The following is a 113,466-nucleotide window of genomic DNA, read 5'->3' as shown; positions in this document are numbered from 1 at the left end:
GACGCGCTCCCGCAGGTGCTCCACGTAGAGCGCGACTTTGATCTCCAGCGGGAAGTCCGGGGGCCAGACCCGGCGGGTGTAGTGGAAGCGGAGGCCACGGTAGGAGAAGGCCGTTTCGGCGTGGACCTCCTCGCCCTGCTCCACCAGCGCGAAGCGATCGAGGTGCCCGCCGCCCAGGCCGGCGGTGCTTCCCTGCACGAAGAGTTCGGCGATTCCCTCGTGCGCGAGGACGCGGAAACGCTCCACGTACACGTCCCGCGTCTCCTCGACCTCCATGGCTCCCGCCCTCACTCGGCGCAGTTGTGGACGGCGCTCGTACTCGATCCGATGACGATATCGCCGAGACCCCCTGCGACCACGAGATGAACGGCGTTGACCGTGAGCCCGTGGTCGGCCCCGGCGACCGGCGTCTGCTCGTTGATCACCAGCCGGGTCCCGCCGGGCAGGCTGATCGTGCTGTTGGGCGCGGTCGGTACGGTGACGGTCACGCCGCCGATCGTGAGCGCCGTCAGTGTGGCGCTGCCCGTCGCGCCGTCGCAGCGGGCGGTCGCCCTGGCGGTCAGCCCGGAGATACCGATCACGGGGACTCCGGGGAGGCCGATCGAGGCCGATTCGACGCTCGTGGTGGCAGTGGCCGTGCCCGGGTCGAGGGTCGTCGTCACTCCGGAGCAGAGCGCATGTACGTCGAGGACGACCGCTGACACGGCGGCCGTGCAGGGCGGTGTCACAGTGGTCGCGCCCGCTGTCCTGACCTGACCGGTGTCAGGCTGAGCAGGCAGGTCCACCGGCGGCAGGAGCGGCAGGTGCAGCTGGGCCAACAGGCCGAAGGCACGGCCGGTGTAGTACTGGAGGAGCAGGGACGCGTCGGCGCTCGACTTCAGATAGTTGGCATCCCCGGCGAACGCCGCGTGCAGCGGCACGGTCGCCGCGGCGTTGAGCGGCTGGCCGGTCACGCTGATGGTGCACCGCGCGGCCCCTGCGCTGTCCGTGGTGGCGTCGCAGGACTGCGCGGTGGCCCCCGTACCGAGGGCGAAGTGCACGGACCTGCCGGTGACCGGTGCGCCGAGGTAGTCGTCGAGCTCGCCCGAGAGCCGGACGTCCTTGCCGTTGGCGATGCGGGCGGGCCCGGTGTACTTGAGCGTCGTCGGCGACTGGACCGCCACCGTGGCGGCGGCCGATGACGCCTCGTAGCCGGAGTCGCCCGCGAAGCTCACCGCGACCGGGACCGAAGTCGGAGGCTGACGCAGGGAGTTGATGGCGCAGCGGGCGCCGCCCGTCGTACTCGTGGTGCCGTCGCAGGACTGCGCGGCGTCACCCGAGCCGATACGGAAGTGGACGGTCCGGCCGGTGACGGGGCTGCCCGCGTAGTCGGAGAGCGTGGCGGACAGCTCCAGCGGGCTGCCGTTGATGCCATGCGCGGGTCCGGTGTACGAGAGCTTCGTCGGCGAGGTGGGCACCACCGTGGAGGAGGCCGACGAGGCCTTGAATCCGTCGTCGCCCGCGAAACTCACCGCCACCGCCACCGACCCGGTGGGCTGGTGCAACTGGCCGATGGTGCAGCGGGCCGTTCCCGCCGCACCGGTCGTGCCGTCGCAGGACTGCGTGGCGTCACTCGCCCCGACCCGGAAGTGCAGGGTCTTGCCCGCGACAGGGACCCCGAAATTGTCGACGAGGGAGGCGGAGAGCGTCAGCGGGCTGCCGTTGCTTCCGTGCCGGGGCCCTGTGTACGTGAGGGTGGTCGGGGCGGCCGGTGGGGGCGGGGTCCCGCCGCACTTGAGCCGGGGGCCGTCGCCCGAGGGCGCGATGCACGGCAGCGTGTAGTAGGCGGTGATGATGCCGAAGGCGTACGCGTCACCGGAGCGGGGGTCGAGGACCGGGCTGTACACGACGAAGAGGTTGGTCTCCGGGTTCAGGCAGCGCACCCGGGCGTCGGCTCCGGGCGTGCAGTTCACCGGGCTGCCGATGGTGTCCTGGATGTCCGTGGCGGGCGGGACCGCGCCGTGACCGCCGTCGGACGCCTCGATGTGCACCCGTCCGAAGCCGTCGAGTGGCGGCGGATCGGACGGCTCGTTGTAGTCCTCCTGGCCGGTGCGGAGCGGCACGTCGTGACCGTACTGGTCGTAGAAGAGCTTCTCCACCTTCCAGTTGATCGGGTTCGGGTTGGTCGTTGCGGCGTAGGCCGTACTCGCGGCCACGCCCACGCCGAGCAGTCCGGCGACGAGACAGAGAAGGGCCGCGAAGATTTTCCCGCGCAGCCATGTGGTCGGACGCTTCACCCGGATCCCCCCGAGGATCGGCGGCTGCGCGGTGGACAGCGCGCAACCGTCAGTGGTTACAGAGTCAGTGGTGCACAGAGTCGGTGGCACTCAGAGCCGGTGAAACACCGGGTCCGTGGTGTACATGCCAACGCGGCAGTCTAGCTACGGACGTCCGTTACTGCACAGGGTTTGCCGCGGCGCGGCTGCGACCCCGAAGGGGAACGGAGGGCCACCCTCCGAGCCGTGCTCGCCATGAGCAATACCCTGACCCCAGGCGCGTGATCTCGCGCCTGACGGAGAGAAAGGCGAGCGACCCCCAGCGAAATTCGCCAAGTTGCAGCGCACAGCCTGGCTCGTCGCGGCGACCGCCCTGCTGGCGACGCCCGGCACCGCCCCGGCCGTCGCCACCGCGACGCACGGCACGGCCCCGGCGGCCGGCGCATGGCAGAAGGTGGGCAGCGACGCCCGCAGCGGTGTCAGCGGCATCGCGTTCGAAGGCCGCACCGCGCACGGAGCCGGGGTGCGCGCGCTGATCGTGCACGACAACAAGAAGACCGGGCAGCGGCGCCTGTCCCGCATCACCGACAAGGGGGGCTCGGCCGACGTCTCTCCGGTCACCTGGGACGGGCCGGAGCCCATGGACCTGGAGGCCGTCGAAGCCGTACCCGGCAAGCCGTCGGAGTATCTGGCGCTCGCCGGCCGCGGCATCATCCATCACCTCAGGGTCACCGGCTCCACGGCGAAGGTCCTCGACTACGCGCCGCTCCCGGCGATCGGCCAGGGCGACAACTTCGAGAGCCTTGCGCTGGTGGCCCGGCACGGACATCTCGCCGCCCTCTGGGCCGACCGCGGAGCGGGCCACCGTCCCGCCACGCTGTACACGGCGCCCCTCACCTTCGACGAGTACGGGCAGCCGCAGTTCGGCGGCGTGACCCACCGGACCTACCGGGCCGCGTACCCGGCCGGCGACGCGGTGCGGCACATCTCCGACATCTCGGTGACCGACTCCGGCCGGATCCTGGTGAGTTCGGCGTCTGACGACGGCCCCTTCGACTCCGCGGTGAGCGACGCGGGCCGGGTGACCGTGTCGGCCGCCGGCCGGGTACGGGTCACGCTCGCAGCCTCCCCTGACGTACTCGCGAGGTTCCCGCAGTACAAGATCGAGGGGGTGGAGTGCCTGCCCGGATCCTCCGACGCCCTGCTCGGCACCGACGACGAGAACCTCGGCGGATACGTGCGGACCGCGCCGCTCTGCGGGTCCTGACAACGAGCCTTCCTCAGCGGGAATGTGACGCAGAGTCAGCCATTGCACCCCAGGACGCGAGCAGCCGGTGGACGGCCTCGGCCGCCTCGGGGATCGCGGCCACGGCGCACGTCTCGTCCGTGACGTGCGCCTGGTCGGGATCGCCCGGACCGTAGATGACGACCGCACGGGCGTCCAGTTTCCCGGCCAGCACCGAGGCGTCGGTGAAGTAGGTCGCGTACTCCGGCCGCCCGTCGGCTTCCGCCGGGCGCAGGGCATCGGCGAGGTCACGGACGAGGGCGGTGGCAGGGTCGGTGGCCACTCCGTTCAGGTCGAGCACCCGCTCGATCCCGGTTCCCGGGCCGGCGAGCCGCTCGATCGCCAGGAGCGCGTCGTCGGAGCTGAACCCCGGGATGGTGCGGATATCGAGCATCAACTCGGCGTGGTCGGGGACGAGATTGGGCTGGACACCGGCGTGGAAGGTGCCCACGTTGACGGTGGCCGCACCGTGTGTGTCGCTGCGCGGCCAGTCCTTGTGGTCGTGGATCCGGACCGCCGCCGCGGCGAGCCTGGCCAGTGCGTTGTCGCCGAGTTCGGGCCGGGACCCGTGAGCGCTGCGGCCTTCGGCGGTGAGCCGCAGCCACAGAACACCCTTGTGCCCGAGGACGATCTTGTTCGCCGTGGGTTCGGCGACCAGCAGCACCGGACTCGGAGTCAGACCCTCCAGCCGGGCCGCCCCCTCGCAACCGGTCTCCTCGCCGAAGGTGAGGACGAGTTGTACATCGGTGTCGGTGGGGTGGGTCGAGACCCGATGGGCCGCGGCGGCCACCATGCACGCCACGCCCGCCTTCATGTCGCTGCTGCCGCGCCCGCGGAGCCGGCCACCGTGGATGTCTCCGCTCAGCGGGTCGAAGGACCAGCCGGACGCGTCGGCGGGGACGGTGTCCAGATGCCCGGTCAGGGTGACCGGGGTGCGGCTGCCGTAGCGGGCGACGAGATTGACCCGTCCGGGCTCCGGCTCGTCGCTCCGCACGCTGAAGCCGGCGTCGGCGAGGATCGGAGCGAGAAGCGCGGCGGCGGACTTCTCATTTCCGGCCCTGGTGTCCAGCCGGACGAGCTGCTGTGTCAGGGAAACGGGGTCGAGCACGCGGGGTCTCCTGTCAGTGCTGCGGGGGAACCGCGGAGCCGCGGATCACGAGGTGCAAGGGGAAGGACTTCGCCACCCGGGCGCCGTCCGGGGCCGCGATCCGGTTCTGGACCACTTCGAGCGCCGTACGCGCGAGGTCGGCCACCGGCTGCTGCAGAGTGGTGAGTTTGGGGCGCAGCCACTCGCCGACCCGGATGCCGTCGCAGCCGATGACGGAGAGGTCTTCCGGGATGCTCAGCCCATGCAGTTCCGCCGCGCCGAGGATGCCGACCGCGACGATGTCACTGCCCACGAAGGCCGCCGTCGGCGGTTGCGCGGCGCGCGCGAGGTAGGGAAACGTACTGGCGCCGAACTGCTCGGTGTACGGGCCGTGCAGGACGAGGTCCTCGTCGACGTCCAGTCCGGCGTGATCCATGGCGTCCCGGTAGCCGCGCAGCCGGTCACGGGTGGTGGACAGCTCCTGCGGTCCGGCGATGTGCATGATGCGCCGGTGCCCGAGCTGCACGAGATAGGACGTCGCCTGGTAGGCGCCGCTGTAGTTGTCGACGGCGATGGTGTCGACCTCGGACGGGCCGGCGACCTCCTCGTCCAGGAGGACCACGGGCAGCCCTTCGGCGATTGCCTGGGTCAGCCGGGGGTTCTGGCGGTGCATTCCGACGTAGATCAGCCCGTCGATGGCCTCGGTCGAGGCCGCGAAGTCACTGAAAAGCGACTCGCGCCGGGCCTGCTGGCCGGTGATCCCGACGACGAGCCCCACTCCGCTGACGGCGGCCGCCGCGGCAACCTCTTCGGCCAGTTCCGCGAAGAAGGGGTTGATCAGGTCCGGCACGACAAGTGCGATCACCGGGCGGCCGGCGCGTGGGCCGGACGGGGCCGCGACCGGTACCTCGTACTTCAGCTCGCGTACGGCGGCATCGATCCGGGCCGCTGTCTCCGGCTGCACCTTCAGCTGCCCGCGCAAGTACCGCGAAACCGTCGAGGCCGACACCTGCGCGTGTTGCGCAACGCTGGTCAACGTCATCCGAACCTCCCTCGCCTTTCCGCAGTCTAGTGCGCTGCCGGTAGGGCATTGACGGCGCATCGACCCGCTTCTATTGTTGCGCAAAACCAGCGCAACATTGCGCAAGATCATCGAAAAGGAGGTACGCGTGAGCCGCGTACTCATCGCAGGCGAGTCCTGGATCAACGCATCCACCGACTTCAAGGGCTACGACGCCTTCCCCCACGCCCAGCTGGAGGTGGGCGTCACCCCGCTGCTCCAGGCCCTGCAGCGCGCGGGCCACGAGGTCACGCATCTGCTCTCGCACGATGTGGCGACCCACTTCCCGGAGACCCTGGAGAAGCTCGCCGCCTACGACGTCGTGATCCTTTCGGACATCGGCGCCAACTCGCTGCTGCTCCACCCGCAGGTGTTCGCCCAGGGACGCCCGTTCCCCAACCGGCTCAAGCTCCTCGCGCAGTGGGTCCGGCAGGGCGGCGGCCTCGCCATGGCCGGCGGATACCTGAGCTTCCAGGGCTTCCAGGCCAAGGCCAACTACCACGCGACGCCGATCGAGGACGTCCTGCCGGTGGAGATCCTCCCGTACGACGACCGCGTGGAGTGCCCCGAAGGCGTCGGCGGCGAGCTCACCGGGGAAACGCACGAGGTCACGGCCGGGCTGGAGTCCGAGTGGCCGATCCTCCTCGGCTACCAGCGGCTCGTCGCGAAGCCGGACGCGCGCGTGCTCGCCACGATCGAATCGCGCCCGCTGCTCGCGGTCCGCGAAGAGGGCGCCGGACGCACGCTCGCCTTCGCATCGGACATCTCACCGCACTGGGCCCCCGCCGAGTTCATCGAGTGGAAGGGCTACCAGCAGCTCTTCGACCAGGCCGTCACCTGGCTCGCCGGCGCCCGGGACTGACCGCACCGTGCCGGGCCCGCCGGGCCACCGCCCGTCGGGCCGACAAGGCCGCAACGGCGATCGCCGCCGTTATGAAACAGCTCACACGCCCAGAGATTGCATCGGTCCCCTCGGACATACTGGCTCAAAGGAGAGCGAATACACGATGACAAGCCTCAACACCGCAGGACCCGAACCGGGCACCGTGCCCGCAGCACCCGCGCGGACCGCCCGCCGCACCACCACGGCAGTGCTGGTCCTGGCCACCGTGCTGGCCGGGCTGCTCAGTCCGCTGCAGTCCACCGTCAACGGCGCTCTGGGCAAGAACATCAACGACGGAAACGCCGCAGCCGTCATCTCCTTCGGGACCGGCCTGCTCCTCATGGCGGTCATCGTGTTCGCCCGCCCGGCCACCCGCCGGCAGGCGCTGAACCTTCCCCGCCTGCTCCGCGACGGCACCATTCCCTGGTGGAACTGTGTCGCCGGCCTGTGCGGCGCCGCCGTCGTGCTCTCCGAGGGCATCACCGTGGGCACCCTCGGCGTCGCCGTCTTCCAGATCGCGCTGATCTCCGGGCTCGTCATCTCGGGCGTGGTCTGCGACCGCGTCGGGGCGACGTCCACGATCAAGCAGCCGATCACGCTTCCCCGCGGTCTGGGCGCCCTGCTGGCCATCGTCGCGACGGCCGTGGCGATCTCGCCGAACTTCCAGGTGCCCGGAACCATCGCGCTCGCGGTCCTGCCGTTCGCCGCCGGGCTGCTCGCCGGCTGGCAGCCCGCCGGGAACTCGGCCGTGGCTCAGGGCAGCGGATCCATGCTGGTCTCCATCGGCCTCAACTTCCTCGTCGGATTCGTCGTCCTCGGGATCGGCCTGCTCGTGCGCGCCTCCACCGGCTCGGTGAGCTTCACGCTCCCCGGCACCTGGTGGATGTACACAGGCGGTGTGCTCGGCCTGCTCTCCATCGCCTTCATGGCACTGCTCGTGCGCGGCCTCGGCCTGCTCCTGCTCGGACTCGCCTCGATCGCGGGCCAGTTGGTCGGTTCGCTGATCCTCGATGTGATCAGCCCGTCCGTCGGCCAGCCCCTGCACGCCGTGACGGTCATAGGCACCGTGATCGCCCTGGTCGCGGCAGGTATCGGAATGATCCCCTCGCGCCGCTCCGTGACCTCGGCGGGGACATCATGACCGGGGGCACGGGCGAGCAGCCGTACGTGCAGACGGTGACCGGAGCCGTACCCGCGGCCGGACTGGGCCTCGTACTGCCTCATGAACACCTGTTCAACAACCTCTCGGGCGTGCTGGACGAACCGAGCTACCCGTTCTCCGCCGCGATCAAGGACGAACAGGTCAGCGCCTCGTCCGCGTGGGCACTGCGGCACGACCCCTACTGCTGCTCCGACAACATCGCCGCCAAGCCGGTCGAGGACGTGCTCCGTGAGGTGGCTGCCTTCCAGGCCGTCGGCGGGCGCACGATCGTCGACGTGACCTCCAGCTCCGCCATCGGACGCGACCCGCAACGCCTCCTCGGCCTCGCGCGGCGCAGCGGCCTCAACATCATCATGGGCTGCGGCGCCTACCTGGAGAAGTTCGAGGCCGCGCGGATCCCGGCCGGCACGGTCGACGAACAGGCGGCCGCGATCGGGAACGAGCTCACCAACGGTGTCGGGGATTCCGGCATCCGGCCGGGCGTCATCGGCGAGATCGGGGTGTCCCCCGAGTTCACCGCGGCCGAGCACGGGTCGCTTCGCGCGGCAGCTCTCGCCCAGCTCGACCACCCGTCCGTCCCGTTGATGATCCACCTGCCCGGCTGGCAACGGCGGGCACACGAGGTGCTCGACGTCGTGCTCGGCGAGATCGGTGTCGAACCGGCGAGGGTCGTCCTCGCACACATGGATCCGTCCGGTGCCGACGTCGACTACCAGCGCTCGGTGGCGGATCGCGGCGTATGGCTCGAATTCGACATGATCGGTATGGACGTCACGTTCCCCAAGGAGGGCGAGTCGCCCGCGTCCACCGCCACCGCGGACGCAGTCGCCCGCCACATCGACGACGGCCACGCCGGGCAACTCCTGCTCAGCCACGATCTCTTCCTCAAGCAGATGTGGACCCAGCACGGCGGCAACGGGTTCATCTATGTGCCCACCGTCTTCGCCGAAATGCTCGTGGCACGGGGAATCGACCGCGCTCTGGTCGACACCCTCACCCGGCAGAACCCCGCTCGTATGCTCACCGGACTGTTCGCCTGACCCAGTTGCTCGATCACGTCCGCACGTGGGGGCCGGGATCACCAGCCCTGAGGCATGGCTTACCTTACTTGTATGACTTGGGCTGACGCGTTCCCCAACCTGCTGATCGGGTTGCGCGAGGGACTTGAGGCGGGACTGGTGGTCAGCATCCTGCTGGCCGCGCTGCGCCGTACCGCGGGCGAGGGCCGCCGTGCGTCCACCGCGCCCGTGTGGCTGGGTGTGGTCGGGGCGGTGGCCGTCGCGGCGAGCTTCGCGACGGTGCTGACGTTCTCCACCGATGTGCTCTCCAGCCGCGGCCAGGAGATGGTGGGCGGCCTGCTCAGTGTCCTGGCGGTGTTCCTGGTGACCTGGATGGTCTTCTGGATGCGGAAGACCGCCGCGAGCCTGTCGGGCGAACTGCGCTCCAAGGTGGCGGCTGCCTCGCAGGTGGGGGCGGGCGCACTCGCCGCCACGGCCTTCCTCGCCGTGGGCAGGGAGGGCCTGGAGACCACTCTGTTCCTGTGGACGGCTGCCCGGGCCTCGGGCGAGACAGTGTCCCCGCTCGTCGGGGCCGGTCTCGGGCTGGCGCTCGCCTGCCTGGTGTGCTGGCTGCTGTTCCGCCGGGCGATCCGCATCAACCTGGGTGTGTTCTTCTCCCGTACGGCCCTCGCGCTGCTCGTGATCACCGCAGGCGTGCTGGCGTACGGACTCGGCGAGCTGCAGAACGCCGGCCTGCTCCCCGGCCGCACCTGGCTGGCGTTCGACGTCAGCGGGACCATCCCCACCAGCTCGTGGTGGGTCACTCTCATCACCGGCGTGACCGAGCTCACCACGCGGATGACCGTGCTCCAGGTCGTCGCGTGGGCCGTGTACCTGGGTGTCGCCGTCACGCTGTTCGTCAGGGCCGCGCGTTCGCCCGCCACCGCCGGCTCCGCCCCGGCGACGAATTCCTCTCCTGCGGCTGCGGGACAGCCGGCTCCGGCGGGTGCTCCGGCCCCGCAGGCACAGACCGTCCCCGCGGACGGCCCCTCCGCCCCGCAGGACCGCGCCGGCTTCCTGAGCCGCCGCAACCCCTGGGCGGTCGGTACCGTGATCGTGGTGGTGCCCGCTCTCCTGGCGGCGGGCGCCGTGGTGTTGCTGCCCTCGGGCGGCAGCACAGCGGCCGGCACCCGGGTCACCGTGTCGTCGTCGGGCTGCGCGACCGGGTGGTCCAGCGCGCACAGCGGCGCGCAGACCTTCCAGGTGGTCAACCGGTCCGGGCGGGCAGGCGAGATCAACCTGGACAACGCCTCGGGGGCCATCGTCGCCGAGATCGAGACGCTGGGTCCTGCCACCACCGGCACGATGAGCGCCACACTCGGCACCGGTCAGTACACCTTCAAATGTCTGATGTCGGGCCATGGGACCACGAGTTCACAGACCGTGAGCATAGGAGCCGGATCGGGCTCCGGAGGCAAGGCCCCGGTCGCTGTCAAGCGGGTGTCGCTCGCCGACCTCAAGCCTGCGACGGTTCAGTACCGCGCCTATGTCGCGCCCAAGCTGGCCACCCTCGCCGGACAGGTCGCGACGGTCCGCACCGACATCGCCCACCACCACCTGGACACCGCGCGCAAGGACTGGCTGCCCGCCCAGCTCACCTGGGACGAGGTCGGCGCCGCCTACGGGAGCTTCGGGGACCTCGGAGACGCCATCGACGGACTGCCGCAAGGTCTGCCCGGAGGCGTCCACGACAAGGACTTCACCGGCCTGCACCGCCTGGAATACGGCTTGTGGCACAAGGCCGGTACCGGCGAACTCCTGCCCGTCGCCGACCGGCTGAAGACAGACGTAGCGACTCTGCGCAAGAAACTTCCCCAGGTCACCGTCGACCCGACCGACCTCCCCCTGCGCTCCCACGAGATCCTTGAGGACGCCCTGCGGGACCGTCTGACCGGCGCGGCCGACCAGGGCTCCGGCGACATGTACGCGGAGACCGAGGCCGACATCAAGGGGACGCGGGTGGTCCTGGACGAGCTGGCACCGCTCGTCAAGCCCCGTTCGCCCAAGCTTCTGCCGACCGCCGCCGCACAGCTCGACTCGCTGGAATCGGCGCTGCGGGCGACCCGCACGCACGGCGGCTGGCAGCCTTTCCCGGACGTTCCGCTGGCCGAGCGCCAGCAGGTCGATGCCCGTATCGGCAGCGTGCTGGAGACCCTCGCCTCGGTCCCCGACCTCCTTGAGGTGCCCATCTCCCGCTGATGCGCGCGTCCGCCGTTCGATGTGCGCGTCCGCGCCGGACGACACCGGACCGAAATCCACAGGGCGTCCCCCATCTCTGTCCGCCTCTATCCGCTCCGCCGTCACGACCGATCAAGGAGACCTGCCATGGGCGTCAGCCGACGCACGTTCATACAGGGCGGCGCCGCCGGAGCCGCCGGCACCGCCCTGACGGGCGGACTTCTCGCCGCTGGTGCCCACGCCGACGCGAACAGCGGTGGCAACAGCTCCCACGAGGCGTCGTCCTTCCCCTTCCACGGCGCCCACCAGTCGGGCATCCTCACCCCGGGCCCCCCGCACCAGCAGCGCTTCTCGGCCTTCGCCGCGTTCGACGCGACAGCGGCGAAGCGCTCGGATCTGGTCGAGCTGATGCACACCCTCACCGAGCGGGCCCGCTTCCTCACCACCGGCGGAACCCCACCGGACCTGGGCGTCAGCCAGCCTCCTTCGGACAGCGACGTACTGGGGCCCGATGTCCCCGCCGACGGTCTGACCCTCACCCTCGCCGTCGGATCCAGCCTCTTCGACGACCGGTACGGCCTGTCCCATGCCAAGCCGCTCCGCCTGACCCCGATGCGGACCTTCCCCAACGATGCGCCCGAGGCCCGCTGGAGCCACGGCGATCTGCTGCTCCAGCTCTGCGCGAACCACCCGGACACCCTCCACCACGCGATCCGCGACCTCACCAAGCACACCCGGGGCGGCATGCAGCTGCGCTGGAAGATGGAAGGGTACGGATCGCCGCCGCGCCCCTCCGGCACCCCTCGCAACCTGCTCGGTTTCAAGGACGGCACCGCCAACCCCACCAACGGGACCGCAGAGGATCTGGTGTGGGTGGACGACCCGGCCGAGCCCGCCTGGGCACGCGGCGGCACCTACCAGGTCGTCCGGCTGATCCGGATGCTCGTGGAGTTCTGGGACCGGGTCTCGATCAACGAGCAGGAGATGATGTTCGGCCGCCGCCGGGACAGCGGCGCCCCGCTGGACGGCAACGCGGAGACCGACGTCCCCGACTACGCCAAGGACCCCCACGGCCAAGTCATTCCGCTCGACTCCCACATCCGGCTGGCGAACCCGCGCACCCACGCCACGAAGAGCCAGCGTCTCCTGCGCCGTTCGTACAACTACGACCTGGGAATGGACGAGAACGGCAACTTGCAGTGCGGGCACATCTTCGCGTGTTACCAGCAGGACCTGCACCGCCAGTTCGAACAGGTCCAGCAGCGTCTGATCGACGAACCCCTCGTCGACTACGTCCAGCCCTTCGGCGGCGGCTACTTCTTCGCCCTGCCCGGAGTGCTCAACTCCCGGGACTGGTACGCGCGCCGACTGCTGACCTGACGGAACCGCTCGGCATTGGTGTCCGTCATGGGAAGTACTGACGTTGCCGGTCCGTCGGATGATGCCCCGAAGTGCGCCTCGATCCTGCGCGCCGGGAACTCCGATCGATCCGGGCGGAGCGCTGTACCCATGTCGGACCTCAACTGGAAACCACTGACCGCCGCCCAGGAGGGCATCTGGTACGCGCAGTCGGTCGATCCGGAGAACCCGGACCAGAATCTGGTCGACTACCTGGACATCCGGGGGCCCTTGCGGCTCGCGTTACTGGAGAAGGCGTTCCACCAGGTGATGGCCGAGACCGAATCGGCGCGTCTGCGGTTCCGTGAGGACGGAGCCGGACCGTGGCAGGCCGTCGAACCGCTGCGCCACCACCGGCTGCCTGTGGTCGATCTGCGGGGCGAGCCCGAGCCGTCCGCGGCGGCAGAGGCGTGGATGCGTGCGGACGCGGCGCATGCGGTGGATCTGCGGAACGAGCCGGTGTCCATCGTGATCACGGCCCTCCTGGTGGGCGAGGACAGGACCCTGCTCTACCTGCGCACTCACCACATCACCTTGGACTTCCTGGGGTACGCCCGGTGGCTGGACCGCCTCACGGAGATCTACACCGCGCTGGAGGACGGGCAGGAGCCCCCGTCCACTCCGTTCGCGTCGCTCGGCGAAGTCATCGCCGACGACGCGTCGTACCGTGCGAGCGAACACTTCCGGCGCGACCAGGCGTACTGGGCCGGGCAGATGGCGGCCGCACCGGAGGCAGTGACGCTGACCGGCCGGACGGCGCCCGCGTCCCACTCCACGCACCGCAGGACCGGTGTGCCCCCTTCCGGCATCACGCAGTCGCTACGGACACTGGCGCGTACGTCGGGTGTCGCCCTGCCCGCCCTGCTCATCGGAGCCGTGGGCATCTATCTGCACCGTATGGCGAACCCCCCGAGGTCACCCTGGGCCTCAACGTCACGGCACGCAGGGGGTCCCGGGTCCGGGACGCGGTGGCGACGATGGCCAACGTACTGCCGCTGCACTTACGTCATGCGCCGGGCATGACCGTACGGGATGCGGCCCGGGAGGCGTCCGCACGGACCCGGGGAGGTCTGCGGCACGAGCGCTACCGCTACGGGGACCTCTACCGCGATCTGAAGCTCAGCGGCACGGGCAGGCGCATCTTCGGCCCCTTGGTCAACTTCTACCCCAATGATGAGAAGTTGCCCCGGTTCGGGCGGTGCGAGACCACCTCACGAACGTATCTGGCCAACGGCGAGGTGGACGATCTGATGGTGGTCTTCTGCGAGCGGGCCGAGGGCCTTCGGGTGGACTTCGTCGCCAACCCGGCGCTCTACACGGAAGCCGAGAACGCCGCACACCACGAACGGTTTCTGCAACTGATCACCGCCTTGGCACGGCTGGAACCCGATGCGCTCATCGAGGAACTGGACGTGATCACACCGCAGGAGCGTACGGACGTACTGGAACGGTGGAACGACACGGCGCGGGAGGTTCCCGAGGCCACGCTCCCCGAGCTGTTCGAGGGGCAGGTGGCACGGACGCCGGACGCGGAAGCGATGGTGTTCGAGGGGACCCGGCTCACGTATGCGGAGTTGAACGAACGGGCGAACCGGCTGGCCCGGCTCCTGGTGTCCCGGGGCGCGGGCCCCGAGGAGCGGGTCGGGGTGATGCTGGAGCGTTCCGTCGATCTGGTTGCCACGCTGCTGGCCGTGCTCAAGACGGGGGCAGCGTATGTACCGGTCGATCCGGCCTACCCGGCCGACCGCATCGCCTACCTGCTCGACGACGCGACACCCGCCCTGGTCATCACATCCGCCGCCACAAGGGGTGTACTGCCCGAGGACGTACGGCAGTTGATCGTGGACGATCCCACCACCGCCGCCGTGCTGGAGACACTGGACGGGCACGACCTCTCGGATTCCGACCGGCCGAGGGCGTTGGCGTCGTCCCATCCGGCGTATGTCATCTACACGTCGGGGTCGACAGGCCGGCCCAAGGGCGTGGTCGTGCCGCACAAGGGTGTGGTGAACCGGCTGGCATGGATGGGTGAGGTGTACCGGCTCAGGCCGCAGGACCGGGTGGTGCAGAAGACACCGTTCGGGTTCGACATCTCGGTGTGGGAATTCTTCTGGCCACTGACCGAAGGCGCGACAGTGGTGGTCGCACGGCCGGGTGGCCATCGGGATCCGGAGTATCTCGCCGGACTGGTGCAGCGGGAGCGCGTCACGGTTGCTCATTTCGTACCGTCCATGCTGCAGATGTTCATCGCCGAACGTACCGCCCGGGACTGCACGTCCCTGCGGACGGTGGTCTGCAGTGGTGAGGCGCTGCCCGCGGTGTTGCGTGACCGGTTCCACGCTGTACTGCCGATCCCGCTGCACAACCTGTACGGACCGACCGAGGCCTCGATCGAGGTGACGGCGTTCACCTGCGAACCGGGCAGGGACACCGGCGATGTCGTGCCCATGGGCCGCCCGGTGTGGAACACCCACACCTATGTACTGGATGCGGGACTGCGGCCGGTGCCGGCCGGGGTGACCGGGGAGCTGTACCTCGCCGGTGCCCAACTCGCCCGCGGCTATCTCGGCCGCCCCGGTCTGACCGCGGAGCGGTTTGTGGCGAGTCCGTTCGGGGGTCCTGGTGAGCGGATGTATCGCACGGGTGATCTCGTGCGGTGGAACTCCGGGGGCGAGCTGGAATTCATGGGGCGTGCGGATGATCAGGTGAAGCTCCGGGGGTTCCGTATCGAGCTGGGCGAGATCGAAACGGCGCTGCGGTCCCACCCCGGTGTCGGCCAGGCCGCGGTACTGGTCCGGGAGGACCGGCCCGGTGACAAACGCCTCGTCGCCTATCTGGTCCCTGCCGCGGACGCCCAGGTCGACATCGCGGCTCTCCGTACGCAGCTGGCAGGTGAGTTGCCGGAACACATGCTGCCGTCAGCGATCGTGCCGCTGGATGTTCTGCCGCTGACGGTGAACGGGAAGCTCGACCGTAAGGCCCTCCCGGCCCCGAAGCACTCCACCGATCCGGCCGGCCGGGGTCCTTCGAATATGCGGGAGGTGATCCTGTGCGAGATCTTCGCGGACGTACTCGGTCTGCCCACGGTCGGAGTGGACGACAACTTCTTCGAGCTGGGCGGGCATTCTCTGCTGGCAACGCGTTTGACCGGCCAGGTGCGGACGAGGCTGGGCTTCGATGTGCCCTTGCGGGCGTTGTTCGGCACGCCCACCGTTGCCGGACTCAACGATTCGCTCACCGAAGGGCCGCGCCCCGCCCGGCGCGAGGAAGCACTGGCAAGGATCCTGCCGATCCGGACACGCGGCAGCCGCAGGCCCGTTTTCTGCATCCACCCCGCGACCGGCGTGAGTTGGGGCTTCTCGCCGCTGGCGGCATCGATACCCGTGGACTACCCGCTGTACGGAGTGCAGGCCCAGGGCCTCACCGGTACGGAGGAACTGCCGCGGTCGATAAGGGAGATGGCCGCTGACTATGTGCAGCAGATCCGCACCGTCCAGCCGACCGGCCCGTATCAGCTGCTGGGCTATTCGCTGGGCGGTGCAGTGGCTCAGGAGATGGCATTCCAGCTGCAGGAGGCGGGCAATGCGGTGGGGGCCGTCGTGATCATGGACTCCTATCCGGCTGAACGGATTCCGGCACTGTTCGGCCTGGACGCGCTTGCCCTCAACGCGCAGAACGGCGTCCTGCCCGCCGAGTGGGAGCAGTTCATCCTCCGGGACGAGGAGAAGGCCTTCAACCTGCGGGTCCTGGAGAACAGCTCGGCCATTCTGCGCACTCATATTCCCCGTGCGTACGAGGGTGACGTGCTGCTCATCGTGGCGGCTGCGGGCAAGGTCGACGGTTCGAAGCCGGCGGAAGCGTGGGCGCCCTACGTGACGGGAGAAGTGCGGGAGGAGAGCCTGCCGTGCAGCCATGAGGAAATGACCCAGCCCGAGATGCTCACCCTGGTGGGCGAGCTGACGGCGGAATGGCTGAACGCAGGTCGCTGACGGTGCGGTGCACGCACTGATCTCACGCACTGATCGGGGGCATCCACAACCGTCGCCCCGCATCTCCCCTGCGGGGCGACGGTGGGCTCCAGCGGGCCGCTTCACCTGCGTGTGGTGCCTGCTGCCCGGCGCTTCCTGCTGGTGTGGGTGCGGTCGGTGGTCCAGGCGAGGGCGGCGATGACGGGGAAGGCCGCCGCGGTGAGGGTGACCGCATGCCAGATACCCAAGTGGTAGGCAAGGGTGCCGAGTTGGGAGCCGATGGCGCCGCCGATGAAGAAGGTGGCGATGTAGACGCTGGTGATCCGGGCGCGGGCGTCCGCGTCGAGTTGGTAGATGGTGTGCTGTCCGAAGATCAGGGAGCACTGAACGGCACAGTCCAGGAGGACTGCGGCGGCGGCGAGGACGAGGATCTGGTGGGCGGCAAGACCGGCCCAGATGAGGACGGCGGAGGCGAGCAGGCAGGTCACGGGGGTGAGCCGGTGGGCGAGCCCTCGGTCGGCGAGGCGGCCCGCGAGAGGGGCGACGAGCGCGCCGGCGGCACCGACGAGAGCGAACAGGCCGACCTGGAGCTGGGAGTAGTTGTACGGCGCAGTGGTCAGGACGTAGGAGATGGTCGTCCAGAACGCGCTGAAGGCGGCGAACATGCAGGCGTGGTAGGAGGACCGGCGGCGCAGCTGCGGGTGCACGCGGATCAGGCGGGCCGTGGAACGCAGCAGCGCGGTGTAGGAATCGGTGCTGGTGGGGGCCCGGTGGGGCAGCGCGCGGCGCAGGACAAGGGCCAGGATCGCCATCAGGGCGGCGGAGACCAGGTAGACCGTGCGCCAGCCCGCGACGTCCGCGAGCAGGCTGCCGACGGTGCGGGAGAGCAGGATCCCGGCGAGCAGTCCGCTCATGACCTTGCCCACCACGGCGCCGCGCAGGTGATCGGGTGCGAGGTCGGCGGCGTAGGGGACGAGGACCTGTGCGACGACGGAGGTGGCGCCCGCGACGAGCGCGGCGATGAGCAGGACGGTGAAGGTGGGGGCGAGGCCGCCGGCGGCCATGGCCAGGGCCGTGACGGTGAGCAGGACGGAGACCAGACGGGAGTTCTCGATGCGGTCGCCGAGGGGGACCAGGAACACCATCCCGGCGGCGTAGCCGAGCTGGGTCAGGGTGATCAGCAGGCCGGCGGTCGAGTCCTGGAGCTGGAAGGTCCGGCGCAGCGTCTCCAGGAGCGGCTGGGCGTAGTAGAGGTTGGCCGCGGTCAGCCCGCAGGAAGTGGCCAGGAGTGCGACCAGCCAGCCGGGCAGGGCTATCTGTCGCGCGTTTGACTCCGGTGTGGCACGGGCGGCTGCGGGCACGGGCATGGTCTGTCTCCGGATACGGACGTGGGGAGGGACGGAAGCCGAGTCGACTCCACAGATCGGCCGGCCCAGGACCTGCGGCCCGGGCCTGAAACGGACACCTCGATCGCTCAAGCGATCAGCCAACCGGCATGGAATCAGGATTCCATATTGAACTTTGATTCAATATAGAACCCGACAAGTACAGTGTCAAACATGAAGAACTCGGGCGACCCGCTACCTCAGGGGATCGAAATCGGTGCACTGTCCAGGATCATTCGGCAACACTTCGCCGACCGGATCGAGCAGGTCATCCACCCTCTGGGGCTCACCCTCGGGCAGTGGACGGTGCTGCGGGAACTGAAGCGGACACCCGGCGCCTCCGCTTCAGAGCTCGCGCGCGCCGCGGTCCACACGCCGCAGGCCGTCAGCCGTCTCGTCCGGACCCTGCAGGAGGAGGGACTGGTGGAGCGCTCCCCGGCCCGGGGCCGGGTGGTGGACAACCATCTCACCGCCAAGGGACACAAGGTGATGGATGAGACCTTCATCCAGATTGAGGCCCGACTGGCTCCGGCACTGGAGAAGTTCGACAGGGCCAACACCGAGGAGTTCCGCCGGCTGTCCCATCTCCTCATCAAAGCCCTGGAAGACCCGGCCTGAGCCAGATACCCGGGGCCCAGGGCCGAGCGGGCCGGGCTGCTGCGCCAGCAGTTGGCAGAGAGCACGGCGGAGCAGCGCCAGCTGTCTACGCCCTGATCTTGCCCTGGAGGTCGGCGAAGACGATGACGTGGGAGTCCCCGTGGCGGTCCTCGGTGTACTCGCCGGGCAGCACCGCAAGGCCTTCAGGAACGGCTGCGGAGAGCCGCATCCAGATCGCGGAGCAGTTCGCCGACGCGCCCTCCGCCAGAAGGTGCTGCGGGATAGCGGTTGAGCACGTCAACGACGACTGGTGTCGCGCGCCGGAGAGCTTGCTCAATATGATCAACCCCGACATCTCGGTCATCGCCCGCCATGAGTTCGGCCGCTCTCGCTGCGTGGGCCGCTGCCCCCAGAATGTGCTTGACCTGGTGAGCGTCGGCCAGCGGATGCAAATACGCGGCGGAGGCCGCGCACATCGCTGCTCGCGCTGCATTGCCCGCGACCGCGGCGCCTGCATCTCGGGCCGCCTTGTGCGCCGCCCACCCACTGTCGCGCAGTGACTTCCCGCGTTCACCACCTCTGGCGAACGTCCACGCGGCGTCGATCGCGTCGCGAGGTCGCGAGTCGGCCGGGTGTGCTCTCTCAAAGAGTTCCAAGACCTCCTGCGCGCTCTCCGCCGCATAATGGGCGACCCCACGCAGGTCCTGCTTGCTCAGAACGATCTCGCTGCTTTCGTTGGCCACGAGGTGCATCCTCGTCCACCACACTGGCACGACTCGACCGCGAGCTGAGGCCAAGCCCCCGGACCGGCACGCCAACGCGAGGACAGCCACGGCCAATTCATCGAACGGGTGCGGAGAAGCCGGCAGAACTGCTCGGCTGACCTTGCTCAACAGCGCTTGTGAGAAGTCGTGAGACGACGACCCACGCAAGCGATCACGGGCCCGGAGGCCGGCAACTCGGGTTGCCACTCACGAAAGAGCAGCCGACCCCGTCGAGACCGTGCTCACCCCCGACGACGTTCGGCACCGGCGCCTTGCGCGCGCTTGCGGCGCGCCTTCGGAGACCTGTCGCAGACCGGTACGCGACGAGCACTTCTGAGGAGGGCTCGGTGCTGGAAACGGAGCGGAAGCCACCGCGCCAGTCCCTGACTCGACTAAGGGCCCGTAACGAAGCAACACGTTGCATCACGGTCTCCCTTGTTCACCGGCTTACGCGGCGGACGCGTCTCCACCGCCGTCCTGCGCGACACCACGTACGGGGACGACGTGGTCACCAGGCTCGGCTACGAGCACCTGCGCCGACATGACCTCCGGCGCCGGCGCACTGGACTGACTTGTCCCCGAAAATGGCCGAAGGCCGGTTTCGGATTGCTCCGAAACCGGCCCTCACCTACGACTCTCACGAGTCGGGACGACAGGATTTGAACCTGCGACCCCTTGACCCCCAGTCAAGTGCGCTACCAAGCTGCGCCACGTCCCGGTGCCCGATCCGGCCCGGGGCTTCCCCGGCCGAACGCGCACCGAAACAATACCGCACTTCAGCCGGTGGTCACGAACGCGTTTCCCCAGCCGTTGCGCTTGACCTCAAGTGCGCTTGATGTTGGATCGTCCGCTGTATGGAAACGGACACAGACCTGCACAGGCTGATGGCCCTCATGACGGGCGACGAGAAGCACGGACCTGCCGCGACCTCGACCCTGGACGCGCTCTGGGTGCTGTACGACCGGGTGCTGCGGGTCACGCCGCAGACCGTCTCGGACCCGGGGCGGGACCGCTTCCTCCTGTCCAAGGGGCACGGGCCCATGGCGTACTACGCGGTCCTGGCGGCGAAGGGGTTCTTCCCCGCTGAGCTGCTGACGGGCTTCGGCTCGTACGACTCCCCGCTCGGCCACCACCCCGACCGGCTGCTGGTGCCCGGTGCCGAGATCGGCAGCGGGTCGCTCGGGCACGGGCTGCCGCTCGGCGTGGGCACGGTGCTCGGGCTGCGGGCGCAGCGGCTCACCGCGCCGCGGGTGTGGGTGCTGATCGGCGACGCCGAGCTGGACGAGGGCTCGGTGCACGAGGCCGTCGCCTATGCCGGGCCCGCCGGCCTTGAGCAGCTGCACACCGTGGTGATCGACAACGCCTCCGCCAGCTACGGGGCCCCCGGTGGGATCGCGGCCCGTTTCAAAGCGGGCGGGTGGTCGGTCGAGACCGTCGACGGGCGGGACCACGAGCAGTTGTACGCCGCCTTCACCGCACCGCATCCGGGCCGGCCGCACGCCGTGGTCGCCCGGGTCGAGCCCAAGAACGCCTGAGCCGGACCAGCCGAGAGGGATTTGTCATGGACAACATGCGTGAGCGCTTCGCCGCCACCACGTCGCGGCTGCTGGACGAGGACCCGCGGCTCGCCGTCGTACTGGCCGAGATCACCCGCGACGGATTCGCCGACGCGGCACGCGCCCACCCCGGCCGGGTGGTCAATGTGGGGATCCGTGAGCAGCTGCTGATCGGTGCCGCCGCCGGGATGGCGCTGACCGGGATGCGCCCCGTGGTGCACACCTTCGCCAGCTTCCTGGTCGAGCGCCCCTTCGAGCAGGTCAAGCTGGACCTCGGGCACCAGGGTGTGGGGGCCGTGCTGGTCAGCGCCGGAGGGTCGTACGACTGGCCGGCCGGCGGTTTCACCCACATGTCGCCCGGCGATGTGGCGCTCCTCGACACGCTCGACGGCTGGACCGTGCACGTACCCGGCCATCCCGACGAGGCGGAGGCCCTGCTGCGCCGGGCCGTGCGCGGGGACGACCGGGTGTACGTACGGCTGTCGGTGCAGGCCAATCAGCGGCCGCGGCCGGTCACCGGAGGCGGTTTCCACACCGTGCGCGAGGGCCACGGCGGGGTGGTGGTGGCCGTCGGGCCGGTCCTGGACGCCGTCCTGGAGGCGACGGAGGGCATGGATGTCACCGTGCTGTACGCGACGACCGTGCGGCCCTTCGACGGCGCGGCCCTCCGCTGGGCCACCGACGCCCACGACCGGGCCGATGTGGTGCTGGTCGAGCCGTATCTGGCCGGCACGTCGACGGCCGCGGCGAACGACGCCCTGGCCGACCGGCCGCACCGGGTGCTGGGCCTCGGGGTCGGCAGGAAGGAGCTGCGGCGGTACGGGCAGATCGAGGAGCATGTCGCAGCGCATGGCCTGGACGCCGCCTCGCTGCACCGGAGCATCACCGGATTCCTGGCCGGGACGTCCCGGCCGCTAACGCCAGGCCGCTAACGCCAGGCCACGGACTCCGGGCCGCGAGCCAAGGGGTCGGAGCCCGCGAGCGACGGCCCCGCACCCCCGGTCACCCCCTGCGCTGCTGGCCGCGCTCGAAGTAGTCGGCGAGCGCCGGGTCGAGCGGGGGCACCCGGCGCGGGGTTCCGCCGTCCCGGAGCGAGTCCGTGGCCCGCACCCCGGCGGCCACCGCCATCCGGGCGGCGACCGGTGAGGTGTCGGTGCGGCCGCCCTCGCGTACGAACCGCAGGAACTCGTCCATGAGCAACGGGTCGGCGCCGCCGTGGCCCGCCTCGTCCTGCGCGTCCGGCACGGCGTGGATCTCGTCGGCGTCCTCGCGGTACACGGAGCGGCGGGTGTTCCAGACCTTCACCTGGCTGCCCGGCCCGTCGCCGAAGTTCTCCAGGCGGCCCGCGTCGCCGATGACGGTGTAGTTGCGCCAGTAGTCGGGAGTGAAGTGGCACTGCTGGTAGGCGGCCAGCACGCCGTTGTCCAGGCGCATGTTCAGCAGGGAGACGTCCTCGATGTCGATGACGGGGTTGAGGGCGCGCTGGGTGTGCGGCGGCCAGTGTCCGTCCTTGGTGTACCAGTCGGCGGCCTTGGGCTCACCGGGCTCGCGGCGGTGCGGGTTGTCGCCGTAGACCATCAGGTCGCCCATGGCCTGGACGTCGCGTGCGTAACCGCCCGCCAGCCAGTGCAGTACGTCGATGTCGTGTGCGGCCTTCTGGAGCAGCAGTCCGGTGGTGTACTTCCGTTCGGCGTGCCAGTCCTTGAAGTACCAGTCGCCGCCGTAGCCGACGAAGTGCCGGACCCAGACGGTCTTGACCTCGCCGATCGTGCCGGCGGTGATGAGGTCGCGCATCAGCCGGACGACCGGCATATGGCGCATGTTGTGGCCGATGTAGAGACGGGTGCCGGTCTCGTACGCGGTGCGCAGGATCTCGTCGCACCGCTCGACCGTGATGTCGAGGGGCTTCTCCACGAAGACCGGTTTGCCCGCACGCAGCGCTTCGCAGGCCAGCTCGGCGTGGGTGTGGTCTGGGGTGACGACCAGGACCGCGTCGATGTCCGGGTCGTCGAGGACCGTGCGGTGGGCGGAGGTGATCAGTGCGCCGGGGAAGGCCGTGGCCGCCTCCGTACGGGCGGCCGGGTCGGGGTCGGCGAGTGCTGTGACGCGCGAGCCGGCTCCGGGCCGGTGGGCGGTGCGGGCGATGCTGCCGCGCAGGCCGTAGCCGAGGACGCCGATACGGAGGTCGGACATGGGGCTTCCTTCACTGGTGCGGGTGATGCGGATGGTGCGGGTGGCACGGGTGATGCGGGTGATGCGGGTGATGCGGGTGCGGGCGGCCCCCCGGAAGGGGCCGCCCGCAAGCTGCCGCTACGAGCAGCTGCACAGGCCCTACGGGTGGACGGCGACCTGGGCGAGCCCGACCCGTCCGGTGCCGGTGAGCTGGATCTTCACGTACCGCGTGTCGGTGTTCAGGCCCAGCACCGTGGGCCGCAGCGCCTTGCCGCCGACGTGGACGGTCTTCTTGTCCGCCCGGACGTCGAAGCCGGCCGTCGTGGTCGAGGCGTCGTTCCAGATCTCGATCCGGCCGACGTGCCGCACTGAGCCCAGATCCACCTGCCACCAGGCGCCCTGCTCGGAGAGCGTCCGGGTGTCCGTCGAGGTGTCCCCGTCGATGGCCAGTGCGGCGGCGGCCCCGTCGGTGGACGACTGGGTGGCGGTGCCGGTGCGGGCCAGGTCGGGGCTGAGCTGCTCGACGGAGCCGCGGTGCGCGCCGGCCGCCGAGGCGATCTTCAGCGCCGCCGCCGGGAGCTGTTCCAGGCGGGTGTGGTTGTCCGTCATGGTCGAGCCGGTCCCCGCGATGGGGGGCGCGTCGGTGTCGGTCCAGTTGCCGCGTGCGGTGTTCTGGATGCCGTAGTCGGCCCAGTTGGAGACCCACTTGTAGCCGAGCCGGGTCAGGACGTTGTTCTCGACGGTGATGTACGAGGACTGCTCGTCGAGGTAGATGCCGTTGCCGTCGCGCTCGGTGTTGCCGTACGCGGAGCGGTTGATGTAGTTGCCGGAGACCACCGTGCCGGGCTGGGCGCCCTGGGTGTAGATCGCGCCGCCGTCGTGCTGGGCGTCCTTGACCTGCATGACGTTGGTGATGCGGTTGTCGGTGATCCGGTTGTCGCGCAGCACCGACTTCTGCGCCTCCGGCTGGTTCCAGCCCCAGCCGACCGAGATACCGGAGTAGGGCAGCTGGTCGAGGCTGTTGTGGTCGATCACGAGTCCGGCTTCGTAGCCCGCCCAGACCGCGGCCGCGTCCGTGTACTCGACGGCGGCGCGGGTGACCGTGTTGTAGGCGAACGTGTTGCGCTCACCGGCCAGTTCGGGCGCGGGGTTGGGGTCGGTGTCGCCGATGTACGCGGCGCCCGACGACAGGTCGGTGAAGTCGGAGTGGGTGATCCCGGAGTCCTTCGTACCGGCTTCGAGGACCGCACCGGCCCCGCCGAGGTGGGTGAACGACGCCCCGTCGACGGTGACATGGCGGCCGCCGTGCACGGTGAGCGCGGCCGACGGCTTGGTGTAGTAGCGGCCGGAGTGGTCGACGGGACCGGTGGCGCCGGTGAGGGTGAGGCCGGCCTGCATCCCGGCGTAGCCCTCGTCGGTGTCCGGCTGGTGGTAGGCGGCGTAGGCGAAGCCGATCCCCCGGATGGCGACGTCGTGCGCACCGTCGACCGTCACCAGCTGCTCCGTGACGGGCGTGACGGCGGTGGCGTGCCGCATGTTCTCGCCCTTGCGCGGCAGGTACGTGATGGTGTGCGTGGCCGAGTCGTGGACGAACTCGCCCGGCTGATCGAGGAGTTCGGGTGCGTTCTCGAAGAACGCGACGCCCGTGTAGCGAGTGGAGTCCACGGTCGTGGAGTCCCAGGCGGGGCCGGTGCGGTCGGTGCCGCTGGCCGAGTTGGTCCAGCAGGGCTGGGCGAAGGTCATGGTGTCGCCGCTGACCCCGGCGATCCGGCAGTGGTAGTTGCGCCAGCGGACCTTGATGACGGCCTCGGCGTCGGTGGGCCGCTTCCAGTCGGCGATCCCGGTCGCCTTCGCGCCGGTCATACCGGTCTTGGTGGCGTCGCAGACACTGGCGGCGCAGGCTCCGCCGCGGGCGGGAGTGGCCCGGACGCCGTTGACGAAGAGCTGCCGGGGTGTGACGCCGTCGGGCACCCGGGCGGCCCAGGCCCCGCCGGACGTCCTGGTCCAGCCGGTGACCGTACGGCCGCCGGAGAGGACGGGGCGGGCGCCGGGCGCCGCGGTCCAGGTGGTGCCGGAGTCGGCAGCGGTGAGCTTCAGGGCCGCGGTGCGGGTGTACGTACCCCCGGCGAGCTGCACGGTGACGTCATCGCCGTGCAGGGTGCGGGCCTTGTCGCGGGCGCCGTCCAGGGAGCAGGGGCGGCTGTGGGTGCAGGACGCTCCTGCGCCGTGCGGGGCCGCGTACAGGGTGTCGGTGTGCGAGGGCCGGGCGGCCTGCGCGAGCGGCGCGGTGGCCAGCAGCGCCGCGACGGCGGCGAGCGCGGTGCCGATGCGGCGGGCGGCCGGGCGGTGGATGGCTGAGCGGTGCGTGGCGCGGCGGTTCATGCGGCGGCCTTCCAGTCGGGGTGGCCCGGCATCGGCGGGTTGGTGGCGCCGAACAGCCAGTCGCGCAGAAAACGGTCCAGGGTGCGGTCGCCCGTGACGTCGACGGTGTGCCGGATGAACTGCTCGCTGGTGTACGTCGAGTCCTTGAAGCGCCGGACCCACTCGCGCATGATCCGGTCGAATGTACGCTGCCCGACCTGCTGGTTGAGCGCGTACAGCACGAGCGCGCCGCCGTCGTAGATGTTGGCGCCGCCGAGCGCCTTGGGCAGTCCCGGCGGGCCGTCCTTGGCGCGGACCGAGTCCAGCGTCCCGTAGGTGGCCTTCATCTTGTCCGCGACGACCGACCAGCCGCGCTCCTCGCTGTACACGGCCGCGTAGTAGGTGGCGGGCCCTTCGTTGAGCCAGGCCTGCTGCCAGTCGTGCGGGGTGACGGAGTCGCCGAACCACTGGTGGGTCATCTCGTGGACCATGGTGTTCTCGTACGTCGGGTTGCCGTCGGCGTTGAGCTTGAACCAGTTGGTGCCCATCAGGGTGAGGGTCTGGTTCTCCAGCGCGTCGGTGTAGCCGTCGTAGATGTGGAGCCCGTACGTGGAGAACGGGAACCGCCCGAACTTCGCCTCCAGCCAGGCCAGATGGTCGGCCGTGCGCGCGACGATCGGCGCGTAGGTGTCCTCGTGGCCCTGCGGCACGATATGGCGCAGCGGCAGACCGGTGTGGCTGCTGCCGTACAGATAGGTGCCCTTGACAACCGCGATGCCGAGGAGTTCGGTGGGCATCCGCTCGCGGAGCGCGAAGTGCCAGACCGCCGAGCCGTCGGCGCGCGGGGTCCGGTGCAGCAACTCGCCGTTGGCGGCGGCCACATAGCCCTTCGGCGCGCTGATGTGGAAGGCCCAGGTGGCCTTGTCGGACGGGGTGTCGTTGCAGGGCAGGAAGGTGTCGGCGCGGGAGGACTGCACCGCGGACGCGAAGCCGCCCTCGCTGCCGAACACCCAGCCGCCCAGGCCGAGCCGCTTGTCCTTGCCGTTGCCGTGGTAGCGGATCTCGACGATGAAGGGCCGGCCGTCGTGCAGCGGACGGGCCGGGGTGAGCGTCAGCTCCTGGCCGCTGCTGCCTGCCGACAGTTCCCAGCGGGCGGCGTGGCCGTCGACGGTGACCGCGTCGATGGTGTGGCCGTCGGTGTCCAGGTTGAAGGCGGACAGGTCCTGGGTGGCCCGCGCCGATATCCGCACTGCTGCGGTGAAGTCGTAGGTCACCGGGGTGAAGTCGAAGGTCAGGTCGTAGTGCGTGACCTCGTAGCCGCCGTTGCCGAGGGTCGGGAAGAGCGGGTCGCCGACCCCGCTGGAGCCGGGCTTCGGATCGAAGGAGCGGGCCAGGGCGGGTGTGCCGAGTGCGGGTACGGCCGCGGCGGCGGCCACCGCCGCGCCGCCGAGCTGGAGGACAGTGCGTCTGGTGGTCACTTCTTCCCCTTCTGGACTGCCTCTTCGAACTCGTGACGGGCCTGCTCTGCGCCGTGCGCCAGGTACTGCTTGGTCAGCTCGGAGTAGTACGACATGGGCTTGCGGCCGGAGACGATGTCCTTGAGGCCGTCCAGCTTGAGCGTGTAGAGGCTGCCGTAGCCCTTGGAGTCCCAGGTGGGCGACGAGACCTTGAGGGTCGGGTCCTGCTCCATGATCGGGATCATCTTGGCGTACGCCTCGTGGACGTACCGCACACCCTTCTCGGTGTCCGTGCTGAACACGGCCGGTACGGCGGAGGCGAGCATCTTCCAGGGGACGGTGGCGTCCTGGCTGCCCTTCTTGGTGAGGATCGGGTTGCCCTTGGCGTCACGGGTGAAGTCGGTGCCCTCCACGCCGTAGTTGATGAGGGTGTACTCCTCGCTGCCGAACGGCGATGCGGCGAAGTCGGCGAGGGCGAGGAGCTGCTTGACGCGCTCGGTGGACGCCTTCTTGATGTGGGTGTTCTGGAGCGAGACGTTGTCCATCCAGGCGATGGCCTTGTCACTGAACGGTGTGATGGGCCGGGGGTCGAACTTCTTGTTGACGGCCGCCATCGCCGCCACATAGCCGGTGCTGGGGGTGTAGTACGACGGCATCCCGTCGTACACATAGGCGCCCTTGCCGTTCTTGAACATGTCGGTGTACTGGGACTTCTGCGCGCCCGACATGCCGATCGTGCCCGGGTAGTAGCAGCCCGCCTTGTACAGCTTGCGCGACGTCTCGACCGCCAGGCGGAACTCGTCCGACTCCAGGTCCGTCGTGAACTTGCCGGTCTTCGGGTCCATCCGCCAGTAGAGGGGCGCCCCCGCCGACATGGCGAGCAGGGTGGTGGCGCTCGCAATGATGGCGTACTGGTCCTTCTTCGGGCGGGTCAGCTCCTTGCAGACCTCGACGAACTTGTCGAGGCTGGTGATCTCGTCGAGGCTGGAGACGCCGACCTCGGCGAAGAGGTCATGGCGGTAGAAGCCCGCGCCGCCGGTCCCCATCCGGGAGATCGGGATGCCGAACAGCTTCCCGCCGAAGATGGCTCCCTCCCAGGCCGCCTGCGGGATCGCCGCGAGGTTGGGGTAGTCCTTGACCTTGTCGCCGGCCAGGAAGGGCGTCAGATCGGCGCACTTGGCCGCGCAGAACGCCGCCTTGTTGTCGACGCCGCCGGTCTCCGGGTACATGAAGATGTCCGGCAGCGTGTCGCTGGCGACCATCGTGGTGAACTTGGTCGAGTAGTCGTCGGTCGGGACCGCGGTGACGTCGACCTTCCCGCCGAGCAGCTTCTCGATCGCCTGCCAGGCCGCGTTGTTGCCGCGTGCCGGAGGGGGCGGCGAGAAGGTCTCCATCGCCGCCGATATCGGCTTCGCGCCCTTGAGGACCTGTCCCTTGGTGGCACGCGGCGTGGTCGCCGGGTACCGGTAGAAGGCCTGCGGCACACCCGCGGCCGTCCCCGGCAGGTCGGGCTTCAGGCCGATGTTGCGCACCGTGGTGGTGGGCAGCAGGTCGGCGCTCTTGGCCTCGGCCTTGGCGGCCGTACCGCCGTCGCCGCAGGCGGCGAGCAGCGGGGTCGCGGCGAGGCCGAGGCCTATGCCCGCTCCCAGGCGGAAGAGGGTTCTGCGATTCATCGGGGTGGAGCTCGGCACGGACATCTCCTTGAGAGAAGGGAGGGAAGGCCGGGGGGTGGCGGCGGCGGGTTCTGCCGGAGGCGGGTTCAGCCCTTGATGGCGCCGGTGAGCACGCCCTTGGTGAAGTAGCGCTGGACGAACGGGTAGACGAGCAGGATCGGTACGACGGCGACCACCAGGACGCCCATCTGCACGGCCTCCTGCGGGGCGACGCTCTCGCCGGCCGCGGCGCCGCTGAGGCTCTGGCCCTGGAGGACGAAGGTGCGCAGCACCATGGGCAGCGGCCACTTGTCCGAATCCTGGAGGTACAGCAGCGAGTTGAAGAAGGCGTTCCAGTACGCGACGGCGTAGAAGAGGCCGACAACCGCGATGACCGCCTTGGAGAGCGGCAGGACGACCTGGAGCAGGATGCGGAAGTCCCCGGCGCCGTCGACGCGCGCCGCGTCGTACAGCTCCTCGGGCAGGTTCATGAAGAAGGCGCGCAGCACGACCAGGTTGAAGGCGCTCATCAGGGTGGGGATGACGAGTGCGGCGTACGTGTTGTAGAGGCCGAGCTGGTTGACCAGCAGGAAGTTCGGGATGATGCCGGCGTTGAAGAGCATGGTGAACAGGGCCGTCATCAGGATGAAGCGGGAGCCCGTGACATTGCGGCGGGAGAGCCCGTACGCCATGCCGATGGTGGCCAGCAGGCTGGCCGCGGTGCCGAAGACCGTGATGCCCACACTCACCAGGAGCGCCCGGGTCACCACACCGCCGGTGAAGATGGTCCGGTACGCGTCGAGCGTCGGGTGCTCGGGCCACAGGACGAGGCCGGTGGACTTGATGATGTCGGTCTGCGAGGCGAAGCTCGTGCCGATGACGCCCAGCAGCGGGTAGGCCACGGCGAGCACGACCAGGACCAGGACGATGCCCTTGCCGGTGAGGCCGAGGCGGGTCGGCCGCTCCATCCACGGCGGACGGCCGTCCGACGGCGTGATCACGGGTGCCGCCGCGAGAGGCGCCGCCGTGACGGGGGCTTTCGCCGGTGACTTCTCAGCTGTCCGCACCGCGGTACACCCCTTCGTGGCCGAGACGGTGGGCGAACTTGTTCGCGCCCAGGACGAGGACGGTTCCCACGACTGCCTTCACCAGGCCGACAGCCGCCGAGATGCCCCACTGGTTGTCCTTGATGCCGTGGTAGTAGACGTAGGTGTCGAGTACTTCACCGGAGCCGGGGCCGACCGCGTCGCGCTGGAGCAGGATCTGCTCGAAGCCGACGGAGAGGATCTGGCCGAGGTTCAGGATCAGCAGCAGGATGATCACCGGGGCGATGCCGGGGAGCGTGACGTGCCACAGCCGGCGCCAGCGGCTTGCGCCGTCGATGGCCGCCGCCTCGTACTGCTGCTTGTCGATCCCCAGCAGCGCGGCGAGGATGATGATCGTCCCCCAGCCCGCGTCCTTCCAGATGGACTGGAGGGCGATCAGCCAGGGGAAGGCGTTGGGGTCGCTCATCATGTCGTAGCGCGGCAGCCCCAGGTCCCCGAGGAGATCGGGCAACAGCCCGGCGCCGCCCAGGACCTGCTGGAAGATCGAGACGATGATGACCCAGCCGATGAAGTGCGGCAGATAGACCACGCTCTGGATGAACCGGCGGAGCTTGTCGCTGACGATGCTGTTGAGCAGCAGGGCGAGCGCGATCGGCACGGGGAAGAAGAAGATCAGCTGTACGAAGGCGATCTCGACCGTGTTCGCGGTCGCCGACCAGAAGGCCGGGTCGGCGAAGGCGCTGGAGAAGTTGGCGAAGCCCGTCCACGCGCTGTGCATGTATCCGAGGTACGGCTGGTAGTCCTGGAAGGCGACCATGTAGCCGAGCAGCGGAATGTAGTGGAACACCACGAAGTACAGCAGTCCTGGCAGGGTCAGCAGCAGCATCACCTTGTCGCGCTTGATCCGCTGCCACAGGGACAGCCGGTGCTGGGCGACGAGGGGTGGGGATGGCGCTTTGGACTTCCTGCGCCGCTTGTCCAGCGGCATCGGAGGTGCTGTTTCAGCCATGGTGCAGTCCTGTTCGGCTGGGGTGGCGCAGAGCGAGCCTTCTGCCGCCGCAACGTAGTAAGCGGTTAACCCCATCGTCAAGAGATCGGAGGAAACGTCTGCGTTACTCGATGTTTCTGCCGGAGAGATCGCCCGGATAGGTCCCCAAATAGCGGCGCAAAGGGGGCAGATGGCCACGCAGATCGCTTGACGTTTGACGTCTGGGCTCCCTAGCGTGCCGCCCATCAATAGAACGCGTTTACTGTCCGGAGGCAGGGTGCGAACCACCGACGAGGCACCGGCCCAGACCGGTACGGACGAGCCGGACCCGCCCCCGCGGCGGCCTCGCACCGTACTGGCCATGGACCCCGGACTGATCGACGACATCTTCCCGCCACGGGTACGGACCCGTCTTGAGGAATCGGCCGATCTCCATCCGCCCTATGTCATCAGGGAGTTCAACTCCCCCGATGCAGCCGCCGCGCTGGCCGGCGCCGAGGTGCTGCTCACCGGCTGGGGCTGCCCGCCCATCGACGCCGGACTGCTGGAGCGGGCGCCGAGGCTGCGGGCCGTCATCCACGCGGCGGGCACCGTCAAGACGTTCCTCGCCCCGGAGGCGTACGAACGCGGGGTCGCGGTGTCGTCAGCGGCCGACGCCAACGCGGTACCGGTCGCGGAGTTCACCCTGGCCGCGATCATCATGGGCGCCAAGCGCGCCTTCCCGTTCGCCCGGCTCTTCCGCGAACGCCGCACCCACCGCACCGCCGCCGACCTCGACCGGCAGCACTGGATCGGCACCCACGGCCTGACCATCGGCGTCATCGGCGCCTCCCGGATCGGCCGCCGGGTCATCGAACTGCTCCGGGTGCTCGAAGCGGACATCCTGCTCTACGACCCGTATGTCACCCCCGCCGAGGCCGAGTTGCTGGGGGCCGTCTCCACCGACCTCGACACGCTGATGGCGACCAGTGACGTGGTGACCGTGCACGCGCCCGACACACCCGTGACCCGGCAGCTGCTCGACGCACGGCGGATCGGTCTGATGCGCCCCGGCACCCTGCTGGTCAACACGGCACGCGGACGCCTGGTCGACACCGAGGCGCTCACCGGGCACCTGGTCAGCGGGCGGCTCGACGCCGTACTCGATGTGACGGACCCCGAGCCGCTGCCCCCGGGGCACCCGCTGTGGGACCTGCCGAACGTCTTCATCACCCCGCACATGGCGGGCGCCCAGGGCAACGAGATCGGCAGGCTCGGCGAGCTCGCCGTGGACGAGCTCTGCCGCTACGCGGGCGGCCTTCCGTTCCATCACCCCGTCCACCTGGCCGACTTGGAGCGGATCGCATGAACGGCCCCGCCTCGCAGGCCATAAGCTCAGCGGCACAGGACGACAACCAGGGGGTGGGACGGATGCGCCGCCAGACCTCGGCAGCCGACAGCCGACGACGCGCGACCGTCACCGACGTGGCACGGCTGGCGGGGGTGTCGACCGCGACCGTCTCCCGTGTGCTGAACCGCAACTACCCGGTGGCCACGGCGACCCGGGAGCGGGTCGAGGAGGCGATGCGCGAGCTGGGCTATGTCGTCAACGCGCACGCCCGCGCGCTGGCCGGGGTGTCGGGGCGCACGGTCGGCATCATCGTCAACGAGCTGATCGACCCCTTCTACGCCTACATCGCCCGCGGTGTGGAGCGGGAGGCGAGCCTCGGCGGACGGCTCTGCCTGGTCTGCTGCACCCAGGGCGACCCCAAGCGCGAGCTGGCCTTCATCGAGCTGATGCACGAGCGGCGCGCCGACGCCGTGGTCGTCGTCGGCGGCAGCGTCGCCGACCGCGCGCACACCGCCGAACTGGGGCGCAGGGCCCGCGATCTGGAGGCCGGCGGATCGAAGCTGGTGCTGTGCGGGCGGCCGTCGCTCGGCGAGGAGGCGTGCGGCGCGGCCGTCGAGTACGACAACGAGGGCGGCGCCTTCGCCATCACCGACCATCTGCTGACCCAGGGCCACGAACGCATCCTCTACCTCGGCGGCCCACCGGCCCTCTCGACCACCCGTGACCGGCTGGCCGGGCACCGGCGCGCACTGGAGCTGCGTGGTGTGGCCCGGGATCCCGGGCTTGAGCAGCTCGGCTCGTTCAGCCGCTCCTTCGGGCGCGGCCGGATGGCCGAACTCCTGCGGGAAGGACCGGACTTCACCGCGGTCTTCGCGGCCAACGACAATGTCGCGGCCGGTGCGGCCCAGGCCCTGGAGGAAGCCGGGGTCCGGGTGCCGCAGGACATGTCACTCGCGGGGTACGACGACATCCCGGTGGCGCAGGAGCTGCGGCCCCGGCTGACGACCGTGCACATCCCGCTGGAGGAGATGGGGCGCCAGGCCGTGCGGCTCGCGGTGCCCGGCGGGGACGAGGACGAGTGGCGGGAGCCGAGCACCGGCACCGTACGGCTCGGCACCCATCTCGTGGTACGCGATTCCGTGGCTCCGCCGCCGGCGCGCGGCCGCCGGGCGTGACCGCTTACTTACAGCCTGTCCCCAGTTGGCCATAGTAAAAGACAGTAACTTCCCCGATCCTCTTGCGGGTTGATAGCAACCGCTTACATGCTGACGCGCAGTTCGTACGCCACTCCATCACCTCTGCCCCTGGGAGTCCGGATGCGCCCTGCCCACCTGCCCCTCACCTCCGCCGCGGTCAGCCGCCGCTCCGCGCTCGCCGCGCTGGCGGGTGCCGGAGCCATCACCCTGCTCGGCGCCGGCGGTGCTTCGGCCGACGGATCCGCCGCCCGCACCGCCGGCCCGGCGGGCACCGGATCCCACGACGGCGCCCACGACGGCGCCACGATGCTGATCGAGGCGTTCCCCGGCGCGGAGACCGAGCGGCTGCGGCTCGACCGGTCGCTGCGTGCCAGCGAGTTCATCCCGACCGGCCGCTACGCCGCACCCGGCGCACAGGTCACGGTGCGGATCCGGCCGGGCCACGGGGCGCTGCCCGTCCTGCACATCGGGACGTTCGACGACTACAACACGAACCCGGACCTCAAGGCCCCCCGGGTGTTCCCGCTGCGGGCCGGCGAGAACACCGTCTCCGACGTCTACGGCGGCCCCCTCTACCTCAGCTTCGCCGGCCACGGTCAGCAGGCGGCGGTCACCTTCGTCTCCGGCACGGCGCGGATGGCCGGTTTCGAGCTGGGCCGCACCTCCGAGGCGGACTTCCAGCGGCAGCTGGACAGCATCACGGATGTGCCGTGGGTGGAGCTGACCACCGGGCACACCATCCTGACGCTGACCCGCGAGGGCGCGCTGCTCTACCGCGGTGAGGACCACGCGGCGCTGCTGCGGCTCTTCGACACCATCATCGACTCGCACAACAGAATCAGCGGCCTGGTCGGGCCGAAGCCCCTGAACCGCCCCAAGGCCGGCCGCTACCACTTCAACGAGGTGAGCGTCGTCCCCAAGGGCGTCGGCGCCTACGCCTGGCACGGCTTCAACGGCTTCCCCCGCGCCTATATGGACCGCCTCTGCACCGTTCAGGGGCTGCGCACCCGGGGCTGGGGGCTCTACCACGAGCTGGGCCACCTCAACCAGCAGGCCGCCTACCAGGCGGGCGGGCTCACCGAGGTCACCGTCAACATCTACTCGCTGGCCGCCCAGCGCACCCTGGGCCAGCCGTCCAACCTGCTCACCAAGGACGCGACGACCGGGCTCAACTGGTTCCAGTCGGCGGCGCCCAAGGTCGGCACGCCCGGCATCGCGTACGAGACGACGTTCGGCCCGTACGAGCAGCTGGTCCCGCTGCGTCAGCTGGAGCTGGCCTTCGGCGACGACTTCTGGCCGCGGCTGCACCAGCTGGTCCGCACCGAGCACCAGCACGACGCGCCGGTCGAGGACTACGACCACGACCCGGCCGTGGAGGCCAGGCAGTACCGGGCGCTCTCCACCTACGCCAGCCGGGTGTCGGGATACGACCTGACGGACTTCTTCGTACGGAAGTGGGCCTTCCCCATCGATGCCACCGGGGTCGCCGAGATCGCCGCGCTGCGGCTGCCGAGCCCGCCCGTCGACCCCAGCTCGCTGAGCGACTGACCCCGCCCGACCGACTCCGGAACCGAAGGGACCGAAGGAAACCGCCATGGAACAGCCTCATTCCGCCCTCAGCAGGAGAACGCTCCTCGCCGCCGGGGCCGCATCGGCAGTCGTCGGGGCCGCGGGAGCGGGAACGGCGCGAGCCGCGTCCCCCGCCGCCGGTGACGCTCGGGCGGCCGACGCGAAAGACACGGCAGACGCGACCGGCACAGCCGACACCTACGAGGCCGCGCTCGTCCGCGCCGAACAGCTCATCACCGGGGGCGATTTCGACGCGTCCGACCCCGATTTCGCCGCCGCGCTGGCCGCACTCGACGCGTCGGCCGCCGACTTCTGGAAGCGGCTGGACCGCACCACCGCCCGTACCGCGCTCTGGCCGGACTACGTCCCGGTGACCGATCCGGGGATGTTCAGCCAGAGCTACACCCGGCTGCGGACCCTCGCCACCGCCTGGGCGACCACCGGCGCGGCGCTGCACGGCAGCGAAGAGGTGGCGGACGCGCTGGTGTCCGCGCTGCGCTTCCTGCACGACACCGCGTACAACCCGGACAAGCGCGAGACCGGCAACTGGTGGTTCTGGGAGATCGGAGCGCCGCGCGCCCTGCTGGACTGCTGTGTGCTCCTCAGGACGCGCGTACCCGCCGACGATCTGACGGCCCACCTGGCGAGCGTCGAGAAGTTCGCGCCGAATCCGGACCGCCGCACCAACTCCCCCACCCTGGCCGAGACCGGCGCCAACCGGTCGGACAAGTCCGTGATCACGGCGCTGCACGGGCTGCTCGCCCGCGACCCGGCGAAGGTCGCGCTGGCCCGTGACGGCCTCTCCGACGTACGCGACAAGGGGCTCAACAGCCTCTTCCAGAACGTCACTTCGGGCGACGGCTTCTACGCGGACGGCTCGTTCATCCAGCACGACGCGGTCGCGTACACCGGCTCGTACGGCACGGTGCTGCTCGGCGGGGCCGCGTATCTGAGCGCGCTGCTCGCAGGTTCGCCCTGGGCGGTCAGCGATCCGCACATCTCCGTGATGTACGAGGCGGTCACCGGGACCTTCTCACCGGTGATCTTCGACGGGCTGATGATGGACGCGGTGCGCGGCCGGGCCATCTCGCGGGAGCGGGCCGCCGACCACACCGACGGCGCGGCAGCCGTATCGGCCATCCTGCTGCTGGCCGGCGCCGCTCCGCCAGCCGTCGCCGACGGCTGGCGGGCGACGGTCAAGGGCTGGATCGAGCGCAACCGCACCGATCCCTACCTCGGTCTGGTCGGGATCCCGCAGGTCGCGCTCGCCAAGGAACTGCTCGCGGACCGGAGCGTCACCGCGGCGGACCGGGTGACAGGTCACCATGTCTTCGCGGACATGGACCGGGTGGTGCACCGGCGGCCCGGCTGGTCCATGGCGCTGTCCCTCTCATCGAAGCGCATCGCCGCCTACGAGGCGGGCAACGGCGAGAACCTGCACGGCTGGTACACCGGTGACGGCATGACGTACCTCTACACCGGCGACGACCTGGGCCAGTTCGGCGACGGCTTCTGGCCGACCGTCGACTCCTACCGGCTGCCCGGCACCACCGTGGACACCCGCCGCCGCGCGGACATCACCGAAGGCGGCTACTACCTGCCGGGGAACACCGTCGCTGGCGGCGCGGTGCTGGACGGGCGGTACGGCGCGGCCGCCATGGAGCTGGCCGCGCAGGGCAGCACCCTGGTGGCCCGCAAGTCGTGGTTCCTGGTGGACAACGCGGTGATCGCGCTCGGGGCGGGCATCACAGCGAGCGACGGCCGCACGATCGAGACGGTCGTCGAGAACCGCAATCTGCACACGTCCGGCGCGCCCCGGCTGACCGTGGACGGCCGGCGCCAGCCGTCGGAGCAGGGCTGGAACGGCACGTTCCACGGCGCCCGCTGGGCCCATCTGGACGGAGTCGGCGGCTATCTGTTCCCGTCGTCGGGCACCTCGCTGAAGGCGCTGCGCGAGGAGCGCACCGGCCGCTGGAGCGATCTGGACACGGGCGCGGACACCGCCGGTTCGACCACCCCGGTCACCCGCCGGTACGCGACGCTCTGGCTGGACCACGGGGTCTCCCCCACCGACGCCTCGTACGCCTACATCCTGCTGCCCGGTGCGTCAGCGGCCGCCACCGCGGTCCAGGCGCACAGCCGGCCGGTGCGGATCGTGGCCAACAACGCCACTGTGCAGCTGGTCGAGGTGGCCAGGACCGGGCTGACCGCGGCCACGTTCTGGCAGCCGGGGACCGCGGCGGGTCTCACCGCGTCCGGCCCGGCATCGGTCCTGCTGCGGAGGCACGGCGGCGGCTACTCGGTCGCGGTCGCCGACCCCGGACACGAGCAGCAGACGCTGACGCTCGAACTGCCCTTCCGCGTACGGGAGGTGGTCCGCGCCGACAGCACGGTGAGCGTCGCCACCGGACGCCGCCCGGTCCTGACGATCGACGTGGCCGGTTCGCGCGGCCATACTCACACCGCCGAGCTCCGCTGACACCCGTCCTGCCGGTGCCGGCGGGCCTGCGGGCCCCGCCGGCACCGGCCCACCCATTCCACCGCCCCCGCCCTTCCCACAGCCCAGGAGCACCACCCGGATGACCCCGCCCTTCCTCCACCTGCCCCCGACCGACCGGCTCCTCTCCTCGCGCACCGGCTGGACCCGCGCCCACTGGGAGACGCTGGCCGACCGGATGCTGGACGCACTCGTGCCGTACGCGACCCCCGGTTTCGCCCAGTACCGGCTGCCGGGGCGCGGCAGTTGGTCGGGGGTGGTGTCGGACGGCCTCGAAGGGTTCGCGCGCTCCTTCCTGCTGGCCGCGTTCCGGATCGCGGGGGCGGGCGACGGGGCCGATCCGGCTCTGGTGGAGCGGTACGCGCAGGGCCTGGCCACCGGCACCGATCCTCAGTCGCGGGAGGCCTGGCCGAGGCTGACCGAGTGCTCCCAGCAGATGGTGGAGGCCGCTTCGGTCGCCGTGGCGCTGCACGAGACCCGCCCCTGGATCTGGGACAAGCTGGATACCCGGGTCCAGGAGCGGGTCGTGGACTGGTTCTCCGGCTTCGTCGGCAGCCGTACGTGGGACAACAACTGGCGTCTTTTCCAGGTGGTGTCCGAGCAGTTCCTCGCCTCGGTCGGCGCCCCGTACAGCCAGTCGGACATCGACGGCGGGCTCGACCGGATCGAGGACTGGTACGTCGGCGACGGTTGGTACACCGACGGCGACGGGCAGAACTTCGACTACTACATCGGCTGGGCACTCCATCTGTACCCGCTGCTCTGGTCCCGGATCGCCGGTGAGGACCCGGACACCGGGCGCACCAAGGTCTACCGGGAGCGGCTCCGCCAGTTCCTGGACGGATACCAGCACTTCTTCGGCACGGACGGCGCACCCGTGCACCAGGGCCGCTCCCTCACCTACCGGTACGCGGCGCTCGCCCCGGTCTGGATGGGCGCCCTGGCCGACTGCACCCCGCTCTCCCCCGGCCGTACCCGACGCCTCGCGTCGGGCACCCTGCGGCACTTCGCGGAGCGCGGGGTGCCCGACGAGCGCGGGCTGCTCACACTGGGCTGGTACGACACGTTCCTGCCCACCACCCAGCCGTACTCGGGACCCGCTTCCCCGTACTGGGCGTCGAAGGGCTTCCTGGGGCTGCTGCTCCCGGCCGATCACCCGACCTGGACGGCCCGCGAACAGGCCCTGCCCATCGAGGAGTCGGACCAGTACACCGCGCTGCCCGCACCCGGCTGGCTGCTGCACGGGACCCGGCACGACGGCATCGTCCGGCTCATCAACCACGGGAGCGACCACAATCCGCCGCAGGGCGAAGCGGAGGACGACCCGCACTACGCCACGTTCGGCTACTCGACGGCGACCGCCCCCGATGCGGCGCCGCACGCCCGGGAACGGGCCGTGGACAACCATCTCGCGGTGCTCGGCCCGGACGGTGTGCCGTCGCGGCGGCGGCGCATCAACAGGCTGGCCTGCGAGGGCCGGACCGCGTCGTCCTGGTACGAGGACGCGGGGGCCCGGGTCGAGACGACGAGTGTGCTGCACGGCCCCTGGGAGATCCGGGTGCACCGGGTGGACGCCGCACAGGGCGTGACCGTACGCGAGGGCGGCCACCCGGTGGCCGCCCAGGAACGTCCCTCGTCCGACGAGGGCGCCGGGTGGGCGCTGGCCCGTACGGCGGACGGGCTGACGAGTGCGCTCGTGGGGCTGCACGGCTGGGACGGGGCACAGGCGTCGGTCGCACGAGATGTGCAGGCCAACGCGTACGGCCCGCACTCCGCGACACCGTCTCTGAGCCGCGGCCAACACCCGGGCGGGCGGAGCGTGCACGTCAGCCTGGTCGCCCTCTCGCGGGACGCGGTGCACCCCGGGGCGCTCCAGGAGTCGATCTCCGTCACGGTCACGGACGGCACGGTCGAGCTGCTGTTCCCGGACGGCACGACCGTGACCGCCTGACCGAACCGCCGCGGCGGGCGCTGGGCTTGGACACGAGAGGCTTGATCACGAGGGGTTTGAACACGAAGGGTTTGAACAGGAGGCGGCGGCTGGTCAGATCCCGCCGTCCTCCCGGTGGTGGATCTGCGCGACCAGCTCCGCCGCCGCCGCTTTGATGGTCTCCAGACCGGCGAGCCCCCACTGCCGCGGCACGGTGTCCACGACGCACACCGCGCCCAGTGCGGTGTCCGTACGGTCGATCAGAGGTGCCCCCAGATACGAGCGGATGCCGATCTCGTCCACCACCGGATTCCCGGCGAACCGCGGGTAGTCGCAGACGTCCTCCAGGACGAGCGCCTTGCGGCGGGCGACGACATGCGGGCAGTACCCGTGGTCGCGGGCCATGACGCGGTTGATCCCGCAGGCCGCGGCCACCGCGCTCAGGTCGCTGCCCGAGTGCGTCCCGGCCGGGGTGTGCAGTCCGGCGAAGAACTGCCGGTTCTCGTCGATGAAGTTGACCAGGCCGTACGGCGCCCCGGTCGCCTCGGCGAGCCGTCGGGCGAACTCGTCGAAGACCGGGTCGGGGTGCTGCCCCAGGCCGAGTCTGCGCAGCCGCCGCCCCCGGACGGGCGCGTCCCGGTCGACGGGGGTCAGCAGCAGCCGCCCGGTCGGGTCGTACGTCATGGGTGGACTCCCTGGGTGGTGACCGGACCCGGCACCTGGCCGGTAACCGGTTCTGTTGCCTGGTCTGTTGCCGGACCGGCCTCCGGCGCGGTGTCGAGCAGATGGCCCACGAGGGTGACCAGCGTGCGGATTCCCGAACTGGCGATACGGGCGTCGCACAGCACCACGGGGATCTCCGCCCGCAGGTCGAGTGCTGCCCTCACCTCGTCCGCCCCGTAGCGGAACGCGCCGTCGAACTCGTTGACGGCGACGATGAATCCGATGCCCCGTTGCTCGAAGAAGTCGATCGCGCCGAAGCATTCGGCGAGGCGGCGGGTGTCGGCGAGCACCACGGCGCCGAGCGCGCCGGCGGAGAGTTCGTCCCACATGAACCAGAAGCGCTCCTGGCCGGGCGTCCCGAAGAGGTAGAGCACATGCTGCGGGTCGAGGGTGATCCTGCCGAAGTCCATGGCGACGGTGGTCGTGGACTTGGACTCGACGCCCTCCAGGCTGTCCGTCTGCTCACCGGCCTGGGTGAGCATCTCCTCCGTGCTCAGCGGTGAGATCTCGCTGACCGCTCCCACGAAGGTTGTCTTGCCGACCCCGAAACCGCCCGCGACCAGGATCTTCAGCGCGGTGGGAAAGAGATCAGAGCCGTCGTCGTAGGCCATCGAGCACTGCCTCCAGCAAGGAAAGGTCGGTGGGGTCTTCGTCGGGGCGGGGCGCGCGCGTGGAGACCGCCCCGCTGTCCATCAGGTCCGAGAGCAGCACTTTGGTGACGACCACGGGCAGCCGCAGATGGGCCGCGATCTCCGCCACCGAAGTGGGCCGCTCACTGAGCCCGAGTGTCTGCGCGTGGTCGGGGCCGAGGTGGGACGGGAGCGGCACCCCGGTCGCCATCACCTGGGAGAGCAGGTCCAGCTGGGCTGTGGGCCGGGTGCGGCCGTTGCTCACGGCGTACGGGCGGATCAGCCGGCCGGCCGCATCGTCGAGCCATGGGCTGTCCTGCTGGAACGGCACGTTCAGCGCCCCGTGGCGCTCGATGCGCCGACCCGGCTGCGGGCCGGTGTCACCAGATAGGGCCGCACGCTCTTCACCAGCATGGCCATCTCGTATCCGAGCACCGCCGCGTCCGTCTCGCGCCCGGCCAGTACGGCGAGACAGGTGCCCGAACCCGCGGTGGAGACGAACAGCAGGGTGGAGTCGAGTTCGACCACCACCTGCCGGACCTCTCCGCTGTCGCCGAAGCGTGTTCCGGCGCTGCGGCCGAGCGAGTACAGGCCGGAGGCGAGGGCCGCCATGTGGTCGGCACTGTCGGCGTCGAGCCCGTGCACGGACTTCACCAGCCCGTCGGCGGAGAGCAGGACGGCGTTGCGGGTGAAGGGGACGCGCTGGACCAGGCCGCTCAGCAGCCAGTCGAGATCGGACACCTGCGCGGTCGGCGCTTCACTCACCATGGTGCATCTCCTCCTTGGAGGAATCGTCGGAGAATCCGTCGGGGGAACCGCCGGGAAAATCGTCGTCACGGTGCGGCAGTCGGCCGCCGTCCGGCATCTCGCGGTCCGGCCTTTCGGGCTCCGCCTCGGCGAGGCTGATGCCGCGCTGGAAGGCCGCCATCAGGCCCGGATCGTGGACGGCCGGGTGCTCCTCGTCCGTCCGGGGTGCGGGCGCGTCCTTGAGCTGGGGGACCAGGTGCTGCTGGCTTCTGCGCCGGGGCAGATCGGGCCGGTGCGCGGGCGAGAGCAGCGGTACGGGCCCGGTGTCGTACCGCGCGCCGTCGGTCACCGCTCCGGTGTCCGGCGGCGGCCCGTGGTGGGCGCCCGGGAGGGCCGCGGCCGGATTGGGCCGCGTGCCCTCCGGCTCCCGTACGGGCAGCGGCGGGGCGGAACGGCCGGACGGAGCCGTCAGCTCATCGGGGGCGATGGACGAGTGGGGCCCGGCCTGGAGCAGGGCGTCGGTCGTCCGCGGCCCCGGGCGGAGCGGGTCCGGGTGTGTCAGTGGGTCCTGAGGTGTCAGTGGGGCCTGGCGCGCCAGTGGGTCCGGATGTGCCGGTGGGTCCTGGTACGCCTGCGAGACCTGCTGCGCCTGGGGGGACTGCTGTGACTGCTGTGACTGCGGTGGATGGGGGATACGTCCGGCTGCCCCCGTCTGGAGCCCGTTCTCGTCGGCGCCGAGAAGGGCGGCGGGCAGGACGAGTACGGCCTGGACCCCACCGTAGATATTGGTCTGGAGCCGGACCGAGACACCGTGCCGGCGGGCCAGGGCGGCGACCACGTACAGCCCGATCCGTCCGTCCTGGAGCAGATGGCCCACATTGACCTGGTCCGGCTCGGCGAGCAGGGCGTTCATCCGGTCCGTCTCGGTCACGGACATACCGAGTCCCCGGTCCTCGACCTCGACGGCCAGTCCGGCGGTGACGTGCTGGGCACGCAGCAGCACCTGGGTGTGCGGGGCGGAGAACACCGTGGCGTTCTCGACCAGTTCGGCGAGCAGATGGATGACGTCGGCGACAGCGTGGCCGCGCAGCGTTCCGTCGACCGGTGGCACCAGTTTGACGCGCGGGTACTGCTCGACCTCGGCGACAGCGGAGCGCATGACCTCGGTGAGGGAGACCGGATTGGACCACTGGCGCCGGGAGATGGCTCCGCCGAGCACCGCGAGGTTCTCCGCGTGCCTGCGGATACGGGTGGCCAGATGGTCCACCTGGAAGAGGCCCTTGAGCAGTTCGGGGTCCTCGACCTGGTACTCCAGCTCGTCGAGCAGCTGGATCTCCCGGTGCACCAGCGACTGGAGGCGCCGGGCGAGATTGACGAACACCTCGACCTTCTGCTCGTCGACAGTGGTCACGGCGGGCGGGGCGATCCGCGCGGCCCGCACCACGGACTCCACGGCGGCTTCCTGGGCCCGGTTCAGCTCAAGGGCGAGCAGGTCGAAGGCGTCGCCCCGCGACGGCCCGGCGGTACCGCCCCGTCCGCCGGGCGGCGCCTCCCCCCTGCTGAGCCGGTCGACCACGCCCCGCAGGTCGGCCTGGCCGCGCACACTGGAGCGGCGCAGCGCGGTGCACCGGTCGAGCACTGTCCTGGTGACCCGGTCGGCGCCCAGCGCGGCGGCGGCCATGGCGGCCGCCGCGAGAGCCGCACATCCGGCCAGCACCCCACGCAGCGCCACCGAGGGGTGTACCCCGGCGGAGTGGATCGTGTAGACCACGGCCGCGGTGCCGCTCAGCGCCGCCACGACGGTGGGAAGAATGGCGGTACGCAGCAGCTGCGGCCGTATGCGGACCTCGGGCGTCGGCGGTACGGACCGCGAGCGGCGGGCGGACGGAGCCGGGGAAGGGCCCGGCCGGGAGGCCGGGCGGCTGCCCGTCCGGCCGTGCCGTCCGCCTTCCGGCCGGTCGTTCCGCGCTTCAGGTGCGCGAAGTTGAGACATCAGCGTCCTCGGTACGTGGGATACCAGGGCTCACCGACAGGGAATACAACTCACCTGACGCGTCTCCCTGTTGATCAGCAGCCACTCACAGTAGTCGCCACGCCGTGGCGTCCGATGTCTAGTTGCCGAACTTGCGCGCCGAGCGTCCCGCTCTGGTATGAGGGCTCGTACGCACGGCCGAAAATTATGCTGCTGTCACGGCCCCGATATGACTGGCGGCGCCGACATGACGTACGGAGCTGACATGACGGACGGAGCTGACCATGGCTGACAGGACCGACATAGCTGACAGTGCCGGCAGAACTGCCGGGGCCGACCAGGCATCGGGCCTGCGGAACGGCTGGGCATATGGTCCGGGCAGTATTGCGCGCATGACGAATATCCGTTCACGCATGACCACGTGGCTGGGCCGCCGGTATCTGGCGAATATCCGCAAGAAGGGCTTCGACCTGTCCCGCGCCTCGATGCTTCCCGAGGCGACCCTCATGCCGCTGCGCCGCACCGGCCTCGACCCGGTGGCCGACCTCGGCGAACTGCGGGAGAGGGAACCGGTCAGCAAGCTGTCCGTACCGCTCGGAATGAACATCTGGCTGGTCACGGGCTACGAGGAGACCAAGGCGGTACTGGGCCGCACCAAGGGCTTCAGTAATGACTTCACCAATTTGATAGGCAGCGGCGGCGTCACCGAGGACCAGCAGCACCCCGGCGGCCTCGGTTTCTCCGACCCGCCCGTCCATACGCGTCTGCGCCGGCTGCTCACGCCGGAGTTCACCATGCGCCGGCTCGCCCGGCTCACCCCGCGCATCCACGAGATCGTCGAGGACCGGCTCGACGAGATGGCGCGGACACCGGGCCCGGTCGACCTCGTCCAGGCCTTCGCACTGCCGATCCCCTCCCTGGTCATCTGCGAACTCCTCGGCGTCCCCTACGAGGACCGGGAGGACTTCCAGCGCCTGGGCACCACCCGCTTCGACCTCTTCGCCGGGGCCGACGCCTCGTTCGGCGCGATCTCCGAATCCCTCTCCTACCTCCGCGACATCGTCAAGAAGCAGCGCGAGAACCCGGGCGACGGACTGCTCGGGATGCTGATCAAGCAGCACGGCGACGCCATCGACGACGAGGAGCTGACCGGCCTCGCCGACGGCGTGCTGACCGGCGGCCTGGAGACCACCGCCAGCATGCTCGCCCTGGGCACCCTGGTACTCCTCCAGAACCCGGACCACTTCAAGACCCTCCGCGAGGACGACGCGGCCGTGAGCCCCTTCGTGGAGGAGCTGCTCCGCTATCTCACGGTGGTCCAGGTCGCCTTCCCGCGCTTCGCCCGCGAGGACATGGAGATCGCCGGTACCCGGATCGCCGCCGGCGACATAGTGCTCTGCTCCCTCAGCGGCGCGGACCGGGACGCGTCCCTCGGCCCGCACATGGACACGTTCGACCCCACCCGCCCGACCTCGTCGCACGTCGCTTTCGGTTACGGCATCCACCGCTGCATCGGCGCCGAACTCGCCCGGATGGAACTGTGCGCGGCCTACCCGGCCCTGCTCCGACGGTTTCCGGCCATGTCGCTGGCCGTACCGGAGGAGGAGCTCGCGTTCCGCAAGTACTCCGCCGTCTTCGGTGTCGACTCCCTGCCCGTAAACCTGGGCTGACCGGCGCCGGTCGCGCGCGGTCCGGTCCCGCCGGAGCAGGGGCGGGCGGGGCCGGCGAAGGGGCGCCCTCCCTTTTAAGTCACGCGCTTGACTTATGCCGGTGGGCTCCCTTCACTGATCGCGTACGCCGGAGACGACCCGGGCACGGGATGGCGAAGGGACCGTGATGACACAGGACTTCCGCGAGGGCACGCTCAACTACCCGCTGGAGATGGCGGGCGCACTGGAACCGCCGGCGGAGTGGGCGGAGCTGCGGGACAAGTGCCCGGTGGCGGGCATCAGACTGCCCAGCGGGGACGAGGCGTCGCTGCTGACGCGCTACGACGACGTCCGGCTGGTCCTGTCCGATCCGCGCTGCACGCGCCGGATGGACGCGGACGACGCCGCCAGGATCTCGGAGAGCGATTCCGGCGGAGTCTTCAACGACTCGATGGCGGAGTCCATCAACTCCGCCGGGCAGGCCCGCTGGCGACGGATGCTGACCAAGTGGTTCACGGCGAAGCGGATGACCGCGCTGCGGCCGGGGATCGAGGCGATGACCCATCAACTGATCGACGGGATGGTCGAAGGGGCGGCCGGGGACGGCACCGCGGACCTCAAGGCGAGCGTCGGGTTCCCGCTGCCGGTCTGGGTGATCTGCGATCTCCTCGGCGTCCCGGACACCGACCGGGACCGCTTCGCCCGCTGGTCGGACATGCTGCTGAATCTGACGCGGTACGGCCAGAGCGAGATCGACGCCGCGAAGGCCGAGTTCCACGTCTATCTGGCGGAGCACCTGGAGACGAAGCGGGCCGAGCCGGGTGACGACCTGCTCAGCGCGCTGATCACGGCGGTCGACCCGGACGGCGGCCGGCTCACCGACGACCAGCTCGTCGCCACCGGACAGGCGTTGCTGGTCGCCGGTCATGAGACGACCGCCAACATGATCGGCAAGATGATGGCGATGCTGCTCGCGGACCGCGGGCGGTGGGAGCGTCTGGTCGCCGACCGCTCGCTGGTGCGTCCGGCGGTGGAGGAGGTACTGCGGTTCGACGCCAACCCCGGTTTCGGGATGCCCCGTTACGTGAACGAGGACATCGAGGTCTCCGGCACCGTACTGCCCCGTGGCACCACCGTGGTGTGCAGCATGGCCGCGGCCAACCGGGACGAGGCCGCGTTCGACGGGGCCGACGCCATGGCGCTCGACCGGCGCCCCAACGCCCACCTCGCCTTCGGCGCGGGCCCGCACTCATGCCTGGGGCAGTCGCTCGCGCGGACCGAGTTGCAGACCGTGCTGGATGTCCTGCTCGATCGACTGCCGACCCTGGAACTCGCCGTCCCGGCGGATGAGTTGCGCCGGGTCGAGGGTCTGGTCGTCGGCGGGCTCCGCGAGCTTCCGGTGCGGTGGTGACCGTGCCCGCCGCGAGAACCTCCCGCTCCCAGCGGGCCGACGGGACCAGGGAAGCCATTCTCGACGTGGCCGAGCGAATGTTCGCCGAACACGGTGTGTTCGCCGTCTCGAACCGCCAGATCAGCGAGGCGGCGGGGCAGGGCAACAACGCCGCAGTCGGCTACCACTTCGGCACGAAGACCGACCTGCTGCGTGCGATCGTCCGCAGACACAGCGAACCGATCGACACCGTGCGACGCCGCATGGTCGACGCGACCGGCGATTCGGCGGAAGTACGGGACTGGGTGGCCTGCCTGGTCCGTCCGAGCACCGAGCACCTGGCCGAGCTGACCCACCCCACGTGGTACGCGCGGTTCGGCGCACAGCTGATGACCGATCCGGTGCTGCGGGAGATGGTGATCGACGAGTCGTTCGGCCCGTCGATCCAGCGGACCCTGGACGGGCTCAACCGCTGTCTGCCCGGACTGCCGCTGCCCGTACGGATCGAGCGCGGCGACATGGCCCGCAACCTGCTGGTCCACATGCTCGCGGAACGCGAACGCGCCCTCGCCGACGGCGCCCACACAGCCCGCGCCAGCTGGCAGACGTACGCGACCGGCCTCATCGACGCGATCACCGCGATCTGGCTGGCACCTGCGACATCGGCCGACTGAGCAGCCCGCCGACCAGTGGCCATGACGAGGCAGCCCCCGCCGACCGGTGCCGGTCGGCGGGGGCTGCCTCGGTGACTCGGGGCGTGGGTGCGGTCAGGCCTTCAACTCGCCGTCGCACAGGGCAGAGACGAACGCCGACCAACCGTGCGCGGCGAACGTGAGCGCGGGGCCGTGCGGGTTCTTGCTGTCGCGTACGGGGACGATGGCGGCGAAGTCGTCGGAGACCTCGACGCACGCACCACCATCCTGATTGCTGTAGCTGCTCTTGCGCCACGTCGCGGCATTCAGGTCGACGATTCGCACGAAACTTCCTCCAACAGGCGCAGGATGTATTTTCGCGACTCAGCGGGGGACAGCGCCAGGTCGCGCACCGAATCGTACGCCTTCTGAAGTCGCACAACCGGCGCACTGTCCTCGATGAGTTCGCCCCGGTATCCGTTCTCGGTGTAGGCCACCGTCCGGCCTTCCGGCAGCAGCAGATACCACACATCGAAGCCCATCAGCGCGTGCAGACCGGCGCCCTGGGGCAGTACGTGGACGGTGATGTTGTCCCGCCCCACCGCTTCCAGCAGATATTCCAACTGCGCTCGCCACTCCGCCGCATCCCGCAGGGGCGTGCGCAGCGCAGCCTCGGAAAGAATCGTTCGGAACGTCGGCGCATCGTCTGTCCACAGCAGTTCGCGGCGCCCCATCCTTGCCTCGACCTGCTGCTCCAACTCAACTCCCTTGAGTCCACCAGCAGCCAGCACATCCCGCGCATACCCCGGCGTCTGCAACAGACCTGGCAGAACGCTCACCGCGAAATGCCACAGGCTGGTCGCATCCGACTCCAGCGCCATGTACTGCCGGTACCGCTCACGGAACTGCGTACGGTCCCTCATGGCCAGCTCCCAGAGGACGAGCAACATCCCCTGAGTGCCGAAGTAATGGTCCAATGCCTGGACCACCTCGGGCCCGCCCAGCGTCTCGCCCTTCTCCATCTTGCCGAACAACGAGTAGTCCCAGCCGAGCCGTTCACCGAGCTGCCGCAGGTTGACCCCACGCTGGGCGCGCAGTTTCCGTAACTCCTCCGCGAACCGCTGACGCGGCTCCTGGCTGCGGCTGGTGACGAGGCGTCGTTGCGGCATTGCGCTCCTTCCAGGGCGCTCCGGCCTGCCCGGAATCCGCCCCCGTACCGGTACACATACACGCGCGCCCGCCCGACCCCGCATTCCCTGTGGAACGTGTGGAACGACCCGGACCGCAGGAGAACGAGATCGCGCCATCGGTGCACCCCGGCCCAGCCGGGCGGCATTCTCGTAACACCCCCACTACGCACCGTAATTCACGGCTGGTGGGCAGGGCAGCGAAACCTCACAATCCACGGAAACCGACCGCAAGGAGCCCCCCATGCCGACGCCTCCTCCGCTCCCCCGCCGTACGCCCCACGGCGGCCCCTCCACCGACAGTCCGAAGGTCCGGGAGGCGCTCGACGCGCGCGACACGCTCGCAGCGGCTCTGACCAGTGCCGGCATCCAACTCCCCGCCATGGACGTACGCACACCCTGGTTCGAGCCCGAGCCGGAACAGGACGACATCCCGACGAGCACCCGGTACGCGCTCGTGTACCTCGGGGTGTGCTCCGCGCCGGTCGCGCTCGCGCTGGCCGCCGTCATCGCGAAGGGTGCGGGCCGGTGAACTCCACCCGGCAACCGGGCCCGGACACCGCACTCCCCCGCCCCGGAACGGCCGTTCGCGACATCGCGAGCAACCGCGTGGGCATCGTCATGGGGCACGAGGGCCCCTACCTCCAGCTCCGGCCGCTGGGCGGCGGCCGCGAGTGGGACGCCGACCCGGCGCGCGTACGCCCGGTCGGCCCGGCCGAACTGTTACAGGCCCGCGTCGCCGAGGCCAACGCCCGCAGCCGCTCCGAGCCGGGCACCGGTTGAGTGGCAGCAGTCGTCCGCAGCTTCGTCCTGGGGTCAGCGTTCGTATACGCCGGTCAGTCGGCCACGGTCGAGGACGCGTGCGGTGATGGCGGGCAGGAGGGCTCGGGGCCGTGCCCGGTCCACCGGCGTCGCTCCGGGAGCGCTGTCCACGGGGCTGGAGAGAGCGAAGAGCTGGAAGGTGTAGCGGTGCGGCCCGTGGCCCTTGATGGGCCCGGGACCGTGGTAGCCGCGCCCGATGGTGGACCGCAGCACCTGCACTCCGGTGGCTGGATTCCGTGCAGCGAGGGCGCCGGGGCCGAGGTGGTCGATTGCCGGGTCGATCAGTGCGAGGCAGTGCACGGCGGGTTTGGTGAGCGGGACGTCGATGTCTTCGACGGCCAGGAGGAGTTGGGCGGTGCCGGGTGGCGGTGCGGACCAGGCCAGGTGAGGGGAGAGATCGTCGCCGCCGATGTTCTTCGCACAGCACTCCAGCGGAAGGGTGTCGCCGTCGCCGAAGCGCTGGCTGGTGAGGGCCATCAGCTCGGGGCCCTGGAGGTTGGGCAGGTTCCACGCCGTGTGGGTCTCGCCTGCCCTGCGGTTGTTCAGGAGTCGGCCGAGCAGGGTCATCGTGTTGCCTCCACCGTGTCGATGACCTCAGCGGTGGTGGCGGTTTCGCCGAGCTTGGGGAAGACGCGCTCGATGCTGTGGCGGTGTGCGTCGGCGTCCGGGTCGCTCATGGCGTCGGTGGCCAGGACGACGTGGTAGCCGTAGTCGGAGGCCGAGCGCGCGGTCGACTCGACGCCTGAGCTGGTCGAAATGCCGGTGAGCACGACCTGGGTGACGCCCAGATCCCGCAGGAGGGTGTCGAGGCCGGTGTCGTGGAAGGCACTGCGCCGCCGCTTGGTGATCAGGTGGTCGCTCGGCCGGACATCGAGTTCGTCGACGAGATCGGCCCAGCCGTCCGGCAGTGCCGCACCGCTGCGGGACCGTCCGGCCTCGGTGCGTCCCGGCGCACGTCCGGTGACGTTGACCAGTACCACGGGCAGGTCGTGCCGCCGGAACTCGGCGGCCAGAAGGGCCGCCTGCTTGACGACGGTGGCGGCCGGTCCGTCGGTGTGGGCCCCGACGATGCCCTTCTGCAAGTCGATCACGACGAGCGCGGACAGGGGATCGATCGTTGTCAGTGTCATGTGGTGGTTTCTCCAGTGGAGGTCGGCTGGTTGCCGGGGTCGGACGGTTCGGACTGTGAAGTGGCCCCTGCCGCCGGCGCACCTGTCCGGTCGCGCGAGGGGACACCGGTGGCGGCCCCCACCGGGCCCGGGGCCCTGGCGGCGGGGCCGGTGCCGGTGCCGCGCAGGGCGGAGGCGACAGCGGCGAGGAGAGCGAGGACGGCACCGAAGGCGAACACGATGACCAGCCCGGAGTGGAAGGGCCCGGATATCAGGTTCGGGAAGAACTCACTGCCGGTCAGGTTCTGTTGCTGCGCTGCCGTCAGGTGGGACAGGGCGCCGCTGGGCTGGAGCAGATGCCGCATCGGATTGACGCCCAGTTGGGCCGCGAACAGGGACGACACCGGGGGCAGGCTGCCGACCTGGGTGGCGACGTGGGCCGATACGCCCTGCTGTTGCAGTCCGCTGGTGAGGGTGTGCGGGAGACTGCCGGCCAGCCCGGCGATCATGAGGGAGAAGAACACTCCGATGGACACAGCAGTGCCGGAGTTCTGGAAGGTGGCACGCATACCGGAGGCGACGCCGCGCAACTGCGCGGGCACGCTGCCCATGATCGAGGAGGAGTTGGGGGAGGCGAACATGCCGCTGGCTATTCCGTTGAGTGCGATCAGCACCGCGAAGATCCAGTAACTGAAGTTGATCGGCAGGAGCATCAGGCCCAGGAAGGTGGCGCCGAACAGCAACGCGCCGCCGGTGGCCAGGCCCCGGGAGCCGAACCGGTCGGAGAGGTAGCCGGAGACGGGGCCCGCGGCGAGGAACCCGGCGGTCAGCGGCAACATGAAGAGGCCGGCCCACAGTGGCGTGTCGCTGTAGTCGTAGCCGTGCAGCGGAAGCCAGATGCCCTGCAACCAGATGATCAGCACGAACTGCATCCCGCCACGGCCGATGGAGATGGCCAGGCCCGCCATATTGCCGAAGGTGAAGGCCCGTTGGCGGAAGAGGCTCAGTTGGATCATGGGCGCGGAGACCCGTTTCTCGATGGCGACGAATGCCGCCAGGAGCACCAGGCCGCCGGCGATCATCCCGTCGGCCAGCGGGTTGGTCCAGCCCATGGTGTGCCCGCCGTAGGGTTGCAGGCCGAGGGTGATCGCGATCAGGACCGCGCTGAGGCCCACTGCGAAGGTGATGTTGCCCCACCAGTCGATCCGGCCTCCGCCGCGCTTCCCGGTTTCCCGCAGGGTGCGGTAGGCCCACAGCGTGAAGAACACGCCGACGGGCACATTCACCCAGAACACCGCCCGCCAGTCCCAGGCCGACAGCAGCCCCCCGGCGACCAGGCCGATGAACATCCCGCCCAGCCCCGCGACCTGGTTGATGCCCAGCGCGAATCCGCGCTGCTCCTGGGGGAAGGCGTCGGTCAGGATCGCGGCCGAGTTCGCGGTGAGCATCGAGCCGCCGACGGCCTGCACCACTCGCCAGGCGATCAGCCACATCGCTCCGTGGCCGCCGTCGAAAGGATCGAAGGACAGCAGGACCGAGGCGAAGGTGAAGACCGCGAACCCGGAGTTGTAGATCCGCACCCGGCCGTACATGTCGCCCAGGCGGCCCACCGTGACCACCAGGACGGCCTGTACCAGCCGGTACCCCATGATCATCCACAGCAGGTAGGCGATATTGCCCGGAGCGAGCGGGTCCAGGTGCACACCACGGAAGATCGCCGGCAGGGCGATCAGCACGATGGAGCCGTCCAGCGCGGACATGAAGACCGCGGCGGTTGTGTTCGTGAGCGCCGTCCACTTGTACCGGTCGTCACCGGCCGGGCGGTTCAGGGCGCGCGTCTTGGGAGGATCTGCCATCAGCTTGCGTCCTCGCGGTTCCGTCGGGTGTCAGATGTTCTGCGCCAGCCGCTCCAACAGCGGTGCGGCCGCCGCGAGTTGCTGAAGCTCCGTATGCGTGAACGTGTCGCCGGCGAGGGCCCGGGCGATGAGTTCGGCCCGCGCGTTGCGCTTGTCCTTCAGGGCCTGCACACCGGCATCGGTCACTGTCAGCACCACACGCCGACCGTCGTCCGGGTCCGGACGGCGGTCGACCAGACCACGGGCCCGCAGCGCGCCGAGGGTCGCCCCCATGGCCTGCGCGGTGATCTGCACTTCCCTGGCCAGCGCCGACGAGGTGGTGGGGCCCGAGCGCTCCAGGTGCGACAGCGCGGTCCGCTCGGGCATCGTGAGTCCACCCTCGACCGGCACTTGCCGTACCCGCCGCACCAGCACACTGAGACTCGCCAGCAGGACTGAGGCGACTCCGTCGGGGTCCAGATCGTCATTCATATACTAAGGCTACTTTATCAACCAGCCTTAGTAAATCCGGGGTCCGGACGGCCTTGCCTACACTGGCGGCATGTCGTTGGTGTGGGTGACGGGGAACTCAGGGACTGGTAAGTCGACGGTCTGCGAGATGCTGCGAGTTCTCGGCCACGCCGCGTTCGACTCCGATGAGGGCTTCAGCCGCTGGATCGACCGAGGCACGGGCGAGGCCGTGACGGACCCTCCCTGTCCGGTTCCGGAGGGGTGGCTCGATCGATACGGGTGGGCGATCATGCGCGAGCGCGTTGAGGCCCTCGTTGAGGATTCTCGTTCCCGAGTCACGTTCCTGTGCGGTTCGGCGGAGAACGAGGCAGACGTCCGTGATCTTTTCGACCTCACCGTGTGCCTCGTGATCGACGAGGACACCCTCCGCCACCGACTCGCCACCCGCACTACCAATACGTTCGGCCGGCATCCCGAAGAGCTGGCAGCAGCCCTCAAATGGAATCCTCGGATGCGAGCGGTCTACGAGCGTCGTGGCGCGACGATCATCGACACCTCCAAGCCGGTGGCCGAGGTGGTGGAGCACGTGATCGGCGCGGCTCAGCACCTGGGTCAGCGGGAAGGCATCTGGCCGCCAACGGTCACTCAGTGTTGATGGAGCGCGTGGTCATCTCGTGCAGGTTGACGTCGATCAGGGCGATGATGGCTTCCGGCTGTTCGATGTGCGGAAGGTGACCCGCCCCGGGGATGACGTGGAGTACGCCGTTGACGAAGGCCTCGGCGTATGCCGCGCCGTACGCGGGAGTGCGGACCGCGCGACCGTGCTCGATCTGCTCCAGCGCCTCAACGCGGCAGAAGCCGCATAGACCCGACTGCCGAGCCCACCCCATGAGCCGCGAGCGCTACGTCAGCGCCAACCGCGTGTCGGGATCCTCGGCAACGGCTCCTCCCACCGCGGCGAGAAGGCCGCCGCCGTGTTGGCCAACGCGTTCCCCAACACGGTCATGGTCCGCGCCTCCCGGTGGAGCCAGGTGGAGATCCACTTCTCCATGGTGCAGCGCAAGGTCGTCTCGCCCAACGACTTCACCGTGGAGGCCACTTGGCCGTACCGAGGTCGCGATCACTCCGCCGGACTGGGGTTTCTGCGCTGGTTGGCAAGGAAGCGCGCCTTCTTCTGACGATTCCCGCACGTGTTCATGTCACACCATTTGCGGGTGCGACTCCGGCTGGTGTCGAAGAAGGCGGCTTGGCAGGTTGGCGATGCACACAGGGCCAATTTCCCGTCTCGTTCGCCTGCGACGATGCTGATCGCGTCGGCGGCGATCACGCCGAGGGCGTCTTCCACGCAGGATGCCGAGCCGAGCCGCCATCGCCGCTGCCCCTCAGGCGTCAGAACAGCCGCCGCCCGGCCCCGAGCGCTGCACTCGTTGATGACTTGGACAGCAGACGCAGGGAGAGCGTCCTGGGTCGCGGCCGCTGTCGCGGCGGCGTGAACCGACTCCCTCAGCTCCCGAGCGAGATCGAGCTGGGCGGTGGTACAGGAGTCCACGGCGAGGCCGTTCACCGCCAGCCAGTCGACGAGTCGCTGCGGCGTGGGAATGCGCTCCACAGCGTCGCCATGACGCTCCGACAGAGTCCCCGTGAAGCTGGTCGCCAACACGGTACCGAGGCGGAAGTCAGGAAATCCAGCACGCATAAGAACCACCTTAGCTGGTTGCACGCCGGCATGGAGAACTGCTAGAACCGCCTTAGCCGGTTCGCAATGGGTCGTAGCCGGTTCCGCGATGGCCAGGAGGTCTCATGCCCCGCCCGACCAGCGACGTGCAGGCGTTTGAAGCCCACGCAACTGACGCTGACCTCGACGATCTGCGCGCGCGACTGGCCGCGGCGCGACTGCCGGAGGCCGAGACGGTCCATCGCGCCGCGCCAGGCCCTCGCCGATGGGAGCAGGGCGTCCCTCTCGCCGACCTCGTCGATGTCGTGAACTACTGGCGCACCGGGTACCAGTGGCGGTCGTTCGAAGAGCGCCTTAACCGGATCGGCCAGTTCCGCACGACCATTGATGGTCTGGGAATCCACTTCCTGCATCGCCGATCCGCGCGCGCAGATGCCACTCCTCTGATCTTGACGCACGGCTGGCCGGACAGCATTGCTCGGTTCATCGACGCAGTAGACGAGCTGGCAGATCCGAAAGGCGCGGACGCGCCGGCGTTCCACGTCGTGGTCCCGTCGCTACCGGGCTTCGGTTACAGCGACAGGCCGGCCACCACCGGGTGGGGAACCGAAAAGATCGCAGCCGCATGGGTGGAACTGATGGGACGGCTCGGCTACACCAAGTTCGCGGCCCACGGCGGCGATTGGGGAGGGAACATCACCACGGTTCTCGGCGGCAGGTTCCCGGCGCACGTTCTCGGCATCCACACCACTTTCGCGGAGGCACCACCCGGGTTGACAACGGACGGGCTGACGGCGGTCGAGCGCCAATGGACCGAGGACACCCGCGATTTCTGGCGCCACCGCGCGGCGTACGCGAAGCAGCAGGCGACCCGACCGCAGACCATCGGCTACTCGCTCGTCGACTCACCGGTCGGGCTTCTTGCCTGGATCCTCGACAAGTTCGCCGAGTGGTCAGACACCGAAGACAGCCCGTTCGAGACGATTTCCATAGACCGCGTTCTCGACGACGTCACCCTGTACTGGCTGACGCGGACCGGCGCATCGGCGGCCCGCATCTACTACGAAAGCCACAACTCGCTGGACCCCGGACTACGGGTCGACGTCCCGTCAGCAATCACTATGTATCCCCGTGACATCGAGAAGTGTCCACGCCCCTGGGCGCAGGAGCGGTACCGGCAGATCGTCCGATGGAGGTCGCCCGAAAACGGTGGACATTTTCCGTCGCTGGAGGTTCCCGACTATTTCGTCAAAGATCTGCAAGAGGGCCTCGCGGCAGTGCTGGCAGCCCATAGGTGAACGTGGTCGGACAGGGCGTGGCGAAGTGAGCGTGGAGCATGTCGAGGCCCGCCGCCCCACAGCGTCGGATCAGCTCGAAGTGCGGCTGTTCGGCTCGGCCGGCGGACAGCGGCTATCGCTACTACACCGCCACCCAGCTCGCCCGCCTCAACCGGATCATCGCGCTCAAGGACCTCGCGGAGATGTACGCCCTATCCGCGCGAAACTTGCCCGGACGGCGCCGAAATCGGCACGGCCGACGGCTGCCACTCCCGCTTGATCAACCCGAACACCCACGAGTCGGATACCTCGCCGTTCACGACGCAGTCTTCCCGCAACGTCCCTTCCCGTACGAATCCGATCTTCTCCAGGACTCGGGCAGATGCCACGTTGCGCGTATCGGTCTCGGCCTGAACTCGATTCAGGTCCAGTGTGTCGAATGCCCAACGCAGCAAGGCGTGCGCGGTCTCCGTCGCGTAGCCGTGGCCCCACATCGCATCGCCGAGGCAGTAGCCCAACGACGCGCTGCGGTAGTCCGGGTTCCATCGGGTCAGACCGCACCAGCCCACGAAGGCCCCATCAGAAGCACGGTCGATGGCCACCCGGGCCCCGGTGCCTTCGTCCGCCATCGTCCGGCACTTCGCGATGAAGCGCTCCGCACGGTCCCGGTCGTTCCACGGCGCGGAGTCCCAGTAGCGCAGCACGTGGGCGCTGCTGTGCAGCGCGAAGAGGGAGTCCGCGTCGGCGTCGGTGAAGGGGCGCAGTCGCAGGCGAGCGGTGTGCAGTACGGGAGTGGCCAAAGTCATGCGCACCATGGTGCGTCCTCATGGGGCGGGCCGAACACCGAATATCCCGGTCCGGTCCTCACCGCCACGGCGCAGCCTGCCAGCAGATCGTCAGCGCACGGACCTCCGGCGCTCCCCGCCCAGCGGGAGCGCAAGTACTTTCCATCCTGGAAAGTATGTGGCACGATGGCAAGCGACAGCCCGATCGTGTGCCCCAGGAAGGTCCGTGTGCTCATGCCGCCGCAGGAGAACGAGTCCGTACGTCTCAAGTCGACCGTCGGCTCGGTGGAGTACGCCGCGGACGCCCTGCGTGACGTGGAGACGGCACAGGAGCGGGCCCGCCTCAAGGCCGGCCTCCTCCCGGCCTGGTACGGACCGGCAGCGGCCGTGGCCGTGATAGTGCCGAGCGCGGTCCGGGCCTGGAGCGACGGCAAGGGCGGTCAGGCAACTCTGGTGGCGCTTCTGGTGGCGGTTCTGGCGGTCGTCGTCATCGCCCTGCTCGTACGGGCAGCGCGCAGGGGAGCCGGGGTTCTGATCGACCGGTCCTGGCCCGCACGTCTGTGGCGGAGCCGGGTCGCGCTGCCGGCCGTCTTCGTGGCGGGCGCCCTGGCCGGGGGGCTGTGCTGGTTCCTCGGAGCGAGCCAGGGCACGGCGCAGCTCACGGCGTTCGTCGTGTTCGGGATCGGTGTGTGGGTGACGTGCCTGGTCCGGAACGCGATGATCAGGCGGACCCTGGCGGAGTTGGCGTGACCGGCGCTCCACCGGGCCAGGGGCGGCCGGCGCTGGACGAGACGATCCAGCATCCGACCCGGCTGGCCGTCGCCGCGTTCCTCTCCGCGTGCGACGAGGCCGAGTTCGCCGCCGTACGCGACGGCTGTCAGGTGTCCGACTCGGTCCTCAGCAAGACCGCTTCCGCGCTGGAGGCAGCCGGATATCTGGACATCCGCAAGGGCCATGTGGGCAAGCGGCCCCGGACCTGGCTGTCCCTCTCCCCCGTCGGCCGGCAGGCCCTGGACGACCACCTCACCGCGCTCCAGGACATCGTGGCCGCGGCCCGGCAGGCCAGCACCCGCGAGCAGGCCGGGCAGAGCGGCTGAGCGGCTGAGCAGCTGAGCGGCTGAGCGGCTGAGCGGCCGGATGCCCGGGTCCTGTCGTTCGGATCGTGTCGGCCTCGGCGTCAGAATCCCGCCAGCGCCTTCGGGGCGCGCCGCCGAGAGTGGAGCCATGACCGCCTTCGCAGCTCTTCCCATTCCGCCCGCCGCCCTGCGGGAACTCCGCGTCTCCGACGACTCGGGCCGGCCCCTGCGGCCGTACACCGCCCGTGAGGACGGCATTCCCGTCGACTCCGTGGGCAGCCCGCTGCGCTGCTGTCTGCGGGCCGTCGAGCCCGGCGAGCGGGTGGCTCTTGTCTCGTACGCACCCCTGCGGCGGTGGGCGGCTGCGACGGGCGCCGCCCCAGGGGCGTACGACGAAGCGGGGCCGGTGTTCATCCACGCCGACGAGTGCGAGGGTCCGCGCGACGCCCACGGCTACCCCTTCGCACGTCCCGGGGCGCAGCGCACCATCCGGCGCTACAACGCCGAGGGGCACATCATCGGCGGCCGTCTCTTCGAAATCCCCGAGGACGCCGGGGCCGGTTTCGACCGGGCCTTCGACGATGCGTTCGCGATCCCGGAGGTGGCGATGGTGCACGTACGCGCCGTGGAATACGGCTGCTTCCAGTTCGCGGTACGGCGGCCGTAGGGCGCACTCGGCCCCCGCTCACCGGCGGGCTCTCGCCGGGCGGTGAGCAGGGGCCCAGTGCTCAGGTGTGCTGCTCCTCCGCGAGGCCGAGTCCGCTCCGGTCGGCCGGGGCGGTGTCCGGTTCCACGGTGGCGCGCCACGGGTGGGCGACCGGCGGGGACACCGCCCGCCACCACGGCTCGGACGGGATCTTGCCGGTGGGCTCGAAGGGTTCCCCGGCCCTGGGCAGCGCCACTGCCTGCCCGGCCTCCCCCGCGGCGTCCCGCGTCCACTCGCCGGGCTCCGCCCACGGGTGCGTGGCGAGGTTGAAGGTGCCCCAGTGGATGGGCAGCAGCACACCACCGGGCTTACCGCCCTGGAGATCCAGATGGGCCCGCACGCCTTCGGCCGGGGTCATGTGGATGTCGGGCCAGTACTCCGAATAAGCGCCGATCTGGATCATCGTGGCGTCGAAGGGGCCGTGCGCGGCGCCGATGTCCACGAATCCGGGGAAGTACCCGGTGTCACCGCTGTGGTAGATCCGGTGCTCGGGTCCGGCGACGGCCCAGGACGCCCAGAGCGTGTGCTGCTGGTTGCGCAGCCCCCGGCCGCAGAAGTGCCTGGCCGGCGTGGCGGTCAGCCGGATGCCTGCCACTTCCGCGGTCTCGTTCCAGTCCAGCTCGCGCAGCCGGGCCGCGGGCACGCCCCAGCGCTCCAGGTGGGCGCCCACGCCGAGCGGTACGGCGAAGACCGTGTCGGTTCCGGCGAGTGCCTTGATGGTGGGGAGGTCCAGGTGGTCGTAGTGGTCGTGCGAGATCACCACGGTGTCGACGGGCCCCAGAGCGGCGAGCGGCAGCGGCACCGGGTGCAGCCGCTTCGGCCCCGCGAACGAGAACGGTGAGCAGCGCTTGCCCCAGACCGGATCGAACAGCACCCGCCGGCCGTCGATCTCGGCGAGCACGGTGGAGTGACCCATCCAGGTGAGCCGCAGCCCCGAGGCCGGTGGCTTCGCGAGGTCGGCGACCGTGGTCGCGTGGACGGGCACAGTGCCTTCGGGGGACCTGAGGGCCCGCTCCTCCTTGCGGAAGTAGACCTTCGCGAACTCGGTCATGGAGCCGGCCGGCCGGGTCCTGGCGCCCACCGGGTTCTGGAACACGCCGTCGGCGAAGTTCGGTGAGCGGCGGATACGCGCCATCCGCTCTCCGGCCGGGTCCGCACCGAAGCTCTCCGGCCGCAGCGCGCGGAGCCGGGGCGACAGAGAACGGGAATCGGGCACGAGGACCTCCAGGTGTGCGATGTCGATCCATTATGTGCGGCGAGCACGACGCTTATGTGCGGCGGGCACGACCGTGGAGGAACGGCCCCGTGAACGGTCGCTGCCGCCGCCGGGGCACGGATCTGTCCCGCCGGATCCGTGCCGGGCCTGCGGACCCGCGTCAGAGCGGCAGCAGGTCGGGGCGCTTGGCCTCCACATGGTCGCCGGACGACTCGCCGCGGAGCCTGCGGCCTATCCACGGCACCAGGTGTTCACGGGCCCAGTGGATGTTGTCGCGCCGTACCTCGGCCGAGCCGCGCGGCGGCTCCGGGGGCCACGGCTGGTCCGGGTCCGCGGGTACGTCGAGACCGAGCACCTGCGCGGCCCGCAGCGCGACACGCGTGTGGCCCTCGGGCGACAGGTGCAGCCGGTCGTCGTCCCAGGCGCGCCTGTCCTGGATGGTCTTGAGGGACCACAGGTCGAGCACCGGGGCGCCGTGCCGGGCGGCGATGACCCGCACGTGCTCGTTGTACGTGGCGATCTTGCCGCGCAGATGGCGCAGGACCGGCACACCGCGGGTGTCGAACCCGGTGGTCACCATGACGGTGCCGACCGAGCCGGTCAGATCGACGAGCGCCCGCTCGAAGCGCTCGGCCGCGTCGTCCGGGTCGGAGCCCGGCCGGATGATGTCGTTGCCGCCCGCCGAGAAGCTGACCAGGTCGGGGGCGAGCTCCTTGGCCCGCGGGACCTGCTCCTCGACGATCTGGTCGAGGAGGCGTCCGCGCACCGCGAGGTTCGCGTAACGGAAGGTGTGTTCGGGGACGCGGTCGTCCAGGAGTACGGCGAGCCGGTCGGCCCAGCCGACGAACTTCCCGTCGGGTCCGGGGTCTCCGACTCCCTCGGTGAAGCTGTCGCCGATCGCCGCGTACGACCCGATGATGTCTCTGTTCTTGATTGCCGAAATTGCCGAATCGTCTGCCACAACGGCCAATCCTGCACCTCGCGATGTGACCTACGCGACCGTATTAAGGGGGTGACGGGCCGTGAGAAAGGCCACCTGGGCAGTTTGTCTAAAGACGGAATAAGGCAAGCGTCCGCGCTTCTCCGGGGCACGATGCCTGCATGGCGCACCGATGTCGTATCGTCAAAAATCCAGGGCCGTTACGACACGGCCGGACGGCCGGTGCCACGGCACTGGTCCACCACGCGCCGACGGCGGCGACCAGCCGCGCCGGCAGGACACCGAGGAGCCCCGTGACGCAGCAACTTCCGCAGGTCCCGTCGGCAGAACCCGAGCTTGCCGGAGTCCGCAATTTCCGCGATGTGGGCGGACTGCCGACCGTGGACGGACGGCGGGTGCGACAGGGCAGGCTGTTCCGCAGCGGTCACCTCGCGCACGCGACCGCCGAGGACGCGGCTTTCCTGTCCTCACTCGGGCTCCACACGATCTTCGACTTCCGCAACGCCTCCGACGTGGCCCTGGACGGACGGGACGTCGAGCTGGCGGGCGTCCGCAATGTCAACATCCCGCTGACGGACCCGGCGGACGGTTCCGAGTTCTGGCGCATGGTCAGCGACGGCGATCTGGACCAGCTGCGCCAGGTCCTCTCCGATGACCGGGCCGCGGGCCGGATGGCCAGTTCGTACCGGTCGATCATCACCACCAGGACCGCCGAGCACAGCCGAGTGCTGCACGCTCTCGCCGAGGACAGCGTGCCTGCCCTGATGCACTGTGCGGCGGGCAAGGACCGGGCGGGACTCTCGATAGCGGTGACGCTGCTCGCGGTGGGGGTGGAGCGCGACGCCGTCGAGGCGGACTACCTCAAGTCGAACGACCCCCGGCGGCGCTACCTGTACAAGCGCAGTGACAAGTCGCCCGACGCGAACTCCGACGAGGTCATGCGGCTGCTGAGCCCGCTCTTCGAGGCCCGCGCCGAGTATCTGGAGATGGCCTTCGCGGCCATCGACGAGACGTGGGGCACCACCGGCCGCTATCTCACCGAGGGTCTGAAGCTCAGCCCGGAGACGCGCGAGAAGCTGCGCGCGCGGCTGCTCGAAGACGCCGCCTGAGCCACCGGGCGAGGACGGCCGGACGGCTACTGCTGACCGCCGAGCGTGAACAGCAGATAGAGGAAACCGGCGAAGAGGTGGCCCGCCACCAGATAGGCGAAGAGCCGGATGACGAGCCCCCGGGGGAACTTCTTCTCCTCGCTCGACTTCTCCGGGTGCGCGCTCTCGCGATGCGGCTTCTCCGGGTCTGTTTCTGTTTCCGGCATGGTCGGCCTCTCTTCGGAACGGATCGCGTGCAGGACCGGGCTCAGTGCGGCTCAGGGCTCAGTGCAGGACCGGGCTCAGTGCAGGTCGGGGCTCTGCAGCAGGGTGTGCATGAAGAGCAGCTCGGTCCCGCCTCGGGTCGCCGCGGCGATCCGGTGCGGGGTGAGCGAGTCGAAGTGGGCGCTGTCCCCGGGGTCGAGGTCGTGCGCCGCGTCCCCCAGGGTCAGCCGCAGCTTGCCGCTGAGGACGTAGATCCACTCCTCGCCGGGATGGACCCGGACGAGCTCGCCCTGCGCCCCGTACGGCACTTCCACGCGCAGGGCCTGCATCGCCCGGCCCGGGGAGCCCGCCGTGTGGTACGTCCAGCCGTCGGCCTCGACGGAGTCCCGGCGGTCGCCCCGGATGATCGGGTCCCGCTCGGGCGGCACCTCGCCGAGCAGCTCGGAGACCGACGTACCGTAGATGCGGGCCAGCGAGAGCAGCATGGGCAGCGACGGCTGCCGTGCTCCGGTCTCCAGCCGGGAGAGGTGCGCCGGGGAGAGACCGGCCCTGCGGGCGGCGGCCTCCAGCGTGAGCCGTCCGCGCCGGCGCAGTTCGCGCAGGCGCGGGGCGACATCGGGCAGATCCTCCGCTGGGGTGCTCATACCCACCATTGGGACAGCAGAATGCCTCAGAGGCAACTTTCTTGCCTCTGAGGCAAAAAGCCGTCGGCCCTCAGCGGTTGGCGACCGCCTGCTTCACCAGGGTCCGCCCGAAGTCCCACATGAGTCCGCCACCGCCGTGCGCGTCGTCCATGACAGCGGTGAACGCCTCGACGAAACGGTCCACGTCCGCCTCACCGATGACCAGCGGCGGGATCAGTTTGATCACTTCCAGATGGTCCCCGGAGACCTGGGTGAGGATGCGGTGCTTCTGGAGCAGCGGTACGACGACCATCTGCGCGAAGAGCCCCTTGCGGGCCGCCTGGAGCATGGTCCACCGGCTGCGGAGCTTCAGCGACGTGGGGCGGCCGAACTCGATGCCGATCATCAGCCCCCGGCCGCGTACGTCGTGGAGCAGCTCGTAGCGGGGAATCAGCGCGGCCAGCCGGGACTTCAGCAGCTCGCCGGTCGTGCGGGCGTGGGCGACGGTCTCCTCGTCCTCCATCACCGAGAGTACGGCGAGCCCGGCGGCCATCGCCTGGGCGTTGGAGCCGAAGCTCGCCGAGTGGACCAGCACCCGGTCCATGGACGAGTAGACCTTCTTGAAGATCCAGTCCTTGCCCAGGGTCGCGCTGACCGGTACGTACCCGCCGGAGAGCGACTTGGCCACACAGACCAGGTCCGGTTCGACGCCCTCCTCGTGCTGGTAGGCGTAGAAGTCACCGGTCCGCCCGAGTCCCGTCTGCACCTCGTCGGCGATCAGCAGGGCCTTGTGCCGGTGCAGCAGCTCCTGGGCCGCCCGCAGGAAGCCGGGCGGGGACTCCAGGACCCCCTTGCCCTGGATCGGCTCGACGACGAAGCCCGCCACGTCCCCGCGCTTCAACTCGCGTTCCAGCGCGGCCAGATCGCCCATGCTGATCGCCGTATCGGGCAGCAGCGGTGCGAATCCGTCCCGGAAGCCGTCCTCGCCGTTCACCGAGAGCGAGCCGGTCGTCAGCCCGTGGAAGGCGTGCGAGCAGTAGAGGATCCTGGGCTTACCTGTGGCGTACCTGGCGAACTTCAGCGCCGTCTCGACGGCTTCCGTACCGCTGTTGCCGAAGAACACCCGGTCCAGGTGCGGCGAGTGGGCCAGCAGCTTCTCGGCGAGCAGGCCGGGCAGCGGCTGGCAGTCGAAGCGGGTCAGGTCGGCGAGCGAGGCGTCCAGGACGTCGTGCAGCGCCTTGCGGACGACCGGATGGTGCCGGCCGAGCCCCATGACCCCGAAGCCCGCGAGCATGTCGAGGTAGTCGTTGCCGTCCGCGTCCCAGAAGTGGGCGCCCTCGGCACGCTCGTAGACGTTGTCGAAGCCGATGGTGTGCAGCATTCTCGGCAGCTGGTGGTTGAGGTACCGGGTGTGCAGCTCGTAGCGCTCGGCACCTCGTTCGGCCAGCAGGGTCGTCAGGTCGAAACCCTTGGGTGCGCCTTCCGTCATTCCGTCTTCTCCTTGGCTTTCAGGGCGGCGCTGATCCGTCCTGCGATCTCGACGGGCGTGAGCCCGATGTCGGCCAGCACTTCGGCACGTTTGGCGTGCGGGAGGAACTGCTCGGGGATTCCGAAGGTCCGCAGCGGTACGTCGACCCCGGCGTCCCGCAGCGCCTGACCGACCGCCGAACCCACGCCGCCGCTGCGGCTGTTGTCCTCGGCGACCGCGACCAGCCGGTGTCCGGCGGCGAGTTCGGGGAGTTCGGCGTCCACCGGTTTGACCCAGCGCGGGTCGACGACCGTACAGCCGACGCCGCCGCCTTCGAGGAGTTCGGCCGCCTGCAGGCAGACCGGGGCGAGCACCCCGACGGCGACCAGCAGCACCTGAGGCCGGTCCGCCCGGTGCAGTACGTCCATACCGCCGACCCGGCCGACCGCCGGGAGCGGCTCGCCCACCGACTCCTTGGGGAAGCGCAGTACGGTCGGCGCGTCGTCCACGTCGACCGCCTCCCGCAGCTGGGCGCGGAGCTGGTCGGCGTCCCGGGGCGCGGCTATCCGCAGTCCCGGTACGGCCTGGAGGACGGACATGTCCCACATGCCGTTGTGCGAGGGCCCGTCGACGCCGGTGACCCCGGCCCGGTCGAGGACGAACGTCACCCCGCACCGGTGCAGGGCCACGTCCATCAGGAGCTGGTCGAGTGCCCGGTTGAGGAAGGTCGCGTACACGGCGACCACCGGGTGCAGACCCCCGGTGGCGAGTCCGGCGGCCGAGACCGCCGCGTGCTGTTCGGCGATCCCGACGTCCCAGACGCGGTCGGGGAAGCGCTCGGCGAACTCGGTGAGGCCGACCGGGTGCAGCATCGCCGCCGTGATGGCGACGACATCGGGGCGTTCGGCTCCGATCGCGGCGATCTCGGCGCCGAACACCGAGGTCCAGGAGGGTCCGCCGGGCGGGGCGAGCGGGGCGCAGGTCAGCGGGTCCATGACGCTGACGGTGTGGAAGCGGTCCGCTTCGTCCTCCAGCGCGGGCCGGTAGCCGCGCCCCTTCTCGGTGAGGCAGTGCACGAGCACAGGACCGTGGAAGCGCTTGGCCCGGTTCAGTGCCGACTGCACGGCCGTCAGGTCGTGCCCGTCGACCGGGCCGACGTACTTCAGCCCCAGGTCCTCGAACATGCCCTGCGGTGCGAAGGCGTCCTTGAACCCCTTCTTCGCGCCGTGCAGCGACTCGTACAGCGGCTGTCCCACGACGGGGGCCGCCCGGAGCATGTCCTTGCCCCAGGCGAGGGCCCGCTCGTAGCCGTCGGTCGTGCGGAGGGTGGCGAAGTGGTTGGCCAGGCCGCCGATCGTCGGGCCGTACGAGCGGCCGTTGTCGTTCACGACGATGATCAGCGGGCGGTCCCTGGCGGCCGCGATGTTGTTGAGCGCCTCCCAGGCCATGCCGCCGGTGAGCGCGCCGTCACCGATCACGGCGACCACATGGCCGGTCCTGCCGAGCACCTCGTTGGCCTTGGCGAGGCCGTCGGCCCAGCCCAGCACCGTGGAGGCGTGCGAGTTCTCGATGACGTCGTGCTCGGACTCCTCGCGGGAGGGGTAGCCGGAGAGGCCGCCCTTGCTGCGCAGTTTGGAGAAGTCCTGCCGGCCGGTGAGCAGCTTGTGCACATAGCTCTGGTGGCCGGTGTCCCACAGGATGCGGTCGACGGGTGAGTCGAAGACCCGGTGCAGCGCGACGGCGAGTTCGACCACCCCCAGGTTCGGCCCCAGGTGTCCCCCGGTCCTGGCTACCGCCTGGATCAGGAACTCCCTTATTTCTACGGCCAGTTCACCGAGTTCCGCCTCGGCGAGCGCCTTCAGGTCGTGCGGTCCCCGGATATTCTCCAAGATCGACACGCTTGGGCCCCCTCTCGGATTTTGTATCGCTCACACATCCGGTGCCGGTCGGTGACGGAGCCGGCGCCCGGGTCATCGACAGCACCGGAACCGGCGCGTACGCGCCTGAGAGCCTTTCGGCCGGCCTCTGATCGGGCGATCGAAGGTCACCCGAAAGGCTCTACGGCCGCCGGCCCGACCTGGACAGGTCGGGCCGGCGGCTCGGGGAGCCCGGGTGCGGCAGGCTCTCCTGCGACCGTCACGTCACCCGCGGTTTCCTGAAACCGTCTCGCGGGCGGCCCGGATGGTCTCCTTGAGGGAGCTCATCGTGGCGAGTACGGCAGTCGGCTCGTAACCGCAGTGCGCCATGCAGTTGGCACAGCGGTCGTCCTTGCCCCGGCCGTACTTGTCCCAGTCGGTCTTCTCGACCAGCTCCTTGTACGTGGGGACATACCCGTCGTTCATCAGATAGCAGGGGCGCTGCCAGCCGAAGAGCGAGTAGTTGGGAATGGCCCACGCGGTGCAGGGGAAGTCCACCTTGCCTTCCAGGAAGTCCAGGAAGAGCGGCGAGTGGTTCAGGCGCCAGCGGCCCCTGTTCCCGCCGGCGAAGGACTTCTTGAAGAGTTCCCGGGTCTGCTCGACCCCCAGGAAGTGCTCCTGGTCCGGGGCCTTCTCGTAGGCATAGGCGGGCGAGATCATCATCTCGTCCACCTCCAGATCGTCATTGAGGTAGTTGAGCACCTCGATGATGTTCTGCGGGGTGTCCGTGTTGAAGAAGGTGGAGTTGGTCGTGACGCGGAAACCGCGCCTCTTGGCCTCCTTGATCGCCTCCACGGCTTCGTCGAACACTCCCTCCTTCGCCACCGACTCGTCGTGCCGCTCGCGCAGCCCGTCGATGTGCACGGTGAACGCGAAGTAGGGCGAAGGCGTGAACTTGTCCATCTTCTTGCGCATCAGCATCGCGTTGGTGCAAAGGAAGACATATTTCTTCTTTGCCACCAGCTGGCGCACGATTTCATGGATCTGCGGGTGCATGAGGGGCTCACCACCCGCGATGGAAACCATCGGAGCACCCGATTCAAGGACGGCCCCCACTGCCTGCGCCACCGGCATGCGCTGCTTGAGCACTCCCGCCGGATGCTGGATCTTCCCGCAGCCCTCACATGCGAGGTTGCACGCGAAGAGCGGCTCCAGCTCGACGATCAACGGGAACTTCTCACGCTTGCGGAGCTTCTGTTCGAAGAGATACGTCCCGACCCTGATGGTCTGACGGAGCGGCATGGCCATCTAGCTCACCTCCTGGGGAGCAGCAAAGAACGGTGCCATTCATAGAAAGCTGGAAGGACGGCACGGAGTACGCGGAAGGCCGATATTCCACCGCGTACCGTCCCAATACGGACGAGTTCATGTTCTGGAGCGTCCACGACCACTCGTACGGCCGCAACCGGGCGGGGCCCGGTCCGTACAGCACTCCAGAGCGTCGCCGCGGATTCCATGTCCACGGCGATCGCCCCTGTGGCACGCAGCTCGGCCCTTTCGTGGCCGCGTACAACATGGTCTGACCCGGTCAGCGGACCGGTGTGCACAGTACGCCCGGGCAGGGCGGCGGCGAGTGCTTTTGCGAGCACCTCGGTGCCCACGCAGGCGGTGGCGCCCCTGCTGTCCCTGGTCTCATCGGCGACGATCACATCACCCGGATGCATTCCGGGTGCGAGACCGGCGCAGAAGCCGGAAGCGATCACGGCGGACTCCCGCGAGGGGAGCTCACCGAGTGTGCGGGTGACGGCGTACGCGGCCGCCTCGGGCCCCATGCCCGTACGGAGTACGGTCACCGGGCCCGGTGCGCCGCCGCGGCGGCCGCCCGTGCGCAGGGCGAACCGCTCGATGCCCAGCGCACAGGCGATCAGCAGCGGGGCGCTGCCCGGAGCCTCGGTCATCAGCTCCCCTGCCGGGTTCCGGCGAAGGGCTCACCGTTGACGTACCGTCCCAGCGCGGTCAGCGGGAAGACCTGCCGGTACAGGTTGTAGTTGATCGAGAAGTCCCAGGGGAAGCCGGTGCCGGTGAAGTACGGCTCGTCCCATGAGCCGTCCTGGCGCTGCGTCTCGGCGAGCCAGGAGACACCCCGCTCCACGGCCTTGTTCTCCCGCTCCCCCGCCGCGAGCAGCGCCAGCAGCGCCCAGGCGGTCTGGGAGGGCGTCGAAGCGCCGTGCCCGATCCACTCCTCCTCCTTGTACGAGCGCAGGTCCTCGCCCCAGCCGCCGTCCTCGTTCTGTACGGACTCCAGCCAGGAGACCGCACGGCGGATCGCCGGATGGGAGACGGGCAGCCCGGCCGCGGTGAGGGCCGGGACCACCGACCCGGTGCCGTAGATGTAGTTGACGCCCCAGCGCCCGAACCAGGCGCCGGTCGCCTCCTGTTCGGCGAGCAGCCACTCGATGCCGCGCCGGGTGCGCGGGTCGTGCGTCTTGCCCTCGACGGCGAGCATCTCCACGACATGGCCGGTGACATCGGCCGACGGCGGGTCGATGACCTCGCCGAAGTCGCAGAACGGCAGCCGGTTGGGGAACGGGCTGGTGTTGTCGGCGTCGAAGGCGCCCCAGCCACCGTCCTTGCACTGCATACCGAGGTTCCAGCGCACACCGCGCGCGATGGCCCCTTCCAGCCGCGCCCGGTCCGGCACCCGGACCCGGCGCAGCGCGAGGGCGACCTCGGCGGTGTCGTCGATGTCGGGGTAGTTGTCGTTGTGGAACTCGAACGCCCAGCCACCGGGGGCGAGTCCGGGGCGGCGGACCGCCCAGTCGCCCGGCCGGTCGATCTCCTCGGCGAGCATCCACTCGGCGGCCCTGACGAGGGCCGGGTGGTCGGGGCTCAGGCCCGCGTCGGCCAGCGCGATCGTGGCCAGACAGGTGTCCCACACCGGGGACTGGCAGGCCTCGATCATGCGGGCGCCGTCCTCGCGCCAGATGGCGAACCGGTCCAGCGACTCCAGGCCCGCCCGCATCACGGGGTGGTCGATGTCGTAACCGAGCAGATGGAGTGCGATGACCGAGTACACGGCGGGCGGCTGGATGCCGCCCCAGCAGCCGTCGTTCTCCTGCCGCTCGATGATCCACCGGGCCGCCGCGTTCATGGCCACCTTGCGGAGTCTTCGAGGGGCGACCTTGTGGTAGATGTGCAGCGCCTTGTCGAGGTGCTGGAACGCCCCGTCCCAACTGACCAGCGGGGCAGGCCGCTTGGCCGGATTCGGGTCGGCCGGGTCGGTGTGCAGCTCGTCGAGTGCGAAGGGGGCCGGGCGGACCGGGCGCTTCGCCGAGACGACGGTGAGCGGCACGATCGTCTGCCGGGCCCAGCAGCCGAAATCGTAGATGTTGAGCGGGAACCACTTGGGCAGGAAAATCATCTCAGGTGGTAGCTCGGGGAGGTCATCCCATTTCCACCAACCGAAGAGGGCGAGCCAGATCCTGGTGAACACCCTGCTCGCGGCCACGCCTCCGTTGGCGCGGATGAAGGCGGACGCCAGCGCCATGTGCGGGGCGTCGGGGGCGTCCCCGGCGAGCCGCAGCGCCACGTACGCCTCGATGGTGGTGGAGAGTTCGCCGGGGCCCTCGAAGAAGGTGGCCCAGGTGCCGTCCGCGCGCTGCTCGCCCCGGATGAACTGTCCGGCGGCCTTCGTGGTGCGCTCGTCCTGGATTCCGAGGAACTGCCGCAGCAGCAGGTCTTCGGCGTCCATGGTCACGTTTGTTTCCAGGTCGCCCTTCCACCAGCCCTGGGCGTCCTGGGCTTCCAGCAGGTATGTGACCGAGCGCTCTGCGGCCCGCTCGGCGGCGTCATGCACCGGGTGACCGGCAAGAATCGTTTCGGTGGTTTCAGTAGGTGCAGTTGCTGTAGTTGTCTCAGCTGTTCCCGTTGCCGAGGCTGCGCGGGGCTCCATGGCTCCGGGGCTTCCGTCGGTCGTCGCTGTCATGGCTTCCCCTTCGTGCAGTGCTTCCTCTGCTGTGCTGGGGTCTCCGTCGGCCGGTGTCCCGGGGACACCGGCCGGCGACCGCGAGTTATGTGGCGATGGTGATCATCTCTTCCGTACTACGACGAAGTCGGCGAGCGCGATGAGCTGCGCCCGCACCCTTTCCGGCATCTCGACCCCGGTGAGCGCGTCGATCGCGATCGCGTGCTGCCTGCGGGCCTCCTGCGAGGTCCACTCCCGGCCGCCCGCCTCCTCGATCAGAGCCGCCCGTACGGCGAACTCCTCCTCGGAGAACGTGTCGAAGTCACTGCTCTTGGCGTCGGCTGCGAGCAGTTCGCCCAGCCGTTCCGACGCCGGTCCGCCGGCCGCGAGAGCCGCGACGACGGGCAGGGACTTCTTGCGCTGGCGCAGATCGCTCCAGGTCTGTTTTCCGGTGGCCTCCGGGTCGCCCCAGATGCCGAGCAGGTCATCGACGGCCTGGAACGCCAGGCCGAGGTGGTAGCCGTACGCCTCCAGCGTGTCGGCCGTGCGGTCGTCGGCGCCGCCGAGCACCGCACCGATGGAGACGGCGCAGGCCAGCAGGGCGCCCGTCTTGTTGCCCTCCATCTCCAGGCACTCCTCGACGGTGACCCGTTCGCGGTGCTCGTAGGAGATGTCCTGGGCCTGACCGTCGATCAGTTTCCTGGTGGCGGTGGTCAGACGGCGCGTGGCGCGGCCGGCCTCCACGGTGCCGAGCTCCAGCAGGATCTCGTTCGCGAGCGCGAAGAGCGCGTCGCCGACGAGGATCGCCTGCGCGGGGCCGTGCACCTTCCAGACGGTGTCCCGGTGGCGGCGCTGTTCGTCACCGTCCATCAGGTCGTCGTGCAGCAGCGAGAAGTTGTGCACGAGTTCCACCGCGACGGCGCCGGGGATCCCGGCTTCGGCCGAGGCTCCGGCTGCCTCGGCCGACAGCAGCGCGAGCGCGGGGCGTACGGCCTTGCCGCCGTCCCCGTCCGCGGGGCGCCCCTCGGCGTCGATCCAGCCGAAGTGATAGGCGGCGACCGTGTCCATGGGCGGTGCGAGCCGGTCAATGGCAGCGCGCAGCACCGGTGAGGACAGGGTCCGTCCGCGCTCCAGGAGCGCGACAATATCGACGGTGTCTGCGGCCGGGGTCACAGGCTCTCCTCTTGTTCCAGTAACAGTGCTCATGCCGCCTCCTGAAGCGGATGGTCGTGGGTACGGCCGAGCGTGGTGAGCACGGCACCGGCGGCGCTGAGACCGCTGCGCACCGCGCCCTCCATGGTCGCGGGCCAGCCAGTGGCGGTCCACGCCCCGGCCAGGCAGAGGCCGGGGATGCGGGTACGGGCGCCGGGACGCAGCCGTCCGACACCGGGGGCCGGAGTGAAGGTCGCGGTGCGCTCACGGGTGACGAAGAAGTCCCGTACACCGGCGCCGCGCGCCGCGGGCAACAGGCGCTCCAGCTCCGGGAGATAGCGCTCTCTGAGAACGGAGACGGGCTGGTCGATGTCGTCGTCGGCGACGGACTGGGACAGCGCCAGGTACTGCCCGCCGCCCTGGAGACCCGAGGAGTCCGTACGGTCGAAGACCCACTGGACCGGGGTGCCGAGCGCGGCGAAGAAGGGCCGGCGGAGCACCTTGCGGTCGTACACGACATGGACGTTGAGGATCGGTGACGTACCGATCTCCAGCAGCCTCTCCGGCTCGTCGAGCGCCCCTTCGGGGAGCAGCGCATGGGCCTCGCGCTGCGGTACGGCGAGCACCACGGCGTCGGCCTCCAGCGTCTCGCCGTCGGTCTCCACCCGCCAGCTCCCGTCCGCGGCCCGGCCGACACCGGCGGCCCTGGCGCGCAGTTCGGTGCGCACCCCCGCCGCGTCGAGGGCCTTGCGGGCGAGCGTGTCGTGCAGGGCGCCGAGCGGCACCTGGGCCCAGCCGATGTCGGCCGCGCCCGCTTCGGAGAGCAGCCCGGTCTTGAACACCATCGCGGCGAGACCCAGCGAGGCGTGCGGCGCGGTCGCGTTGAGCGTCGCGACGCCCACCAGGTCCCAGAGGGCCTCGATGGTGCGGTCGGACTGCCCGTGCGCGCGCAGCCAGCTCGCGAAGTCGGTGTCGTCCAGGGCGGGATCGGCGAGGTCGAGTCCCTTGAGCGCCAGCGCGGCGCGGCCGACACTCGCCCGCTCGGCGAGCGAGAGATGCGGGTACGTCGCGAGGCTCCGGGCCAGGTGCAGCGGCACCGGCAGTCCGCTGCGGCGCAGCCGGCCAAGACGCGGGCCGCTCGCGGGCGCGATGTCGAGCACGGGCACGTCGAGCCGGTCCTGGAGGGGCGCTAGGGCGGCCCCTTCGATCCGGTCGAGGAACCAGCGGTACGCGGTGCAGCAGCGCAGGTACACGTGCTGGCCGTTGTCGACGGTCAGTTCGCCGCGCTGGAAGGAGAAGGCGAGACCCCCCAGCCGGGGCCGGCCTTCGAGCAGGGTCACGCGTACGCCCGCGCCGGCGAGTTCGAGTGCGGCGGTGGTACCGGCCAGCCCCCCGCCGACCACGACCGCGCGCGTCGGCCGCGCCGCGTCGGCTGTCATACGCCCCCCTTCCAGGACCGGCCGTCCCGGTGAGGACGGCAGGTTGTCGAAGTCAGGGACGCGTGATCTTCCCCGGAGGTTGAGTACCGCTCGGCGGACCGTTGCGGAGCGGGTCTGTCGAGGGGCATCAGGCGCGCCTCCGGGCGCTCTGACGTGTGATGTTCCGGGTGTCGAGACCGGAGAGACCGCGGACCGCGACGTACGCCTTCTCCCGGCCGGGCAGCGAGACCCGGCCGCGCAGGACCGCCTCGGGGTCGCGCTCGATGCGGTCCAGGAGGCGCCGGTAGATACCGGCCATCGCGGCGACGCATGCCCCGCTGCGGCGGTCGAGGAAGGGCAGCAGCCGGTAGCCCTCGGCGAACAGGGCGCGGGCGCGGCGGACCTCGAAGTGCACAAGACCGGCGAAGTCGGAGCCCGCCGGCGGCGTCGCACTGTGGAAGCCGTCCGAGCAGCCGAACTTGGCGAGGTCTTCAGCGGGGAGATAGGTGCGGCCGTTGCCCGCGTCCTCGCGGACGTCCCGGAGGATGTTGGTGAGCTGGAGTGCGAGGCCGAGCGTGTCGGCGTACTGGGACGCCCGGTCGGCGGCCGCCGTGCTCGCGGCGTTGCCGAAGACTCCGAGCGAGAGCCGGCCGATGGCACCCGCGACGCAACGGCAGTAGACCTCCAGGTCGTCCCAGGTCTCATAGGTCTCGCCGCGTACGTCCATCAGTACGCCGTCGATGAGTTCGTCGAGCCCGCCGAGCGGGATCGGGAACCGGCGTGCCGCGTCGGTCAGGGCCACCGCGACCGGATCGGTTTCGTCCTCCTCCACGGCTCCTTCGCGGATCCGTCCGAGGAGGTCGCGCGTCGATTCCAGCCGCTCCCGCTTGACGTCGGGGGCCAGTTCCCCGTCGCCGATGTCGTCCACACGTCGCGAGAAGGCGTACAGCGCGGACATGGCCTGCCGCTTGTCGGCGGGCAGCAGCCTGATGCCGTACGCGAAATTCCGCGCCTGCTGTCCCGTGACGGCCTCGCAGTACGTGTACGCGGCCATCACGGGCCCCGAAACCGGCGTTTGTCCCTCCACGGTCCGGCTCACCCCTCTCTACGCGTTCCTCGCAGGACGGCTCCCGTTTCGCGCAACAGGCCGAACTTGGTGGCTTTGGGCGGTCCGGGAAGCACGTCGAATCCGGCGGCGGAGACCGCCTGGAGGGCGGCGCTTCCACCGGCCACGAACCCGGCGAGCAGCAGCTTGAGCCTGCCATGGACGCTACCCACCAGCGGGGCGCCTTCATTCAGCAGGCCCCGGGCGCGTTCGGCTTCGTAGGCGATGAGCGCGCGCACCGATGCGCCCGCGCTCGGGACCGCCAGATCCGCCTCCTGGACGTGGAACTCCTTCATGTCCCGGGCGGGAAGGTAGATGCGGTCGCGGCCGAGGTCCTCGGCGACGTCCTGGAGGTGCTCGGCGATCTGCAGCGCCGTGCAGACGGCGTCGGAGCGCCGGATGCGCTCGGGGCTCGCCGTGCCCGTGATCTGCAGGACGAGACGGCCGACGGGGTTGGCCGAGAGCTCGCAGTACGCGAGGAGGTCCTCGTAGGTTTCGTAGCGCCGGACCGTCTGGTCCTGGCGGTTGGCCGCGATCAGCCCGAGGAACGGCTCAGGGGTGAGGGCGCAGCGGCGGACGGTCGGCCGGAGCGTGCGCAGGATGGGGTGGCGCGGCTGCTCGCCCGGTCCGGCGAAGACGCGCTGCAGGTCGGCCTCGAACGCGTCGAGCATCGCGAGGCGGTCGTCGGCGCGCGCGGGGTCGAGCCCCAGGAGCCGGGCCTCGGTCGCGGGGGACGCGAGGTCCCCGTCGCCGATGTCGTCGACGAGCCGGGCGTAGCCGTAGACCGCCATCAGGTCGTCGCGCCAGGCGCGCGGCAGGAAGAACGGGGCTACCGGGAAGTTCTCCCCGGACGCCTTGTCGAGTGTGGTGCGCGCATGGCTGTCGGTGCCCGCGTCCCGGACGCCCGTCACCGCATACTGCCAGGCGCGGGAACGGCGGAAACATCGCGGAGCTGGGACACGTCCGTTGCCATTGCCGTCACATCTCCCGTTCTACACTGCTGACTCAATACAACCCATTTCGGACACGCCGCGCAGACTGTCAGGCAAGGCGACGCCGGGTTGGCGACGCAGGGTATTGGCCCCGCTTGCCGTGAATCAGCACCGGTACAGCTTACGTTGTACAACGACTGGCACGTCAGCGGGGTGCAGTGCGCATTACAAGAACACTTCAATCCTCCGCAACCTTCCCCGCAGGCACAGTACTTGACGATCACTTGACTCACCCGGACCTGTGCACAACGGTCCGTCATTGGCCTGAACAGCCTGCTCGCACCGGCGTGTCGGGATGTTGCGGGCAGCGGGTGACCGCAGGGCAGCGGCCCCCCGCCGGAGGTTCCGGCGGGGGGCCGCTGTGGTGCTGCGGGAAGGCGGGAAGGGCCGACGGGGCGGCTACTTGCCGGTCTCCTTCTCGTACGCCTTGACGACCTCCTCGGTCGGGCCGTCCATCAGCAGTTCGCCCTTCTCCAGCCACAGGACGCGGTCGCAGGTGTCCCTGATCGACTTGTTGCTGTGGCTGACGAGGAAGACCGTGCCGGCCTCCTTCCGCAGCTCGCGGATGCGCTCTTCCGAACGGATCTGGAACTTGCGGTCGCCGGTGGCCAGCGCCTCGTCGATCATGAGGACGTCGTGGTTCTTGGCCGCCGCGATGGAGAACCGGAGCCTCGCCGCCATGCCCGACGAGTACGTCCGCATCGGCAGGGTGATGAAGTCGCCCTTCTCGTTGATGCCGGAGAAGTCGACGATCCCCTGGTACCGCTCGCGGATCTCCTCGCGCGACATGCCCATGGCCAGACCGCCGAGGATCACATTGCGCTCGCCGGTCAGGTCGTTCATCAGTGCGGCGTTGACACCGAGCAACGACGGCTGGCCGTCGGTGTAGACCTTGCCGCTCTCCGTCGGCAGCAGCCCGGCGATGGCCCGCAGCAGGGTGGACTTGCCGGAGCCGTTGGAGCCGATGAGGCCGATGGCCTCGCCCCGGTAGGCCGTGAAGGTCACCCCGCGTACGGCGTGCACCTTGCGGACACCGCGCGCGGCGCTCTTGTCTTTGCCCACGATGCGGCTGAGCGCTGCGGTGGCCGCGCCCTTGCCGCCGCCGCCGGCGTTGACGCGGTACACGATGTGCACGTCGTCCGCGATGACCGTGGGGATGTACCCCTGATTGGTTTGCTCAGCCACGGCCGTACCGCTCCTCAGCCTTCCAGAAAAACACGAAGCCCACGAGGCCCAGCAGGACCGCCCAGGCCGCTGCGGCCGCCCAGACGTGCGGAGGCAGGTTCTCGGCGCCGTAACCGTCGATCAGAGCGAACCGGACCAGGTCCATGTAGACGGTGGCCGGATTCCACTGGAGCACATGGGCGATCCACGGCGGCTTGCCCTTGAGCATGACCGTGATGGAGAACATCACGCCCGACGTGTACATCCAGGTACGCATGATGAACGGCATCAGCTGCGCGAGGTCGGGCGTCTTGCTGCCGAGCCTGGCCATGATCAGGGCCAGGCCCGTGTTGAACACGAACTGCATCGCGAGGATGGGGATGACCAGGAGCCAGGACAGCGACGGATAGCTGTGGAAGCAGACGGCGACCACGATCAGCACGATCATCGAGTACAGCAGCTGCTGGAGCTGCTGGAGCGCGAACGAGACGGGCAGCGAGGCCCGCGGGAAGTGCAGCGCCCGCACCAGACCGAGGTTCCCCGAGATCGCCCGGACACCGGCCATCACCGAGCTCTGCGTGAAGGTGAAGACGAAGACCCCGGTCACCAGGAAGGGGATGAAGACGTCGTGCGGCAGCCCCCGCCTGGTGTTGAGGAGCAGGCCGAAGATGAAGTAGTAGACCGCCGCGTTGAGCAGCGGGGTCGCCACCTGCCAGACCTGGCCCAGCTTGGCCTGGCTGTACTGGGCCGACAGTTTCGCGGACGAGAAGGCCAGGATGAAGTGGCGCCGTCCCCAGATCTGGCGGACGTACTCCATGAGTCCAGGCCGGGCACCGCTCACCGACAGGCCGTACTTCCCGGCCAGCTCGGCCGAGGACAGACCGTCGTCGGGAGACGGGCGGTCGCTCAGCGCGACCGCTCCGTCATGGGTTGTGTCACTCACAAGTTGAAACTTTCGTGTTCAAGATGCGCTGCTGGATCGGGACCGGGCTCGGATGCCGGGCCCCGGAGTACGTCCGATGCTCTCAGAATCGAGCTTCTCAGATCACCGGTGGCCGGCCCAGTCGGGTCAGCCGCCAGACCGTACGCCATTTCATCGGTCGGCGTGTTCCGCAGGGAGTCGTCCAGCCCTCCTTGAACCCGCCGAACCATGCCTTGAGCGCGGCTCCGGAGGGGCGGCGGACCAGCGTGAGCAGCATCCACACCCCCAGGTAGACCGGCACCAGCGGTGCGGGCAGATTCCGGCGGGCCAGCCAGACACGGTTGCGGGCCACCATGCGGTGGTAGACCGCGTGCCTGGACGGGGCCGTGGTGGGGTGGTGCAGCACCATGTCGGACCGGTAGTCGATCATCCAGCCGGCGTCGAGGGCCCGCCACGCCAGGTCGGTCTCCTCGTGCGCGTAGAAGAACTCGCCGGGGAGCGGTCCGGCCTCGGCGATGACCTTGGACCGTACGGCGTTGGCCCCGCCGAGGAAGGTCGTGACGCGCGAGGAGTGCATGGGGTCGGATGCGCGCAGCCGGGGGACGTGGCGGCGCTGGGTGACCCCGGTGTCGGGGTCGGCGATCCGGAAGCTGATGATGCCCAGCTCGGGGTCGGCCGCGAAGGCCTGGCGGCACAGCTCGGCCGTGTCGGTGTTGGGCAGCAGCCCGTCGTCGTCGAGGAAGAGCAGGATGTCGACGTCGGTGCCGGCCGGGCCGAAGGCCTCGATGCCGACGTTGCGGCCGCCGGGGATGCCCAGGTTCTCGGGCAGCTCGACGGTCCGTACGCCTTCGGGGACGTCCGGCACGGGTGCGCCGTTGCCGACGACGACCGTCTCGACCGGATCGCCGTCCTGCTTGGCGACGGAATCCAGCAGTGCGCGCAGCTCGTCGGGGCGGTTGCCCATCGTGATGATGACCGCGCCGACCTTCGCGGAGCCGCCCCCGCCGGGGGCCGTCACTTGAGCCTGCTGGAGGCGAGGACGGACACGAGGTGGAGCAGGGACTGCAGGAGCGCGATGCCCGCCAGCACGGCGACGCCGAGCCGCGTGAAGAACAGGTCGCCCCTGATCTGGTCCACGATCGCGAGGACCAGGATGAGCAGCGACGCCTCGATGCCGAGGACGAGCCGGTGGAACTTCAGCGCCGCGGCCGCCCTGCGGGCCAGCGCCATGCCGGAGGAGCGCGGCTCGGACGCCGTCTCCTTGACCGGCGGCAGTCCCTGCTGGTGGCGGGCGACGCCGACGAGGTCGGTCTCGGACTTGATCATGACGGCGCCGAGGGCCGCGAGGGTGCCGAGGAAGGCCCACAGCCAGTCGATCCGCCCGGAGCCCCAGATGTCGGCCGCGCGCAGACCGAAGCCGACGAGGACCGCGGCGTCGAGTACATAGGCGGCTACGCGGTCCACGTAGACGCCGACCATCGAGTACTGCTTCTTCCAGCGGGCGACCTCGCCGTCGACGCAGTCGAGAAGCAGATAGAGCTGAGCCATCAGCACGCCGAGCACCGCGCCCCAGATCCCCGGCACGAGGAGGGCAGGGGCGGCGAAGGCGGCGGCGACGGTCATCACGTAGGTCAGCTGGTTGGGCGTGATCCGCGTGTTCACCAGGTGCCGGTCCACGCGCAGCGAAATCTCGCGCATGTAGAGCCGGCCGCCCCAGTGCTCGCCGCTCCGCCGGTCCTTGACGCCCGGAGGGTGAACGACCGGGCGGAGTTCAGCTACCGATGGCTTTTGCATAGTCGGCGTAAGCGTCCTTGATCTGGTCTGCGGACAGGTTGAGGTGTTCCAGGATCGTGAAGCGTCCGGGGCGGGTCTGCGGGGCGTACTGCACGGCCTGGACGAACTCGTCCACGCTGAAGCCCAGCTCGCCGGGCAGCACGGGCAGGCCGTGCCGGCGCAGGACGTCCGCGAAGAGCCCGGCCTCGTCGGCCGCGCCGCGCAGGTGCATCGCGAAGGCGGCGCCGAGACCGACCTGCTCGCCGTGGCTGCCGGCCCGCTGGGGGAAGAGCAGGTCGAAGGCGTGGCAGATCTCGTGGCAGGCACCGGACGAGGGCCTGGTGTCGCCGCTGATCGAGATCGCGATGCCGGAGAGGACGAGCCCCTCGGCGAGCACCATCAGGAACTCGTCGTCGCCGACCCCGCCGGGGTGGCGCAGGACCGCCTCGCCCGCGGTGCGGGCCATGGCCGCCGCCAGTCCGTCGACCGCTTCGCCGTTGACCTTGTGCGAGAGCTCCCAGTCGGCGATGGCCGAGATGTTGGAGATCGCGTCACCGACGCCGGAGCGGATGAAGCGGGGCGGTGCCTCACGGATCACATCGAGGTCGACGACGATCGCGATGGGGGTCGGGACCCCGTAGGAGCCGCGTCCGTTGTCGTTGTCCAGGGTGGATACCGGCGAGCAGATGCCGTCGTGCGAGAGATTCGTCGCTACGGCGACCATCGGGAGCCCCACCCGGGCCGCCGCGTACTTCGCCACGTCGATGATCTTGCCGCCGCCGAGGCCGACCACCGCGTCGTACCGCTTGCCCTTGATCCCGTCGGCCAGCCGCACCGCGGAGTCGATGGTGCCGTCGGCGACGGAGTACCAGTCGGCCCCGGGCAGCACCGGCGCGAGCTTCTCGCGCAGCGCCCGGCCCGAGCCGTCACTGACGGCGAGGGCGAGCTTGCCGGAGGCCGAGATCCGCTGGTCGGCGAGGAGCCCCGCCAAGTCGTCGAGGGCGCCGCTGCTGATGTCGACGACGACCGGGGACGGGATGAGCCTCGTCAGTACTGGCACGCGATGCCACGGCCCTTCGCGAGGTCGTCGTGGTTGTCGATCTCGACCCAGGCGACGTCCCCGATCGGAGCCACGTCGATCCGGAAGCCGCGGTTCACCAGCTCCTGGTAGCCGTCCTCGTAGTAGAGGTCGGGGTCGCGCTCGAAGGTGACCTTGAGCGCGTCCGCGAGCTCCTCGGCGGCCTCGGGCTCGATGAGGGTGACCCCGATGTACTCGCCGGTGGCGGTCGAGGGGTCCATCAGCTTGGTGATCCTGGTCACCGCGTCGGTGCCGTCCGTGATGACCTTCATCTCCTCGTCGGCGAGGTGCTTCACCGTGTCGAGGGCGAGGACGATCCGCCGGCCTTCGCCGCGCGCGGCCAGCAGTGTCTTCTCGACGGAGACCGGGTGCACGGTGTCGCCGTTGGCGAGGATCACACCCTGCTTGAGCACCTCACGGGCGCACCAGAGGGAGTAGGCGTTGTTCCACTCCTCGGCCTTGTCGTTGTCGATCAGCGTGATCGTGACGCCGTACTTGGCCTCGAACTCCGCACGGCGCGCGTACACCGCCTCCTTGCGGTAGCCGACGACGACCGCGACCTCGGTGAGTCCGACCTCGGCGAAGTTGCTCAGCGCGATGTCGAGAACGGTGGTCGGCTCGCCCTCCCCCTCGGGGCCGACGGGCACGAGGGCCTTGGGCAGCGTGTCGGTGTAGGGACGCAGACGCCTGCCTGCGCCGGCCGCCAGTACGAGGCCGATCATGCGGGTTCTCCTTCGTCATGTACAGCGGGTGCTCCGGAGGACACCCAGAAGCGGATGCTCTCCGCGAGGACCACGATCGCCACGGCCACGGCGAGCACCGTGAGCGCGACTGCGAAACCGTCACCGGCGGTGTGCTCCGCCGTGAGCAGGGCGGCGAGTACGGCGACCACCAGGGTCCGGCCGTCGTGGCCGCCGATCGTACGCACGAGCCACCGGGGCGGCGCGCCGGTGCCGCCCTTGATGCGGTACACCGTGTCGTAGTGATGGTAGGCGACGGCCGCCACCAGTCCGAAGGCCGCGGGCAGCGCCTCGTGGACGTCGGAGCGGGCCGCGAGCACGAGGATCGTGACGTATTCGGCCGCCCGGAAGACCGGGGGCACCAGCCAGTCGAGCGCGCCCTTGAGCGGGCGCGAGACGGCCGTTCCGGAGAGTACGCAGTACACGGCGGCGGCCGCGGCGGGCCACCAGCTGCCGACCGGCGCGAAGAGCGACACGGCCACCACGAGGGCGCCGCCCACGAACGCGATCACCGGCAGGGCACCGCGCGGTCCCTTGAGGAACCGTGCGAAGAGCTCGGCGAGCGGTCCCGAGTCGGCGAGGTCGGCCAGTGCCTGGGCGGCGCGGTCCGTGCGGGTGGCCCGGCGGGTCAGCGAGCGCAGGATCCGGCCGGCCGTGGTGTAGCAGGCGGCCAGGGCACAGCCGATGAGGAGCGCGTAGAAGACGATCCGGGGGGTGGTCACGGCGGTGAGCACGGCGATCATGGCCCAGCGTTCACCGATCGGGAGCACGATCATGCGGCGCACCCAGACCGTCCAGCCGACGCTGTCGAGCTTGTCGGAGAGGGCGGCGGTGGGACTTGTGTTGGCTGTCGCGTCGTGGTTCGCCTCGTTGAAGGAGAAGTCCACGACGTGCCGGCAGGTCTGGAGGACCATCGCGCCGAGGGCCAGCACCCAGATGTCGTCGCCGTTGCGGGCCGAACCCAGCGCGAGCCCCGCGTAGTAGGCGTACTCCTTGGCCCGGTCGAAGGTCGCGTCCAGCCAGGCGCCGAGCGTCGAGTACTGGAGCGAGTACCGGGCGAGCTGACCGTCCGTGCAGTCCAGGACGAAGGAGCAGAGCAGCAGCACTCCGGCGGCGATGTATCCGCCGCGGGTGCCGGTCGCGGCGCAGGCCGCCGCTATCAGCGCGGTGATCAGCGAGGCGGTGGTGACCTGGTTCGGGGTCAGCCCGTGGCGGGCGCACCAGCGTGCGATGTACCGCGAGTAGGGGCTGATGCAGTACGTCGTGAAGAAGCCGTCCCGGGACTTCACCGCCGTACGGAGCCGCACGGCCTCGTCATCGACGGCGGCGACGGCGGCCCTGGCCTCGTGGCGGGACTGCGGGTCCTGCGGGACCGAGGCGACCAGCGTGCCCAGCTCGGGGCGCTGCACGGGGGTCCCGGCGCTGTCCAGCGCCGCGGCCAGGGTGTCGGGGCGCGGTTCCGCGGCCGCCAGTACGCGGTTGAGCGCGGGGCGCGCCTCCGGCTGGACCGCGAGCGCGCCGGGGACCGCGGCCGCCGCGAAGCGGGGATCGGTCAGCGCCAGGCGGAGCGAGTGGAGATGGCCGACGAAACGGGTGTCGACGACCGCCACGCGTTCGTCGGCCGGTGCGGCGGTGAGCAGCTGCGCGGTCTCTGCCGCGTCGGATGCGATGCGTACATCGAAGCCCAGCGACCGCAGATCGCCCTCCAGCGACGATCCGGGTACCGGCGCACCGGCGAGGATGGCGGTCGACAGACGAACTCACTCCTTGGAGCTGGCGTAACACACGCGGAGACGGCCCGGTCCCGGCAGGGGCGGGCGGCATGTCGGCAGAGGCTATCTGATGGACGTAAGCAGGCGTTCACGGGCCGTTTACGTCCCGATCCGACCGGGCATGACCCCGCGCCACCTGCTGCGGTCATCATGATCGATCCATGCCTCGCCCCACAAACCGTGCTCCCGTTCCGCTCGGAAGAGGCAGAGCCGCGGTGTCTCCGGGGCCTCTCCGGGGTGTCTTAGGGTGGCCGGTATGACGTGGCTGATCACAGGTGGGGCGGGGTACATCGGAGCGCATGTGGCGCGGGCGATGGTGGCGGACGGCGAGCGGGTGGTCGTCCTGGACGACCTGTCGAGCGGGCTCGCCGAACGCCTTCCGGCCGGGGTCGAGCTGGTGCGCGGCTCGGTGCTCGACCGCGGCCTCCTGGACGCCACCCTGACCGCTCACGGAGGTGACATCACCGGGGTCGTGCATCTCGCGGGCAAGAAGCAGGTCGGGGAGTCCGTCGAGCACCCGCTGAGCTACTACCGGGACAACGTGCACGGCCTGACCGTGGTGCTGGAGGCCGTGGTCGCCGCCGGGGTGCGGCGCTTCCTGTTCTCCTCGTCGGCCGCCGTCTACGGCGTCCCCGAAGCGGAGCTGATCACCGAGTCGACGCCCTGCGCGCCCATCAATCCGTACGGCGAGACGAAGCTGGCCGGCGAGTGGCTGGTGCGGGCGGCGGGCACGGCGCACGGCCTGTCCACCGCCTGCCTGCGCTACTTCAATGTGGCGGGTGCGGCCGCGCCCGGGCTGGCCGACATCGGGGTCCACAACGTCATCCCGATGTTCTTCGACCGGCTGACCCGCGGTGAGGACCCGCGGATCTTCGGCGCCGACTACCCCACACCCGACGGCACCTGTATCCGTGACTACATCCATGTCGCCGATCTCGCCGACGCCCATGTCGCCGTGGCCCGCAGGCTCTCCGCCGACGGCGGTGCGGGGGATCTCACGCTCAATGTCGGCCGCGGCGCGGGCGTATCGGTGCGCGAACTGGCGGACCTCGTCGCCTCGGTCACCGGGCTGCCGATGTCCCCCGTGGTCGGACCGCGCCGTCCGGGCGACGCGGCGAAGGCCGTCGCGTCGGACGAGCTGATCGCCGGGGAACTCGGCTGGAAGGCCTCGCGCGGGGTGCGCGAGATGGTCGAGTCGGCCTGGGAAGGCTGGTGCCTGCGACACCCCGGCGCGCGCCGCAAATGATCTCGCGCCCCACTCTGACCTGCCATTATTTCCGCAGGTCAGAGTAGCTGACAATGGTGTTCGGTCTCGTGTTGCCCGATACCCCTGCCCCGTAGTTGGCTGACCTCTCGGACCGGCACGCTCACGATCGGGAGGGGCTCTCATGGGGGCTGGGCACGACCACGGGCATGCGCACGGCGGACCGCCGCCGACGGGGACTGCCGGGGCCGCTCACCGGGTCCGCCTGCGCATCGCACTCTGCATCACGCTGACCGTGATGGTGGTGGAGATCGCCGGCGGTCTGCTGGCCGACTCGCTGGCGCTGCTCGCGGACGCGACGCACATGGCGACGGACGCGCTCGGGCTTGCGATGGCGCTCCTGGCGATCCACTTCGCCAACCGCCCGGCCAGCGAGAACCGGACCTTCGGCTACGCACGGGCGGAGATCCTGGCCGCACTCGCCAACTGCCTTCTGCTGCTGGGCGTGGGCGGTTACGTCCTGTACGAGGCGATCCAGCGCTTCATCACGCCGGCCGAGACAGCGGGCGGCCTGACGATCGTTTTCGGCCTCATCGGCCTGGTCGCCAACATGATCTCGCTCTCCATCCTCGTCCGGGGGCAGCAGGAGAGCATCAATGTCCGCGGCGCCTATCTGGAAGTGATGGCCGACGCGCTCGGCTCGGTCGCCGTGCTGATCTCGGCCACCGTGATCCTGACGACGGGCTGGCAGGCGGCCGACCCCGTGGCCTCGCTCGTCATCGGCCTCATGATCGTCCCGCGTACGGTCAAGCTGCTGCGCGAGACACTCGACGTACTGCTGGAAGCGGCCCCGAAGAACGTCGACATGGGCGAGGTCAGGGCCCACATCCTGGACCTCCCCGGAGTGGCCGACGTCCACGACCTGCATGCGTGGACGATCACTTCGGGGATGCCGGTCCTCTCCGCGCACGTGGTGGTCAGCCCCGACACCCTGGGCGCGATCGGTCACGAGAAGATGCTGCACGACCTCCAGGGCTGCCTCGGCGCCCACTTCGACGTCGCGCACTGCACCTTCCAGCTGGAGCCGGGCGGCCACGCGGAGCACGAGGCGAAGCTCTGTCACTGAGCTCTGCCACTCAACCGTGCCGCTGAGCCCTGCCACCGGGCCGCGGGCCGAGCGGATCGATCCGTACACTCGTGGCCGGCATGGCCGAACTCCCCCTCTCCGACGGTATGTTCGATCTTGTCCGGGCCGAGGGGTCCGGGTACATCATCGGCGCGGCGGAGTGCCGCGCCTTCCGGGAGTCCGCCGGCTCCCCGCTGCGCACCGCGGGCGAGGCCGCCATGGGGCAGGCGCTTGCGGGCAGCCGCGAGGAACTCACCATGCACCGGGAGCACGGTGGCGAATACGGCTGTGCAGCATATGCGCTGCGCCCGATGCACGGGGCCGGTTTCCCGGCAGGCGCCGAATTCTGATATTCCGGTCGGTGGCCCCGCCACGCAGTGTGGCGGGGGCACCGACACGTCCTGCGCTCCGAAGTGCGGACAAGCCGCTTTTGTACGGCAGACTGAGGAGCCGGTGACGCCCGATGCGAAGGATGGTTATGTCGAACGGCGCAGCAGAAGCGATCATGCTCGAACTGGTCGATGAGAGCGGCAGGACCATCGGAACGGCGGAGAAGCTCGCCGCACACCAGGCACCCGGCCAGCTGCACCGGGCCTTCTCGGTGTTCCTCTTCGACGGAGCGGGACGGCTGCTGATCCAGCGTCGGGCACTCGGTAAGTACCACTCCCCCGGCGTGTGGTCCAACACCTGCTGCGGGCACCCTTATCCGGGCGAATCCCCCTTCGCGGCGGCGGCCAGGCGCACCTATGAGGAGTTGGGCATCTCCCCGGCGCTTCTCGCCGAGGCGGGCACGGTGCGTTACAACCACCCGGACCCCGATTCGGGCCTGGTGGAGCAGGAGTTCAACCATCTGTTCGTCGGACTCGCCCAGGCGGAACTGCGGCCCGACCCCGACGAGGTGGACGACACGGCGTTCGTCACCGCCACCGAACTGGCCGAGCGGCATTCGTCCGCGCCGTTCTCCTCGTGGTTCATGACGGTGCTCGACGCGGCGCGCCCCGCGGTCAGAGAGCTGACGGGGCCGAACGGGGGCTGGTAACGACCGGGGCGAGCGGCAGCGCGGACCAGATGACCTTGCCGCCGCTCGCCGTCTGTTCCACCCCGCAGGTCCCGCCGGCCTCCGCGGTGATCTCGCGTACGAGCATCAGGCCGCGCCCCCCGGTCTGCCCCTGGTCCGCGTCCAGCGCCCTCGGCCGGTAGGGGTGGTTGTCCTCGACCGACACCCGGATCCAGGAGGCCCCGACGGCGACCTCCACGGCCACCTCCGGGGAGAGCAGCGCGGCATGGCGTACGGCGTTGGTGACCAGCTCGGAGACGATCAGCAGCAGGCCCTGGACGGTGTCCGGGCCGACCGGGACCTGCTGGCGCGCCAGCAGATCGCGTACGGCGTGCCGGGCCTGCGGTACGGAGACGTCGACCGACGGGGCGGTGAACCGCCAGACGCCTTCGTAGGGCAGGGAGCCGGCGACCGCCGGGTCGGGCGGGCTGTTGCTCCCGCGGCTCTCCATATCCCGGCTCCCGCCCTCGCTCTCGATGGTGACCACGCATCGAGTGTTGGGAATGAGCCGGTCCGCACCGTGCAGCTGAACAGAAGTCAGCGCTAATCGTCGCTATTCGAAGGAATGTGACCGATCCCGTTAAGGGCGTGTCTATTTCTGGTGTCTATTGGCGGCTTTAGTGACGGGTGACAGAGATGTCCGCGGACCGTCCTTCAGCCCGCCGGAGACCATCGGAGACCACCGGAGACCACCGGAGAACCACTGCGGGCCACCGGAGACCGTTCCGGGCAGCGGCTGATCACCGGCTCGGCCGGGCCGATAGCATCCGGCTCATGGAGCCGCAGCTGAAGCACACCGTCGCCGACGGGGTCGCCACCGTCGTGATCAGCAACACCGCCAAGCGCAATGCCATGACGGCTGCCATGTGGCGGGCCCTGCCGGCGCTGCTCGACCGGCTGGCGGACGACACCGGCGTCCGCGTCCTGGTCCTGACCGGAGCCGGGAACACCTTCTGCGCCGGGGCCGACATATTGACACTCCGGGACCCCCACGAGGACCCCCGCGAGGACCCCCAGCGACTCGCGGTCCGGGCCGAGGAGGCCCTCGCCGCCTTCCCGAAGCCGACACTCGCCGCCGTGCGCGGGTACTGCGTGGGCGGCGGCTGCCAGCTGGCGGCAGCCTGCGACCTGCGGTTCGCCGAGGAGGGCTCCCTGTTCGGGGTGACTCCGGCAAAGCTCGGGATCGTCTATCCGGCGGCCTCCACCGCACGGCTGGTCTCCCTGGTGGGCCCGGCGACCGCCAAGTACCTCCTGTTCTCGGCCGAGTTGATCGGCACGGACCACGCGCTGCGGAGCGGCCTGCTGGACGAGGTGGTGCCCAGGGACCAGCTCGGCCCGCGGGTGGCGGAGTTCAGCCGGGTGCTGGTGTCCCGCTCGCAGCTGACGCAGACGGCGGCCAAGGAGTTCGCCGCGGGCCGGGACGACCGGGGCGCGTACTGGCGGGCGGCGGCGCGGGACTCCGACGACCCGGTGGAGGGGGTCACGGCGTTCCTGGAGCGGCGGGAGCCCCACTTCACCTGGACCCCGCGTCCCGGGGCGGTGTTGCGGGGCACTACCGGAGGATGAAGCGGCTCCTCCCGCGCATCTCCTCGACCAGGTCGGCCGGGGCCTTCAGCGGCGAGCCCGCGTCGTAGGGCGGCTGCGGGTCGTACTCGGCGCCCAGCTGGACCGCCTGCGCATGCCGGTCCCCGGCGACCCGGCCGACCAGGGTGAGTGCCATGTCGATACCGGACGACACCCCGGCCGCCGTGATGAACTTGCCGTCGGTGACGACCCGTTCGCCCGTCGGTTCGGCCCCGAACGCGGCCAGGCTGTCCAGCGCCAGCCAGTGGGACGTGGCGCGGCGGCCGTCGAGCAGACCCGCTGCCGCCAGCAGCAGCGACCCCGTACAGACGGAGGTCGTCCAGGTGCTCGCCGCGTCGGCGGCACGCAGCCAGCCGAGGAGCTCCTCGTTCTCCATCTGAGCGGTCTGCCCGGGCCCGCCCGGCACCACGACGATGTCGGGTCGCGGCACCTCGTCGAGTGTCCGGTCCGCGACAAGCTGGAGGCTGCCTGCGTCATTGCGTACGGGGCCGGTCCGCTCGGCGACGAAAATCGTCTCGGCATCCGGGATGCGGCAGAGCATCTCGTAGGGGCCGACCGCGTCCAGTGCGGTGAAACGGTCGAAGAGAACGATCGCGATCTGCATGGTGTGCCTCTCAGTCAGGCTGCGACGGGGTGACGGACGGGGCGCCCGAACGGTGGGCGGCGGGTGAGCGGAAGCGGCGGCGGTACTCGGCAGGCGCGGTGGCCAGTGCTTTCAGGAAGGCGCGGCGCATGGCCTCCGGTGTGCCGTAGCCACAGGTGCGGGAGATCTCCGCGACCGAGTCCGCCGTGTCTTCGAGAAGTCGCCGGGCGTGTTCCAGCCGGACGCCTTCGACGTAGCGTCCCGGTGTCGTCCCGGTCTCCGCGCGGAAGGCGCGGGCGAAGTGGCGGGGCGAGAGACGGGCGCGGTCCGCGAGGGATTCGACCGACAGATCGCCGCAGGGGTGCTCGCTGATCCACTGCTGGACTTCGCGCAGCGGATCGCGCCGCGCCGTCTGGGTGGCGAGCTGGACACTGAACTGGGCCTGGTTTCCCGGGCGTCGGAGAAAGACCACCAGATGGCGGGCGACGGTCAGCGCGATGTCGCGGCCCAGGTCCTCCTCGACCAGTGCGAGAGCCAGATCGATACCGGCGGTGACTCCGGCGGAGGTGGCGAGCTTCCCGTCCCGCACGAAGATCGGCTCGGGGTCGACGTCGACGGCCGGGTAGGTCCGCGCCAGGTGGTCGCAGACCGACCAGTGCGTGGTGACGCGGTGGCCGTCCAGCAGGCCGGCCCGGGCGAGCAGCAGCGCGCCGGTGCACACCGAGACGATGCGCTCGGCGCGCGGGGCGTGCTCACGCAGCCAGTCGATCAGCCGGGGGTCGGGCGTGCGGGTGCCCTGGCCACCGGGGACCAGCAGCGTGTGCGGGTCCCCGGCATCGGTCAGCGCGCCGTCCGGTACGAGCGTGAGGCCGCTGGACGTGCGGACGGCCGATCCGTCGAGCGAGGCCGTACGGACGGTGTACGCGTCCCCGCCGAGACGGCCGGCCCCTGTGAACACTTCCAGGGGGCCGGTCACATCAAGGCTCTGCAGCTCGTCGAAGAAGACGATCAGCAAGGATCTCTGCGGCATACGACTCATCATTGGCGCCGAGCGACGTGTCTGCAATGACGAATGTCCCACCTTTCCTGCCATACCTGCCGCACCACCCGCCTCACTCGCTGCCGTGGCGCGCCGCCCGCCGCCCCTTCTCCGCCGGTCTCGCGCCCCGCATCCGCCGCCCTCTCCGCCCCCTCCCTTCCCCACGTACCAACCAGTCGGTAACATTCAGGCCATGACCTCGCTCCAGCCGCGCGCCGGCCGTCGCTGCCACAACTCCGTCAACCCGCTGCACTCGACGCTCTACTTCTCCCCCGACTTCACCGAGCAGCTCGCCGGTGTCGGGATCGACGACGCGGGCGCCGCCTACTTCGCCGGGCGCGGTGCGGCGATGGGGGCTGTGGGCCCCGGCACGATCGCCGCCACCTTCTACAACTTCAACCCCGAGCTGATCGCCCGGCATGTCCCCGCCGTGTGGGAGACGGCCTCACCGCGGACCGTGCTCGACGCCCGGCTGCGGGCCGCCGACGCCACGCTGCGGCGGCTGCTCGGCGAGGAGGCGGTGGCGTCCGACGCGATGGCCGAGGCGGCGCGGCTCGCGCTGCGCGCGGCCGAGGCCTGCACCCGGCACGCCCGGCCGCTGTACTCCGCCCACGCCGACCTGCCGGTCCCCGAGCAGCCCCATCTCGCGTTCTGGCACGCGGCGACGCTGCTCCGCGAGCACCGGGGCGACGGCCATCTCGCCGTGCTGCTCGCCGCCGGGCTCGACCCGCTGGAGGCGCTGGTGAGCCACACGGCGACCGGCAAGGGCATGGCACCCCGCTGGATCCTCGCCACGCGCGGCTGGCACCGGAGCGACTGGGACGCGGCCGTGGAGCGGCTGCGCGGGCGCGGGCTGCTGGACGCGGACAGCGGGCTCACCGATGCGGGCACCAAGCTGCGCCAGGACGTGGAGTCGGACACCGACCGCCTCGACCTCGCACCGTACGAACACCTGGGCGCCGAGGGCGTGGAGCGCCTCATCGAGCTGGCACGCGGCTTCCTCGCCGCCGCGGTCGCGGCGGGCGCCTTCCCGTCCGGCCTCAGCTGACCCGGTCCGGGGCGGGCGTGATCCCCGCTCCGCCGGCCCCGCCTGCCACAATGCTGATGCACTGTTTCCCCGCGCGGCAGCGGTCCGGCTCCCACCGGCGGCCCGATCACCGCGCGGGGTCCGGGGGCTGCTCCGGAAGAATGCGGCAAGCTCAGCGAGAAGGCGGTACGGGATCGTGACCACGACCACCCCAGTTTCCATCGAAAGCAGGATCGCGGAGGAGCTCGGCGTCAGGGAACGGCAGGTGAAGGCCGCCGTCGAGCTGCTCGACGGCGGATCGACCGTGCCGTTCATCGCGCGCTACCGCAAGGAAGCGACCGAGATGCTCGACGACGCGCAACTGCGCGCGCTGGAGGAGCGGCTGCGCTATCTGCGGGAGCTGGAGGAGCGGCGGACGGCAGTTCTGGAGTCCGTACGGGAGCAGGGCAAGCTCGACGACGCGCTGGAGGCGCAGATCCGGGCCGCGGAGACGAAGGCCCGGCTGGAGGACATCTATCTGCCCTTCAAGCCGAAGCGCAGGACCAAGGCCCAGATCGCGCGGGAGGCCGGTCTTGAGCCGCTCGCCGACGGGCTGCTGGCCGACCCCTCGGTGGAACCGCTCGCGGCTGCGGCGGCGTTCGCCGGCGCGGACAAGGGCGTCGCCGATCCGGCCGCCGCGCTGGACGGCGCACGGTCCATCCTCACCGAGCGGTTCGGCGAGGACGCCGACCTCATCGGTGAGCTGCGTGAGCGGATGTGGACGCGCGGGCGGCTGACGGCGAAGGTGCGGGACGGCAAGGAGGAGCAGGGCGCCAAGTTCGCCGACTACTTCGAGTTCGCCGAGCCGTTCACCGCGCTGCCCTCGCACCGGGTGCTGGCGATGCTGCGGGGCGAGAAGGAGGACGTGCTCGACCTGGTCCTGGAGCCGGAGGAACCGTCGGACACCGCTGGTCCTTCGGCGTACGAGTCGATGATCGCGCGCCGCTTCGGGGTGGCGGACCGCGGCAGGCCGGGCGACGCATGGCTGACCGAGACGGTGCGCTGGTCCTGGCGCACCCGCATCCTGGTCCATCTGGGGATCGATCTGCGGCTGCGGCTGCGGACGGCAGCCGAGGACGAGGCGGTCAAGGTCTTCGCGTCCAATCTGCGTGACCTGCTGCTGGCGGCCCCCGCCGGGACCCGTGCCACGCTCGGACTCGACCCCGGCTTCCGTACGGGTGTGAAGGTCGCCGTGGTCGACGCGACCGGCAAGGTCGTGGCCACCGATGTGATCCACCCGCACGTCCCCGCGAACCGGTGGGACGAGGCGCTGGCCAAGCTGGCCCGGCTCGCGAAGGAGCACGCGGTCGACCTGATCGCGATCGGGAACGGCACCGCGTCGCGCGAGACGGACAAGCTCGCCGGTGAACTGTGTGCGAAGCACCCCGAGTTGAAGCTGACGAAGGTGATGGTCTCGGAGGCGGGGGCTTCCGTGTACTCGGCGTCCGCGTTCGCCTCGCAGGAGCTGCCCGACATGGACGTGACGCTCCGGGGCGCGGTGTCGATCGCCCGCAGGCTCCAGGATCCGCTCGCCGAACTGGTCAAGATCGACCCCAAGTCGATCGGGGTCGGGCAGTATCAGCACGACCTCTCCGAGGTGAAGCTCTCCCGCTCGCTGGACGCGGTCGTCGAGGACTGCGTGAACGGTGTCGGAGTGGACGTCAACACCGCGTCCGCCCCGCTGCTCTCCCGGGTCTCCGGTATCGGCTCGGGGCTCGCCGAGAACATCGTGGCGCACCGCGACGCCAACGGCCCGTTCCGGTCGCGCAAGGCGCTCAAGGACGTGTCGCGGCTGGGCCCCAAGGCGTACGAGCAGTGTGCGGGCTTCCTCCGCATCCGGGACGGCGACGACCCGCTGGACGCGTCGAGCGTGCACCCGGAGGCGTACCCGGTGGTGCGGACGATGACCAAGAAGGCGGGTGGCAGCTCGCTCGTCGGGAACGCGGCGCTGCTGCGCTCGCTGGATCCGGCCGAATTCGTGAACGACACCTTCGGGCTGCCGACGGTGACGGACATCCTGCGGGAGCTGGAGAAGCCGGGGCGCGACCCCCGGCCCGCGTTCAAGACGGCCACCTTCAAGGAGGGCGTCGAGAAGCTGGGCGATCTGACGGCCGGGATGGTCCTGGAGGGCGTGGTCACCAATGTGGCCGCGTTCGGCGCGTTCGTCGACATCGGGGTCCACCAGGACGGCCTGGTGCATGTGTCCGCGCTGTCCAGGACGTTCGTGAAGGACCCGCGTGATGTGGTCAAGCCGGGCGACATCGTCAAGGTGAAGGTGATGGACGTCGACATCCCGCGCAAGCGGATCTCGCTGTCCCTGCGGCTCGACGACGAGGCCGGAGCCAAGCCGGGCGGCGGCAAGGAGCGGCAGGACCGGGGCAAGCGGGCGCAGGACGGCCAGGGCGGCCGGCCTCCGCAGCAGCGGCAGGGCGGCGGGGGCCGTCGAGGTGGCGGCGGGGGTGGCGGCGGCGGCCGGACGTCAGCGCCGGCACCGGCCAACAGTGCGATGGCGGACGCGCTGCGGCGGGCCGGGCTCACCGACCCCGGGCGCGGTAAGGGGCGCGGCTGAACCCGTGGTTCCTACCGCCGGATGACCTGACGCATATCGCCGGGCGGGCCTGTTCGGGCCCGCCCGGCGATGTGCTCAGGGATGTGCTCAGGGTCTTCCGTTCGGCCGGGCCGGTTCAGACTTCCGTGACCTTGCCGTCGGCCACCTCGATACGGCGCGTCGTACGGACCGCGGCCAGCATCCGGCGGTCGTGGGTGACCAGCAGCAGAGTCCCCTCGTACGAGTCGAGCGCCGATTCCAGCTGCTCGATGGCCTCCAGGTCCAGGTGGTTCGTGGGTTCGTCAAGCACCAGGAGGTTGACGCCCCTGCCCTGCAGCAGCGCGAGGGCGGCCCTGGTCCGTTCGCCCGGCGAGAGGGTGGTCGCGGGCCGCAGCACATGCGCCGCTTTCAGGCCGAACTTCGCGAGGAGCGTGCGGACTTCGGCGGGCTCGGTGTCGGGAACCGCCGCGCAGAACGCGGCCAGCAGGGTCTCCGTACCGTAGAAGAGGCCGCGGGCCTGGTCGACCTCGCCGACCACGACGCCGGGGCCGAGCGCCGCGTGCCCGGTGTCCAGCGGCACACGGCCCAGCACCGCACCGAGCAGGGTGGACTTGCCCGCCCCGTTGGCTCCGGTGATGGCGACCCGGTCGGCCCAGTCGATCTGGAGGTGCGCGGGGCCGAAGGTGAAGTCCCCGCGGACGACGCTTGCGTCCCGCAGGGTGGCCACCACGGATCCCGAGCGCGGAGCGGCCGCGATCTCCATCCGCAGCTCCCACTCCTTGCGGGGTTCGTCCACGACGTCGAGGCGCTCGATCATGCGCTGCGTCTGCCGGGCCTTGGCCGCCTGCTTCTCGCTCGCCTCGCTGCGGAACTTACGGCCGAGCTTGTCGTTGTCGGACGCCTTGCGGCGGGCGTTCTTGACGCCCTTGTCCATCCAGCCGCGCTGCATCTGGGCCCGGCCCTCAAGAGCGGCCTTCTTGTCGGCGAACTCGTCGTACTCCTCCCTGGCGTGCCTGCGGGCGGTCTCCCGCTCCTCCAGATATCCCGCGTACCCGCCGCCGTAGAGGGTGATCTGCTGCTGGGCGAGGTCGAGTTCGAGGACCTTGGTCACCGTGCGGGTGAGGAACTCGCGGTCGTGGCTGATGACGACGGTGCCCGCACGCAGCCCGCCGACGAAGCGCTCAAGACGGTCCAGGCCGTCGAGGTCGAGGTCGTTGGTCGGCTCGTCGAGGAGGAACACGTCGTACCGGGAGAGCAGCAGCGAGGCGAGACCGGCGCGGGCCGCCTGGCCGCCGGAGAGCGAGGTCATCGGCTGGTCGAGGCCGACGGTGAGACCCAGCGACGCCGCCACTTCGTCGGCACGCTCGTCGAGATCGGCTCCGCCGAGGTCGAGCCAGCGCTCCAGCGTGGTGGAGTACGCGTCATCGGCTCCCGCGACCCCGTCGACCAGGCCCTGGGTGGCCTCGTCCATGGCGCTCTGGGCGGCGGCCACCCCGGTGCGCCGGGCGAGGAACTCGCGTACGGTCTCGCCCTCGCGGCGCTCCGGCTCCTGCGGGAGATGGCCGACGGTGGCGGTGGGCGGCGAGAGCCTCAGCTCGCCCTCCTCCGGGGTGTCGAGCCCGGCCAGGAGGCGCAGCAGGGTCGATTTGCCCGCGCCGTTCACACCGACGAGACCGATCACGTCTCCCGGCGCCACGACGAGGTCGAGGCCGGAGAAGAGCGAGCGGTCACCGTGGCCCGCGGCGAGGTCTTTGGCGACAAGGGTTGCAGTCATGAGGGAACCGATCCTAATCGGGCCGCGCCGTGCCCTCCTGACCAGGCGGCCGGTGCCCCCGGCGGGGCGGGCGGCGCGGGGTGCGGTGGTGCGGCAGAGTCCATGTCGGCCGAATGGCGATCCTGTGACAGCTGTGACCGTGGACATGACTAGTGGCGGGTGGGCTGAATAGGGTCGAACACAACGACGACCCCCACGACTTGGAGCATCAGTGCACCGCAGACTCATCGTCCCGAGCGTGCTCTCGGCCGCCTCGCTTCTGCTGGCGATCCCGGCATCGGCGGCCGGCTTCACGCCCGGGGCACCGGGCATCGGCGACCCGTACTACCCGGCGTACGGCAACGGCGGATACGACGTCTCGCACTACGACCTCAAGCTGAAGTACCAGCCGTCGACGGACCGGCTGGACGGCACCGCGACGATCCTGGCCACCACCACCCAGGATCTCTCCCGGTTCGATCTGGACTTCCTGCTCGATGTGAGCGAGGTGCGCGTCAACGGCGCCAAGGCCTCCTTCGCCACATCGGGGCAGCACGAGCTGGTGGTCACCCCGGCCAAGGGGCTGGCCAAGGGCTCCGCGGTGACCATCGTGGTCCGCTACAGCGGTGTGCCGTCCACCAAGTCGGCGTACGGCTTCAACACCTGGCACCGCACCCCGGACGGCGCGGTCGCGGCGGACGAGCCCGAGTCGGCGTGGTGGTGGTTCCCGAGCAATGACCACCCGCTGGACAAGGCCACGTACGACGTGTCGGTCTCGGTGCCCGACGGTACCCAGGCGATCAGCAACGGCGTGCTCCAGTCGCAGCGTTCACAGCTGGGCCGGACCACGTACAACTGGCGGTCGAACAAGCCGCAGGCCACCTATCTGACGACGCTCGCCGTCGGCAAGTTCGACATCACCACCGGCACCACGGCGGCGGGTGTGCCGATCATCAACGCGTACAGCAAGGACCTGGGCGACAACGCCGGCGCCGCGCGCGCCAGTGTGGAGCGGACCGGGGAGGTCGCCGACTGGCTGAGCGGGTACTTCGGCCCCTATCCCTTCAGCGCGCTCGGCGGCTATGTGCCGAACACCACCACCGGGTACGCGCTGGAGACCGAGACCCGGCCGTTCTACAGCCCGAAGCAGTTCGCGAACGGCGCCAATGTCTCGGTGGTCGTCCATGAGCTGGCGCACCAGTGGTACGGCGACGACGTGTCCCTCAAGGGCTGGAAGGACATCTGGATCAACGAGGGGTTCGCGTCCTACGCCGAGTGGCTCTGGTCGGAGAACCAGGGCGACGGGACCGCGCAGGAGCTGGCGGACTATGTGTACGCCTCGCACCCGGCCGACGACGCGTTCTGGAAGGTGAAGCCGGGCGATCCCGGCGCGGCGAACCAGTTCGACGACGCCGTCTACGACCGGGGCGCGCTCGCCATCCAGGCGCTGCGCGACAAGATCGGTGACACCGCGTTCTTCAAGATCCTCAAGGGGTGGCCCGCCGAGCACGCCTACGGCAACGCGTCGGTGGCCGACTTCGAGAAGTACGCCGAGCAGGTCTCGGGGAAGCCGCTGGCCGCCTTCTTCGACACCTGGCTGTTCACCCCGTCCAAGCCCGCAGCGGGGGCGGCGAAGCAGGCCCGGATCGCGCATACGGACGCCCGGCCCGTGGCGCCGAAGTCCTGGCGGCAGATCGAGCGGACGCACACCGTCCACGACCGCTGACCTGCGACAGGAGGCCGCGCCGTCCCGTCGACCGGGGCGGCGCGGCTTCCTGCGCGCGGCGGGCGGTGGTTACGCTGCTCCGATACCGCGGCCCGAGCACCGCCGCGGAGCGAGTACCCGTACGCCCTGCTGCCGCGCCCGACGAGGAGTACCCGTTGACCGATCCGATCCACGGCTCCCGGCCGACCCTGGAGGCCGTCGCGGCCCGCGCGGGTGTGTCGCGGGCGACGGCCTCGCGCGTCGTCAACGGCGGTGCCGGTGTGCGGCAGCCGCTGGTGGACCGGGTCCAGCAGGCTGTCGAGGAACTCGGCTACGTACCGAATCACGCGGCCAGGACGCTCGTCACCCGGCGCAACGGCGCGGTCGCGGTCATCATCGCCGAGCCGGAGATCCGGATCTTCTCGGACCCGTTCTTCTCCCAGCAGCTGCGCGGCATCAGCCGCGAACTGACGGCCCACGACTCGCAGTTGGTACTGCTGCTGGTGGAGGGCCGGAAGGACTACGACCGGATCGGGCGTTATCTGGCGGGCGGCCATGTGGACGGCGCGCTGGCCTTCTCGCTGCACACCGAGGATCCGCTGCCCGCCGTGATCCACCGGGCCGGGATCCCCACGGTCTTCGGCGGCCGGCCGGTGTGGGCGGGCCCCGAGTCCGGTCTCGCGCTGCCCTACGCCGACTGCGACAACCGGGGCGGCGCCCGCACGGCGGTCCAGCATCTGGTCTCGCTCGGACGCCGGCACATCGCGCACATCGCGGGCCCGCAGGACCAGACATCGGGGATCGACCGGCTGGACGGCTACCGGGATGTCCTGCTGGACGTCGACCCCGGGCTCACCGCACACGGTGCCTTCACGGTGGAGAGCGGCGCCGCGGCGATGTCCGAACTGCTTGAGCGGCGGCCGGAGGTGGACGCGGTGTTCGCGGCCAACGACCTGATGGCATCGGGGGCGCTCCAGGTCCTGCGGGAACACGGCAGACGGGTCCCCCACGACGTGGCGGTGGTGGGGTTCGACGACATGGAGAAGGTGGCGGAGTGCACCGACCCGCCACTGACGACGGTCCGTCAGGACATCGAGGGCATGGGGCGGTTGATGGTACGGATGCTGCTCCGGGGCCTGGACGGGGAGGGCGTCACACCGCCCGACTCCGTGATCATGCCGACCGACCTGGTCCGCCGGGTCTCCGCGTGACGTCCTGCGGTGTGACGCTCTCCCTGCCGGCCGGCGCGCCGCCGGACATCGCCGCCCGGTGGGCCGCCCGCGCCGCACGGGCCAGCGGCAGATAGCGCACCCGCTCGGGAAGCACGGGCACGACGGCCCGGACACACCGGCCGAAACGGCGCAGCGCCCGCTCCTGCGAGTCCGTCCACTCCAGACCGATCGCCTGACGTGCCTCCGGCGGCATCAGCCCCACGGTGACGAAGTGCCGGAAGCGGGCCAGCGGCGGCAGCAGCACCGGCCAGAGCAGCCGGAGCAGCGAGCGCAGCGGACGAGGTCCGCGGTCCGGGGGCGGTACGGGGCTGCCCGGGTCGGTCAGCTCCCGCACCACCGGGGTGGCCTCGATCTCGTCGGCCAGCATTTTCCGGTAGTACGGCCAGAACTCCTCGATGGTCTGCGGCATGTCCCGGTCGGCGATGCCGAGGACCCGCCCGACCTGGAGCCACTCCGCGTACAACTGCCGTTCCTGGGCGTCGGTGTAGGGGCGTCCGAGGTACTTCCGGCCCTGCAGGAAGACCGGGAAACCAGTGGCGTGCACCCAGGAGAAGGTGGCCGGAGCGAGGGCCTGGTACGGGCGGCCGCGGGTGTCGGTGCCGCGGATGGTCCGGTGCATACGGCGCAGCCTGCGCCCCTCTTCGGTAGCGGCGTCCCCGCCGTACACCCAGAGCTGCATCGAGCGCAGCGAGCGCTCGCCGCGGCCCCATGGGTCGGTACGGAAGACGGAGTACGCGTCGACGCCGGCGCCGACGGCCGGGTGGGCCACCTGCATGGTCAGCGCCGCGGGCAGCGTGAGCAGCACCCGGATGTCACCGACCTCGCTCCACAGCACACCGCCCGGCGGTGGCGGTGGCGGCCCTGTCGGCGTGGTGCGGCTGCTCATACGCGGGCTCCCGTCGCTGCTTCCGTCGGCCGTAGCGGGCTCGGGCCCCAAGCCCGCACTCTCTGCGTTCCAGTATGCGACGGCCGGGGTCCGAGGGGCGCGGGGGCCCGGAGGTGCGGGGCAAACGGCAGCCCCGGCCTGCGGCCAGGGCTTTCACAAGGATGGTGGGACAGCAATACTGTTGTACCGGATCAGCCGAGTGACCGACCCGGTGACCGGCGGGTGTCCGGGAAAGAGGCAGAGGCATGGGGACCGCCCCCGACGGGACAGCCACGGCTTCGGCCCTCACGGTCGACGAACTGGCCGCGCGCGCCGGGGTGACCGTCCGCACGGTCCGTTTCTACAGCGCGCGCGGCCTGCTCCCCCCGCCGGTGATCGGGCCGCGCCGCGTCGGCCTCTACGGCCCCGCGCACCTCTCCCGGCTCGCACTCGTCGAGGAGCTGCAGCACCACGGGATGACGCTCGCCGCGATCGAGCGCTATCTCCGGCAGCTCCCCGACGACCTGAGCGCACACGATCTGGCCATCCACCGTGCTGTGGTGGCCTCGTGGGCGCCGGAGGGTGCGGACGACGTGACCAGGGCGGAGCTGGAGCGCCGGGCCGGGCGGCCGCTGCCCGAGCCGGACATCGACCGGCTCGCGGCGATGAACGTACTGGAGCGGGTGGAGGGCGGGAGTGACGCCTTCCGGGTGGATCCCGGGCTGCTCGCGCTCGGTGTGCAGCTGCTCGACGTGCCGATCGCCCACGAGACGATCCTGGCCGCGCGCACGGTGGTCCTGGAGCACACCCGGGCCGCCGCGAAGGAGCTGACCCGGCTCTTCCAGGACGAGGTGTGGGGGCCCTACCGGGAGCGCGAGAGCGACCCCGAGGCGGTGGAGGCGATGAAGTCGCTCTCCGCCGATATGCAGCCGATGGTCGTACAGGCTCTGGTGACGGCGTTCCAGCGGTCACTGAAGGATGAGCTGCGGGCCCGTTACGTGGACGGGCCCGCAGCCCCCTGACCGGTCCCGCCGGGAACCGGCACCCCGATGGGAGCCGGACTCGCCGGGATCCGGACTCGGCTCAGGCGTCAGCTGTCGCTGAACGTCTCGCCCCGCTCGGCCTTCCCGACCAGCAGCGCGGGCGGCGCGAACCGCTCCCCGTACTGCCCGGCGAGTTCACGGGCGCGCGCCACGAAGCCCGGCAGGCCACCCTCGTAACCGTTGATGTACTGGAGCACACCGCCGGTCCAGCCCGGGAAGCCGATGCCGAGGATCGAGCCGATGTTGGCGTCGGCGACCGAGGTCAGGACGCCCTCCTCCAGGCAGCGGACGCTGTCCAGCGCCTCGGAGAAGAGCATCCGCTCCTTCATGTCGGTGAAGGGGACGTCCGCCCCGGACTTCGTGAAGTGCTCGCGCAGCCCCGGCCAGAGTCCGGTCCGCCTGCCGTCCTCGTAGTCGTAGAACCCCGCTCCCCCGCTACGGCCCGTCCGGCCGAACTCGTCGACCATCCGGTCGATGACGGCGTCCGACGGGTGCCCGGCCCAGGTGCCGCCCGCCTCCTCGGTGGCCCGCTTCGCCTCGTTGCGAATCTTGCGCGGCAGGGTGAGCGTCAGTTCGTCCATCAGCGAGAGCACCCTGGCCGGGTAGCCGGCCTGGGCGGCGGCCTGCTCGACCGATGCGGGCTCGACGCCCTCGCCGACCATCGCCACGCCCTCGTTGATGAACTGGCCGATGACGCGTGAGGTGAAGAACCCGCGGGAGTCGTTGACGACGATCGGGGTCTTGTTGATCCGGCGTACCAGGTCGAAAGCGCGGGCCAGCGCCTCGTCGCCGGTCCGTTCGCCCTTGATGATCTCGACGAGCGGCATCTTGTCGACGGGCGAGAAGAAGTGCAGCCCGATGAAGTCGCTCTGCCGCTCGACGCCTTCGGAGAGCAGTGTGATGGGGAGCGTGGAGGTGTTGGAGCAGAGCAGCGCGTCGGGCTCGATGACGCCCTCGATCTCCTGGAACACCTTGTGCTTGAGCGACACGTCCTCGAAGACCGCCTCGATCACCGCGTCGCAGCCCGCCAGGTCGGCCGGGTCGCCGGTCGGGGTGATGCGGGCGAGCAGCGCGTCCCGCTGGGCCTCGGTGGTGCGGCCGCGCGAGAGGGCCTTCGCGAGCAGCTTCTCCGAGTACGCCTTGCCCTTCTGCGCGGCCTCGGCCGACACGTCCTTGAGTACGACGTCGATCCCGGCGCGCGCACAGGAGTAGGCGATACCCGCGCCCATCATCCCGGCGCCGAGCACGGCGACCTTGCGGACCTCGCGGGGTTCGATCCCCTGGGGGCGGCCGGCACCGGAGTTGACCGCCTGGAGGTCGAAGAAGAACGCCTGGATCATGTTCTTCGCGGTCTGCCCTGTGACCAGTTCGGTGAAGTACCTGGCCTCGATGGTCAGTGCCGTCTCGAAGTCGACCTGGGAGCCCTCGACGGCCGCGGCGAGGATGTTGCGCGGCGCGGGATAGGGGGCGCCCTGCAACTGCTTCTTGAGGTTGGCGGGGAAGGCGGGCAGGTTGGCGGCGAACTTCGGGTTGGACGGGGTCCCGCCGGGGATCTTGTACCCCTTGACGTCCCACGGCTGCTGCGACTCGGGGTGGGCGTCGATGAAGGCGTGCGCCTGGGCCAGCATCTCGTCGGCGGTGGCGGCGACTTCGTGGACGAGGCCGTTCTCCAGGGCGCGCCGCGGGTTGTACCGGGTGCCCTGGAGGAGCACCTTGAGCAGCGCGTCGGCGATGCCCATCAGCCGTACGGTCCGGGTGACACCGCCGCCGGCCGGCAGCAGACCGAGGGTGACCTCGGGCAGGCCGATCCTGGAGCCCGGCGCGTCGAGGGCGATGCGGTGGTGGCTGGCGAGGGCGATCTCGTAACCGCCGCCGAGCGCCGAGCCGTTGATGGCCGCGACGACCGGCTTGCCCAGGGTCTCGATGCGGCGCAGCGAGTTCTTGATGGCCGTACCGGTGTCGAAGGCCTGCTGGGCCTGGGCGGGCCCGACCTGGATCATGTCCTTGAGGTCGCCGCCCGCGAAGAAGGTCTTCTTCGCGGAGGTGTAGATGATGCCGCGGATGGAGTCCTTCTCGGCCTCCGCGCGGTCGGCGACGGCCGCGATCGACTCCTTGAAGGCCTGGTTCATGGTGTTCGCGGACTGGTTGGGGTCGTCGAGGACGAGGGTGACGACGCCGGTCCCGTCCTGTTCCCAGCGGATGGTGGTGTTCTCGCTCATGGTGTGGCTGCTCCGTGAGGGCCGTGGGTCGTGGGAGGGGACGCGGTCAGAGACGCTCGACGACGGTGGCGATGCCCATGCCGCCGCCGACGCAGAGCGTGGCGAGGCCGTACCGCTGGTCGCGGCGGGCCAGTTCGTCGATGAGGGTGCCGAGGATCATCGCGCCGGTGGCGCCGAGCGGGTGTCCGAGTGCGATGGCTCCGCCGTTGACGTTGATCTTGTCCAGCGGGAGTTCCATGTCCCGGGCGAAGCGCAGCACGACGCCGGCGAAGGCTTCGTTGATCTCCACGAGGTCGATGTCGCCGATGGTCAGACCGGCCTTGGCGAGCGCCTTGCGGGTGGCGGGCGCGGGCCCGGTCAGCATGATCGTCGGTTCCGATCCCGAGACCGCGGCCGAGACGATGCGGGCTCGGGGCGTCAGCCCGTACCGCTCGCCGACCTCGCCCGAGCCGATGGCGACCAGCGAGGCGCCGTCCACGATGCCGGAGGAGTTGCCCGCGTGGTGGACGTGGTTGATCTTCTCGACCCAGTGGTACTTCTGCAGCGCCACCGCGTCGAAACCGCCCATCTCGCCGATGGTGGCGAAGGACGGCTTGAGGGCGGCCAGCGAGTCGGCGGTGGTGCCCGGCCGCAGGTGCTCGTCGTGGTCGAGGACGACCAGCCCGTTGCGGTCGGTGACGGGGACGACGGAGCGGGCGAACCGGCCGTCCTTCCACGCCTCGGCGGCCCGCTCCTGCGAGAGCGCGGCGTAGGAGTCGACGTCGTGCCGGGTGAAGCCCTCGATGGTGGCGATGAGGTCGGCGCCGACGCCCTGGGGTGCGAAGCCGGTGTCCCAGTTGGTCATCGGGTCCATCGCCCAGGCCCCGCCGTCGGAGGCCATCGGGACGCGGGACATCGACTCGACGCCGCCCGCCAGGATCAGGTCCTCCCAACCGGAACGGACCTTCGCGGCGGCCAGGTTGACGGCTTCCAGGCCGGAGGCGCAGAAGCGGTTCTCCTGGACACCGGCCACCGTGTCGGGGAGGCCGGCCGCGACGGCCGCCGTGCGGGCGATGTCGGAGCCCTGGTCGCCGACCGGGCTGACCACACCGAGCACGATGTCGTCGATGGCCGCCGGGTCGAGACCGGGGAACCTGCGGCGCAGCTCATGGATCAGCCCGACGACCAGGTCGATGGGCTTGGTGCCGTGCAGGGCGCCATTGGCCTTCCCGCGCCCGCGTGGGGTGCGGATCGCGTCGTACACAAACGCTTCGGTACTCAAGACAGCGGCCTTTCGGGATGCGGATCGAATGCGGGTGCGGGTGCGGGTGCGGGTGATGTGCGGGTGCGGGTCGGGTTGAGGCGGGCCGGAATGCCGGTCAGGTGAGTCCTTGTACGTCCCAGTCCCGGGCGACCTCCGCTGTGTCGGCACCGGGCTGGGCGGGTCCGAGCCGTACGGAACCGGGGGTGGCGGAGAAGCGCGGCGCCGGCGCGGGCTGGGTGATCCCGCTGTGCTCGATGAACGTCCCGCGGGCGGCGAGATGCGGGTGTTCCGGCGCCTCACGCAGCGAGAGCACCGGCGCCACACAGGCGTCGGACCCCTCGAAGAGCGCCGTCCACTCCGCCCGGGTCCGGGTCAGGAAGCGGGCGGCGATGGTCTCGCGCAGTCCGTCCCAGCGAGCGAAGTCCTTGCGTGCCGGGGCTTCGGACGCGATATCGAGCAGCTGCACGAACTCGTCGTAGAACTGCGGCTCCAGGGCGCCCACGGCCATGTACTCGCCGTCCGACGTCTCGTAGCTGCCGTAGAACGGGCAGCCCCCGTCGAGCAGGTTCGCCCCGCGCCTGTCCTGCCAGCCACCCGCCGCCAGCATCCCGTGGATCATGGTGGCGAGGTGCGCGGCGCCGTCCACGATCGCGGCGTCGACCACCTGCCCCGCTCCCCCTTCGGTGCGCGCGTGCTGGAGCGCGGCGAGGATGCCGATGACCAGATAGAGCGAGCCGCCGGCGTAGTCACCGACCAGATTGGCGGGGACGGTGGGCGGCTCGCCGGGGCTGCCGATCATCCCCAGGGTGCCGGTGACGGCGATGTACGCGATGTCGTGCCCGGCGCGTCCGGCGAGCGGCCCCTCCTGCCCCCAGCCGGTCATCCGTCCGTACACGAGCTTCGGGTTGCGGGCGTGGCACTCCAGCGGGCCGACGCCGAGACGCTCGGCGACACCCGGCCGGTACCCCTCGATCAGGATGTCGGCGCGCTCCACGAGCCCGAGGACACGGGCGGGTCCGTCGTCGGCCTTGAGGTCGATGAGCACCGAGCGCTTGTTGCGGTTGGTGAGGTCGTACGCCGGGTTGACCGCGAGCCCCGTGCCGCCGGGCCGGTCGACCCGTACGACGTCGGCGCCGAGGTCCGCGAGGACCATCGCGGCGAAGGGACCGGGCCCGATCCCCGCCAGCTCGACCACCCGGACTCCCGCCAGCGGGCCGTTCCCTGCCTCTGCCATCACGCCCCCAGGACTGTGACACAACTGATGTGACATCGATGATGTTAAGAACGTGTTCCACTCCGCACAAGACTTTTGGCTGAGCATCCGCTTAGTGGCGCGGTACGGGGTCGCATAGGCTCAGCGGCGATATGACCAATAACCTCACGCCGCTCGGCCCCAAGGCCGACAAGGACACCGTACGGCGGCAGAATCTCAGCCTGGTGCTGCGCGCCGTGCGGGAGCAGGGCGAGGCCACCAGGGCCGGTGTCGCCGCACGGGTGGGGCTGACCCGGGCGGCCGTTTCGTCGCTGGTCGAACAGCTCCTGGAGAGCGGCTTCCTCGCGGAGTCGGGCAAGACGTTCAGCGGGCAGGCCGGGCGGCCCGGCACGGTGCTCAAACCCGCCCGCACGGGCGTGGCGGGCATCGGCGTCGAGATCAACGTCGACTATGTGTCGGTCTGTGTGGTGGACCTGGCGGGCACCGGCCGCGTACGTCTGACGGAGCACCTGGACAACCGGGGCGCCCCGCCGGCCGGCGTGCTGGCCCGCGCCGCGCGTGTCGCGGCACGGGCGCTGGATTCGGCGCGGGAGCAGGACCTGCGGCCCGTCGGAGTCCAGCTGGCGCTGCCGGGTCTTGTCTCCGGGGGGACCGTGCGGCAGGCGCCCAACCTCGGCTGGAACCGGGTGGCGGCCGAGGGGGTCTTCGCCCAGGCGCTCTCGGCGCTGCGCCCGGACAGCCGCCCGCTGCCGGTCAGTTCGGACAACGAGGCCAATCTGGCCGCGCTGGCCGAGCTGTGGTTCGGCGGGCTCGGCGCGATCCGCAGTTTCCTCTATCTGACCGGTGAGATAGGGGTGGGCGGCGCCCTGGTGCTGGACGGCGAACTGCTGCGCGGCGCCCACGGGTTCGCCGGTGAGATCGGCCATGTGGTGGTGGACCCCGACGGCCCGGAGTGCCGGTGCGGCTCGCGCGGCTGCCTGGAGCAGTACGCGGGCCAGTCGGCGCTGCTGTGGGCCGCCGGGATAGACGAGAGCGCCGGACCGTCCGGGGTCGCGGAGCTGGAACGGCGCGCGCACTCCGGCGACGAGCGCACCGTGGCCGCCGTCGCGGAGGCCGGGGTGATGCTGGGGCGGGTGCTGTCGGGGGCGGTGAACCTCTTCGACCCGGACGCGGTGGTGCTCGGCGGGATCTACCGCGGCCTGATGCCCTGGCTGGCGCCGGGTGCCGACCGGGAGCTGACCGGCCGGGTGATCTCCGGGCTCTGGCCGCGCGGCAGCGGCAGACTGCGTGCCTCATCGGTGGCGGGGGACGCCGCGCGGGGTGCGGCGGCGCTGATCGTCCAGGAGGTGCTGGCCGATCCGGTCGCGTACACGGAACAGCGGGCGGGGTGAGAGCACCCCGGTGCGCCGGGGCGGGTTGCGCACCGCTGTCCGGATATGCCGTGGGGGCCCGGCGGTTCGTGGCCGCCCGGCCCCCACGCCCCTGTGCGGTGTTCCCGCGGCTACTGCACGGCCACCTCATTGATCTGCGGCGCCGCCGAGCCCTTGGCCCACAGCAGGCGGACCGCGTCGGCGGTGACCGCACGGGTCGTGATGTGTGTGTACGGGCCGGTCGTCGCGCCGAGCGTCTGCCACCGGCCACCGGTACGGATCTGCACGGCCGCATTGACGCCGTTCACTCCGCCGGGAGCCAGCACGGTCACCGAGTGCACCGCCTTGGCCTGCGGCAGGGTGACGTCCAGGGACTCACCGGCCGCGGGTGCGCGTGAGGCGCGGTAGACGCTCTCCGCGTTCCCGTCAGCGGCGGATGCCTGGGTACTGCCGTCCGCCGCGGGCGGGTTGCCCGTGACGGCCGGTGCGTCCGCACCGCCCACGTGGAACTCCCGTACCACCACCCAGTTGGTCTGGTCGGCGGTCGCCCGGGCCCGTACGTACCGCGCGGTGGTGCCCGCCGGGGCCGTCGCCTTGGCCGTCGGCGAGTCCTTGAACGAACCGAGCGTGTGCCAGGTGCTGTTGTCCGACGAGTACTCCAGGACGCCCTGGTGGAGGTAGTCGGACTCGCTGCCGGACTTGCCCATGGTGACGGTGACGTCGCTGATGGGACGCTGGGCGCCGAGGTCCACCCCGACCCAGTCGTCCTTGGCCGCCGCGGCACTGCTCCAGAAGTAGGTGGAGTCGTCGCCGTCGGTCATCCGGGCCGGGGCGTTGCCCGAGTAGACACCCAGGTCGCTCTGGCCCGCCGGCTGCGGCGGAAGCCCGATGAGCCGGCCCTCATCGGTGAGCGCCCGGTTCACGAACGCGTCGAGCACACCGTCACCCACGACCACCGGGATCTTCCCGCCGTTCATGTCGGTGTAGACCGGTGCCTTCGCCTTCGCGACGAGACCGGCCAGCTGCTGCCGCTCCTGCCACGCGGCGGCGCCGTGCCCGGCCTTCGCGTCGTCCAGCATCCGCAGCGCGGCGAGTGTCGCCGTACCCCACGCCTGCGCGGAGTCGAGCCAAGGACCGGCGTCGGTGACGAAGCCCTTGTCCGGCAGCTGTGCGCGCAGCACACCGGGGGCGTCGTGCAGCTCGCGCAGGGAGGCCGCGAGGGTGCGGGACGACGCTTTGCCGTCCCAGTAGCGGGAGATGACCGCGGACAGCTCGGGCGCCTCCTGCTTGTTGAGCGACGAGCTGTAGTTGACGTCGGTGAAGGCGCGCAGGGCCCGTTCCACCCGCGGGCTGCCGCCCGAGAGTTCGTGCACGGCCTGCCGGTAGGAGCGGTCGGGGTCGTACGCCGCGTCGTTCCACGTGTAGTCGGCGACGGTGTACAGGGCGAGCTTCGAGGCGTACGGCTGGATCATCGGGTTGGCCGTGATCCCCGCGAGCTGTTCGGCGAGCCCCTTCTCCCGTCCGTTGAACGGGCCGAGCAGCAGCCGGTTGGTCACGTAGTCGTTGACCGGGTAGTTGTCCCAGGTCAGGATCTGATGGCCGAACACCGTACGGGCGGACTTCGCCTGGGCGACCGTCATGGTCGGTGCGACGACGCCGACACCGGTCCACTCCACCAGGACGTCCTTGTCGAGCTGTCCGGCGATGGCGGTCTTGTACGGGGACGGGGTGACGTCGTAGTACTCGGTCGGCACCATCTCCAGCGGCTGCGCGCCCTCATGGGTCTTGATGAACTCCTTGTTGACCCGGTTGAGCAGATACGCCTGCGCGGCGCCGGCCGCACCGCCACCGGTGCCGAACTTCGCCTGGTCGGCGTCGCAGTTCCAGTGGGTGTAGCTGATGTCGTCGAGCGGGATGGCGAACTGCCGCACGCCGATGTCCCAGATGGTCTGGAGCTTGTCGACCAGTGCCTTGAGGTCGGCGTCGGAGCTGTAGCAGGCGCTCAGTCCGGGCGAGAGCGCATAGGTGAACTGGACGTGGTTGGCACGCGCCCGGTCCACCAACTGCTTGATCGTGGCCAGCTGGTCCGGCGGGTAGGCGTCGCGCCACTTGTCCCGGAGGTAGGCGTCGTCCTTCGGCGAGTACACGTAGATGTTCATCTTGTGCGCGCCGTAGAAGTCCATCTGGTCCAGGCGCGCGGCCTGCGACCAGGGGGTGCCGTAGAAGCCCTCGATGGTGCCGCGTACAGGTGTGGCGGGCCAGTCGCGCACGTTCAGGCCGCGCACCGGGGCACCGGGGCCGCTGCGGTGCGGGAGCACCTGGCGCAGTGACTGGGCGGCGTAGTACGTCCCGGTCGCGTCGGCCCCGGAGAGCACGATCCGGCCCGCGCTGTCGCCGTGGGCCCGGCCGGCCGCGAGTACGTAGCCCTCGGCGGCGAGGCCCTGCGGGCCCTGCACGCCGAGTGCGGTGAGGGCGGTGGCGGACGACGGGTTCTCGCCCGGGCCGCCGACGTAGACCGCCAGCCGGTCCCGGCCGGTGCTCTTCGGCCCGACGGACAAGTGGGAAGCTCCGGCGGATTTCAGCGACTTCTCCACCAGGGAGAGCGCCGCGGCGTCGGTCCTGCTGCCGGTGACGATGTCGACGTACGGGGTGATACGGACACTGTCGGAGCGGACGGACTCGGACTGCGGTGCGGGGGTGATGACAGGGGCGGCCGACTTCGGGGCCGCGCTCGCGGTCCCGGCGGTGACCGCGCTGAGCGGGGCGGCCGACAGGGCCAGCGCGAGGCCGGCCACGAGGGGTCTGAGCAGGGGCCCGGAGAGCGGGCCGTGATGCGGTACGGCCGGCTTTTTGCGGAACATCAACGATCCTCCACGGTTCGGCACCTACCCCTGAGCGGGGCTGTGGAGGACTAGACCACTCGCCTGATTGTGTGTCAATGATGCGCGCAGGAAGGCTTTTCCGAGCAGCTGCGCGCATGACCCTCCACCCTTCCACCGCAGGGTGATGGATGTCACTCGGTCTTCCGGTGCACGGAACGGTCCCGCCGGACGTCTGACCCTTCAAGGGAACACCGTCGGCCGAACCGCGAGAAGGGAGCGAGACCTTGCCTCATGTCGTCGAACAGGCTGTCCAGGCTCGCCTGGTCACACCCGCACCCCGGATGGAGACCGTCCCGACCACCTTGCGCTACGACCGTGCGGACCCCTTCGCGGTCGCCGTGGGCTTCCCGCCGCAGGCCACGCTGGCGGGCGTGGCGGTCACCTGGGCGTTCGCACGCGACCTGCTGGGCGCGGGGCTCCGTGCGCCGGCCGGTGTGGGTGACGTACGGATCCGGCCGTTCGGCTACGACCGGACCGTCCTGGAGTTCCACTCCCGCGAGGGCGTCGCGATGGTCCACATCCACACCGCCGAGCTGCGCCACTTCCTGAAACGGACCGAGACGCTCGTCCCGACCGGGCGCGAGCACCGCTATCTCGACGTGGACCAGGACGTCGTGGAACTGCTGCGGGACGCCTGCTAGGTCCTGTCCGCTGTCCCGGTTCTGATCAGCGGCGCGTCCCGCGAGAGCTCCCGGAACCCGACGCCGTAGTACAGGCCGCGCGCCTCCGGGTGCCCCGGCGCACCCAGGCAGGCGACCGTCGCGTGAGTGGCCCCGGCCGCCCGCGCCAGCCGCATCCCGTGCAGGAGCATGGCCCTTCCCAGGCCGAGCCGCCGGTAGTCCGGATGCGTTCCGACCGGCTCGAACTCGACGGTCCTGTTCGCTCCGTCGAGCCACATGATCGTCGAGGCTGCCATCGTCCCGTCCGGCGCCTCCACCAGGATGTGCAGGTCACCGCGGTAGGACGCCGTCCGCCGGACGCCCTCATAGCTTTCGGCCGTGTACGTCGAGGGGGCCCAGGCGTCCACATGGGCCCGGACCGCGGCCTCCGGTCCGGCCTCGTCCGCGGTGCGGAACCGGAATCCGTCCGGCAGCACCGGCCGGTGCACATCGGTGAGGTCCCGCTCGTTTAGCTGGGTCCAGTCCCCGGTGTCGCCGAGTGCGGCCGGGTCGACCGCATATCCGTGCGCCATCCACCGCTTCAGGGCGAACTCGTCGGCGGCACTCGGTATCACCGTGCGCTCGGGGCCGGCCGCCACACCCTCGTACCAGTCGATCACTTCGTCGACCAGCCCCGCGTGGTCGGGATGGACCTGATACGTCAGAGAGGTACCGGTGGCCTCCTTCACCGACCCGTCACTGCGCCTCACCCGGCGCGGAAGACAGGCCCAGCCCCACGCCACCGGATCCCCGCCCACGAACCACAGCCGACGCGGCCAGGCCGCACCCTGGGCGGCATGGTCCTTGCCCCAGATCCAGGCCAGCTCCCCGTACGACGCGCCGGCGCCGATCAGGTCCGGACGGACGGCGGTGACACGCTGAGCCAGGCCCTGCATGAGGGGCACGTCCGCGGCGGTCATCAAATCCAAGCGCGTCATGGTGCGCCACTGTGCCAGGGCCCCGCGAGGCCGTCGATCGGTTTTCCGGCGCCGCCCGGCCGCAGCACCCAACGGCACGACACACCCGGTGGCACGTCGCGTGCAGCGCATCGCCGCGGCGGCGGAGCCGATGGTCAGGCCTTGGTGAACCGGGCGCTGATGACCAGGTGGTTCCTGAGTCCCGCGCCCATCTTCGAGAACGTCATGCCCCACTGGCTGCGGTCGATTTCGGCCTCGACCGCCACAGTGGCCCCGTCGTCATCGGCGGCGGTCACCCGGCCGACGAGTGCGAGCTGCTGTGTCCGGCCGTGCAGCGTCAGTGTCCCGGTCAGCTCGACCCGGCCGGAGGCGGACACCGTGCCCGCGGTGGCCTCGTAGGTGATCGTCGGGTACTTCGCCACCTCGAAGAAGTCGGCGTCGCGCAGGTGCTGGTCCCGCTTGGCCGTGCCGGTGTCGATGGAGGCCGCATCCACGACCAGCGTGCCGCTGATCGATCCGTCGGGGCCCACGGTGCCGCCGCCCTCGACCGCCTTCGCCGTGCCCTTCACCGGCAGCAGCCACATCGCCTTGGTGCGGATCGTGATCGAGGTACGGGCGGGGTCCAGGCTCCACGCTCCGGCGAGTCCGGCCGGGTCGAGAGGAGTGGGGTCGGCGGTCATGGGTGCCTCCAGCGGCCGTGGGTCATTGCTTCGGTCCGCACCATACTTTGGTTGGCCGAACCATTCGATCCAATCGGAAACAGTACGATCTGATCGTGATATTCGGACCACGCCCGCAGCCCGCCGACACCGCGGCGCAGGCCGGCGAGCCGGCCGGGGGCTCCGCCGTCGCCCCGGCCGAGCCCCCGGATCCCGGCGGGGTACCGGCTGCCGCGCCGTGCACGGTGCACGAGGGACTGCGCAATCTGGTGCAACTCCTCCCGCGCGTGGCACGTGCGCTGCGCTCCCGTACCGGACGCGGCGGGGTCTCGGACACCGTCCTCGGCCCGCGGCACGGCGCGGCCCTGGCGCTGCTCCGCGAGGAGGGCACGACGGTCGGGAACCTCGCCGCGGTCCTGGACCTCAACCTGGCCACCGTCAGCGGCCTCGTGGCGGACCTGGAACGGGCCGGGTTCGCCGAGCGCTCGACCGACCCCGCGGACCGTCGGCGCACCCTGGTGCGGATCGTCCCGGACCGGGAGGCGGCGGCGGACCGCTGGCTGGAGGAGTCCGCAGCACCGATCACCCGGGTCCTGCAACGGCTCAGCCCGCAGGAGCGCACCGTCTTCGTCAAGGCGATGGGCTATCTGGAGGCCGAGCTCAACGACGCGGGCTCGCCCTCCGGCCGTTGAGCGGGCGCGGCAAACGCCCTGGTGCAGCGGTCGGAGGTGACCGCCCCGGCGATCTCGCATACGGACGGGATCGGCGATACTCGCGGCATGGCTGACCACGGCGCGGACAACGGATACCTGCTCGACAACCAGCAGGCGGAAGCCGGCATCCGCTTCGACGCGCTGGCCGAGCTGTTCGATCCGGTGACCTTCCGGCACATCGACCGTCTCGGCGTCACGGCAGGGATGCGGTGCTGGGAGATCGGCGCCGGCGGCCCCACCGTTCCCATGGGTCTGGCCACGCGGGTCGGTCCGGACGGTGCCGTGGTGGCCACGGACATCGACACCTCGTGGACCGAGTCCGCTCTCGGCACCGGCAGCGATACCGGCACCGACGGGAACATCGAGGTGCTGCGCCACGACGTGGCGGCCGACCCGCCGCCGCCCGGCGGATTCGACCTGGTCCACGCACGGCTGGTCCTGGTCCACGTCACCGACCGGGCCGAAGCCCTGCGCCGGATGGTGCAGGCGCTGCGTCCCGGCGGCCTGCTCCTGGTCGAGGACGCAGACCCCGGACTCCAGCCACTGCTGTGCCCCGACGAGTCCGGCCCCGAGCAGCGGCTCGCCAACCGTCTGCGGTCAGGTTTCCGCGAGCTGATGGCCGCGCGCGGCGCGGATCTCGCCTACGGGCGGACGCTGCCCCGGCTGCTGCGCGAAGCCGGCCTGGACGACGTACAGGCGGACGCCTACTTCCCCATCACCTCGCCGGCCTGCACCGTCCTGGAAGCCGCCACCGTGCGCCAGATCCGCTCCCGTCTCGTGGCAGCCGGGATCGCCACCGACGAGGACATCGACCAGCATCTGGCGAACGTCGCCACTGGCCGGCTCGATCTGGCGACGTCCCCCATGATCTCCGCCTGGGGGCGCCGCCCCGCCGGACCACCGGCGCCGTGACCACGGGCGCCCGCGTACGACCGGACCCGGTAAATCGCTTTGCGGGCGGGCCGGATCGGCCGTAACGTTCTCCCTGGCCCTGTTGTCGTTGATCGGAGTAGGACATTGCGCTACTGAGGTCTTGAGACACCGTGCCGTGCAGTGACCACACCTGCGCGCACCGCGTGTGACCTCGGTATTCGAGCTGTCCTCCCGGAACAGGGCTTTCTCTGTGCCCTGCGGTGTCTCCACCCGTTGCCCCCACCCCTTTTCGCAGCAACCGGGAGACCCGTATGTCAACCCATTCGTCCACCCATATCTCCTGCACCGCGCTCTCCTTCTCCTGGCCGGACGGAACCTCGGTCCTCGACCAATTCCAGCTGGCCGTCGGCCCGGGCAGGACGGGCCTCATCGGCGTCAACGGGTCGGGGAAGTCGACCCTGCTCCGGCTGATCGCAGGTGAGCTGACCCCGAGCGGCGGAGCCGTCCGTGTCACGGGCGACATCGGCTACCTCCCGCAGAACCTCGTGCTCGACACCGCGCTGCGCGTGGACCAGGCGCTGGGCATCGACGTACAGCGTGCCGCACTGCACGCCATCGAGGCGGGTGACGCGAGTGAGGAGCACTTCACGGCGGTCGGCGACGACTGGGACGTGGAGGAGCGCGCCCACGCGGTGCTCGGCCAGCTCGGACTCGGCTCGGTCGGTCTCGACCGGAGCATCGGCGAGGTGTCGGGCGGTGAGTCCGTCCTGCTGAGGCTCGCCGCACTGCTGCTGCGCAGGCCGGACGTCCTGCTGCTCGACGAGCCGACCAACAACCTCGACCGGCACGCCAGGCAACGGCTGTACGCGGCGGTCGACGCCTGGCCCGGAGTGATGGTCGTGGTCAGTCACGACCGTGAACTCCTGGAGCGCGTCGACCAGATCGCCGATCTGCGGGACGGCGAGGTCCACTGGTACGGCGGGGCGCTGTCCGCGTACGAGGAGGCCCTCGCCGTGGAACAGGAGGCGGCCGAACGCATGGTGCGGGTCGCGGAGGCCGATGTGCAGAAGCAGAAGCGCGAACTGGCCGACGCCCAGGTCAAACTGGCGCGGCGCAAGCGGTACGGGCAGAAGATGATGGAGCAGAAGCGTGAACCAAAGATCGTGATGGGTGCGCGGAAGCGCGCGGCGCAGGAGTCGGCGGGCAAGCACCGCATCATGCACACCGAGCGGCTGGACGACGCGAAGGAGCGGCTCAGCGAGGCGGCGGACGCGGTGCGGGACGACGACGAGATCCGGATCGAGCTGCCGTACACCAAAGTGCACCCCGGCCGGAGCGTGCTGACCCTGCGGGAACTCCAACTGCCGTACGGGAGCGGTGTCGAGGGCGAGTTCACCGCGCACGGGCCCGAACGGATCGCCCTGGTCGGGCGGAACGGCTCGGGGAAGACCACACTGCTGCGGACCATCGCGGGTCAGCTGGAGCCGGTCTCCGGGGAGGCGACGGCCCATGTGCCGCTCCGCTTCCTGCCGCAGCGGCTCGACGTACTGGACGACGGGCTGAGCGTCGTCGAGAACGTGGCGCGCAACGCGCCGGACGCCGGCAACAACCTGATCCGGGCACGGCTCGCCCGGTTCCTCTTCAAGGGGGCGCGTGCGGACCAGCCGGCCGGCACGCTCTCGGGCGGCGAACGGTTCCGGGCGGCGCTCGCCGCGCTGCTGCTGGCCGAGCCCGCCCCGCAGCTGCTGATGCTCGACGAGCCGACCAACAATCTGGACATGGCGAGCGTGCGCCGGCTGACGGCCGCGCTGGAGTCCTACGAGGGGGCGCTGATCGTGGCCAGCCACGACCTGCCGTTCCTGGAGTCGGTCGGCATCACCCGGTGGCTCACACTGGGCGGCAGCGAATAGCCCGGCTTGATCCACACGCCCGGCCCCGAGGCGTGATGTGGCTCTCCGTATCGAGACCCGACCTGGAGGCATAGCAGACTGTAACGGTACATATCGGAACCGGGGGTTGGCTGGGGCTTACTGCCGCCTTAACCTACGGAGACGTAACCTACGAATCCGTAGGTAAATACTCCCGTCCCCAGGAGCCCCCGTGACAATCACCTCTCCCCACCTCGGCAGTACGGACGCGTGGACAGACGCCCGGCTGCTGTATGCGCTGGAGGAGGTGGTGGAGAAGGAACTCAACCGCCATCTCTCCGTGGCCAAGGACTGGATGCCCCACGAGTACGTGCCGTTCTCCGACGCGCGCAACTTTCCCGGCTTCTTCGAGGACGGGACGGCGTGGGAGCCCGAGCAGTCCAAGGTCACGGACATCGGCAGGACCGCGCTCGTGGTCAACCTGCTGACCGAGGACAACCTCCCCAGCTACCACCACGAGATCGCCTCACTCTTCGGGCGCGACGGCGCCTGGGGCACGTGGGTGCACCGCTGGACCGCGGAGGAGGGCCGGCACGGCATCGTGATGCGCGACTACCTGCTGGCCTCGCGCGCCGTCGACCCGGACAAGCTGGAGCAGTTCCGGATGGCGCACATGGCGGAGGGCTTCGAGTCGGACAACCGGCACTCGATGCTGCACTCGGTCGCGTACGTCGCCTTCCAGGAGCTTGCCACCCGGGTCTCGCACCGCAACACCGGCCACCAGTCGGGCGACCCGGTCTGCGACCGGATGCTGGCGCGGATCGCGACCGACGAGAACCTGCACATGGTCTTCTACCGCAATCTGCTGGGCGCGGCCTTCGAGATCGCCCCGGACCTCACCATGCAGGCGGTGCGCGACGTCGTCGTCGACTTCCGGATGCCGGGGCACGGGATGCCCGGCTTCGAGCGGGCCGCCGCGCAGATGGCGATCGGTGAGATCTACAACATGCGGATCCACCACGACGATGTG

Annotated in this window: 101 protein-coding genes, 1 tRNA gene and 2 pseudogenes (2 of these 104 cut by a window edge); 45 read left to right on the top strand and 59 right to left on the bottom strand. The window is 70.3% G+C overall.

What is annotated here, in order from left to right; translation table 11 throughout:
• Both OHB13_RS32515 and OHB13_RS32510 read right to left on the bottom strand, forming a co-directional pair.
• Positions 1–276, bottom strand: the 5' portion of a protein-coding gene (locus tag OHB13_RS32515) for a hypothetical protein (RefSeq protein ID WP_328379471.1). 54 nt of this gene lie to the left of the window's left edge; the window shows 276 of its 330 coding nt (coding positions 1–276); its start codon is at positions 274–276; its stop codon lies beyond the left edge, outside the window.
• Between the two features lie 11 nt (positions 277–287).
• Positions 288–2,276 carry a choice-of-anchor P family protein gene (locus OHB13_RS32510; RefSeq protein ID WP_328379470.1) on the bottom strand — a complete coding sequence of 663 codons (1,989 nt, stop codon included), beginning with the start codon at positions 2,274–2,276 and terminating at the stop codon, positions 288–290.
• 316 nt (positions 2,277–2,592) lie between these two features.
• Between OHB13_RS32510 and OHB13_RS32505 the strand changes: the two genes are divergently transcribed.
• A complete protein-coding gene (locus tag OHB13_RS32505; protein ID WP_328379469.1) occupies positions 2,593–3,522 on the top strand; it encodes a hypothetical protein in 930 nt (309 codons plus the stop codon).
• Between the two features lie 13 nt (positions 3,523–3,535).
• On the opposite strand, the gene OHB13_RS32500 is transcribed toward OHB13_RS32505, so the two are convergent.
• Positions 3,536–4,648, bottom strand: coding sequence for a M20 family metallopeptidase (locus tag OHB13_RS32500; RefSeq protein WP_328379468.1), 1,113 nt, complete (start codon positions 4,646–4,648; stop codon positions 3,536–3,538).
• 13 nt (positions 4,649–4,661) lie between these two features.
• Entirely contained in the window at positions 4,662–5,669 is a 1,008-nt protein-coding gene (locus tag OHB13_RS32495; RefSeq protein WP_266851047.1) for a LacI family DNA-binding transcriptional regulator, read from the bottom strand.
• A gap of 127 nt (positions 5,670–5,796) precedes the next feature.
• Here OHB13_RS32495 and OHB13_RS32490 point away from each other — a divergent pair, with 127 nt between their 5' ends.
• From OHB13_RS32490 to OHB13_RS32460, 7 genes are all read left to right on the top strand, one after another.
• Positions 5,797–6,549: a glutamine amidotransferase gene (locus tag OHB13_RS32490; RefSeq protein WP_266851049.1), complete on the top strand. Its 753-nt coding sequence runs from the start codon at positions 5,797–5,799 to the stop codon at positions 6,547–6,549.
• Between the two features lie 145 nt (positions 6,550–6,694).
• The gene (locus OHB13_RS32485; protein ID WP_266851050.1) at positions 6,695–7,711 is read left to right on the top strand and encodes a DMT family transporter; all 1,017 of its coding nucleotides are present in this window, start codon (positions 6,695–6,697) and stop codon (positions 7,709–7,711) included.
• Positions 7,708–8,772, top strand: a complete 1,065-nt coding sequence (locus tag OHB13_RS32480; RefSeq protein ID WP_328379467.1) for a phosphotriesterase family protein — start codon at positions 7,708–7,710, stop codon at positions 8,770–8,772. The genes OHB13_RS32485 and OHB13_RS32480 overlap by 4 nt, the downstream gene beginning before the upstream one ends.
• 72 nt (positions 8,773–8,844) lie before the next feature.
• Complete coding sequence (gene efeU / locus OHB13_RS32475) at positions 8,845–10,989, top strand: iron uptake transporter permease EfeU (RefSeq protein WP_328379466.1); 2,145 nt, start codon at positions 8,845–8,847, stop codon at positions 10,987–10,989.
• Between the two features lie 126 nt (positions 10,990–11,115).
• Complete coding sequence (gene efeB / locus OHB13_RS32470; RefSeq protein ID WP_328379465.1) at positions 11,116–12,348, top strand: iron uptake transporter deferrochelatase/peroxidase subunit; 1,233 nt, start codon at positions 11,116–11,118, stop codon at positions 12,346–12,348.
• 129 nt (positions 12,349–12,477) lie between these two features.
• Entirely contained in the window at positions 12,478–13,389 is a 912-nt protein-coding gene (locus OHB13_RS32465) for a condensation domain-containing protein (protein WP_328379464.1), read from the top strand.
• Positions 13,335–16,355 (top strand): amino acid adenylation domain-containing protein, encoded by a 3,021-nt coding sequence (locus tag OHB13_RS32460; RefSeq protein ID WP_328379463.1) that lies wholly within the window; start codon positions 13,335–13,337, stop codon positions 16,353–16,355. Before OHB13_RS32465 ends, OHB13_RS32460 begins: the two co-directional genes overlap by 55 nt.
• A 101-nt stretch (positions 16,356–16,456) precedes the next feature.
• On the opposite strand, the gene OHB13_RS32455 is transcribed toward OHB13_RS32460, so the two are convergent.
• Positions 16,457–17,701 carry an MFS transporter gene (locus OHB13_RS32455; protein WP_328379462.1) on the bottom strand — a complete coding sequence of 415 codons (1,245 nt, stop codon included), beginning with the start codon at positions 17,699–17,701 and terminating at the stop codon, positions 16,457–16,459.
• 192 nt (positions 17,702–17,893) lie between these two features.
• Here OHB13_RS32455 and OHB13_RS32450 point away from each other — a divergent pair, with 192 nt between their 5' ends.
• The gene (locus OHB13_RS32450; protein WP_266851059.1) at positions 17,894–18,337 is read left to right on the top strand and encodes a MarR family winged helix-turn-helix transcriptional regulator; all 444 of its coding nucleotides are present in this window, start codon (positions 17,894–17,896) and stop codon (positions 18,335–18,337) included.
• An 85-nt stretch (positions 18,338–18,422) separates the two neighbouring features.
• Here the strand turns inward: OHB13_RS32450 and OHB13_RS32445 are convergent, their stop codons facing one another.
• On the bottom strand, positions 18,423–18,545 hold the full coding sequence (locus OHB13_RS32445) for a hypothetical protein (RefSeq protein ID WP_328379461.1): 123 nt from the start codon (positions 18,543–18,545) through the stop codon (positions 18,423–18,425).
• On the bottom strand, positions 18,520–19,068 hold the full coding sequence (locus OHB13_RS32440) for a putative immunity protein (protein ID WP_405943585.1): 549 nt from the start codon (positions 19,066–19,068) through the stop codon (positions 18,520–18,522). Before OHB13_RS32440 ends, OHB13_RS32445 begins: the two co-directional genes overlap by 26 nt.
• 447 nt (positions 19,069–19,515) lie before the next feature.
• Here OHB13_RS32440 and OHB13_RS32435 point away from each other — a divergent pair.
• Positions 19,516–19,653, top strand: a pseudogene (locus tag OHB13_RS32435) (site-specific integrase); the annotation flags it as partial.
• A 71-nt stretch (positions 19,654–19,724) separates the two neighbouring features.
• On the opposite strand, the gene OHB13_RS32430 reads toward OHB13_RS32435, so the two are convergent.
• Positions 19,725–19,798: transfer RNA gene (locus tag OHB13_RS32430), tRNA-Pro, on the bottom strand.
• Positions 19,799–19,934: 136 nt separating this feature from the next.
• Between OHB13_RS32430 and OHB13_RS32425 the strand changes: the two genes are divergently transcribed.
• Together OHB13_RS32425 and OHB13_RS32420 are read left to right on the top strand one after the other, a co-directional pair.
• Complete coding sequence (locus OHB13_RS32425) at positions 19,935–20,615, top strand: transketolase (RefSeq protein WP_328379459.1); 681 nt, start codon at positions 19,935–19,937, stop codon at positions 20,613–20,615.
• A gap of 26 nt (positions 20,616–20,641) precedes the next feature.
• Positions 20,642–21,568, top strand: coding sequence for a transketolase family protein (locus OHB13_RS32420; RefSeq protein ID WP_328379458.1), 927 nt, complete (start codon positions 20,642–20,644; stop codon positions 21,566–21,568).
• A gap of 70 nt (positions 21,569–21,638) precedes the next feature.
• Here OHB13_RS32420 and OHB13_RS32415 read toward each other — a convergent pair whose 3' ends face one another.
• The 6 genes from OHB13_RS32415 to OHB13_RS32390 form a co-directional block, all read right to left on the bottom strand.
• A complete protein-coding gene (locus OHB13_RS32415) occupies positions 21,639–22,829 on the bottom strand; it encodes a Gfo/Idh/MocA family protein (protein WP_328379457.1) in 1,191 nt (396 codons plus the stop codon).
• Between the two features lie 138 nt (positions 22,830–22,967).
• Positions 22,968–25,190: a galactose-binding domain-containing protein gene (locus OHB13_RS32410; RefSeq protein ID WP_328379456.1), complete on the bottom strand. Its 2,223-nt coding sequence runs from the start codon at positions 25,188–25,190 to the stop codon at positions 22,968–22,970.
• Positions 25,187–26,647 carry a M1 family metallopeptidase gene (locus OHB13_RS32405; RefSeq protein ID WP_328379455.1) on the bottom strand — a complete coding sequence of 487 codons (1,461 nt, stop codon included), beginning with the start codon at positions 26,645–26,647 and terminating at the stop codon, positions 25,187–25,189. Before OHB13_RS32405 ends, OHB13_RS32410 begins: the two co-directional genes overlap by 4 nt.
• On the bottom strand, positions 26,644–28,317 hold the full coding sequence (locus tag OHB13_RS32400; protein ID WP_328379454.1) for an extracellular solute-binding protein: 1,674 nt from the start codon (positions 28,315–28,317) through the stop codon (positions 26,644–26,646). The genes OHB13_RS32405 and OHB13_RS32400 overlap by 4 nt, the downstream gene beginning before the upstream one ends.
• A gap of 68 nt (positions 28,318–28,385) precedes the next feature.
• On the bottom strand, positions 28,386–29,246 hold the full coding sequence (locus OHB13_RS32395; RefSeq protein WP_266860547.1) for a carbohydrate ABC transporter permease: 861 nt from the start codon (positions 29,244–29,246) through the stop codon (positions 28,386–28,388).
• Positions 29,247–29,331: 85 nt separating this feature from the next.
• A complete protein-coding gene (locus OHB13_RS32390) occupies positions 29,332–30,333 on the bottom strand; it encodes an ABC transporter permease (protein ID WP_328379453.1) in 1,002 nt (333 codons plus the stop codon).
• A gap of 340 nt (positions 30,334–30,673) precedes the next feature.
• Between OHB13_RS32390 and OHB13_RS32385 the strand changes: the two genes are divergently transcribed.
• The 5 genes from OHB13_RS32385 to OHB13_RS32365 all read left to right on the top strand — a co-directional run bounded on the left by OHB13_RS32385 (position 30,674) and on the right by OHB13_RS32365 (position 38,855).
• On the top strand, positions 30,674–31,660 hold the full coding sequence (locus tag OHB13_RS32385; RefSeq protein WP_266860549.1) for a hydroxyacid dehydrogenase: 987 nt from the start codon (positions 30,674–30,676) through the stop codon (positions 31,658–31,660).
• 62 nt (positions 31,661–31,722) lie between these two features.
• Complete coding sequence (locus OHB13_RS32380) at positions 31,723–32,817, top strand: LacI family DNA-binding transcriptional regulator (protein WP_266860550.1); 1,095 nt, start codon at positions 31,723–31,725, stop codon at positions 32,815–32,817.
• 141 nt (positions 32,818–32,958) lie between these two features.
• Positions 32,959–34,386, top strand: coding sequence for a M60 family metallopeptidase (locus OHB13_RS32375; protein WP_328379452.1), 1,428 nt, complete (start codon positions 32,959–32,961; stop codon positions 34,384–34,386).
• 46 nt (positions 34,387–34,432) lie between these two features.
• Complete coding sequence (locus tag OHB13_RS32370) at positions 34,433–36,886, top strand: polysaccharide lyase 8 family protein (RefSeq protein ID WP_328379451.1); 2,454 nt, start codon at positions 34,433–34,435, stop codon at positions 36,884–36,886.
• Between the two features lie 100 nt (positions 36,887–36,986).
• Complete coding sequence (locus tag OHB13_RS32365; RefSeq protein WP_328379450.1) at positions 36,987–38,855, top strand: DUF2264 domain-containing protein; 1,869 nt, start codon at positions 36,987–36,989, stop codon at positions 38,853–38,855.
• A 93-nt stretch (positions 38,856–38,948) separates the two neighbouring features.
• Here the strand turns inward: OHB13_RS32365 and OHB13_RS32360 are convergent, their stop codons facing one another.
• Genes OHB13_RS32360 through OHB13_RS32340 form a run of 5 tightly spaced genes read right to left on the bottom strand, consistent with a single transcriptional unit; the run spans position 38,949 to position 42,926 of the window.
• Entirely contained in the window at positions 38,949–39,518 is a 570-nt protein-coding gene (locus OHB13_RS32360) for a GAF domain-containing protein (protein WP_266851085.1), read from the bottom strand.
• Complete coding sequence (locus OHB13_RS32355) at positions 39,515–40,168, bottom strand: GTP-binding protein (RefSeq protein WP_328379449.1); 654 nt, start codon at positions 40,166–40,168, stop codon at positions 39,515–39,517. Before OHB13_RS32355 ends, OHB13_RS32360 begins: the two co-directional genes overlap by 4 nt.
• Positions 40,146–40,517, bottom strand: coding sequence for a DUF742 domain-containing protein (locus OHB13_RS32350; protein WP_328379448.1), 372 nt, complete (start codon positions 40,515–40,517; stop codon positions 40,146–40,148). Before OHB13_RS32350 ends, OHB13_RS32355 begins: the two co-directional genes overlap by 23 nt.
• 2 nt (positions 40,518–40,519) lie before the next feature.
• Positions 40,520–40,954 (bottom strand): roadblock/LC7 domain-containing protein, encoded by a 435-nt coding sequence (locus OHB13_RS32345; protein ID WP_266851090.1) that lies wholly within the window; start codon positions 40,952–40,954, stop codon positions 40,520–40,522.
• Positions 40,944–42,926 (bottom strand): sensor histidine kinase, encoded by a 1,983-nt coding sequence (locus OHB13_RS32340; protein ID WP_328379447.1) that lies wholly within the window; start codon positions 42,924–42,926, stop codon positions 40,944–40,946. Before OHB13_RS32340 ends, OHB13_RS32345 begins: the two co-directional genes overlap by 11 nt.
• A gap of 392 nt (positions 42,927–43,318) precedes the next feature.
• Between OHB13_RS32340 and OHB13_RS32335 the strand changes: the two genes are divergently transcribed.
• The 3 genes from OHB13_RS32335 to OHB13_RS32325 all read left to right on the top strand — a co-directional run bounded on the left by OHB13_RS32335 (position 43,319) and on the right by OHB13_RS32325 (position 46,618).
• Entirely contained in the window at positions 43,319–44,575 is a 1,257-nt protein-coding gene (locus tag OHB13_RS32335; RefSeq protein WP_266851094.1) for a cytochrome P450, read from the top strand.
• Positions 44,576–44,741: 166 nt separating this feature from the next.
• The gene (locus tag OHB13_RS32330; RefSeq protein ID WP_328379446.1) at positions 44,742–45,965 is read left to right on the top strand and encodes a cytochrome P450; all 1,224 of its coding nucleotides are present in this window, start codon (positions 44,742–44,744) and stop codon (positions 45,963–45,965) included.
• The gene (locus OHB13_RS32325) at positions 45,959–46,618 is read left to right on the top strand and encodes a TetR/AcrR family transcriptional regulator (protein WP_443062980.1); all 660 of its coding nucleotides are present in this window, start codon (positions 45,959–45,961) and stop codon (positions 46,616–46,618) included. Before OHB13_RS32330 ends, OHB13_RS32325 begins: the two co-directional genes overlap by 7 nt.
• A 93-nt stretch (positions 46,619–46,711) precedes the next feature.
• Here OHB13_RS32325 and OHB13_RS32320 read toward each other — a convergent pair whose 3' ends face one another.
• Both OHB13_RS32320 and OHB13_RS32315 read right to left on the bottom strand, forming a co-directional pair.
• The gene (locus tag OHB13_RS32320) at positions 46,712–46,921 is read right to left on the bottom strand and encodes a DUF397 domain-containing protein (protein ID WP_266851100.1); all 210 of its coding nucleotides are present in this window, start codon (positions 46,919–46,921) and stop codon (positions 46,712–46,714) included.
• A complete protein-coding gene (locus tag OHB13_RS32315) occupies positions 46,903–47,745 on the bottom strand; it encodes a helix-turn-helix domain-containing protein (RefSeq protein ID WP_266851102.1) in 843 nt (280 codons plus the stop codon). Before OHB13_RS32315 ends, OHB13_RS32320 begins: the two co-directional genes overlap by 19 nt.
• 262 nt (positions 47,746–48,007) lie before the next feature.
• Here OHB13_RS32315 and OHB13_RS32310 point away from each other — a divergent pair, with 262 nt between their 5' ends.
• Together OHB13_RS32310 and OHB13_RS32305 are read left to right on the top strand one after the other, a co-directional pair.
• A complete protein-coding gene (locus tag OHB13_RS32310; protein ID WP_328379444.1) occupies positions 48,008–48,295 on the top strand; it encodes a hypothetical protein in 288 nt (95 codons plus the stop codon).
• Between the two features lie 62 nt (positions 48,296–48,357).
• Complete coding sequence (locus OHB13_RS32305) at positions 48,358–48,546, top strand: hypothetical protein (RefSeq protein WP_266860551.1); 189 nt, start codon at positions 48,358–48,360, stop codon at positions 48,544–48,546.
• Positions 48,547–48,579: 33 nt separating this feature from the next.
• Here the strand turns inward: OHB13_RS32305 and OHB13_RS32300 are convergent, their stop codons facing one another.
• Genes OHB13_RS32300 through OHB13_RS32285 form a run of 4 tightly spaced genes read right to left on the bottom strand, consistent with a single transcriptional unit; the run spans position 48,580 to position 52,021 of the window.
• The gene (locus OHB13_RS32300) at positions 48,580–49,152 is read right to left on the bottom strand and encodes a YbhB/YbcL family Raf kinase inhibitor-like protein (RefSeq protein WP_328379443.1); all 573 of its coding nucleotides are present in this window, start codon (positions 49,150–49,152) and stop codon (positions 48,580–48,582) included.
• Positions 49,149–49,715 (bottom strand): isochorismatase family protein, encoded by a 567-nt coding sequence (locus OHB13_RS32295; protein WP_328379442.1) that lies wholly within the window; start codon positions 49,713–49,715, stop codon positions 49,149–49,151. The genes OHB13_RS32300 and OHB13_RS32295 overlap by 4 nt, the downstream gene beginning before the upstream one ends.
• Positions 49,712–51,550, bottom strand: coding sequence for an MFS transporter (locus tag OHB13_RS32290; RefSeq protein ID WP_328379441.1), 1,839 nt, complete (start codon positions 51,548–51,550; stop codon positions 49,712–49,714). The genes OHB13_RS32295 and OHB13_RS32290 overlap by 4 nt, the downstream gene beginning before the upstream one ends.
• Before the next feature lie 30 nt (positions 51,551–51,580).
• Entirely contained in the window at positions 51,581–52,021 is a 441-nt protein-coding gene (locus OHB13_RS32285) for a MarR family winged helix-turn-helix transcriptional regulator (protein WP_328379440.1), read from the bottom strand.
• Between the two features lie 70 nt (positions 52,022–52,091).
• Here OHB13_RS32285 and OHB13_RS32280 point away from each other — a divergent pair, with 70 nt between their 5' ends.
• Positions 52,092–52,655 carry a hypothetical protein gene (locus OHB13_RS32280; protein WP_328379439.1) on the top strand — a complete coding sequence of 188 codons (564 nt, stop codon included), beginning with the start codon at positions 52,092–52,094 and terminating at the stop codon, positions 52,653–52,655.
• On the opposite strand, the gene OHB13_RS32275 is transcribed toward OHB13_RS32280, so the two are convergent.
• Together OHB13_RS32275 and OHB13_RS32270 are read right to left on the bottom strand one after the other, a co-directional pair.
• Positions 52,642–52,890 carry an alpha/beta fold hydrolase gene (locus OHB13_RS32275; RefSeq protein WP_328379438.1) on the bottom strand — a complete coding sequence of 83 codons (249 nt, stop codon included), beginning with the start codon at positions 52,888–52,890 and terminating at the stop codon, positions 52,642–52,644. The genes OHB13_RS32280 and OHB13_RS32275 overlap by 14 nt on opposite strands.
• Positions 52,891–53,120: 230 nt before the next feature.
• Positions 53,121–53,696, bottom strand: coding sequence for a CGNR zinc finger domain-containing protein (locus tag OHB13_RS32270; protein WP_328379437.1), 576 nt, complete (start codon positions 53,694–53,696; stop codon positions 53,121–53,123).
• A 104-nt stretch (positions 53,697–53,800) separates the two neighbouring features.
• Between OHB13_RS32270 and OHB13_RS32265 the strand changes: the two genes are divergently transcribed.
• Both OHB13_RS32265 and OHB13_RS32260 read left to right on the top strand, forming a co-directional pair.
• Complete coding sequence (locus OHB13_RS32265) at positions 53,801–54,973, top strand: epoxide hydrolase family protein (protein WP_328379436.1); 1,173 nt, start codon at positions 53,801–53,803, stop codon at positions 54,971–54,973.
• Positions 54,974–55,080: 107 nt separating this feature from the next.
• Positions 55,081–55,149 (top strand): annotated as a pseudogene (locus tag OHB13_RS32260) (MerR family transcriptional regulator); the annotation flags it as partial.
• A 15-nt stretch (positions 55,150–55,164) separates the two neighbouring features.
• On the opposite strand, the gene OHB13_RS32255 reads toward OHB13_RS32260, so the two are convergent.
• Entirely contained in the window at positions 55,165–55,758 is a 594-nt protein-coding gene (locus OHB13_RS32255; RefSeq protein ID WP_328379435.1) for a GNAT family N-acetyltransferase, read from the bottom strand.
• A gap of 165 nt (positions 55,759–55,923) precedes the next feature.
• On the opposite strand from OHB13_RS32255, the gene OHB13_RS32250 reads away from it, so the two are divergent.
• From OHB13_RS32250 to OHB13_RS32240, 3 genes are all read left to right on the top strand, one after another.
• Complete coding sequence (locus tag OHB13_RS32250) at positions 55,924–56,487, top strand: hypothetical protein (protein WP_328380443.1); 564 nt, start codon at positions 55,924–55,926, stop codon at positions 56,485–56,487.
• Positions 56,484–56,834: a winged helix-turn-helix domain-containing protein gene (locus OHB13_RS32245; protein ID WP_328379434.1), complete on the top strand. Its 351-nt coding sequence runs from the start codon at positions 56,484–56,486 to the stop codon at positions 56,832–56,834. Before OHB13_RS32250 ends, OHB13_RS32245 begins: the two co-directional genes overlap by 4 nt.
• A gap of 127 nt (positions 56,835–56,961) precedes the next feature.
• Positions 56,962–57,480 carry a DUF1203 domain-containing protein gene (locus OHB13_RS32240; protein WP_328379433.1) on the top strand — a complete coding sequence of 173 codons (519 nt, stop codon included), beginning with the start codon at positions 56,962–56,964 and terminating at the stop codon, positions 57,478–57,480.
• 61 nt (positions 57,481–57,541) lie between these two features.
• On the opposite strand, the gene OHB13_RS32235 is transcribed toward OHB13_RS32240, so the two are convergent.
• Positions 57,542–58,735 carry an MBL fold metallo-hydrolase gene (locus tag OHB13_RS32235; RefSeq protein ID WP_266851122.1) on the bottom strand — a complete coding sequence of 398 codons (1,194 nt, stop codon included), beginning with the start codon at positions 58,733–58,735 and terminating at the stop codon, positions 57,542–57,544.
• A 160-nt stretch (positions 58,736–58,895) separates the two neighbouring features.
• On the bottom strand, positions 58,896–59,696 hold the full coding sequence (locus tag OHB13_RS32230; RefSeq protein WP_328379432.1) for an SGNH/GDSL hydrolase family protein: 801 nt from the start codon (positions 59,694–59,696) through the stop codon (positions 58,896–58,898).
• 272 nt (positions 59,697–59,968) lie between these two features.
• Here OHB13_RS32230 and OHB13_RS32225 point away from each other — a divergent pair, with 272 nt between their 5' ends.
• Positions 59,969–60,784, top strand: coding sequence for a tyrosine-protein phosphatase (locus OHB13_RS32225; protein ID WP_328379431.1), 816 nt, complete (start codon positions 59,969–59,971; stop codon positions 60,782–60,784).
• 26 nt (positions 60,785–60,810) lie between these two features.
• On the opposite strand, the gene OHB13_RS32220 is transcribed toward OHB13_RS32225, so the two are convergent.
• The 18 genes from OHB13_RS32220 to OHB13_RS32135 form a co-directional block, all read right to left on the bottom strand.
• Positions 60,811–60,990 (bottom strand): DUF6126 family protein, encoded by a 180-nt coding sequence (locus OHB13_RS32220; RefSeq protein ID WP_266851127.1) that lies wholly within the window; start codon positions 60,988–60,990, stop codon positions 60,811–60,813.
• Between the two features lie 75 nt (positions 60,991–61,065).
• A complete protein-coding gene (locus OHB13_RS32215) occupies positions 61,066–61,632 on the bottom strand; it encodes a helix-turn-helix domain-containing protein (RefSeq protein WP_328379430.1) in 567 nt (188 codons plus the stop codon).
• Between the two features lie 70 nt (positions 61,633–61,702).
• Entirely contained in the window at positions 61,703–63,100 is a 1,398-nt protein-coding gene (locus OHB13_RS32210; protein ID WP_266851131.1) for an aspartate aminotransferase family protein, read from the bottom strand.
• On the bottom strand, positions 63,097–64,977 hold the full coding sequence (gene dxs, locus OHB13_RS32205; RefSeq protein WP_328379429.1) for a 1-deoxy-D-xylulose-5-phosphate synthase: 1,881 nt from the start codon (positions 64,975–64,977) through the stop codon (positions 63,097–63,099). The genes OHB13_RS32210 and dxs overlap by 4 nt, the downstream gene beginning before the upstream one ends.
• A 243-nt stretch (positions 64,978–65,220) precedes the next feature.
• The gene (gene hpnH / locus OHB13_RS32200; RefSeq protein ID WP_266851135.1) at positions 65,221–66,243 is read right to left on the bottom strand and encodes an adenosyl-hopene transferase HpnH; all 1,023 of its coding nucleotides are present in this window, start codon (positions 66,241–66,243) and stop codon (positions 65,221–65,223) included.
• A gap of 5 nt (positions 66,244–66,248) precedes the next feature.
• Complete coding sequence (locus OHB13_RS32195; RefSeq protein WP_328379428.1) at positions 66,249–66,893, bottom strand: phosphorylase family protein; 645 nt, start codon at positions 66,891–66,893, stop codon at positions 66,249–66,251.
• Positions 66,893–68,920, bottom strand: a complete 2,028-nt coding sequence (gene shc / locus OHB13_RS32190; RefSeq protein WP_328379427.1) for a squalene--hopene cyclase — start codon at positions 68,918–68,920, stop codon at positions 66,893–66,895. The genes OHB13_RS32195 and shc overlap by 1 nt, the downstream gene beginning before the upstream one ends.
• Before the next feature lie 102 nt (positions 68,921–69,022).
• The gene (locus tag OHB13_RS32185) at positions 69,023–70,105 is read right to left on the bottom strand and encodes a polyprenyl synthetase family protein (protein ID WP_266851141.1); all 1,083 of its coding nucleotides are present in this window, start codon (positions 70,103–70,105) and stop codon (positions 69,023–69,025) included.
• Positions 70,102–71,490 (bottom strand): hydroxysqualene dehydroxylase HpnE, encoded by a 1,389-nt coding sequence (gene hpnE / locus OHB13_RS32180; protein ID WP_328379426.1) that lies wholly within the window; start codon positions 71,488–71,490, stop codon positions 70,102–70,104. The genes OHB13_RS32185 and hpnE overlap by 4 nt, the downstream gene beginning before the upstream one ends.
• 127 nt (positions 71,491–71,617) lie before the next feature.
• Complete coding sequence (hpnD, locus tag OHB13_RS32175; protein ID WP_328379425.1) at positions 71,618–72,568, bottom strand: presqualene diphosphate synthase HpnD; 951 nt, start codon at positions 72,566–72,568, stop codon at positions 71,618–71,620.
• Positions 72,565–73,485: a squalene synthase HpnC gene (gene hpnC, locus OHB13_RS32170; RefSeq protein ID WP_266851147.1), complete on the bottom strand. Its 921-nt coding sequence runs from the start codon at positions 73,483–73,485 to the stop codon at positions 72,565–72,567. Before hpnC ends, hpnD begins: the two co-directional genes overlap by 4 nt.
• Before the next feature lie 480 nt (positions 73,486–73,965).
• Complete coding sequence (locus OHB13_RS32165) at positions 73,966–74,751, bottom strand: ABC transporter ATP-binding protein (RefSeq protein WP_266851149.1); 786 nt, start codon at positions 74,749–74,751, stop codon at positions 73,966–73,968.
• Complete coding sequence (locus OHB13_RS32160; protein WP_266851150.1) at positions 74,744–75,673, bottom strand: ABC transporter permease; 930 nt, start codon at positions 75,671–75,673, stop codon at positions 74,744–74,746. Before OHB13_RS32160 ends, OHB13_RS32165 begins: the two co-directional genes overlap by 8 nt.
• Before the next feature lie 97 nt (positions 75,674–75,770).
• On the bottom strand, positions 75,771–76,616 hold the full coding sequence (locus tag OHB13_RS32155) for a glycosyltransferase family 2 protein (protein WP_328380442.1): 846 nt from the start codon (positions 76,614–76,616) through the stop codon (positions 75,771–75,773).
• Between the two features lie 50 nt (positions 76,617–76,666).
• Entirely contained in the window at positions 76,667–77,446 is a 780-nt protein-coding gene (locus OHB13_RS32150; RefSeq protein WP_266851152.1) for a CDP-alcohol phosphatidyltransferase family protein, read from the bottom strand.
• Complete coding sequence (locus OHB13_RS32145; RefSeq protein WP_328379424.1) at positions 77,424–78,485, bottom strand: iron-containing alcohol dehydrogenase family protein; 1,062 nt, start codon at positions 78,483–78,485, stop codon at positions 77,424–77,426. The genes OHB13_RS32150 and OHB13_RS32145 overlap by 23 nt, the downstream gene beginning before the upstream one ends.
• Entirely contained in the window at positions 78,473–79,225 is a 753-nt protein-coding gene (locus OHB13_RS32140) for a phosphocholine cytidylyltransferase family protein (protein ID WP_266851156.1), read from the bottom strand. The genes OHB13_RS32145 and OHB13_RS32140 overlap by 13 nt, the downstream gene beginning before the upstream one ends.
• Positions 79,222–80,997 carry a DUF5941 domain-containing protein gene (locus OHB13_RS32135; protein ID WP_328380441.1) on the bottom strand — a complete coding sequence of 592 codons (1,776 nt, stop codon included), beginning with the start codon at positions 80,995–80,997 and terminating at the stop codon, positions 79,222–79,224. Before OHB13_RS32135 ends, OHB13_RS32140 begins: the two co-directional genes overlap by 4 nt.
• A gap of 274 nt (positions 80,998–81,271) precedes the next feature.
• Between OHB13_RS32135 and galE the strand changes: the two genes are divergently transcribed.
• From galE to idi, 4 genes are all read left to right on the top strand, one after another.
• Positions 81,272–82,261 (top strand): UDP-glucose 4-epimerase GalE, encoded by a 990-nt coding sequence (galE, locus tag OHB13_RS32130; protein WP_266851158.1) that lies wholly within the window; start codon positions 81,272–81,274, stop codon positions 82,259–82,261.
• Positions 82,262–82,403: 142 nt separating this feature from the next.
• A complete protein-coding gene (locus tag OHB13_RS32125) occupies positions 82,404–83,345 on the top strand; it encodes a cation diffusion facilitator family transporter (protein ID WP_328379423.1) in 942 nt (313 codons plus the stop codon).
• Positions 83,346–83,425: 80 nt separating this feature from the next.
• A complete protein-coding gene (locus OHB13_RS32120) occupies positions 83,426–83,695 on the top strand; it encodes a hypothetical protein (protein WP_328379422.1) in 270 nt (89 codons plus the stop codon).
• A gap of 128 nt (positions 83,696–83,823) precedes the next feature.
• Positions 83,824–84,384, top strand: a complete 561-nt coding sequence (gene idi / locus OHB13_RS32115; RefSeq protein WP_328379421.1) for an isopentenyl-diphosphate Delta-isomerase — start codon at positions 83,824–83,826, stop codon at positions 84,382–84,384.
• On the opposite strand, the gene OHB13_RS32110 is transcribed toward idi, so the two are convergent.
• Positions 84,350–84,853, bottom strand: coding sequence for an ATP-binding protein (locus OHB13_RS32110; protein WP_266860557.1), 504 nt, complete (start codon positions 84,851–84,853; stop codon positions 84,350–84,352). The genes idi and OHB13_RS32110 overlap by 35 nt on opposite strands.
• 323 nt (positions 84,854–85,176) lie before the next feature.
• Between OHB13_RS32110 and OHB13_RS32105 the strand changes: the two genes are divergently transcribed.
• Complete coding sequence (locus OHB13_RS32105) at positions 85,177–85,968, top strand: enoyl-CoA hydratase/isomerase family protein (RefSeq protein ID WP_328379420.1); 792 nt, start codon at positions 85,177–85,179, stop codon at positions 85,966–85,968.
• On the opposite strand, the gene OHB13_RS32100 is transcribed toward OHB13_RS32105, so the two are convergent.
• On the bottom strand, positions 85,955–86,590 hold the full coding sequence (locus OHB13_RS32100; RefSeq protein WP_328379419.1) for a DJ-1/PfpI family protein: 636 nt from the start codon (positions 86,588–86,590) through the stop codon (positions 85,955–85,957). The two genes, OHB13_RS32105 and OHB13_RS32100, sit on opposite strands and share 14 nt — an antisense overlap.
• 10 nt (positions 86,591–86,600) lie before the next feature.
• Positions 86,601–87,599 (bottom strand): GlxA family transcriptional regulator, encoded by a 999-nt coding sequence (locus OHB13_RS32095; protein ID WP_328379418.1) that lies wholly within the window; start codon positions 87,597–87,599, stop codon positions 86,601–86,603.
• 202 nt (positions 87,600–87,801) lie between these two features.
• Between OHB13_RS32095 and OHB13_RS32090 the strand changes: the two genes are divergently transcribed.
• Positions 87,802–88,656: an SCO6745 family protein gene (locus tag OHB13_RS32090; protein ID WP_328379417.1), complete on the top strand. Its 855-nt coding sequence runs from the start codon at positions 87,802–87,804 to the stop codon at positions 88,654–88,656.
• A 175-nt stretch (positions 88,657–88,831) separates the two neighbouring features.
• Positions 88,832–91,243: a Tex family protein gene (locus tag OHB13_RS32085; RefSeq protein WP_328379416.1), complete on the top strand. Its 2,412-nt coding sequence runs from the start codon at positions 88,832–88,834 to the stop codon at positions 91,241–91,243.
• Between the two features lie 115 nt (positions 91,244–91,358).
• Here the strand turns inward: OHB13_RS32085 and OHB13_RS32080 are convergent, their stop codons facing one another.
• Complete coding sequence (locus tag OHB13_RS32080) at positions 91,359–92,996, bottom strand: ABC-F family ATP-binding cassette domain-containing protein (RefSeq protein WP_328379415.1); 1,638 nt, start codon at positions 92,994–92,996, stop codon at positions 91,359–91,361.
• 211 nt (positions 92,997–93,207) lie between these two features.
• On the opposite strand from OHB13_RS32080, the gene OHB13_RS32075 reads away from it, so the two are divergent.
• Together OHB13_RS32075 and OHB13_RS32070 are read left to right on the top strand one after the other, a co-directional pair.
• Complete coding sequence (locus tag OHB13_RS32075) at positions 93,208–94,701, top strand: M1 family metallopeptidase (RefSeq protein WP_328379414.1); 1,494 nt, start codon at positions 93,208–93,210, stop codon at positions 94,699–94,701.
• A gap of 155 nt (positions 94,702–94,856) precedes the next feature.
• A complete protein-coding gene (locus OHB13_RS32070; RefSeq protein ID WP_328379413.1) occupies positions 94,857–95,891 on the top strand; it encodes a LacI family DNA-binding transcriptional regulator in 1,035 nt (344 codons plus the stop codon).
• On the opposite strand, the gene OHB13_RS32065 is transcribed toward OHB13_RS32070, so the two are convergent.
• Positions 95,854–96,798 carry an oxygenase MpaB family protein gene (locus OHB13_RS32065; RefSeq protein ID WP_328379412.1) on the bottom strand — a complete coding sequence of 315 codons (945 nt, stop codon included), beginning with the start codon at positions 96,796–96,798 and terminating at the stop codon, positions 95,854–95,856. The genes OHB13_RS32070 and OHB13_RS32065 overlap by 38 nt on opposite strands.
• 245 nt (positions 96,799–97,043) lie before the next feature.
• On the opposite strand from OHB13_RS32065, the gene OHB13_RS32060 reads away from it, so the two are divergent.
• Positions 97,044–97,799 carry a MerR family transcriptional regulator gene (locus OHB13_RS32060; RefSeq protein WP_328379411.1) on the top strand — a complete coding sequence of 252 codons (756 nt, stop codon included), beginning with the start codon at positions 97,044–97,046 and terminating at the stop codon, positions 97,797–97,799.
• Positions 97,800–97,867: 68 nt separating this feature from the next.
• On the opposite strand, the gene OHB13_RS32055 is transcribed toward OHB13_RS32060, so the two are convergent.
• The 3 genes from OHB13_RS32055 to OHB13_RS32045 form a co-directional block, all read right to left on the bottom strand.
• Entirely contained in the window at positions 97,868–100,039 is a 2,172-nt protein-coding gene (locus OHB13_RS32055) for a 3-hydroxyacyl-CoA dehydrogenase NAD-binding domain-containing protein (protein WP_328379410.1), read from the bottom strand.
• Positions 100,040–100,085: 46 nt separating this feature from the next.
• Entirely contained in the window at positions 100,086–101,300 is a 1,215-nt protein-coding gene (locus OHB13_RS32050) for an acetyl-CoA C-acetyltransferase (protein WP_328379409.1), read from the bottom strand.
• Positions 101,301–101,397: 97 nt separating this feature from the next.
• Entirely contained in the window at positions 101,398–102,516 is a 1,119-nt protein-coding gene (locus tag OHB13_RS32045) for a CaiB/BaiF CoA transferase family protein (protein ID WP_328379408.1), read from the bottom strand.
• A 131-nt stretch (positions 102,517–102,647) separates the two neighbouring features.
• Between OHB13_RS32045 and OHB13_RS32040 the strand changes: the two genes are divergently transcribed.
• Positions 102,648–103,886, top strand: a complete 1,239-nt coding sequence (locus OHB13_RS32040) for an ROK family transcriptional regulator (protein WP_328379407.1) — start codon at positions 102,648–102,650, stop codon at positions 103,884–103,886.
• A gap of 110 nt (positions 103,887–103,996) precedes the next feature.
• On the opposite strand, the gene OHB13_RS32035 is transcribed toward OHB13_RS32040, so the two are convergent.
• Positions 103,997–106,726 carry a beta-N-acetylglucosaminidase domain-containing protein gene (locus tag OHB13_RS32035; RefSeq protein WP_328379406.1) on the bottom strand — a complete coding sequence of 910 codons (2,730 nt, stop codon included), beginning with the start codon at positions 106,724–106,726 and terminating at the stop codon, positions 103,997–103,999.
• Positions 106,727–106,971: 245 nt separating this feature from the next.
• Between OHB13_RS32035 and OHB13_RS32030 the strand changes: the two genes are divergently transcribed.
• Positions 106,972–107,388, top strand: a complete 417-nt coding sequence (locus tag OHB13_RS32030; protein WP_328379405.1) for an SsgA family sporulation/cell division regulator — start codon at positions 106,972–106,974, stop codon at positions 107,386–107,388.
• Here the strand turns inward: OHB13_RS32030 and OHB13_RS32025 are convergent.
• Complete coding sequence (locus OHB13_RS32025) at positions 107,385–108,344, bottom strand: GNAT family N-acetyltransferase (RefSeq protein ID WP_328379404.1); 960 nt, start codon at positions 108,342–108,344, stop codon at positions 107,385–107,387. The genes OHB13_RS32030 and OHB13_RS32025 overlap by 4 nt on opposite strands.
• Before the next feature lie 134 nt (positions 108,345–108,478).
• Positions 108,479–109,003 (bottom strand): YceI family protein, encoded by a 525-nt coding sequence (locus OHB13_RS32020; protein ID WP_328379403.1) that lies wholly within the window; start codon positions 109,001–109,003, stop codon positions 108,479–108,481.
• A gap of 95 nt (positions 109,004–109,098) precedes the next feature.
• Here OHB13_RS32020 and OHB13_RS32015 point away from each other — a divergent pair, with 95 nt between their 5' ends.
• The 4 genes from OHB13_RS32015 to OHB13_RS32000 all read left to right on the top strand — a co-directional run.
• Positions 109,099–109,674, top strand: a complete 576-nt coding sequence (locus tag OHB13_RS32015; RefSeq protein ID WP_328379402.1) for a MarR family winged helix-turn-helix transcriptional regulator — start codon at positions 109,099–109,101, stop codon at positions 109,672–109,674.
• An 87-nt stretch (positions 109,675–109,761) separates the two neighbouring features.
• Positions 109,762–110,607, top strand: coding sequence for a class I SAM-dependent methyltransferase (locus OHB13_RS32010; protein ID WP_328379401.1), 846 nt, complete (start codon positions 109,762–109,764; stop codon positions 110,605–110,607).
• Between the two features lie 272 nt (positions 110,608–110,879).
• Positions 110,880–112,478 (top strand): ABC-F family ATP-binding cassette domain-containing protein, encoded by a 1,599-nt coding sequence (locus tag OHB13_RS32005; RefSeq protein ID WP_266851208.1) that lies wholly within the window; start codon positions 110,880–110,882, stop codon positions 112,476–112,478.
• A gap of 190 nt (positions 112,479–112,668) precedes the next feature.
• A protein-coding gene (locus OHB13_RS32000; RefSeq protein WP_328379400.1) for an acyl-ACP desaturase crosses the window boundary here: on the top strand, positions 112,669–113,466 show its 5' portion. It continues 180 nt past the right edge of the window; only the first 798 of its 978 coding nucleotides appear in the window; the start codon lies at positions 112,669–112,671; the stop codon falls past the right edge of the window.

Source organism: Streptomyces sp. NBC_00440 (assembly GCF_036014215.1).
Classification (GTDB): Bacteria; Actinomycetota; Actinomycetes; order Streptomycetales; family Streptomycetaceae; genus Streptomyces.
This window is presented reverse-complemented; position numbering and strand designations above follow the sequence as displayed.

What these genes read in the sequence shown, in the direction of transcription:
- OHB13_RS32345 (WP_266851090.1), bottom strand. Translation starts at nt 40,954, where the DNA reads ATGGTGAGTGAAGCGCCGACCGCGCAGGTGTCCGATCTCGACTGGCTG.
- OHB13_RS32125 (WP_328379423.1), top strand. Translation starts at nt 82,404, where the DNA reads ATGGGGGCTGGGCACGACCACGGGCATGCGCACGGCGGACCGCCGCCG.
- OHB13_RS32415 (WP_328379457.1), bottom strand. Translation starts at nt 22,829, where the DNA reads ATGTCCGACCTCCGTATCGGCGTCCTCGGCTACGGCCTGCGCGGCAGC.
- OHB13_RS32480 (WP_328379467.1), top strand. Translation starts at nt 7,708, where the DNA reads ATGACCGGGGGCACGGGCGAGCAGCCGTACGTGCAGACGGTGACCGGA.
- OHB13_RS32055 (WP_328379410.1), bottom strand. Translation starts at nt 100,039, where the DNA reads ATGAGCGAGAACACCACCATCCGCTGGGAACAGGACGGGACCGGCGTC.
- OHB13_RS32080 (WP_328379415.1), bottom strand. Translation starts at nt 92,996, where the DNA reads ATGACTGCAACCCTTGTCGCCAAAGACCTCGCCGCGGGCCACGGTGAC.
- OHB13_RS32220 (WP_266851127.1), bottom strand. Translation starts at nt 60,990, where the DNA reads ATGCCGGAAACAGAAACAGACCCGGAGAAGCCGCATCGCGAGAGCGCG.
- OHB13_RS32215 (WP_328379430.1), bottom strand. Translation starts at nt 61,632, where the DNA reads ATGAGCACCCCAGCGGAGGATCTGCCCGATGTCGCCCCGCGCCTGCGC.
- shc (WP_328379427.1), bottom strand. Translation starts at nt 68,920, where the DNA reads ATGACAGCGACGACCGACGGAAGCCCCGGAGCCATGGAGCCCCGCGCA.
- OHB13_RS32020 (WP_328379403.1), bottom strand. Translation starts at nt 109,003, where the DNA reads ATGACCGCCGACCCCACTCCTCTCGACCCGGCCGGACTCGCCGGAGCG.
- OHB13_RS32365 (WP_328379450.1), top strand. Translation starts at nt 36,987, where the DNA reads ATGACCCCGCCCTTCCTCCACCTGCCCCCGACCGACCGGCTCCTCTCC.
- OHB13_RS32495 (WP_266851047.1), bottom strand. Translation starts at nt 5,669, where the DNA reads ATGACGTTGACCAGCGTTGCGCAACACGCGCAGGTGTCGGCCTCGACG.
- OHB13_RS32390 (WP_328379453.1), bottom strand. Translation starts at nt 30,333, where the DNA reads ATGGCTGAAACAGCACCTCCGATGCCGCTGGACAAGCGGCGCAGGAAG.
- efeB (WP_328379465.1), top strand. Translation starts at nt 11,116, where the DNA reads ATGGGCGTCAGCCGACGCACGTTCATACAGGGCGGCGCCGCCGGAGCC.
- OHB13_RS32010 (WP_328379401.1), top strand. Translation starts at nt 109,762, where the DNA reads ATGGCTGACCACGGCGCGGACAACGGATACCTGCTCGACAACCAGCAG.
- OHB13_RS32120 (WP_328379422.1), top strand. Translation starts at nt 83,426, where the DNA reads ATGGCCGAACTCCCCCTCTCCGACGGTATGTTCGATCTTGTCCGGGCC.
- OHB13_RS32380 (WP_266860550.1), top strand. Translation starts at nt 31,723, where the DNA reads ATGCGCCGCCAGACCTCGGCAGCCGACAGCCGACGACGCGCGACCGTC.
- OHB13_RS32420 (WP_328379458.1), top strand. Translation starts at nt 20,642, where the DNA reads ATGGACAACATGCGTGAGCGCTTCGCCGCCACCACGTCGCGGCTGCTG.
- OHB13_RS32210 (WP_266851131.1), bottom strand. Translation starts at nt 63,100, where the DNA reads ATGACGGAAGGCGCACCCAAGGGTTTCGACCTGACGACCCTGCTGGCC.
- OHB13_RS32395 (WP_266860547.1), bottom strand. Translation starts at nt 29,246, where the DNA reads ATGGAGCGGCCGACCCGCCTCGGCCTCACCGGCAAGGGCATCGTCCTG.
- OHB13_RS32300 (WP_328379443.1), bottom strand. Translation starts at nt 49,152, where the DNA reads ATGACCCTGCTCGGCCGACTCCTGAACAACCGCAGGGCAGGCGAGACC.
- OHB13_RS32425 (WP_328379459.1), top strand. Translation starts at nt 19,935, where the DNA reads ATGGAAACGGACACAGACCTGCACAGGCTGATGGCCCTCATGACGGGC.
- OHB13_RS32095 (WP_328379418.1), bottom strand. Translation starts at nt 87,599, where the DNA reads ATGCCGCAGAGATCCTTGCTGATCGTCTTCTTCGACGAGCTGCAGAGC.
- OHB13_RS32155 (WP_328380442.1), bottom strand. Translation starts at nt 76,616, where the DNA reads ATGGGCAACCGCCCCGACGAGCTGCGCGCACTGCTGGATTCCGTCGCC.
- OHB13_RS32250 (WP_328380443.1), top strand. Translation starts at nt 55,924, where the DNA reads ATGGCAAGCGACAGCCCGATCGTGTGCCCCAGGAAGGTCCGTGTGCTC.
- OHB13_RS32090 (WP_328379417.1), top strand. Translation starts at nt 87,802, where the DNA reads ATGACCTCGCTCCAGCCGCGCGCCGGCCGTCGCTGCCACAACTCCGTC.
- OHB13_RS32355 (WP_328379449.1), bottom strand. Translation starts at nt 40,168, where the DNA reads ATGGCCTACGACGACGGCTCTGATCTCTTTCCCACCGCGCTGAAGATC.
- OHB13_RS32280 (WP_328379439.1), top strand. Translation starts at nt 52,092, where the DNA reads ATGTCGTTGGTGTGGGTGACGGGGAACTCAGGGACTGGTAAGTCGACG.
- OHB13_RS32060 (WP_328379411.1), top strand. Translation starts at nt 97,044, where the DNA reads ATGGGGACCGCCCCCGACGGGACAGCCACGGCTTCGGCCCTCACGGTC.
- OHB13_RS32465 (WP_328379464.1), top strand. Translation starts at nt 12,478, where the DNA reads ATGTCGGACCTCAACTGGAAACCACTGACCGCCGCCCAGGAGGGCATC.
- OHB13_RS32105 (WP_328379420.1), top strand. Translation starts at nt 85,177, where the DNA reads ATGGAGCCGCAGCTGAAGCACACCGTCGCCGACGGGGTCGCCACCGTC.
- OHB13_RS32065 (WP_328379412.1), bottom strand. Translation starts at nt 96,798, where the DNA reads ATGAGCAGCCGCACCACGCCGACAGGGCCGCCACCGCCACCGCCGGGC.
- OHB13_RS32035 (WP_328379406.1), bottom strand. Translation starts at nt 106,726, where the DNA reads ATGTTCCGCAAAAAGCCGGCCGTACCGCATCACGGCCCGCTCTCCGGG.
- OHB13_RS32265 (WP_328379436.1), top strand. Translation starts at nt 53,801, where the DNA reads ATGCCCCGCCCGACCAGCGACGTGCAGGCGTTTGAAGCCCACGCAACT.
- OHB13_RS32360 (WP_266851085.1), bottom strand. Translation starts at nt 39,518, where the DNA reads ATGACGTACGACCCGACCGGGCGGCTGCTGCTGACCCCCGTCGACCGG.
- hpnE (WP_328379426.1), bottom strand. Translation starts at nt 71,490, where the DNA reads ATGACAGCCGACGCGGCGCGGCCGACGCGCGCGGTCGTGGTCGGCGGG.
- OHB13_RS32410 (WP_328379456.1), bottom strand. Translation starts at nt 25,190, where the DNA reads ATGAACCGCCGCGCCACGCACCGCTCAGCCATCCACCGCCCGGCCGCC.
- OHB13_RS32375 (WP_328379452.1), top strand. Translation starts at nt 32,959, where the DNA reads ATGCGCCCTGCCCACCTGCCCCTCACCTCCGCCGCGGTCAGCCGCCGC.
- galE (WP_266851158.1), top strand. Translation starts at nt 81,272, where the DNA reads ATGACGTGGCTGATCACAGGTGGGGCGGGGTACATCGGAGCGCATGTG.
- OHB13_RS32315 (WP_266851102.1), bottom strand. Translation starts at nt 47,745, where the DNA reads ATGCCGCAACGACGCCTCGTCACCAGCCGCAGCCAGGAGCCGCGTCAG.
- OHB13_RS32385 (WP_266860549.1), top strand. Translation starts at nt 30,674, where the DNA reads ATGGACCCCGGACTGATCGACGACATCTTCCCGCCACGGGTACGGACC.
- OHB13_RS32295 (WP_328379442.1), bottom strand. Translation starts at nt 49,715, where the DNA reads ATGACACTGACAACGATCGATCCCCTGTCCGCGCTCGTCGTGATCGAC.
- OHB13_RS32445 (WP_328379461.1), bottom strand. Translation starts at nt 18,545, where the DNA reads ATGCGGCTCTCCGCAGCCGTTCCTGAAGGCCTTGCGGTGCTGCCCGGC.
- OHB13_RS32045 (WP_328379408.1), bottom strand. Translation starts at nt 102,516, where the DNA reads ATGGCAGAGGCAGGGAACGGCCCGCTGGCGGGAGTCCGGGTGGTCGAG.
- OHB13_RS32310 (WP_328379444.1), top strand. Translation starts at nt 48,008, where the DNA reads ATGCCGACGCCTCCTCCGCTCCCCCGCCGTACGCCCCACGGCGGCCCC.
- OHB13_RS32110 (WP_266860557.1), bottom strand. Translation starts at nt 84,853, where the DNA reads ATGGAGAGCCGCGGGAGCAACAGCCCGCCCGACCCGGCGGTCGCCGGC.
- OHB13_RS32285 (WP_328379440.1), bottom strand. Translation starts at nt 52,021, where the DNA reads ATGAATGACGATCTGGACCCCGACGGAGTCGCCTCAGTCCTGCTGGCG.
- OHB13_RS32240 (WP_328379433.1), top strand. Translation starts at nt 56,962, where the DNA reads ATGACCGCCTTCGCAGCTCTTCCCATTCCGCCCGCCGCCCTGCGGGAA.
- OHB13_RS32150 (WP_266851152.1), bottom strand. Translation starts at nt 77,446, where the DNA reads ATGCAAAAGCCATCGGTAGCTGAACTCCGCCCGGTCGTTCACCCTCCG.
- OHB13_RS32330 (WP_328379446.1), top strand. Translation starts at nt 44,742, where the DNA reads ATGACACAGGACTTCCGCGAGGGCACGCTCAACTACCCGCTGGAGATG.
- OHB13_RS32140 (WP_266851156.1), bottom strand. Translation starts at nt 79,225, where the DNA reads ATGATCGGCCTCGTACTGGCGGCCGGCGCAGGCAGGCGTCTGCGTCCC.
- OHB13_RS32025 (WP_328379404.1), bottom strand. Translation starts at nt 108,344, where the DNA reads ATGACGCGCTTGGATTTGATGACCGCCGCGGACGTGCCCCTCATGCAG.
- OHB13_RS32185 (WP_266851141.1), bottom strand. Translation starts at nt 70,105, where the DNA reads ATGAGCACTGTTACTGGAACAAGAGGAGAGCCTGTGACCCCGGCCGCA.
- OHB13_RS32440 (WP_405943585.1), bottom strand. Translation starts at nt 19,068, where the DNA reads ATGCACCTCGTGGCCAACGAAAGCAGCGAGATCGTTCTGAGCAAGCAG.
- OHB13_RS32335 (WP_266851094.1), top strand. Translation starts at nt 43,319, where the DNA reads ATGACCACGTGGCTGGGCCGCCGGTATCTGGCGAATATCCGCAAGAAG.
- OHB13_RS32100 (WP_328379419.1), bottom strand. Translation starts at nt 86,590, where the DNA reads ATGCAGATCGCGATCGTTCTCTTCGACCGTTTCACCGCACTGGACGCG.
- OHB13_RS32450 (WP_266851059.1), top strand. Translation starts at nt 17,894, where the DNA reads ATGAAGAACTCGGGCGACCCGCTACCTCAGGGGATCGAAATCGGTGCA.
- OHB13_RS32275 (WP_328379438.1), bottom strand. Translation starts at nt 52,890, where the DNA reads ATGGGGTGGGCTCGGCAGTCGGGTCTATGCGGCTTCTGCCGCGTTGAG.
- OHB13_RS32370 (WP_328379451.1), top strand. Translation starts at nt 34,433, where the DNA reads ATGGAACAGCCTCATTCCGCCCTCAGCAGGAGAACGCTCCTCGCCGCC.
- OHB13_RS32255 (WP_328379435.1), bottom strand. Translation starts at nt 55,758, where the DNA reads ATGACTTTGGCCACTCCCGTACTGCACACCGCTCGCCTGCGACTGCGC.
- OHB13_RS32290 (WP_328379441.1), bottom strand. Translation starts at nt 51,550, where the DNA reads ATGGCAGATCCTCCCAAGACGCGCGCCCTGAACCGCCCGGCCGGTGAC.
- idi (WP_328379421.1), top strand. Translation starts at nt 83,824, where the DNA reads ATGTCGAACGGCGCAGCAGAAGCGATCATGCTCGAACTGGTCGATGAG.
- OHB13_RS32340 (WP_328379447.1), bottom strand. Translation starts at nt 42,926, where the DNA reads ATGTCTCAACTTCGCGCACCTGAAGCGCGGAACGACCGGCCGGAAGGC.
- OHB13_RS32485 (WP_266851050.1), top strand. Translation starts at nt 6,695, where the DNA reads ATGACAAGCCTCAACACCGCAGGACCCGAACCGGGCACCGTGCCCGCA.
- efeU (WP_328379466.1), top strand. Translation starts at nt 8,845, where the DNA reads ATGACTTGGGCTGACGCGTTCCCCAACCTGCTGATCGGGTTGCGCGAG.
- OHB13_RS32455 (WP_328379462.1), bottom strand. Translation starts at nt 17,701, where the DNA reads ATGCCCGTGCCCGCAGCCGCCCGTGCCACACCGGAGTCAAACGCGCGA.
- OHB13_RS32195 (WP_328379428.1), bottom strand. Translation starts at nt 66,893, where the DNA reads ATGACCGAGGCTCCGGGCAGCGCCCCGCTGCTGATCGCCTGTGCGCTG.
- OHB13_RS32270 (WP_328379437.1), bottom strand. Translation starts at nt 53,696, where the DNA reads ATGCGTGCTGGATTTCCTGACTTCCGCCTCGGTACCGTGTTGGCGACC.
- OHB13_RS32040 (WP_328379407.1), top strand. Translation starts at nt 102,648, where the DNA reads ATGACCAATAACCTCACGCCGCTCGGCCCCAAGGCCGACAAGGACACC.
- hpnH (WP_266851135.1), bottom strand. Translation starts at nt 66,243, where the DNA reads ATGGCCATGCCGCTCCGTCAGACCATCAGGGTCGGGACGTATCTCTTC.
- OHB13_RS32005 (WP_266851208.1), top strand. Translation starts at nt 110,880, where the DNA reads ATGTCAACCCATTCGTCCACCCATATCTCCTGCACCGCGCTCTCCTTC.